The 85,932-nt window shown below is 71.9% G+C and carries 88 protein-coding genes; 49 read left to right on the top strand and 39 right to left on the bottom strand.

Going from position 1 to position 85,932, the window contains the following annotated elements:
* Window positions 1-371: 371 nt before the first annotated feature.
* Window positions 372-944: a dihydrofolate reductase family protein gene (locus J3486_RS42365; protein ID WP_207829633.1), complete on the bottom strand. Its 573-nt coding sequence runs from the start codon at window positions 942-944 to the stop codon at window positions 372-374.
* Window positions 945-1,049: 105 nt separating this feature from the next.
* A complete protein-coding gene (locus tag J3486_RS42360; protein WP_207829631.1) occupies window positions 1,050-2,234 on the bottom strand; it encodes an acetyl-CoA acetyltransferase in 1,185 nt (394 codons plus the stop codon).
* 103 nt (window positions 2,235-2,337) lie between these two features.
* On the opposite strand from J3486_RS42360, the gene J3486_RS42355 reads away from it, so the two are divergent.
* Window positions 2,338-3,528, top strand: a complete 1,191-nt coding sequence (locus J3486_RS42355) for an acyl-CoA dehydrogenase family protein (RefSeq protein WP_207829629.1) — start codon at window positions 2,338-2,340, stop codon at window positions 3,526-3,528.
* Window positions 3,528-4,031, top strand: coding sequence for a nitroreductase family deazaflavin-dependent oxidoreductase (locus tag J3486_RS42350; RefSeq protein ID WP_207829617.1), 504 nt, complete (start codon window positions 3,528-3,530; stop codon window positions 4,029-4,031). The genes J3486_RS42355 and J3486_RS42350 overlap by 1 nt, the downstream gene beginning before the upstream one ends.
* Window positions 4,032-4,166: 135 nt before the next feature.
* Here J3486_RS42350 and J3486_RS42345 read toward each other — a convergent pair whose 3' ends face one another.
* A complete protein-coding gene (locus tag J3486_RS42345) occupies window positions 4,167-4,814 on the bottom strand; it encodes a TetR family transcriptional regulator (protein WP_207829610.1) in 648 nt (215 codons plus the stop codon).
* A gap of 196 nt (window positions 4,815-5,010) precedes the next feature.
* Here J3486_RS42345 and J3486_RS45315 point away from each other — a divergent pair, with 196 nt between their 5' ends.
* The 3 genes from J3486_RS45315 (at window position 5,011) to J3486_RS42330 (ending at window position 9,313) form a co-directional block, all read left to right on the top strand.
* The gene (locus J3486_RS45315; protein WP_374194836.1) at window positions 5,011-6,006 is read left to right on the top strand and encodes a VOC family protein; all 996 of its coding nucleotides are present in this window, start codon (window positions 5,011-5,013) and stop codon (window positions 6,004-6,006) included.
* Window positions 6,007-6,167: 161 nt separating this feature from the next.
* The gene (locus J3486_RS42335; RefSeq protein WP_207829607.1) at window positions 6,168-8,561 is read left to right on the top strand and encodes a PQQ-binding-like beta-propeller repeat protein; all 2,394 of its coding nucleotides are present in this window, start codon (window positions 6,168-6,170) and stop codon (window positions 8,559-8,561) included.
* 188 nt (window positions 8,562-8,749) lie between these two features.
* Complete coding sequence (locus J3486_RS42330; protein ID WP_207829604.1) at window positions 8,750-9,313, top strand: hypothetical protein; 564 nt, start codon at window positions 8,750-8,752, stop codon at window positions 9,311-9,313.
* On the opposite strand, the gene J3486_RS42325 is transcribed toward J3486_RS42330, so the two are convergent.
* From J3486_RS42325 to J3486_RS42315, 3 genes are read right to left on the bottom strand one after another with little or no spacing between them, the layout of a single operon-like run.
* Window positions 9,310-10,083, bottom strand: a complete 774-nt coding sequence (locus J3486_RS42325; protein WP_207829601.1) for an enoyl-CoA hydratase/isomerase family protein — start codon at window positions 10,081-10,083, stop codon at window positions 9,310-9,312. The genes J3486_RS42330 and J3486_RS42325 overlap by 4 nt on opposite strands.
* Window positions 10,080-10,535 (bottom strand): Zn-ribbon domain-containing OB-fold protein, encoded by a 456-nt coding sequence (locus J3486_RS42320; RefSeq protein ID WP_207829598.1) that lies wholly within the window; start codon window positions 10,533-10,535, stop codon window positions 10,080-10,082. Before J3486_RS42320 ends, J3486_RS42325 begins: the two co-directional genes overlap by 4 nt.
* Window positions 10,536-10,581: 46 nt before the next feature.
* Window positions 10,582-11,733 carry a lipid-transfer protein gene (locus tag J3486_RS42315; protein WP_207829586.1) on the bottom strand — a complete coding sequence of 384 codons (1,152 nt, stop codon included), beginning with the start codon at window positions 11,731-11,733 and terminating at the stop codon, window positions 10,582-10,584.
* 96 nt (window positions 11,734-11,829) lie between these two features.
* On the opposite strand from J3486_RS42315, the gene J3486_RS42310 reads away from it, so the two are divergent.
* Window positions 11,830-13,395: a FadD3 family acyl-CoA ligase gene (locus J3486_RS42310; protein ID WP_207829582.1), complete on the top strand. Its 1,566-nt coding sequence runs from the start codon at window positions 11,830-11,832 to the stop codon at window positions 13,393-13,395.
* A gap of 16 nt (window positions 13,396-13,411) precedes the next feature.
* Here J3486_RS42310 and J3486_RS42305 read toward each other — a convergent pair whose 3' ends face one another.
* Window positions 13,412-13,690, bottom strand: a complete 279-nt coding sequence (locus J3486_RS42305; protein ID WP_229379503.1) for a DoxX family protein — start codon at window positions 13,688-13,690, stop codon at window positions 13,412-13,414.
* On the opposite strand from J3486_RS42305, the gene J3486_RS44570 reads away from it, so the two are divergent.
* Window positions 13,635-13,919, top strand: coding sequence for a hypothetical protein (locus tag J3486_RS44570; protein ID WP_229379482.1), 285 nt, complete (start codon window positions 13,635-13,637; stop codon window positions 13,917-13,919). The genes J3486_RS42305 and J3486_RS44570 overlap by 56 nt on opposite strands.
* 4 nt (window positions 13,920-13,923) lie before the next feature.
* Here J3486_RS44570 and J3486_RS42300 read toward each other — a convergent pair whose 3' ends face one another.
* Genes J3486_RS42300 through J3486_RS42285 form a run of 4 tightly spaced genes read right to left on the bottom strand, consistent with a single transcriptional unit; the run spans window position 13,924 to window position 16,016 of the window.
* Window positions 13,924-14,592: a nucleotidyl transferase AbiEii/AbiGii toxin family protein gene (locus J3486_RS42300; protein WP_207829580.1), complete on the bottom strand. Its 669-nt coding sequence runs from the start codon at window positions 14,590-14,592 to the stop codon at window positions 13,924-13,926.
* The gene (locus J3486_RS42295; protein WP_207829578.1) at window positions 14,589-14,918 is read right to left on the bottom strand and encodes a hypothetical protein; all 330 of its coding nucleotides are present in this window, start codon (window positions 14,916-14,918) and stop codon (window positions 14,589-14,591) included. Before J3486_RS42295 ends, J3486_RS42300 begins: the two co-directional genes overlap by 4 nt.
* A gap of 22 nt (window positions 14,919-14,940) precedes the next feature.
* Window positions 14,941-15,192 carry a DUF397 domain-containing protein gene (locus tag J3486_RS42290; RefSeq protein ID WP_207829575.1) on the bottom strand — a complete coding sequence of 84 codons (252 nt, stop codon included), beginning with the start codon at window positions 15,190-15,192 and terminating at the stop codon, window positions 14,941-14,943.
* Window positions 15,189-16,016: a helix-turn-helix transcriptional regulator gene (locus tag J3486_RS42285; protein WP_207829572.1), complete on the bottom strand. Its 828-nt coding sequence runs from the start codon at window positions 16,014-16,016 to the stop codon at window positions 15,189-15,191. The genes J3486_RS42290 and J3486_RS42285 overlap by 4 nt, the downstream gene beginning before the upstream one ends.
* A 123-nt stretch (window positions 16,017-16,139) precedes the next feature.
* Between J3486_RS42285 and J3486_RS42280 the strand changes: the two genes are divergently transcribed.
* The gene (locus tag J3486_RS42280; protein WP_307805179.1) at window positions 16,140-16,583 is read left to right on the top strand and encodes an ATP-binding protein; all 444 of its coding nucleotides are present in this window, start codon (window positions 16,140-16,142) and stop codon (window positions 16,581-16,583) included.
* Here J3486_RS42280 and J3486_RS42275 read toward each other — a convergent pair.
* The gene (locus J3486_RS42275) at window positions 16,573-17,265 is read right to left on the bottom strand and encodes a DUF4232 domain-containing protein (protein WP_207829569.1); all 693 of its coding nucleotides are present in this window, start codon (window positions 17,263-17,265) and stop codon (window positions 16,573-16,575) included. The two genes, J3486_RS42280 and J3486_RS42275, sit on opposite strands and share 11 nt — an antisense overlap.
* A gap of 176 nt (window positions 17,266-17,441) precedes the next feature.
* Here J3486_RS42275 and J3486_RS42270 point away from each other — a divergent pair, with 176 nt between their 5' ends.
* The gene (locus tag J3486_RS42270) at window positions 17,442-18,740 is read left to right on the top strand and encodes a helix-turn-helix transcriptional regulator (RefSeq protein WP_207829566.1); all 1,299 of its coding nucleotides are present in this window, start codon (window positions 17,442-17,444) and stop codon (window positions 18,738-18,740) included.
* Window positions 18,741-18,759: 19 nt separating this feature from the next.
* Here the strand turns inward: J3486_RS42270 and J3486_RS42265 are convergent, their stop codons facing one another.
* The gene (locus J3486_RS42265) at window positions 18,760-20,196 is read right to left on the bottom strand and encodes an MFS transporter (RefSeq protein WP_207829565.1); all 1,437 of its coding nucleotides are present in this window, start codon (window positions 20,194-20,196) and stop codon (window positions 18,760-18,762) included.
* 140 nt (window positions 20,197-20,336) lie between these two features.
* Between J3486_RS42265 and J3486_RS42260 the strand changes: the two genes are divergently transcribed.
* Complete coding sequence (locus tag J3486_RS42260; protein WP_207829564.1) at window positions 20,337-20,939, top strand: TetR/AcrR family transcriptional regulator; 603 nt, start codon at window positions 20,337-20,339, stop codon at window positions 20,937-20,939.
* Here J3486_RS42260 and J3486_RS42255 read toward each other — a convergent pair.
* A complete protein-coding gene (locus J3486_RS42255) occupies window positions 20,911-21,588 on the bottom strand; it encodes a nucleoside/nucleotide kinase family protein (protein WP_207829563.1) in 678 nt (225 codons plus the stop codon). The genes J3486_RS42260 and J3486_RS42255 overlap by 29 nt on opposite strands.
* Before the next feature lie 9 nt (window positions 21,589-21,597).
* Complete coding sequence (locus J3486_RS42250; RefSeq protein WP_207829562.1) at window positions 21,598-22,359, bottom strand: GNAT family N-acetyltransferase; 762 nt, start codon at window positions 22,357-22,359, stop codon at window positions 21,598-21,600.
* A 159-nt stretch (window positions 22,360-22,518) separates the two neighbouring features.
* On the opposite strand from J3486_RS42250, the gene J3486_RS42245 reads away from it, so the two are divergent.
* A complete protein-coding gene (locus J3486_RS42245) occupies window positions 22,519-23,733 on the top strand; it encodes a PLP-dependent aminotransferase family protein (RefSeq protein WP_207829561.1) in 1,215 nt (404 codons plus the stop codon).
* A gap of 79 nt (window positions 23,734-23,812) precedes the next feature.
* Here J3486_RS42245 and argS read toward each other — a convergent pair whose 3' ends face one another.
* Complete coding sequence (gene argS / locus J3486_RS42240) at window positions 23,813-25,576, bottom strand: arginine--tRNA ligase (protein ID WP_207829560.1); 1,764 nt, start codon at window positions 25,574-25,576, stop codon at window positions 23,813-23,815.
* A 361-nt stretch (window positions 25,577-25,937) separates the two neighbouring features.
* On the opposite strand from argS, the gene lysS reads away from it, so the two are divergent.
* Window positions 25,938-27,698, top strand: coding sequence for a lysine--tRNA ligase (gene lysS / locus J3486_RS42235; protein ID WP_374194837.1), 1,761 nt, complete (start codon window positions 25,938-25,940; stop codon window positions 27,696-27,698).
* A 67-nt stretch (window positions 27,699-27,765) separates the two neighbouring features.
* Here the strand turns inward: lysS and J3486_RS42230 are convergent, their stop codons facing one another.
* From J3486_RS42230 to J3486_RS42220, 3 genes are all read right to left on the bottom strand, one after another.
* A complete protein-coding gene (locus J3486_RS42230; RefSeq protein WP_207829558.1) occupies window positions 27,766-29,091 on the bottom strand; it encodes a DUF2637 domain-containing protein in 1,326 nt (441 codons plus the stop codon).
* A 156-nt stretch (window positions 29,092-29,247) separates the two neighbouring features.
* Complete coding sequence (locus J3486_RS42225; RefSeq protein ID WP_207829556.1) at window positions 29,248-30,114, bottom strand: DUF3558 domain-containing protein; 867 nt, start codon at window positions 30,112-30,114, stop codon at window positions 29,248-29,250.
* Between the two features lie 170 nt (window positions 30,115-30,284).
* On the bottom strand, window positions 30,285-31,199 hold the full coding sequence (locus J3486_RS42220) for a DUF3558 domain-containing protein (RefSeq protein ID WP_207829554.1): 915 nt from the start codon (window positions 31,197-31,199) through the stop codon (window positions 30,285-30,287).
* Window positions 31,200-31,390: 191 nt separating this feature from the next.
* Between J3486_RS42220 and J3486_RS42215 the strand changes: the two genes are divergently transcribed.
* Window positions 31,391-32,584, top strand: a complete 1,194-nt coding sequence (locus J3486_RS42215; RefSeq protein ID WP_207829552.1) for an RtcB family protein — start codon at window positions 31,391-31,393, stop codon at window positions 32,582-32,584.
* A gap of 73 nt (window positions 32,585-32,657) precedes the next feature.
* Here J3486_RS42215 and J3486_RS42210 read toward each other — a convergent pair whose 3' ends face one another.
* Window positions 32,658-33,551 carry an NADP-dependent oxidoreductase gene (locus J3486_RS42210; protein ID WP_207829661.1) on the bottom strand — a complete coding sequence of 298 codons (894 nt, stop codon included), beginning with the start codon at window positions 33,549-33,551 and terminating at the stop codon, window positions 32,658-32,660.
* Window positions 33,552-33,720: 169 nt separating this feature from the next.
* On the opposite strand from J3486_RS42210, the gene J3486_RS42205 reads away from it, so the two are divergent.
* Window positions 33,721-34,161, top strand: a complete 441-nt coding sequence (locus J3486_RS42205) for a helix-turn-helix domain-containing protein (protein WP_207829550.1) — start codon at window positions 33,721-33,723, stop codon at window positions 34,159-34,161.
* Here the strand turns inward: J3486_RS42205 and J3486_RS42200 are convergent, their stop codons facing one another.
* The gene (locus J3486_RS42200; protein WP_207829549.1) at window positions 34,162-34,614 is read right to left on the bottom strand and encodes a hypothetical protein; all 453 of its coding nucleotides are present in this window, start codon (window positions 34,612-34,614) and stop codon (window positions 34,162-34,164) included.
* A 99-nt stretch (window positions 34,615-34,713) separates the two neighbouring features.
* On the opposite strand from J3486_RS42200, the gene J3486_RS42195 reads away from it, so the two are divergent.
* Genes J3486_RS42195 through J3486_RS42180 form a run of 4 tightly spaced genes read left to right on the top strand, consistent with a single transcriptional unit; the run spans window position 34,714 to window position 36,487 of the window.
* Window positions 34,714-35,049 (top strand): YnfA family protein, encoded by a 336-nt coding sequence (locus tag J3486_RS42195; protein ID WP_207829546.1) that lies wholly within the window; start codon window positions 34,714-34,716, stop codon window positions 35,047-35,049.
* Window positions 35,050-35,109: 60 nt separating this feature from the next.
* Window positions 35,110-35,877: an SDR family NAD(P)-dependent oxidoreductase gene (locus J3486_RS42190; protein ID WP_207829544.1), complete on the top strand. Its 768-nt coding sequence runs from the start codon at window positions 35,110-35,112 to the stop codon at window positions 35,875-35,877.
* Complete coding sequence (locus tag J3486_RS42185) at window positions 35,867-36,040, top strand: hypothetical protein (RefSeq protein ID WP_207829542.1); 174 nt, start codon at window positions 35,867-35,869, stop codon at window positions 36,038-36,040. The genes J3486_RS42190 and J3486_RS42185 overlap by 11 nt, the downstream gene beginning before the upstream one ends.
* 9 nt (window positions 36,041-36,049) lie before the next feature.
* On the top strand, window positions 36,050-36,487 hold the full coding sequence (locus J3486_RS42180) for a GNAT family N-acetyltransferase (protein WP_207829541.1): 438 nt from the start codon (window positions 36,050-36,052) through the stop codon (window positions 36,485-36,487).
* On the opposite strand, the gene J3486_RS42175 is transcribed toward J3486_RS42180, so the two are convergent.
* The gene (locus J3486_RS42175) at window positions 36,484-37,305 is read right to left on the bottom strand and encodes an AraC family transcriptional regulator (protein ID WP_207829539.1); all 822 of its coding nucleotides are present in this window, start codon (window positions 37,303-37,305) and stop codon (window positions 36,484-36,486) included. The two genes, J3486_RS42180 and J3486_RS42175, sit on opposite strands and share 4 nt — an antisense overlap.
* A gap of 87 nt (window positions 37,306-37,392) precedes the next feature.
* Here J3486_RS42175 and J3486_RS42170 point away from each other — a divergent pair, with 87 nt between their 5' ends.
* A complete protein-coding gene (locus tag J3486_RS42170; RefSeq protein WP_207829536.1) occupies window positions 37,393-37,989 on the top strand; it encodes a TIGR03086 family metal-binding protein in 597 nt (198 codons plus the stop codon).
* Here J3486_RS42170 and J3486_RS42165 read toward each other — a convergent pair.
* Window positions 37,961-38,446: a GNAT family N-acetyltransferase gene (locus tag J3486_RS42165; protein WP_207829535.1), complete on the bottom strand. Its 486-nt coding sequence runs from the start codon at window positions 38,444-38,446 to the stop codon at window positions 37,961-37,963. The genes J3486_RS42170 and J3486_RS42165 overlap by 29 nt on opposite strands.
* Window positions 38,447-38,605: 159 nt before the next feature.
* On the opposite strand from J3486_RS42165, the gene J3486_RS42160 reads away from it, so the two are divergent.
* Window positions 38,606-39,688: an LLM class flavin-dependent oxidoreductase gene (locus J3486_RS42160; RefSeq protein ID WP_207829534.1), complete on the top strand. Its 1,083-nt coding sequence runs from the start codon at window positions 38,606-38,608 to the stop codon at window positions 39,686-39,688.
* A gap of 2 nt (window positions 39,689-39,690) precedes the next feature.
* Window positions 39,691-40,359, top strand: a complete 669-nt coding sequence (locus tag J3486_RS42155) for a CE1759 family FMN reductase (RefSeq protein WP_207829533.1) — start codon at window positions 39,691-39,693, stop codon at window positions 40,357-40,359.
* Here J3486_RS42155 and J3486_RS42150 read toward each other — a convergent pair.
* A complete protein-coding gene (locus J3486_RS42150; RefSeq protein ID WP_229379480.1) occupies window positions 40,342-41,913 on the bottom strand; it encodes a hypothetical protein in 1,572 nt (523 codons plus the stop codon). The two genes, J3486_RS42155 and J3486_RS42150, sit on opposite strands and share 18 nt — an antisense overlap.
* Window positions 41,914-42,010: 97 nt before the next feature.
* Entirely contained in the window at window positions 42,011-43,318 is a 1,308-nt protein-coding gene (locus J3486_RS42145; protein WP_207829655.1) for a glycosyltransferase family 4 protein, read from the bottom strand.
* Window positions 43,319-43,473: 155 nt separating this feature from the next.
* Between J3486_RS42145 and J3486_RS42140 the strand changes: the two genes are divergently transcribed.
* From J3486_RS42140 to J3486_RS42115, 6 genes are all read left to right on the top strand, one after another.
* Complete coding sequence (locus tag J3486_RS42140) at window positions 43,474-44,214, top strand: response regulator transcription factor (protein WP_307805178.1); 741 nt, start codon at window positions 43,474-43,476, stop codon at window positions 44,212-44,214.
* Entirely contained in the window at window positions 44,211-45,674 is a 1,464-nt protein-coding gene (locus J3486_RS42135; protein ID WP_207829531.1) for an ATP-binding protein, read from the top strand. Before J3486_RS42140 ends, J3486_RS42135 begins: the two co-directional genes overlap by 4 nt.
* A gap of 119 nt (window positions 45,675-45,793) precedes the next feature.
* A complete protein-coding gene (locus J3486_RS42130; protein ID WP_207829526.1) occupies window positions 45,794-47,359 on the top strand; it encodes an MFS transporter in 1,566 nt (521 codons plus the stop codon).
* Window positions 47,356-47,979 carry a TetR family transcriptional regulator gene (locus J3486_RS42125; RefSeq protein ID WP_207829525.1) on the top strand — a complete coding sequence of 208 codons (624 nt, stop codon included), beginning with the start codon at window positions 47,356-47,358 and terminating at the stop codon, window positions 47,977-47,979. Before J3486_RS42130 ends, J3486_RS42125 begins: the two co-directional genes overlap by 4 nt.
* Before the next feature lie 23 nt (window positions 47,980-48,002).
* Window positions 48,003-48,869: an LLM class flavin-dependent oxidoreductase gene (locus J3486_RS42120; RefSeq protein ID WP_207829524.1), complete on the top strand. Its 867-nt coding sequence runs from the start codon at window positions 48,003-48,005 to the stop codon at window positions 48,867-48,869.
* An 18-nt stretch (window positions 48,870-48,887) separates the two neighbouring features.
* The gene (locus tag J3486_RS42115) at window positions 48,888-49,628 is read left to right on the top strand and encodes a leucine-rich repeat domain-containing protein (protein ID WP_229379478.1); all 741 of its coding nucleotides are present in this window, start codon (window positions 48,888-48,890) and stop codon (window positions 49,626-49,628) included.
* Window position 49,629: 1 nt separating this feature from the next.
* Here J3486_RS42115 and J3486_RS42110 read toward each other — a convergent pair whose 3' ends face one another.
* Complete coding sequence (locus J3486_RS42110; RefSeq protein WP_207829523.1) at window positions 49,630-50,199, bottom strand: hypothetical protein; 570 nt, start codon at window positions 50,197-50,199, stop codon at window positions 49,630-49,632.
* A 228-nt stretch (window positions 50,200-50,427) separates the two neighbouring features.
* Between J3486_RS42110 and hemL the strand changes: the two genes are divergently transcribed.
* From hemL to ccsB, 7 genes are all read left to right on the top strand, one after another.
* Window positions 50,428-51,762 carry a glutamate-1-semialdehyde 2,1-aminomutase gene (hemL, locus tag J3486_RS42105; RefSeq protein ID WP_207829522.1) on the top strand — a complete coding sequence of 445 codons (1,335 nt, stop codon included), beginning with the start codon at window positions 50,428-50,430 and terminating at the stop codon, window positions 51,760-51,762.
* Entirely contained in the window at window positions 51,759-52,469 is a 711-nt protein-coding gene (locus J3486_RS42100) for a histidine phosphatase family protein (RefSeq protein WP_207829521.1), read from the top strand. The genes hemL and J3486_RS42100 overlap by 4 nt, the downstream gene beginning before the upstream one ends.
* Window positions 52,470-52,677: 208 nt before the next feature.
* Window positions 52,678-53,946 carry a hypothetical protein gene (locus J3486_RS42095; protein ID WP_207829519.1) on the top strand — a complete coding sequence of 423 codons (1,269 nt, stop codon included), beginning with the start codon at window positions 52,678-52,680 and terminating at the stop codon, window positions 53,944-53,946.
* Between the two features lie 66 nt (window positions 53,947-54,012).
* Window positions 54,013-54,633: a TlpA disulfide reductase family protein gene (locus J3486_RS42090; protein WP_207829518.1), complete on the top strand. Its 621-nt coding sequence runs from the start codon at window positions 54,013-54,015 to the stop codon at window positions 54,631-54,633.
* 6 nt (window positions 54,634-54,639) lie between these two features.
* The gene (locus J3486_RS42085) at window positions 54,640-55,413 is read left to right on the top strand and encodes a cytochrome c biogenesis protein CcdA (RefSeq protein ID WP_207829511.1); all 774 of its coding nucleotides are present in this window, start codon (window positions 54,640-54,642) and stop codon (window positions 55,411-55,413) included.
* A gap of 3 nt (window positions 55,414-55,416) precedes the next feature.
* Window positions 55,417-57,120, top strand: a complete 1,704-nt coding sequence (locus J3486_RS42080; RefSeq protein ID WP_207829509.1) for a cytochrome c biogenesis protein ResB — start codon at window positions 55,417-55,419, stop codon at window positions 57,118-57,120.
* Window positions 57,117-58,202, top strand: a complete 1,086-nt coding sequence (gene ccsB / locus J3486_RS42075) for a c-type cytochrome biogenesis protein CcsB (RefSeq protein ID WP_207829507.1) — start codon at window positions 57,117-57,119, stop codon at window positions 58,200-58,202. Before J3486_RS42080 ends, ccsB begins: the two co-directional genes overlap by 4 nt.
* Before the next feature lie 69 nt (window positions 58,203-58,271).
* Here the strand turns inward: ccsB and J3486_RS42070 are convergent, their stop codons facing one another.
* Window positions 58,272-59,258: an isopenicillin N synthase family oxygenase gene (locus J3486_RS42070; protein ID WP_207829504.1), complete on the bottom strand. Its 987-nt coding sequence runs from the start codon at window positions 59,256-59,258 to the stop codon at window positions 58,272-58,274.
* A 110-nt stretch (window positions 59,259-59,368) separates the two neighbouring features.
* On the opposite strand from J3486_RS42070, the gene J3486_RS42065 reads away from it, so the two are divergent.
* Window positions 59,369-60,619 carry a PucR family transcriptional regulator gene (locus J3486_RS42065; protein WP_207829502.1) on the top strand — a complete coding sequence of 417 codons (1,251 nt, stop codon included), beginning with the start codon at window positions 59,369-59,371 and terminating at the stop codon, window positions 60,617-60,619.
* On the opposite strand, the gene J3486_RS42060 is transcribed toward J3486_RS42065, so the two are convergent.
* Entirely contained in the window at window positions 60,568-61,158 is a 591-nt protein-coding gene (locus J3486_RS42060; RefSeq protein ID WP_207829501.1) for a TetR/AcrR family transcriptional regulator, read from the bottom strand. The genes J3486_RS42065 and J3486_RS42060 overlap by 52 nt on opposite strands.
* A 125-nt stretch (window positions 61,159-61,283) precedes the next feature.
* Here J3486_RS42060 and J3486_RS42055 point away from each other — a divergent pair, with 125 nt between their 5' ends.
* Entirely contained in the window at window positions 61,284-61,838 is a 555-nt protein-coding gene (locus J3486_RS42055) for a hypothetical protein (RefSeq protein ID WP_207829499.1), read from the top strand.
* Window positions 61,835-63,640, top strand: coding sequence for a serine/threonine protein kinase (locus J3486_RS42050; protein WP_307805176.1), 1,806 nt, complete (start codon window positions 61,835-61,837; stop codon window positions 63,638-63,640). Before J3486_RS42055 ends, J3486_RS42050 begins: the two co-directional genes overlap by 4 nt.
* 1 nt (window position 63,641) lies before the next feature.
* Here J3486_RS42050 and J3486_RS42045 read toward each other — a convergent pair whose 3' ends face one another.
* The 5 genes from J3486_RS42045 to J3486_RS42025 all read right to left on the bottom strand — a co-directional run bounded on the left by J3486_RS42045 (window position 63,642) and on the right by J3486_RS42025 (window position 68,533).
* Window positions 63,642-64,610 (bottom strand): zinc-binding dehydrogenase, encoded by a 969-nt coding sequence (locus J3486_RS42045; protein ID WP_207829498.1) that lies wholly within the window; start codon window positions 64,608-64,610, stop codon window positions 63,642-63,644.
* Between the two features lie 57 nt (window positions 64,611-64,667).
* Window positions 64,668-66,074, bottom strand: a complete 1,407-nt coding sequence (locus tag J3486_RS42040; RefSeq protein ID WP_207829497.1) for a cytosine permease — start codon at window positions 66,072-66,074, stop codon at window positions 64,668-64,670.
* Window positions 66,075-66,176: 102 nt separating this feature from the next.
* Window positions 66,177-66,626, bottom strand: a complete 450-nt coding sequence (locus tag J3486_RS42035; protein WP_207829495.1) for a nucleoside deaminase — start codon at window positions 66,624-66,626, stop codon at window positions 66,177-66,179.
* Window positions 66,627-66,640: 14 nt separating this feature from the next.
* Complete coding sequence (locus J3486_RS42030) at window positions 66,641-68,041, bottom strand: cytosine permease (RefSeq protein ID WP_207829494.1); 1,401 nt, start codon at window positions 68,039-68,041, stop codon at window positions 66,641-66,643.
* A 102-nt stretch (window positions 68,042-68,143) separates the two neighbouring features.
* Window positions 68,144-68,533 (bottom strand): PLD nuclease N-terminal domain-containing protein, encoded by a 390-nt coding sequence (locus J3486_RS42025; protein WP_207829489.1) that lies wholly within the window; start codon window positions 68,531-68,533, stop codon window positions 68,144-68,146.
* Between the two features lie 87 nt (window positions 68,534-68,620).
* Between J3486_RS42025 and J3486_RS42020 the strand changes: the two genes are divergently transcribed.
* Both J3486_RS42020 and mqnP read left to right on the top strand, forming a co-directional pair.
* Window positions 68,621-70,081, top strand: coding sequence for a menaquinone biosynthesis decarboxylase (locus J3486_RS42020; protein ID WP_207829488.1), 1,461 nt, complete (start codon window positions 68,621-68,623; stop codon window positions 70,079-70,081).
* Entirely contained in the window at window positions 70,078-70,980 is a 903-nt protein-coding gene (gene mqnP / locus J3486_RS42015; protein WP_207829486.1) for a menaquinone biosynthesis prenyltransferase MqnP, read from the top strand. Before J3486_RS42020 ends, mqnP begins: the two co-directional genes overlap by 4 nt.
* A 60-nt stretch (window positions 70,981-71,040) precedes the next feature.
* Here mqnP and J3486_RS42010 read toward each other — a convergent pair whose 3' ends face one another.
* The gene (locus J3486_RS42010; protein ID WP_207829485.1) at window positions 71,041-71,658 is read right to left on the bottom strand and encodes a rhomboid family intramembrane serine protease; all 618 of its coding nucleotides are present in this window, start codon (window positions 71,656-71,658) and stop codon (window positions 71,041-71,043) included.
* Between the two features lie 77 nt (window positions 71,659-71,735).
* Here J3486_RS42010 and J3486_RS42005 point away from each other — a divergent pair, with 77 nt between their 5' ends.
* Window positions 71,736-72,422 carry a UbiX family flavin prenyltransferase gene (locus tag J3486_RS42005; RefSeq protein ID WP_307805175.1) on the top strand — a complete coding sequence of 229 codons (687 nt, stop codon included), beginning with the start codon at window positions 71,736-71,738 and terminating at the stop codon, window positions 72,420-72,422.
* On the opposite strand, the gene J3486_RS44855 is transcribed toward J3486_RS42005, so the two are convergent.
* Window positions 72,419-72,553 carry a hypothetical protein gene (locus J3486_RS44855; RefSeq protein ID WP_267878292.1) on the bottom strand — a complete coding sequence of 45 codons (135 nt, stop codon included), beginning with the start codon at window positions 72,551-72,553 and terminating at the stop codon, window positions 72,419-72,421. The genes J3486_RS42005 and J3486_RS44855 overlap by 4 nt on opposite strands.
* A gap of 135 nt (window positions 72,554-72,688) precedes the next feature.
* On the opposite strand from J3486_RS44855, the gene J3486_RS42000 reads away from it, so the two are divergent.
* Together J3486_RS42000 and mqnE are read left to right on the top strand one after the other, a co-directional pair.
* On the top strand, window positions 72,689-73,144 hold the full coding sequence (locus J3486_RS42000) for an Lrp/AsnC family transcriptional regulator (RefSeq protein ID WP_207829482.1): 456 nt from the start codon (window positions 72,689-72,691) through the stop codon (window positions 73,142-73,144).
* A gap of 62 nt (window positions 73,145-73,206) precedes the next feature.
* Window positions 73,207-74,370: an aminofutalosine synthase MqnE gene (gene mqnE, locus J3486_RS41995; RefSeq protein ID WP_207829481.1), complete on the top strand. Its 1,164-nt coding sequence runs from the start codon at window positions 73,207-73,209 to the stop codon at window positions 74,368-74,370.
* 61 nt (window positions 74,371-74,431) lie between these two features.
* Here the strand turns inward: mqnE and J3486_RS41990 are convergent, their stop codons facing one another.
* Window positions 74,432-74,989 carry a GNAT family N-acetyltransferase gene (locus J3486_RS41990; protein ID WP_207829473.1) on the bottom strand — a complete coding sequence of 186 codons (558 nt, stop codon included), beginning with the start codon at window positions 74,987-74,989 and terminating at the stop codon, window positions 74,432-74,434.
* 146 nt (window positions 74,990-75,135) lie between these two features.
* Here J3486_RS41990 and J3486_RS41985 point away from each other — a divergent pair, with 146 nt between their 5' ends.
* The 5 genes from J3486_RS41985 to J3486_RS41965 all read left to right on the top strand — a co-directional run bounded on the left by J3486_RS41985 (window position 75,136) and on the right by J3486_RS41965 (window position 79,358).
* The gene (locus tag J3486_RS41985) at window positions 75,136-75,705 is read left to right on the top strand and encodes a DoxX family membrane protein (protein WP_207829471.1); all 570 of its coding nucleotides are present in this window, start codon (window positions 75,136-75,138) and stop codon (window positions 75,703-75,705) included.
* A 129-nt stretch (window positions 75,706-75,834) separates the two neighbouring features.
* The gene (locus tag J3486_RS41980) at window positions 75,835-76,128 is read left to right on the top strand and encodes a DUF4229 domain-containing protein (protein ID WP_207829469.1); all 294 of its coding nucleotides are present in this window, start codon (window positions 75,835-75,837) and stop codon (window positions 76,126-76,128) included.
* 408 nt (window positions 76,129-76,536) lie between these two features.
* Complete coding sequence (locus J3486_RS41975) at window positions 76,537-77,856, top strand: dicarboxylate/amino acid:cation symporter (RefSeq protein WP_207829467.1); 1,320 nt, start codon at window positions 76,537-76,539, stop codon at window positions 77,854-77,856.
* Between the two features lie 118 nt (window positions 77,857-77,974).
* Complete coding sequence (locus J3486_RS41970; RefSeq protein WP_207829466.1) at window positions 77,975-78,667, top strand: FMN-dependent NADH-azoreductase; 693 nt, start codon at window positions 77,975-77,977, stop codon at window positions 78,665-78,667.
* Between the two features lie 103 nt (window positions 78,668-78,770).
* Window positions 78,771-79,358, top strand: coding sequence for a TetR/AcrR family transcriptional regulator (locus J3486_RS41965; protein ID WP_207829636.1), 588 nt, complete (start codon window positions 78,771-78,773; stop codon window positions 79,356-79,358).
* Here J3486_RS41965 and J3486_RS41960 read toward each other — a convergent pair.
* Window positions 79,347-80,159: a MaoC family dehydratase gene (locus J3486_RS41960; protein ID WP_207829638.1), complete on the bottom strand. Its 813-nt coding sequence runs from the start codon at window positions 80,157-80,159 to the stop codon at window positions 79,347-79,349. The genes J3486_RS41965 and J3486_RS41960 overlap by 12 nt on opposite strands.
* A 229-nt stretch (window positions 80,160-80,388) precedes the next feature.
* The gene (locus J3486_RS41955; protein WP_207829463.1) at window positions 80,389-81,711 is read right to left on the bottom strand and encodes a 3-oxoacyl-ACP reductase; all 1,323 of its coding nucleotides are present in this window, start codon (window positions 81,709-81,711) and stop codon (window positions 80,389-80,391) included.
* A gap of 81 nt (window positions 81,712-81,792) precedes the next feature.
* On the opposite strand from J3486_RS41955, the gene J3486_RS41950 reads away from it, so the two are divergent.
* Window positions 81,793-83,103 carry an acetyl-CoA C-acetyltransferase gene (locus J3486_RS41950; RefSeq protein ID WP_374194835.1) on the top strand — a complete coding sequence of 437 codons (1,311 nt, stop codon included), beginning with the start codon at window positions 81,793-81,795 and terminating at the stop codon, window positions 83,101-83,103.
* Window positions 83,104-83,140: 37 nt separating this feature from the next.
* Here the strand turns inward: J3486_RS41950 and J3486_RS41945 are convergent, their stop codons facing one another.
* The gene (locus J3486_RS41945) at window positions 83,141-83,989 is read right to left on the bottom strand and encodes a helix-turn-helix domain-containing protein (protein ID WP_207829459.1); all 849 of its coding nucleotides are present in this window, start codon (window positions 83,987-83,989) and stop codon (window positions 83,141-83,143) included.
* Window positions 83,990-84,209: 220 nt separating this feature from the next.
* Here J3486_RS41945 and J3486_RS41940 point away from each other — a divergent pair, with 220 nt between their 5' ends.
* Window positions 84,210-85,622, top strand: coding sequence for an MFS transporter (locus tag J3486_RS41940; protein ID WP_207829458.1), 1,413 nt, complete (start codon window positions 84,210-84,212; stop codon window positions 85,620-85,622).
* Window positions 85,623-85,932: the final 310 nt, after the last annotated feature.

Here is an 85,932-nt window from a genome sequence, read left to right as displayed (position 1 = left end):
CCCACCCCGCCTTGGGCCATCCGCCGCCGCCCGCCACGGCCGCCTCGGGCGATCCGCCGCCGGTCGGCTGCCGCGCCGCCTTGGGCAATCTGCCGCCATGGGCGGCAGGGTGGGCAAGGCGGCACCCCGGCGCGGGGCGAGCGCTCCAACCGGCCTCCAGCTCGGCCCGGCCCCGCCATCGCCGGGTGCAGGCCCGGTGGGGGCTGGTCGCGCAGTTCCCCGCGCCCCTGACGGGGCACGACCACCATCGACGGAGCCGCAGATCGATACAGCCCCGCGCCCCTGCGGGACCCCCTTGCGCCGGCGGCCTCCGCGAACCCGGCCGGGTCGTTGGCGTACAGGAAGTGGTCCGTCTCCACCGGCACCCGCCGTCACCGCACGACGTCGAAGACCTGCAGCTGGATCCCGTTCGCGTACGCCTGCTGCTCGACCAGCCGCAACTGCTGGGCGTCCTTGTCGGTGGCGCTGAACAGCCGCTTGCCCGCGCCGAGCAGCACCGGGAAGACGAGCAGGTGGTAGCGGTCGATCAGGCCGGCGTCGGAGAGCGCGTGGTTGAGGGCGATGCTGCCGTGCACGAGGACCGGGCCGCCCTCGGTCTCCTTCAGCGCGGCGACCTCGTCGAGGGAGCGCAGGATCGTGGTGGGGCCCCAGTCGTCGACCAGGGCGTCCTCGGTGAGGGTGGTCGAGACGACGTACTTGGGCAGCTCCTTGTAGTCGCCGAACTCCGCCATGCCGGGCCACACCGGGCTGAACGCCTCGTAGCTGGCCCGGCCGAGCAGCATCGCCGTGGCCTCCTTCTGCTCGCGGCCCTTGAGCTCGTAGGCCTCGGGAAGGAAGTCGATGCCCTTGAACGTCCAGCCGGCGTTGCGGTAGCCGGCTTCGCCGCCGGGCGCCTCCATCACACCGTCGAGCGAGACGAAGGCGGTGCTGATGAGCGTGCGCATGGGAGAGCTCCTCCGGGTGCGGGGCGCCCGCGCGGTTCGCGGTGCGCCGAACGCCCATGATGACCCCGGGCACCGCCGAAACTCATCGGTGTCGGCGAAAAATGATCACTCCCGGCCGAGCACCACCGTCCCCGACGAACAGAACCAGCCGCCCGTCCCCGACGCCACCGCGAGCGCGGGCAGCGACCCGTCGGGCCTGCGCACCTGGTGGCCGCCCGCCTCGCCGCGCAGTTGCCTGACCGCCTCGACGAGGAGGAACAGGCCGCGCATGCCGGGGTGTTGGGCGGAGAGGCCGCCGCCGTCCGTGTTCGTGGGGAGTTCGCCGTCGCGCAGCAGGCGGCCTTTCTCGACGAACGCGCCGCCCTCGCCCTTCGCGCAGAAGCCCAGGTCCTCCAGGGTCACGAGCGTCATGTACGTGAAGGCGTCGTAGATCTCCGCGACGTCGATCTCGGCCGGGGTCACCCCGGCCCGCTCGAAGGCGAGGCGGCCGCTGACCGCCGCGGGGGAGACCGTGAAGTCGTCCCACTCCGACATGGTGGTGTGCGAGACGTGCTCGCCCGCGCCGAGGACCCGGACGGGCGGCTTCGCGCAGTCGGGCAGGAGGTCGTCGGCGACCATCACGACCGCCGCGCCGCCGTCCGAGCGGATGCAGCAGTGCAGTTTAGTGAAGGGGTCGGCGATCATCGGTCCGGACAGCACGTCGTCGACGGTGATCGGGTCGCGGAACATCGCCTCCGGGTTCGCCGCCGCGTTCTGCCGTGCCTGGACGGCGACTTGGGCGAGCTGCTCCAGCGTCGTGCCGTACTCGTGCATGTGGCGGCGGGCCGCCATCGCGTACTTGGCGACGAGCGTGTGCCCGTACGGGACCTCGAACTGGAGGGGGCCGCGGGCGCCGAAGGAGAGGTTCGAGGTGCGGCGCTTCGCCTTGATGTCGGCGCGGGCCGTCGAGCCGTAGACGAGCAGGACGGCGCGGGCGTGCCCGGCGGCTATCGCATCCGCCGCGTGCGCCGCCATCACCTCCCACGTCGAGCCGCCCACCGAGGTCGAGTCCACCCAGCGGGGTGTGAGGCCCAGGTACTCGGCCACCTCCACCGGGGCGAGGACGCCGAGCCCCGCGCTCGCGACGCCGTCGAGCACATCGGGGGTCAGGCCCGCGTCGGCGAGCGCGCGGCGGGCGGCCTGGGCGTGCAGGGCGTAGGGAGTGGCCTCGTCGACGCGGCCGCAGTCGGAGAGGGCCACCCCGGCGATCGCCGGGGTCGGACGGGTGCCGGAGCGGGAGCCAGTCGTCATGAATCTGACGGTACATCAGATTCTGGGCCCGCAGAGAGGTGCGTGACTCTGGGCTTCCGGGGATCGGCGCCCTAGCATGACGCCCCGTCAGAAAGGGGCTCGCATGGACGCCACGTTCACCGAGGAACAGCAGGAGATCCGTCGCACCCTGCGCGAACTCACCACCAAACGCTGCACCCCGGACGACGTCAAAGCCGCCACCCGCACCCCGGCAGGCCACGACCTCGCCCTGTGGGGCGCCCTCGGCGCCGAGCTCGGACTGCCGGGCCTCGCGCTGCCCGAACGGTACGGCGGGGTCGGCGCGACGGTCACCGAACTCGCGCTCGCACAGGAGGAATTGGGGCGGGTCCTGGCCCCGGCCCCACTGCTCGCGACCAGCGGGCTCGTCGCCCCGCTGATCGCCGCGCTCGGCACGGACGCGCAGCGCGAGGCGTTCCTGCCGCGCATCGCTCGGGGCGCGCTCACCGCCGCCCTCGCCGTCCCCGGCACGGGGCTCGCCACCGCGCTCGGCCTGGTCGCGGAGAACGCGGGGGACTGGTCGGGCGGCGGCCGCGCGGGCGGGGTGCAGGCCCGCGGCGGCGACGGCGGCTGGCGGCTCTACGGGCAGGCCGAGCAGGTGCTCGACGGGCACAGCGCGGGCCTGCTCCTGGTCGCCGCCCACACCGGCGGCTTCGCCCGCTCCCGGACCCTGCTCTTCCTCGTGGAGGGCGACGCCGCCGGGCTCGTACGCACCCGGCAGACCTCCCTCGACGAGACTCGCCCTCAGGCCCGCGTCGAACTGCGCGACGTGGCCGCCGAGTTGCTCGGCGCGCAGAGCGGTGGCGAGGGCGACGTGCTCGGTGCGCTCGCCGCGACCGGCGACACCGCCGCCACCCTGCTCGCCGCGGAGGCGGTCGGGGCCGCCGACCGGGCCCTGGAGCGGACCGTCGGCTACGTCAAGGAGCGCGAGCAGTTCGGTCGGCCCGTCGGCTCCTTCCAGGCGGTCAAGCACCGGCTCGCCGATGTGTACGTGACGGTGCAGGCGGCGCGCTCGGCGGCGTACTACGCGGCCTGGGCGACCGGCGACCGGGGCCGTGAGCGGGTCGGCGGCCTCGCGCTCGCCCAGGCCCTGGAGGCGCTGCGCACCGCCGCGGCCGAGGCGGTCCAGCTGCACGGCGGCATCGGCTTCACCTGGGAGCACGACGCGCACCTGTATCTGAAGCGGGCCGCGGGCGACGAGCTGCTCTTCGGGCCCGTGCACCTGCTGCGGGCGCACGCGGCCGGGGCCGCCGGACTCTTCGCGGTGACCGCCTGATGGCGCCGCCCGGGCTCAAGCTCGTGCAGAAGGTCTCCTCGACCAGGACCTTCGCCAAGGTCGCACCGCACGTCATCCCGGCCCTGGACCGTGCCGTGCACCGGCTCACCAAGGGAAAAGTGCTGGTCAGCGCGCAGATGCTGCCGGGAGTCATCCTCACCGCGAAGGGCGCGAGAAGCGGGCTCGAACGGCGCACCCCGCTCGCCTGCATGCCCGAGGGAGCCGGCGACGCGGGCCCCTGGCTGCTGATCGGGTCGAACTTCGGGCGGCCGGGACACCCGGCGTGGACGGCGAACCTGCTCGCCCACCCCGACGCCGTGATCAACTGGCGCGGCGAGGACATTCCGGTCACCGCACGGCTGCTCAAGTCCGAGGAGCGGGCGGCGGCTTGGGAGGCGGCGCTGACGTTCTGGCCGCCGTACGCCGCGTACCAGGCGCGGATCGACCGGGAGATCAGGCTGTTCCGTCTCGAACGGCGCGAAAGCCCTGATCCCGGGGCCTGACCGCACCGGATCCCGGGACCCGACTGCAACGGCGGCGGCTCACGCTGACCACGCGAACCGCCGCCGCTCGACAGAACCAGTCAGGACCAGTCAGGACCAGAAAGGGCAGAAGGGTGCAGAGAGTGCAGAGGGGTGTTACTTCGTCGGCTTCTTTCCGGTCACGCCCAGGTGCACCAACAGCGCCACGTTCGGCTTCAGTTCGGCCTGCTTGACGCCCCAGGCCTGGAAGCCCTTCTGGTGCGAGGCGACCGCCGCGAGCATCGCGACCAGCGATCCGGCGACCGCCGCCGGGCTCACGTCCTTGTCGACCTTGCCCTTGTCCTGGAGCTCCTTGACCGCGTCCGCAAGGGAGTTGTTCACGGAGTTCAGGATCTTCATGCGGATCTTGTAGAACCGCTTGTCGCCCTCGGCCGCACCGAGGTCGACGACGCGCAGGATCGCGTCGTTGCGGCGCCAGAACTCCAGGAAGCCGTCCACGAGTTCCTGCGCCGTCGTCCAGCCGGCCTTGCCGACCCAGGAGCGGTCGGCGACCAGGCCGGTCAACTCGGCCCCTTCGGTGGCCATTTGCTCGGCGATCTCCAGGACGGCGCCCTCGACGTCCGGGAAGTACTGGTAGAACGTCGCGGGCGAAGTGCCCGCCTTTCGCGCGACATCAATGACTTTGACGTCCCGGTAGGGCGAGGAGCTGAGCATCTCGCCGAGGCATTCCAGCAGCTTCTGACGTGTTGCCTGACCACGCCGTCCGGCCACACGTCCGTCGACGGTACGTACTTGTCCTGTCATGCCGTCAGCTTACCGAGGGGTGATCGGAGCGCGATCTGGCCGACTGCAAATGGGGTTGGCCCCCTTCGCCAGGCTGTCATCAGGCGTGCGGAACGGGACCGGCCGCCGGTCAAAATCCGTTCCGGGGGCGACCGGAATTGGCCATTCGTTCGAATGTGAACGGTGTGGCCCTGACCTGCGTGGCTAGCGTGCCGCCATGGGCCCCGTACGCAGCGCATTCCCCGAAGGAGCCCCGTGCTGGGCCGACGTCCGGCTGCCCGACGTCGAGGCGGGCAAGCGGTTCTACGGCGATCTCTTCGGGTGGACCTTCGACGAGGGCGCGGGGGCCGAGCGGGGCTACTACACGGCGGCGTACAGCGAGGACCGGGCTGTCTCCGCACTAGAGCCTCTCGTCCCATCCCCCTCTGCCCCGCGACGTCTGGCACGCACTCTCGCCGCACCGGGCGTAAGGCCAAGTACATCCAGTACGAGCCCTTGCACCCGGCACGCCGAGAGCACGCACCAGACTCCGCGAGGCCGCCCTTCGGGCGACGAGGGGGATGGGACGAGAGGCTCTTCCCCGGTGCTGGGCGCCACCGGACCGGCCTGGACCGTGCACTTCGCGGTCCGCGACGCCTACGCCACCGCCGCCCGGGTCGCCCGCTCCGGCGGCCGGATCGTGTCGGGGCCGCTCTCCGTGGGCACCGCGGCCACCATGGCCCTGGTCACCGACCGGGACGGCGGGATGTTCGGCCTGTGGCAGGCGGGCAGCGATCTCGGCTTCGAGGTGACGGGGGAGCCCGGCGCCTTCTGCTGGAGCGAGCTGCGGGTGCGGGACACGGTACGGGCCGACACCTTCTACGAGTCCGTCTTCGGGTACGCGGCCGTGGACACCGAGGACGCGGGCGACGGACTGCGCCTGTGGGCGCCCGCCGGGTCCGTGCCGGGCCCGCGCACCGCGGTGGCGGGCCGCCGCACCGCCGCGGTCGGACCGCCGACCGGGCGATTCCTGGTGCACTTCGGCACGGCGGGCCTGGACGCCACGGTCGCGGACGCGGTCCGGCTCGGCGGTGCGGTCCGGGTGGCGGCGCACCCGACGGCGTACGGGCGGGTGGCCGTCCTCGCCGACGACCAGGGGGCACTGTTCGCCGTACGGGAGACGGACCGGGAGGAGCCGCGGGCGGCGTCCCGCGCACGTCGCGGCGGAGTGTGAGACACCTCATGGCACGTCCGTGACACCCCGTGGCGCCCCCGGGTTCGCAACCGGGGCCCCGGACAGGAAGAATCGGGGTGCGTGCCGCCGTAGCGCTTCGGTGGTGAGACGCTGACGGGGGTCGTGAGTGCGGTGGCCCCGTACGGGGAGGTGGCAGGCAAGTGGTGGATCAGCTGACGCAGCACGATCCGAGGCGGATCGGTCCGTTCGAGGTCCTGGGACGGCTCGGCGCGGGCGGCATGGGCCTGGTCTATCTGGCACGCTCGGCCTCGGGCCGGCGCGTGGCGATCAAGACGGTGCGTACGGAGCTCGCCGAGGACCAGCTGTTCCGGGTCCGTTTCACGCGCGAGGTCGAGGCGGCCCGGGCGGTGTCCGGCTTCTACACGGCCGCCGTCGTCGACGCCGACCCGCGCGCCGCCGTGCCCTGGCTCGCCACCGCGTACGTGCCCGCGCCCTCCCTCGAAGAAATAGTGAATGAGTGCGGGCCGCTGCCGGCCCAGGCGGTGCGCTGGCTGGCGGCCGGTGTCGCCGAGGCGCTGCAGTCGATCCACGGGGCGGGCCTGGTCCACCGCGACCTCAAGCCGTCGAACGTCCTCGTCGTCGAGGACGGCCCGCGCGTGATCGACTTCGGTATCGCGTCCGGGGTCTCCAACACCCGCCTGACCATGACGAACGTGGCGGTGGGCACGCCCGCGTACATGTCGCCCGAGCAGGCGAAGGACTCGCGCAGCGTGACGGGCGCGAGCGACGTCTTCTCGCTCGGCTCCACCCTCGTCTTCGCGGCGACCGGCCACGCGCCGTTCCACGGCGCGAACCCGGTCGAGACGGTCTTCATGCTGCTGCGCGAGGGCCCCGACCTGGAGGGTCTGCCGGAGGAGCTGCGGCCGCTCATCGAGACGTGCATGCACATGGAAGCGGCGATGCGGCCCTCGCCCGCCGACCTCCAGTCCCAGCTCGCCCCGCACCTCTTCGGCTCCGGCAGCGACGACAGCGGCACCGCGTCCGCGTGGCTGCCCGAGCGGTCCGTCGCGCTGATCGAGTCGCGCCGCGGCGGCCGCACCTCGGTGAAGCCGCCCGCGTCCCGCACGCCCGGCAACCCGGTGCCCGCGATGCCGCCGCAGCCCCCGCCGCCCTCGCCGGTCTCCTCGGCCCCGGTCCCGTCGGACGGCTGGCGCGGCTCGGCCGCCGCCTCGCCGGTCGCCGCGCCCGTGAGCTCCGGGCTCGCCGCCGACGGCCCGGTCCACCTGGCCGGCGCGCAGGTGCCCATCGGGCCCGGCCCGCGGGTCGCCGACGCGCGGGCCGCCGCCGTGCAGGCGCCGCCCGCCGAGTCGGGGCTCGCCGCGTCCTGGTCGCGGGCGAAGCCGTCCGTGAACGGGGCCGCAGACCCCGTCGCCGCCGTGCCCGCGCCCGCCACCGGCGAGGCGCCGAGCAGCTGGCGGCCCTGGCGGTTCCGGATGTCCAACGACGTGTGGGGCACCCCGAAGGTCGCGGGCGACCTCGTCTACGTCACCTCCTTCGAGGTGCACGCCCTCGACGTGGCCACCGGCAGGCGCCGCTTCAAGACCCGCGACGTCGCCTGGTCCATGGCGGTGGCCGACGGCCGCATCCACGCCTCCGACGGCCCGACCCTGTGGGCCCTCGACGCCCGCGAGGGCACCGACCTGTGGCGGCTGCAGACCGACGCCTGGGTCTACTCGCTCCAGGCCGACCGCGGCACCGTCGTCACCGGCACCCGCGGCGGCGGCGTCCAGGCCCGCGAGGCGGTCAGCGGCGAACCCCTCTGGGAGATCACCGGCTGCCAGACCGACTTCGAGGCGCCCGAGGCCGGGCCCGTCATCCACGACGGCACGGTGTACGTGTGGAAGGACGCCCGGCTGCGCGCCCTGGAGGCCCGTACCGGCGAGGAGCGCTGGTCGTACCCGGTCGGCGACGCGGCCTCGTGCGGCGGCGTCCCGGTCCGGCTCACTCCGGCCGACGACGGCTATGTGTACGTCGCCGCGGGCACCCGCGTCCTCGCCGTCGACGTCGCCTCGGGCCACGTCCGCTGGCACTTCGAGGCACCGGCCGTCTTCCTGTGCCCGCCCGCGTTCGTGCCGGGGCCCGCGGTCACCGGCGGCGGGGTGTACCTCGCCGACCACCACGGCACGGTGTACGCGCTCGACGCCACCGACGGCCGCGACCGCTGGCGCATCGCGACCGAGCCGCGCCCCTCGTCGGTGGACCCGGTGCTCGTCTCGCACGGGCACGTCCACGTGGGCAGCGGGCAGGGGCTCTACACCCTGGACGCCGTGACGGGCACGCCGAAGTGGCGCTTCCAGGCCGGCGGGGAGATCGTCGGCTCCCCGGTGGTCGCCGACGGCCGCATCCACTTCGGCTCGACCGACCACCTCCTCTACACCCTCAAGTCCGACGACGGCCGCCTGCGCTGGAAGCTCGCGACCGGCGGCGAGATCACCGGCACGCCCGTGGTCACGGACGGGGTCGTGTACGCGTGCAGCAAGGACCGCTGCGTGTACGCCCTGGACGCCGAGAAGGGCACCGGGACCAGCCGGTAGGCCCCGGAGCCTTGGGCAGTCTGCCGCCATGGGCGGCAGGGTGGGCAGGGCGGCACCCCGGCGCGGGGTGAGCGCTCCCCTCAGGCGTCCGGCTCGGTCCCGGTCGCGACGTTGCCGGGCGCCCGCCCGGGTGGGGCCGGGTGCGCGGTTCCCCGCGCCCCTGGCGGGGCGCTAGGGTGCGCGGCGTGATGACACGGGGACTGAGACTTACGGCTGTTGCCGCGCTGGTGGTGGTGGCCCTCACTGGCTTCTCCAGCGGGCGGGGGCGCGGGCACCACCACAGCAGCGGCAGCGGAGGGGGAGGCTGCAGCAGCTCCTCCCAGGACCACGACAGTTCGTCGAGCAGCTCGTCGAGCGGCGGGTCCTCCGGGTCCGGCTACGACGACGATGACGACAGCGGCACCGTCGTCGTCCCGACCGTGCGGCCCCGCCACCGCACCCCGACGCCCACCTCCACGTCGAGCGGCAGCGGCAGTTCCGTGCGGCAGGGCACCGCGCGGCTGATCAAGTGCGCGGACGAGAAGACCCCGTACGCCACCGTCGAGGTCACCAACCCCAATGACAAGACGGTGCGTTACGACATCCACGTCGCCTTCCTGGACTCCTCCGGCGACACGATCAACGCGCTCTTCCACGAGGTCAGGGTCCCCGCGCAGGGCAAGGTGACCACCAAGGTGCCGGTCGGCGGCGACGACCCGAACGCCGTGGTCGACCACTGCGAGGTCGACCCGGAGACCCTGTTCCACTCCTAGCGCACGGTGAAGCCCCGCCGCGTCCGGGAAGTGAAGAGCCCCGCCTGTTCCTCCGGCGGCACGCTGCCGAGTTTCAGCAGGTGCGGGGCCTGGGCGAAGGCGTGGGCGCGGGCGGCCTCGGTCGCCGCCCAGATCGCCCGTACGGTGCCCTGGACCGCGGTCGTGGGATACCCGGCGATCGTCTGCGCGCACCGCACCGCCGCCGCCAACGCCGCCCCGGGCGGGGTGACTTCACTGACCAGCCCGGTCTCGTACGCCCGCCGCGCCGACATCCGTTCCGCCGAGCCCATCAGCGTCAGCCGGGCCACCTCGCCCGGGGGCATCCGCTGGGCGAGGTACACCGGCTCGTACGCGCTGACCATCCCGTACGTGGTGTGCGGGTCGAAGAACGTCGCCGTCTCGTCCGCGACGACGAACTCCGCCTCGCCCAGCAGGTAGAACGCGCCGCCGCACGCCATGCCGTGCACCGCGGCGATCACCGGTTTCCACAGGTCGTTGGCTTTCGGGCCGACCGTGAGGAGCGGATCGTCCATGGAGTAGGGGGAGCCGGGCTGGGGCACGCCGAAGTCGCGGTCGATGCCCGTGCAGAAGGCGCGGTCGCCGGCGCCGGTGACGACGATCGCCCGTACGTCGTCGTCGAAGCGGAACTCCTGCCAGGCGGCGATGAGTTCGGCGATCGTCGGCGCGTCCAGGGCGTTGTGCCGGTGCGGGCGGTCCAGGGTGACCACGGCCACCCCGGTCTCCTTGTCGGTCTCCGTGCGCAGGGTCACGGCCGCTCCAGGATCCAGCGCGGGACGGTCACGCCGTCGACCTCGGTGAAGACGGCCTGGACCTTCGCCCCGATGCGCAGGCGCTCCGCGGGGACCGAGTCGAGGGGGGCGTCGGCGGCGGTGACCAGGTTGCCGACCAGGCGGATGCGGGGGGCTTCCGCGAGTTCGACGACGATCGCGTTGTAGGGGGCCATCGCGGCGTACGCCGGAAGCAGCGGCGGGTGCGGGATCACGTACGACCAGATCCTCCCCCTGCCGCTCATCCTTTGCCACGTGGAGTCGAAGGACCGGCAGTGCGGGCAGCAGGGGCGGGGCGGGAAGCGGAGCTCCCTGCATGCGGGGTCGGCGCAGGCCTGGATGCGCAGCTCGCCCCGGGCGGCGTAGTCCCAGAAGGGGGCGCCGTCGTCGTCCGGTACGGGGGTGAGCAGGGCTGATTCGGAGGCGTCTGCCATGGTCTGGTCCCTTCGGAGTGCGGCTTCGTCGTGGTTGCTCGCCCGCTCAGGCGGTCCTCAGGAGCACCGCCGACGTCGGCACCCCCTCGCCCGCCGTCACCAGGCACGTCTTTGCTCCCGGTACTTGGGCCGTGCTGACACCCCGCAGTTGCTTCACGCCCTCGTTGATCAGGTTGAAGCCGTGCACGTACGCCTCCGAGAGGCCGCCGCCGCCGGTGTTGATGGGCAGGCGGCCGCCGATCTCCAGGGCGCCGCCCTCGGTGAACGCGCCGCCCTCGCCGCGGCCACAGAACCCGTACCCCTCCAGGGAGAGCGGGATGAGCGGGGTGAACGCGTCGTAGATCTGGGCGACGTCCACGTCGTGCGGGGTGAGGTCGGAGTTCTTCCACAGGTGGCGGGCCGCCGTCCAGGCGGGGCCGGTGAGGGGGTCGTCGTTCCAGTAGTTGACCATGCCGTGGTGCTGCGCGGGCAGGCCCTGGGCCGCCGAGTGGATGTAGACGGGCTTGTGGCGCAGGTCGCGGGCGCGCTCGGCGGAGACGATGACACAGGCCAGCGCCCCGTCCGTCTCCAGGCAGTTGTCGAAGAGGCAGAGCGGCTCGCTGATCCAGCGGGCGTTCATGTACATGTCCCGGGTGAGGGGGCGTTCGTACATCATCGCGGCCGGGTTCTGGTTGGCGCGGTTGCGGCAGGCGAGGGCGACGTTGAAGAGGTGGTCGCGGGTGGCCCCGTACTCGTGCATGTAGCGGCGGGCCAGCATGCCGATCTCGTCGGCCGGCCTGAGCAGTCCGAAGGGCCGCGTCCACTGGGCGGGCGTGGGGAGTTGGACGGTGGTGTTCTTCCACGGGCGGGGTCCGCTGCCGCGCTTGCGCGAGCGCCAGGCCACGCCCACGCTCGCCTGCCCGGTGGCGACCGCGGCGGCGAGATGGGCGAGCGTCGCGCACGAACCGCCGCCCCCGTAACCGATCTTGGAGAAGAAGGTGACGTCACCGGCGCCGATCGCCTTGGCGACCTCGACCTCGTCGGTCTCCTCCATCGTGTACGAGGCGAAGGCGTCCACCTCGGACGGGGCGAGCCCGGCGTCGTCGAGGGCGGCCAGGATCGCCCGGCACGCCAACGTCTTCTCGGATTCGGGGAGTTGCTTCGCGAAGGCCGTCTGCCCTATGCCGACGATGGCTGTCGCGTCCTTCAGTCCCGTCATGGGCACCCCCAGCACCTCGATCCCATCTGCTGACAGCGCGTCAGGCTACAGCTAATCTGACGGATAGTCAGCTACGGCGTTGCGGGAGGTCGTTCGATGAACACGGAGACGTGGGGCACCGTCCCGGGGCTGGTCCGGGAAGCGGTCCGGCGGCACGCGGGGCGCGAGGCCGTGGTGGACGGGCGCACCCGGATCTCGTACACGGAACTCGGCGAGCGCGTCGAACGGGCCGCGGCGGCCTGTATGGCCACCGGCGTCGAACCCGGCGACCGGGTCGCCGTCTGGGCCCCGAACACCCTCGACTGGATCGTCTCGGCCCTGGGCGCGGTGAGCGCGGGCGCGGTCCTGGTGCCGCTGAACACCCGCTTCAAGGGCGCGGAGGCCGCCGACATCCTGGCCCGCTCCCGGGCCCGGCTGCTCTTCGTCACCGGCACCTTCCTCGGCACGTCGTACGTGGCCTCGCTGCGCCGCGCCCAGGAGGCCGGAGCCGAACTCCCCGCCCTGGAACAGGTGGTGGTGCTCGCGGACAGCGCGCCGCAGACGCCCGGATACCGCACGTGGAAGGAGTTCCTGGCCGCCGGGGACAAGATCACGGGGGAGGAGGTGCGGGAGCGCGCGGACGCCGTGTCACCCTCCTCGCCCTCGGACATCATCTTCACCTCGGGCACCACCGGACGCCCCAAGGGCGCCGTCATCACCCACGAGCAGACGCTGCGCGGCTACGAGATCTGGGCGGACCTCGCCGGTCTGGAGGAGGGCGACCGCTATCTGATCGTGAACCCCTTCTTCCACACCTTCGGCTACAAGGCCGGGGTCATCGCCTGCCTGATGCGCGGCGCGACGATGATCCCGCAGCCCGTCTTCAACGTGGACACGGTGCTCGCCAACATCGCGGCGGAACGCGTCTCCGTACTGCCCGGACCGCCCACCCTGCACCAGTCGCTGCTCGACCACCCGGCGCGCGACGCGCACGATCTGTCGGCGCTGCGGGTGGTGGTCACGGGCGCGGCCGTGGTCCCCCTGCAACTGGTCGAGCGGCTGCGCGGCGAACTGCACGTCGCCACCGTCCTCACGGCGTACGGGCTGACCGAGGCCAGCGGCATCGTCTCCATGTGCCGGCGCGGCGACGACCCGTGGACCATCGCCTCGACCTCGGGCCGGGCGATCCCGGGCACCGAGATCCGGGTCGCCGCGGCCCCCGGCGAGCCCGGCGAGGTCCTGGTGCGCGGCTTCAACGTCATGCGCGGCTACTTCGAGGACCCGGCCGCCACCGCCGAGGTCATCACCGAGGACGGCTGGCTGCGCACGGGCGATGTCGGGGTCCTGGACGGCGAGGGCAATCTGCGGATCACCGACCGGATCAAGGACATGTTCATCGTCGGCGGCTTCAACGCGTACCCGGCGGAGATCGAGCAGCTCCTCGGACTGCACCCGGACGTCGCCGACGTGGCGGTCGTCGGGGTGCCGGACGGACGCCTCGGCGAGGTCGGGAAGGCGTACGTGGTGCGGCGGCCGGGGTCCGTGGTGACGGCCGACGACCTGGTCGCGTGGGCGCGCCGGGAGATGGCCAACTACAAGGTTCCGCGACAGGTCGCCTTCGTGGGCGAGCTGCCGCGGAACGCGAGCGGGAAGGTGGTGAAGGGCGAGCTGCGCCGCACCTGAGGCGCGGCCGCGCCGGTCAGGAGGCGAGCCGGCCGGCGGCGACGAAGACCGCGAGCCCGAGGTGGACCGCGTTGACGCCGATGAGCCCGTACTGGCCGAGGCGCCCGTGGGTGACCATGGCGCCGACCATCAGCACCACCCACAGCAGGGCCGTCACCGGCACCATCACCGGCGCGACGTCGAGCGCGACGGGCAGGATCAGCCCGGCCACGGCGAGCAGTTCGAGGATCCCGAGGAGCTTGATCCGTCCCGGGGCGACGCTCGCGGTCCACTCGCCGCCGTGCTGCGCGGCCAGCCGTGCCTTCGGGACGAACGTCTTGGTGGTGCTGGTCGCGTCCGGCGCCTGCGTCCACCCGCTGGGCGAGATCGCCGCGCGCTACAACTCCCCGCCCGGTGTCGTCTTCGTCCCTGTCGTGGAGGCGCCGCCCATGCGCTGGGCCCTGACCTGGCGCACCACGGCCGACAGCCCGGTCGTCCGGGCGCTGGCGCAGACGGCGGCGGAGGTGGGGCCGGTGGTGACGTGACGCGTCAGGCGTCGTGGTCCTCGTCGCCGTGCAGCCGCTCGGCGAGGTCTTCGGCCCAGGACTGGGCCCAGGTGCGCAGGGCGTGGATGGTGGGGGTGTCGAGGCCGTAGGCCTCGAATTCGGCGTCGTCGATCCATTCCGCGCCGAACAGCTTGGTCTGGAGTTCGTCGAGGTCGAACGGACCCCGGTGGTGACGTCGGCCGAACATCTCCAGGTCTCCGTTGGACCACCGGTTCGACGCGGCGAACATGTCGATCAGGTCGCGCGGCAGGCCTCGGTCGGCGAGGGCGCGGATCTTGGTGCCGATGACGTCCTCCTCGGCCAGAACGGGGCCGATCGGGGTGTCCACCGGTGGCCGGTAGAACACTTCCTTGAGCACATCGACCTCGCACCGGTCCCCGGTCGTGGGTTCGGTGACGATGAACCGGCCGGAGGTGCCGGAGATCTCCACGTCCTCGACCTGCCAGCCCCGGGCTTCAAGACCTTCACGCAACGTGGTCGCGATGTCGGTCATCGGTGCGGGGTTCTCGGTGGCGACGTCGAGATCCTGGCTCGGCCGTGACACAAGGCGGTGCGCCTGTACGGCGTAACCGCCCATGATCACCAGGGGGTACGGCGAACCGATCGCGAGCACGTCGGCCAGCAGGCGGGCGTGCAGGTCGGGCATCTTCATTCGGCGGCTCCGAGCAGCTCGGGAAAGGCCTCCTCCCACACGCTTCGCACGGCCCGGCCGACCAGCTTGCGCAGGGTCGGCCACAGAGTGAGGAGGATGTCCCGGTTGAGAAAGTCGATCAGGTCGTCGTGCTGGCCTTCGTGCAGGACCGTCCGGTACAGCCCCATGCGCTGGCGCGGCTGGTCGAGGTCGTACGCGGTCAGCCCCGACCAGGCCACGTGCAGCGGGAGCTGGACGACCCCGTGCTCGGGGCCGCGCAGCTCGGCGAGGTCACCGGGCAGGCGGTTTCTGAACTTGTCCCGGTACAGCTCCCAGTCTTCGTCCATGCCTTCGAGTATCACGAAGGCATCATCCCCGCGCGAACCCCGCGAACGCGGCCCATGCCTCCGGCCGGACCGCGAAGGTGGGGCCGTCCGGGTTCTTGGAGTCGCGGATGTGGACGGTGTCGGTGTGGGGGCAGGTGGCGATCTCCAGGCACTGGCCGCCTTCGCTGCCGCTGTAGCTCGACTTGCGCCAGGTGTACGCGACTTCGAGGCACTCGCCGCCCTCGCTGCCGCTGTAACTCGACTTGAACCACTTGAGGTCTGCTGCGGTGCTCACGCTTCTCCTAGCAGTCGGTCCAGCAGGCCCAGGGAGTGCTGTGTGGTGAGGGCCTGTGTCCGCAGCATCGCATACTTGCGCTCCAGGATTGACACGTCGTAGGGGGTGGCCACCAGTTGGCTCCCGCGCTGTGACTCGGTGTACGCGAGATGCTGGTGATCCGGGGTTTCGAGCAGGGTGAACGGGCCGTCCATTCCGGCGTTCGACGGACTGTCCAGGGGCAGGAACTGAAGGGAGACAGCCGGGAGTTCGGCGCACGTCCGCAGGTGGCGCAACTGCTCGCGTCGCACCCTCGGTTCGCCCACCGCCGAGTGCAGCACCGGCTCCCACACCACGAAGCTCAGCGTCGGCGGCACCTTGCGGTGCAGGATCTCCTGGCGGGCCACGCGCCCTGCCGTCTTGGCCTCGATCTCGTCCTCTCCGTACGCCGGTACACGTTCGCGCAGGACGGCCCGCGCGTACTCCTCGGTCTGGAGAATGCCCGGTACGACGAGCGCGTCGTACCAGGAGATGGAGGCGGCCTCCTGCTCCTGCCGCATGTACTCCTCCGCCCACAACGGGAACTGGTCGATCTCCGGCATGTTGGCCACGCCGATGGTCAACATCCCCTTGGTGTCGAGGAGTTCATCGAGGCGGTCCGCCAGATCGGGCAGCAGCGACCGTCTGCCCTGCTCGACGGAGGCGATGGTCTCCTCGTCCACGCTGACCAGCTCGGCGAGCTGGACCTGCGTGTAACCCGCCGCCGTGCGGGCCGCTTTCAGCTGGCGGCCCACCATCTTCATGGTCGAGACGTTCCTCTTGCGAGGGGCTTGCCTGGAGGTCATGGTCATAGGTCTCCCCCTGTTCGCCCGCGATGGAGCGCGCGGAACCCGTACAACGCCCGTACAAAATCCGCGTACGGCGCCACGGGCTGATTCACGCTAGTGACGCTGCGCGACGGTTGTCCGGTGAATGAGACGATCTCCACCCACCGCAATCCACCGGGCCCTCAACTCGCCCTGCGCCGCGAGCGGTTCTACCCCCGTGACCGGCGCACCGTCCCCGCCGCGCGCCGGTTCGCGCGCGAGGCGCTGGCCGACTGGGGGCTCGCCGGGCACGAGCGGAGCGACGACGTGGCGCTGTGCGTGAGCGAACTCGCGACGAACGCGCTGCTGCACGGGGCGCCGCCCGGGCGCGGTTACCAGCTCTACGTCTCGTACGCGATCGGGGACGGCGAGCTGCGGGTGGAGGTGCACGACAGCGGGCCGGGGACGCCGGTGCCTGTCGGGGGCGGGGACGGGACCGGCGGGCGCGGGCTGCTGCTGGTCGCGGCCTGCGCCGACGCGTGGGGGGTGCGGGAGCGGGGCGGCCCGGGGAAGGCCGTGTGGTGCGTGTTCCGGGTCACCAGGTGATGGCGAGGTCCATGTCCTGCTGCCAGTAGGTGACCTTCAGGGAGTCGTCGATGTACGCGCCCTCGCCGGGCAGCGACGGGTGGGCGGCGCCGGCCGTCGAGTCGCCGTCGCGGCCCTGGAACATCACGGCGAGGTTCTTCTCGGTGTGACCGTTGGTGCCGCTGCCGTCGGCGGCGGAGAGCAGGACGGCCGCGTAACCGGACTCGCCGGGGGCGAGCGTCACCACGGCCTGCGGCTGGGAGTCCTTGATGACCGGCGGCACGGACTGGGCCTCGCCGAAGCGGACGTACGGGTAGTTGTAGAGGTAGCAGGGCTTGCCGCCGGTGTTGGTGACCGTGAGCAGCATGTGGTTCAGGGGGCGGGTCAGCGGGGCCGCGACCGTCTTGGTGTTGGAGCCCGTGCAGGTGACCGGCTTGGTGTCGGCGGCCGGGGTCTTGGTGGCCGGCGCCTGGGTGGCGGGAGCCTTCGCGTCGGGGGCCTTGGATCCGGAGCCGGCATCGGTGGCGGGCGCCGAGGACGAGGGCGTCGAGGGCGTCGACGGCGTCGCCGAGGACGAGGCCGCCGACGCGCCCTCGTCCTTGACGCCCGAACCGTCGTTGCAGGCGGTGAGCGAGAGCGCGGCGATCGCGACGGTGGCGGCGGCGGTCAGCAGGCGGGTGCGGGAAGCGCGGATACCGGTCATGTTCGTGGTGCCCCTTGGGAGTTCGGGTCGGTGTGGTGCTTGGATGACCAGAGCTTGTGGGGCGGTCCGTCCCAGGCGCCACGACCGGCCGGGAGTTGGGGACGGTGGAACGCTGAAACGGGCTCTGAGCTGGGGGAACGTACGTACCCTGGAACGCGGGAATGGGACACGGGGGCATGGAGGAACGGGTGTCTGGGGACGGGTTCGCCGAGCTGCTGCGGGAGTTGAAGGACCGGTCGGGGCTGAGCTACGGGGTGCTGGCGAAGCGCCTCCACATGAGCACGTCCACGCTGCACCGCTACTGCAACGGCACCGCCGTGCCCAACGACTACGCGCCGGTCGAACGGTTCGCCCGGCTGTGCAAGGCGCGCCCGGAGGAGCTGGTGGAGCTGCACCGCCGGTGGATCCTGGCGGACGCGGCGCGGGGACGTAAGGGGCAGGCCGAGCCGGAGCCCGTCCTCCCACCGACGGAACCAGAACCAGAACCGGAATCAGAACCAGAACCGGAACCGCAGCCGGTGGCCCCCGGCATCGACATGGGCCCCGGCATCGACGACGGGGCCCGTGGACCCCGTACGTCCCGGCGGCGCACCGCCGTCCTCGCGGCCGTCACGGTCGCCGCCGTCACCGGTGCCGTGGTGCTTGCCGTGCACCTCGGGCATCGCGACGACGGCGACAGCGGCCGGCGCCAGGAGGCCGGAGCCACCGCACCGGGTCAGGCGTCCGACCCGGAGAGCGCCGGAAAGAACGGCCGGTCGTCCCCGTCCGCCACGGGCTCACCCGCGGCGAGCGGCACGAGCACCCGCACGCCGTCGGCCGACGCCTCCGCGGGCACCCCCTCCGCCAAGCCGGGCGCCGGAGACGGGGACGACAGCGGGCCCGCGGTGAACGTCGGTGTCCGGCCCTACGTCTACGACAGCCCGTGCAGCCAGCACTTCCTGGTGAACAGCGAACCGGAGCAGGTCGGCCCGCCCGCCTCCGAGCAGGACGCCCCGCGCTGGTCCGCCGCGTACGGGGCGGTGTCCTCCGGCGAGCAGCGCGTCGCCCTCACCGTGCAGGGCACCGGCGCGGACACCGTCGTCCTGGAGGACCTGCACGTCCGCGTCGTCGGCAAGGCGGCGCCGCTCGCCTGGAACGACTACGCGATGGGTGTCGGCTGCGGCGGCAGCGTCGAGACCAAGTCGTTCGACGTCGACCTCGACAACGGCAGCCCCACGGTCACCGTGAGGAACGGCCAGCGCGACTTCCCGTACAAGGTCAGCGAGTCCGACCCGGAGGTCTTCTACGTCACCGCGCACAGCAAGGCGCACGACGTCCGCTGGGAGCTCACCCTGGACTGGACGAGCGGCTCCCGGCACGGGACCGTCCGCGTCGACAACTCCGGCATCCCGTTCCGTACCAGCGCGAACGCCGGCCGCCCCGGGTACGACTACCCGTTGGGCGGCGGCGAGTGGATCGAGCGGACGGACGGGTAGGGGGCCCGGGGCCCCGGGCTCAGTGCCCGCCGGGTCCCTCCGCGGCGCGGCGCGGAAGCAGCCGCACCAGCGGCAGACAGGCCACCGTGACCGCGAGGACGACGGCGAGGGAGACGGTCATCGCGTGGGCCGGGGCGCCCGCGTGGAAGTAGACCGTGGTGACGATCGCCGAGCCGAGGCCGTTGGCGAGCTGCTGGATCGCGGTGAGGGAGCCGGACGCGCTGCCCGCCTCCTCGGCCGAGACGTCGCCGAGCGCGAAGTCGAAGACCGTGCCGAAGCAGCAGCCCATGCCGAGCCCGGTGACGAAGACCGCGGGGGCCATCGCCCACAGGGTCGTCGACATGCCCTGCGCATGCACCAGCACCAGCAGTCCGGCGCCGCCCGCGAGGGTGAGGAGCAGGCCGAGCGTCACCACGTTGCGGCCGAGCCGTTTCGTCAGGCCGCCCATCGTGGCGAACGCCGAGACGATGATGCCGAGGGTGAGCGGCAGCAGGCCGAGCGCGGCGTCGGCGGGGGCGACACCGAGGCCCTGCTGCATGAACAGCGAGATCACGTAGATCAGACCCGAGGTCACCGCGAAGAAGAACAGGCCGAGGATCAGCGCCGAGGTGAAGCCCTTGTTCTTCAGGAGGGACGCCGTGATCAGCGGCTCGGCGGCCGTGCGCTGACGGCGGAAGAACAGCAGCAGGAAGACCAGGCCGACGGCGAGGGAGCCGATCGCCAGGGCGTTCCAGCCGGCCGTGGAGCCCTCGATCAGGCCCAGCATCAGGCCGAACATGGTGACGGCGAGCAGCCCCGAGCCGAGCCCGTCGACGGTCACCGAGCGGTCGCCGGTGTCGCGCGGCAGCAGCCGGGTGGCGGCGAGCACCCCGACCGTGCCGAGGATCAGGTTGATCAGGAAGATCGGCCGCCACGACAGACCCGCGACGTCGGCGTCGATGAGGAACCCGGCGAGGATCGGACCGCCCACCGAGGACAGCCCGAGCAGCGGGCCGAAGAGCGCGAACGCCTTGCCCAGCTGCTCCTTCGAGAAGGTCCGCGTCATGATCGCCATGCCCTGCGGGATGAGCAGCGCGCCGAACGCGCCCTGCAGCGCACGGGCCACGATCAGCAGCGCCGGATCGGGCGAGAGCCCGCAGACGGCGGAGGCGAGCGTGAAGCCCGTCATGCCGATCAGGAACAGGCGCCGCTGCCCGAACTTGTCGCCGAGCCGCCCGCCGACGACGAGCAGGACGCCCATCGCGAGGGCGTAGGCGGCACCGAGCCACTTGATCAGTGACTCGCCGCCGCCGATGTCGGTGGCGATCGTCGGCGCCGCGATGTTGGTGACCGTCGAGTCGATCATGTCGAGCGCGTCGGCCAGCAGGACCAGTGCCAGCACGGTCCAGAAGGCGGCTTTGGAGAGCGCCGCCCCCGCTCCTGTCTTCTCCGCTGGTGCGGTGGTCGTGGACGTCATGGCGGGCTCCCTTCCGGTGCGTGGCCGTCGCTGCGGCCGTGGTGTGTCGATGACCTCCATTCCAAAAAACCATAGTGACTAGGAAAACGCAATCGCTACGACTTTGAAGTGGCTAGGGATAGGTGGGCTAGAGTGGAGGCATGACGGAGCAGCAACAGGTCAAGGAACAGCCCCTCGGCCGGCGCGAGCGGAAGAAGGCGGCGACGCGCAGGGCGCTCTCCGAGGCCGCCCTGCGGCTGTTCCTGGAGCGCGGCTACGACGATGTCAAGGTCGCCGAGATCGCGGCCGCCGCCGACACCGCGCTGACCACGCTGTTCGCCCACTTCCCCGGCGGCAAGGAGGCGCTGATCCTCGGCGACAGCGAGGAGCGCCGGTCCTCACTGACGGCGGCCGTGCGCGGACGCGCCGACGGGACCTCCGTGCTCGACGCGCTGCACACCTTCCTGGCCGGGCGCGGCATGTTCGCCGACGACCTCGACAACGAATTCCGGCGCCGCCTCGACCTCGTCGTGCGCACCCCGGCGCTGCGCCGCTACGCCCGCACCCTGTGGGTCGACTGCGAGCACACCCTCGCGCAGGTCATCGCCGAGGAGACCGGCAAGGACGCCGACGACCTCGGGCTGCGGCTGCTGGCCCGCTACGTCCTCGAAGTGCCCGACCTCGTCGCCACCGACCCGGCACCCCGCGACTCCCTGGCCGAGGCGTTCGAGCACTTCAGGCGCGGCTGGCCCGACCTGGCGTGACGACGAGCCGCTCCGCGTCCGACTCCACGACCACATCGGCCCGTGCCCGGCCGGAGGCCACCCGGCGGGCGTTCGCCTCGTCCGAGCGCAGCACCCACTCCCGGGCGGCGGCCGGGGACTTGCCGAACTCCACGTGCCGCGCGATCAGCCGCTCCACCCGTACGTCCTCGTCGACCGCCACCCACCACACCTCGTCCAGGTGCGGGCGGACCACCGCCGGCCACGGCTCCTCGTCGAGGAGGAGGTAGTTCCCCTCGGTGACGATCAGCGGGACCTCCGGCGCCACCGGCAGCGCGCCCGCGAGCGGCTGTTCCCACTCCCGCTCGAAGGACGGCGCGTAGACCGTCTCCCCGTCGCGCGGCGCCCGCAGCCGGGCCAGCAGCGCCCCGTAGCCGTACGCGTCGAACGTGTCCGGGGCGCCCTTGCGGTCGGCCCGGCCCAGGCGGGCCAGTTCGACGTCGGCGAGGTGGAAGCCGTCCATCGGGACCAGCGCGGCGAGGCCGTCCAGCTCCCGCACGACCGCCTCCGCCAGCGTCGACTTGCCCGCGCCCGGCGGGCCCGCGATGCCCACGATCCGGCGCGGACCGCCGCCGCCCGGGGCGAGCAGGGCCTTCGCGCGGGCGGCCAGTTCATCGACGTACGACTCCATGGGGAGACCCTAAGAGACCCGGGTCTCCCGCGGGCGGGCGACGGTGAACCGGTGCGCGGTCATGCCGAGGCGTTCGTACGTGGCGATCGCGGGCGCGTTGTCGGCGTTCACCATCAGCGCGGCCCGGCCGTAGCGGCGGACCATGTCGTCGAGTACGAATCCGCACACCGAGCGGGCCAGACCGCGGCCCCGGGCGGCGGGATGCGTCATGACCCCGGCGAGCAGCCCGCACCCGTGCCCCGACCAGGCGTCGGCGGCCAGCGCCAGCGGCTCGGGGCCGCCGTCGAGGACACCGGCCCAGCGCAGCACGCCGGGGCGGCCCGGCCGGGCGTACGAGTCGGGGAAGTGGGCGTCGAAGAGGGGGCCCGCCGCCTCGGCCTCCCGTTCCGTCAGCCAGCGCGGGCCCGCGCCGCGCCCGCCCGTCGGCGCGGTGGTCTCCATCCACAGGAAGGGCTCGCCCGGTGCCAGGTCCGGGATCTCCTCGCCGACCCGCGTCAGCAGGGCGAGCTCGCCGAACGGCCGGTATCGGAGCCCCACTTGGGCTCGCGCCCACCGCACCAGCGCGACGGCGTCACCCGGGGCGCCGGGGTCACCCGCCACCGCCATCCGGTCCCGGCCCGAGACACCGGGGCTCGCCACCGCCACCGCGCTCCCGTACCGCCAGGCCCGCACCCCGGGCCCCAGCGCGCCGCCGGGCCGCGCCTGCGCCGCCCAGCGCACATGCCCGGGGGCGTCGGCGCCCAGCTCCGCCAAGGTCATCAGCTCGTCCATCCGCCCATTGTCCGCATGGCGAAAAGGGCGAGTGCACAGGGCACGTTTCTGCCTAGGGTCTGACGCGAGTTCCCCGTCGTTCGCCCGAAGGGCGGGGAACCCGAGACAGACCCCAGGGACGCGGCAACCTGCCGCCCGCGCCGCGAAGGAGCCCGCGCCATGACCACCGCGCCCCCCGAGACAGCCGCCGCACCCCCCGGCCTCGCCGCCCGCGTCGCGGCCACCGGCGGCTCGCCCATCCGGGACATCCTCGCGGTGACGGCGCAGCCCGAGTTCATCAACTTCGCGGGCGGGCTCCCGGCGCCCGAGTTCTTCGACACCGACGGGGTCGCCGCCGCGTACGCCGCCGTCCTCACCGGCGCCGACGCCCGCCGCGCCCTCCAGTACTCCACCACCGAGGGCGAACCGTCCCTGCGCGCCGCGCTCGCCGCCCGCACCACGGCCCGCGGACTGGCCACGGACGCCGACGACCTGCTCGTCACCACCGGATCGCAGCAGGCGCTCTCCCTGATCGCCACCGCGCTCGTCGAACCCGGCGACACCGTCCTCGTCGAAAGCCCCTGTTATCTGGCGGCACTTCAGGTCTTCGGCTTCGCCGGGGCCCGCGTCGTCGGCGTCCCCTGCGACGATGACGGCATCGACCCGGACGCCCTCGACGCGCTCGTCGCCGAGCACCGCCCCAAGCTCCTCTACACCGTCCCCACCTTCCAGAACCCCACGGGCCGCACCCTGCCCGCCGACCGCCGCGCCGCCGTCGCCGCGGTCGCCGCGCGCCGCGGGCTGTGGATCGTCGAGGACGACCCGTACGGGGAACTGCGCTTCGAGGGCGAGCGGGTGCCGTGGATCGCCACCCACGAGGCGGCCCGCGACCGCACCGTGCTGCTCGGCTCCTTCTCCAAGGTCATGGCGCCCGGCCTGCGGCTCGGCTGGCTGCGCGCCCCGAAGGAACTGCTGCGCGCCTGCGCCGTCGCCAAGCAGGCCGCCGACCTGCACACCCCGACCGTCAACCAGCTCGCCGCGGCCCGGTACCTGGCGACGACCGACCTGGACGCACACGTCGCCCGCGTCGCCTCGCGCTACGCCGCACGCCGCGACGCCATGCTCGCCGCACTGCCCGCCGCGCTCCCACAGGGCGCCACGTGGAAGCGGCCCGAGGGCGGCATGTTCCTGTGGGCGCGGCTCCCGCAGGACGGCACCTACGACACGACGGCCCTGCTGCCCAGGGCGGTCGAGCAGAAGGTCGCCTACGTCCCCGGCGCCCCCTTCTACGCCGACGCCCCCGACCCCACGACCCTGAGGCTCTGCTTCGTGACGCAGACGCCAGAGGAGATCGGCGAGGGGCTCGGCCGGCTCGCGGTGGCGCTGAAGCGGTGACTCCGGGAAAAGGCCGCGGCCCGTCCTCACCAGCGGGGGAGAGGACGGGCCGCGGCCCTGTGCCGTGCGCGGACGGGCGTCAGAGCTTCTCGGGGGTGCGGATGCCGAGGAGCGCCATGCCCTGGTGGAGCGTGCGGGCCGTCAGGTCGCACAGGAACAGCCGGTTCTCGACCTGCGCCGGCGTCTCGGCCTTCAGGACCGGGCACTGGTCGTAGAACGTCGTGTACAGCGACGCCAGCTGGTACAGGTACGCGGCCAGCTTGTGCGGCGCGTACTCGTCCGACGCCTCGAAGACCGTGTCGCCGAACGCGTCCAGGTGCAGGCCGAGCGCCCGCTCCGCCGGGGCGAGCTCCAGCTCCGGGTGGGCGACGGGGGCGGACCCGTCGGCCTTGCGGAGGATCGACCTGATCCGCGCGTACGCGTACTGGAGGTAGACCGACGTGTCGCCGTTGAGCGACACCATCTGGTCCAGGTCGAACTTGTAGTCGCGGCTCGGCGACGTCGACAGGTCCGCGTACTTCACGGCGCCGATCCCGACGTACCGCCCGTTCTCGACGATCTCCTCCTCGCTCAGGCCCACCTTCTCGGCCTTCTCGCGGACGACGGCGGTGGCCCGCTCGGTGGCCTCGTCGAGCAGGTCCTCCAGCTTCACCGTCTCGCCCTCACGGGTCTTGAACGGCTTGCCGTCCGCGCCGAGCACCGTGCCGTAGCCCATGTTGTGCGCGGTGACCTCGTCGGTCAGCCAGCCCGCCCGGCGGGCCGTCTCGAAGACCATCTTGAAGTGCAGCGACTGGCGCACGTCCACGACGTAGATGAGCGACGTCGCGTGCAGGTCCTGGACGCGGTTGCGGATCGCCGTCAGGTCGGAGGCCGCGTAGCCGAAGCCGCCGTCGGCCTTCTGCACGATCAGCGGCACCGGCTGGTCGTCCTTGCCGCGGATCTCGTCGAAGAACACGACGAGCGCGCCCTCGGAGCGCACCGCGACGCCCATCTCCTCCAGGAGGCGGGCCGTCTCCGGCATGCCGTCGTTGTACGCGGACTCGCCGACGATCTCCTCGTCGCGGATCTCCATGTCGAGCTTCTCGAAGACCGAGTAGAAGTAGACCTTCGACTCGTCGACGAACCGCTGCCACAGGTCGAGGGTCTCCTTGTCGCCGGACTGGAGGGCGACGACCCGCTTGCGGGCCCGCTCCTTGAACTCCTCGTCCGCGTCGAAGACGGCACGCGACGCCTTGTACACCCGGTTCAGGTTGCTCATGGCCTGCTCGCCGTCGACGTCCTCGGCCGGGGCCAGGGTGTCGGGGTTCTCGATCAGGTACTGGATGAGCATGCCGAACTGGGTGCCCCAGTCGCCGATGTGGTGCCGGCCGATCGTCCGCTCGCCGGTGAAGTTGAGCATGCCGCGCAGGGCGTCGCCGATCACCGCGGACCGCAGGTGGCCGACGTGCATCTCCTTCGCCACGTTCGGCTGCGCGTAGTCGATGACCGTGAGGCCCGGGGCGTCCTTGGTGGGCACGCCGAGCCGGTCGCCGTCGGCGGCGCGGGCCGCGAGGGTCTGCGTGATCGCCTTGTCGGTGACCGTGACGTTCAGGAAGCCGGGGCCCGAGACCTCGACGTCGGCGAGCAGATCGCCGGTCGTGATCTTCTCCACGACCTGGGCGGCCAGCTCCCGCGGGTTCGCCTTGGCCTTCTTGGCGAGCGCCAGGATCCCGTTGGCCTGGTAGTCGGCCCGGTCGCTACGTCGCAGCAGGGGGTCGGCGCCGTTCGCCTCCGGCAGGGCGGAGGTGAGGGCGTCGGCGAGGCGCTGATTGACGTTGGCGGTGATGGACGTGACCGGGGCCATGGGTATGGGCTGCCGTTCTGGTCGGGGTTGGTTTGTGAGTCACGCTCAGTATCCCACGGGGCCGCAAAGGGGTTTTCCGGTCTCGTTGCCGGGTGCGGGTTGTCGGGGGCTGGTCGCGCAGTTCCCCGCGCCCCTGAAACGCAGGCGCTTCGCGCCGCATTTCCCCGATGAAGGCTGAGCGGCGGAGCCGCTCGCCTTCAGGGGCGCGGGGAACTGCGCGACCAGCCCCCACCGGACCGCACTCGCCGACGGCCCTTCCCGCCCCTGTGAAAAGGCGTTTTCGCGCAGCCCGAACGGCCTGGGACAATGATGGGAGCGCGGAGAGCGATCGCGCCTCGCCCCAGAAGAGAAAGGCCCACCGATCGTGGCAGCCCAGAGCACCGGAACGGAGACCCAGGACTGGGTCTCCCGTTACGCGGACGATGTCATCGCCGAGTCCGAGCGCCGTGCCCCGGGCAAACCGGTCGTCGTCGCCTCCGGCCTCTCCCCGTCGGGCCCGATCCACCTGGGCAACCTGCGCGAGGTCATGACCCCGCACCTGGTCGCCGACGAGATCCGCCGCCGCGGGTACGAGGTCAGGCACCTGATCTCCTGGGACGACTACGACCGCTACCGCAAGGTTCCCAACGGCGTGCCCGGCACCGACGCGTCCTGGGCCGACCACATCGGCAAGCCGCTGACGTCGGTCCCCGCCCCGGAGGGCTCCGCGTACCCGAACTGGGCGGAGCACTTCAAGGCCGCCATGGTCGAGGCGCTCGGCGAGATGGGCGTCGAGTTCGACGGCATCAGCCAGACCGAGCAGTACACCTCGGGCACGTACCGCGAGCAGATCCTGCACGCGATGAAGCACCGCGGTGACATCGACGCGATCCTCGACCAGTACCGCACCAAGAAGGACCCGGCCAAGGCCGGCAAGAAGCCGCAGCAGAACCAGAAGCCGGTCGACGAGGCCGAGCTGGAGGCCGCCGAGGGCTCCGGCGCCGCCTCCGAGGACGACGGCAGCGGCGGCGCGGGCGGCTACTACCCGTACAAGCCGTTCTGCGGCGAGTGCGGCAAGGACCTCACCACCGTCACGTCGTACGACGACGAGACCACCGAGCTGTCCTACACCTGCACGCTCGACAACTTCACCGAGACGGTCCGTCTCTCGGAGTTCAACCGCGGCAAGCTGGTCTGGAAGGTCGACTGGCCGATGCGCTGGGCGTACGAGGGCGTGATCTTCGAGCCGTCCGGCGTCGACCACTCGTCCCCGGGCTCGTCCTTCCAGGTCGGCGGCCAGATCGTCGGGATCTTCGGCGGCAAGCAGCCGATCGGCCCGATGTACGCGTTCGTGGGCATCTCCGGCATGGCGAAGATGTCGTCGAGCAAGGGCGGCGTCCCGACCCCCGGTGACGCCCTCCAGATCATGGAGCCGCAGATCCTGCGCTGGCTCTACGCCCGCCGCCGTCCCAACCAGTCGTTCAAGATCGCCTTCGACCAGGAGATCCAGCGGCTCTACGACGAGTGGGACAAGCTCAGCGCCAAGGTCGCCGACGGCTCGGCGCTCCCGGCGGACGCGGCCGCGTACAGCCGCGCCGTGGGCGTCGCGGGCCGTGAGCTGCCGCGCACCCCGCGCCCGCTGCCGTACCGCACGCTGGCGTCCGTCGCCGACGTGACGGCCGGGGACGAGGAGCAGACGCTGCGCATCCTCTCCGAGCTCGACCCGGAGAACCCGGTCACCGACCTGGACACGGTCCGCCCGCGCCTGGACCGCGCCGAGGCGTGGATCAACAAGTACGTGCCCGCCGAGACCCGCACCATCGTGCGCACGGAGCCCGACACCGAGGCCCTCGCCGGTCTCGACGACGCCTCCCGCGAGTCGATCCGGCTCCTCCTGGAGGGCCTGGACGACCACTGGTCGCTCGACGGTCTGACCCACCTCGTCTACGGCGTTCCGAAGGTGCAGGCCGGCTTCCCCGCCGACGCCACCGCCAAGGAGCTCCCCGCCGAGATCAAGGGCGCGCAGCGCACGTTCTTCGCGCTGCTCTACGACCTCCTCGTCGGCCGTGACACCGGCCCGCGTCTGCCCACGCTGCTGCTCGCCGTGGGCGCGGACCGGGTGCGCAAGCTGCTCGGCGCGTAACCGCACACGACGAAGGGGGCGGCACCGTGAGGTGCCGCCCCCTTCGTCATGTCCTGGACCGGACGGCTCAGGCGATGTGCTCGTCCATCAGGTCCTTGTCGAACCGCGCCGCGAACTGGTCCATGAACCGGTTCACGTCCCGCGGCTGCAGAGAGATCCCGTACTGCGCCTCGACGTTCGCCGCGAACGCCCCCGGCGTCGGCAGGCCCTCACCCTGTATCGACTGACGGAACACCTGGTACAGGTCGTCCTCGGTCGGCGCGGCGGGCGCCGCCTCCTGCACCCCGTCACCGAGCGGCCGCGTGCCGCCCGCGCCGTTGGGCACCGGGAACTCGGGCTCCGGCGCGGGCTCCGGCTCCGCCGCCCGCGGATGCGGCACCGGCACGGAGGCCGGCACCGGGATCTGCTGCGGCTGCTCCTCGTACCACTCCTGGTGCTCCTGCTCGGGCACGAACGTCGGCGCCTCGAACGCCGGCTGGTAGTCACCGTGGTACTCCACCTGCCGCTGCTGCGCGAACCACTGGCTCGGCACGTCCGCCGCGGCCTCGGGATCGACCGGCTGCTGTGGCTGTGGCTGCGGCATCGGCTGCGGCGGCAACTGGGGCTGCGGCTGCGGCGCGTACTGCTGCTGCGGATGCGGCCGGGCGGTCTGCGCCTCCAGCTCGGCGGGCTGCGGCTGCGGCTGCGGCGGCAGCAACTGCGGCTCGATCCCGGCCGCGGCGAGCCCGGCCGGAGCGGTGTCCGACAGCGGCACCCCGTAACGGGCCAGCCTGAGCGGCATCAGCGACTCCACCGGAGCCTTGCGGCGCCAGGCGCGGCCGAAGCGGGAGTGCAGCCGCGCCTGATAGACGAGGCGCTCCTGCTCCAGCTTGATGACCGCCTCGTAGGAGCGCAGCTCCCACAGCTTCATCCGGCGCCACAGCAGGAACGTCGGCAGCGGCGAGAGCAGCCAGCGCGTGATGCGCACGCCCTCCATGTGCTTGTCCGCCGTGATGTCCGCGATCCGCCCGATGGCGTGCCGTGCCGCCTCGACCGAGACCACGAAAAGGACCGGGATGACGGCGTGCATGCCGACCCCCAGCGGGTCCGGCCAGGCCGCCGCGCCGTTGAACGCGATCGTCGCCGCGGTCAGCAGCCACGCCGTCTGACGCAGCAGCGGGAAGGGGATCCGGATCCAGGTGAGCAGCAGATCGAGGGCGAGCAGCACACAGATACCGGCGTCGATACCGATCGGCAGGACGTAGGAGAAGTTCCCGAAGCCCTTCTCCAGGGCCAGCTCGCGGACCGCCGCGTACGAACCCGCGAAGCCGATGCCGGCGATGACCACCGCTCCCGCGATGACCACACCCGCGAGTATCCGGTGCGTCCGTGTCAGCTTCAGTGGCGCGGCCACTCCAGTTCCCCTCCCAGTTCGGCATGTTGCGCCCAACAGACTGGCACATGCACGGGCCGGGCCGTGGCCCGGTACACCGGGAGCCCGGACCCAAAAGGGGCCGGGCTCCTCAAATGGCGAGCAAACGCGGGCCAGTTGACGCGCGTACTGCTGGTATTAGTCCTTCTTGGAAGCCGACTTCGAGGCCGAGGGCGACGCCGACTTCGAGGTGTCCTTCGCGGACGGTTTGGAGGACGACTTCGAGGCCGAAGGCGACGGGGACGCGCTCTCGCCGGAACCCGAAGCGGATCCGGAGACCGTCTTCTCGACCGAGGCCACGGCCTCCCTGGCCGCCTTCTCGGCGTCCTTCGACAGGTCGTCCGCGTCCGGCGTCTTCTCGCCCGCGAGGCCCGAGCCGTTGTAGTTCACGGTCACGACCACGTTGTCGACGCGTGTGACGACCGTCTGCTGCTTCGACGTGACGCTCTTCTTCTTCTCCTTGTACGTGCTGTCGTAGCGCACCAGCGTCGCCTCGTCGCCCGTACCGGAGACCTTCGACGTCTTCACGTTCTTCGCGCCGTCGGACGCCTGCGCGTCCTTGACCTGCTTCGCGTAATAGTCGGAGGCCAGGTCGTTGCCGCTGCCGCGGTTCGCGTCCGAGTCGAACCGGATCAGCGACACGTTCAGCCAGCGGAACTGCGAGCCCTTCACGCCGTTGTTGTCCAGGCTCGACCACGAGCAGTTGGCCCGCGTCGACTCGTCGTCCGACGAGCCGGCCTTGCTGTCGCCCTTCGGGACCAGGTCCTTCAGCGTCGCCTTCGAGAAGACGCCGCACGCCTGCGGCAGCGACTTGTACGTCGCCGCCTGAACCTTCTTCGCCGCGTCCCCCGCGGTCGACGCGGACGCCTTCGACTCCTTGGACGCCTGGTCGGCGCCGCCCTTGTCGGAACCGGAGTCGGACGAGCAGCCGGCTACGACGAGAACCGCCGGTACGACGGCTGCGCAGGCAACTATGCGGGTGAGTCGCTTGGTGGGACGGTGCATGGTTCCTTCACCAGGTCGCTGACAGGAGCAGGACCGGACACGCGACGACCCGCCGACCCTCATACGGTCTCCAGGCGGTCTCCACGAACCGGGTCCGATGGGCCACCGTACGCGCTACCCGTCCCGCACGCCTCGCGTTCCCCGGACCCGCCCCGCGCTCCCCGCGGCCCCTACTCGCTGAACTTGCCGACCAGTTTCAGGGCCAGTTCCTGCGCCCTGTCCTGCATTTCCTTGCTGTCCGGGACATCGCCGGAGGTGGCCGGCTGCGCCTCGTACTCGATGGTCACGACGACATTCGACGTGCGGAACACCACAGTCACGGTCCGGGTCCGCGAGCTCGTCGGTCCGGCCGGCACGTCGTTCAGGAACGCCTCGTCGCCGAGGCCGTCCAGCAGCCGCGGCCGCAGGTCGGCCGAGGCCCCGGAGGCGGACGGAGAGGCCGTCGCGGAGGACGAGGCGTCCCCGTCCCCGGACTGCGCGCCGGACTTCTTCCCGGACCCCTCGGCGTCACCCGCCGCGGCGGACGCGTCCGAGGACCCGGAGGACTCCGAGGAGTCGACAGATGCGGAAGAGCCGGACGATTCAGGCGAATCGCTCGCGTCCGGGGACGGCGGCTGCGGCACGGGCTCCGGCAGGTGCGCCTTGTCCGCCTTCGACGCGAAGACGTCCTCGGCCTTCGAGTCGTCGCTCACCGACGTGTCGTACGAGACCACCCGCTCGAAGTCCAGCGTCAGCCGGTGCGAGCCGCCCGCGGACGTGTCGTCCTTCCAGCGGCACCCGACCCTGCGCGCCGTGTCGAACGTGGTCGTCGCCACGCCCTCGTACGCCTTCTCGCGCTGATCCTGGTCCGTGATCTTCGCGATCCCCGGCAGCATCTCGTCCAGCATGTCCTGACCGGGCTGACTGCACGGCTCCGGCAGCGTCCGGTACTTGCCCGGCTTCGCGGCGGACGCCGTGGCGCTCGTGCTGCCCGGCTTGGAGTCGTCGGTGCCGGCGCCGTCGTCCGAACTCCCGCTGCATCCGGCGAGCAGCGCCGTCAGGAGTACGGCGACACCCGGCACGTACGCGTACGACTTCCGCTGCACCCTGGGGCTCCTTGCTGGTCACGTGCTGGGTTATTCGGTTGCCGCCACAAGGCGCCCGATGCTGCCATGTCTATCGCACGCACCGCCGTGAACGCCGGTCCCACATCCGATTCGTGGACCTTGGCTCCGGTATTTCCGTTTCCATACTTACAGTCATTTAGGGCCAACACGGCCGATTTACGGGGGATTTCATGTCTTACGTAGAGGTTCCGGGGGCGAAGGTCCCCATCCGGATGTGGACCGACCCGGCGTCCGTCGAGGACGTCGCGATGCAGCAGCTGCGCAACGTGGCGACGCTGCCCTGGATCAAGGGCCTCGCCGTCATGCCCGACGTCCACTACGGCAAGGGCGCGACGGTCGGTTCGGTCATCGCGATGCAGGGCGCGGTCTGCCCGGCGGCGGTCGGGGTCGACATCGGGTGCGGAATGAGCGCGGTGAAGACGTCACTGACCGCCAACGACCTGCCCGGTGACCTGTCGCGGCTGCGCTCGAAGATCGAGCAGGCGATCCCGGTGGGGCGCGGCATGCACGACGACCCCGTCGACCCGGGGCGGCTGCACGGGTTCGCGACCGGCGGGTGGGAGGACTTCTGGGGGCGGTTCGACGGGGTCGCCGATGCGGTGAAGTTCCGGGAGCAGCGGGCGGCCAAGCAGATGGGGACGCTGGGCTCGGGGAATCACTTCATCGAGCTTTGTGTGGATACGTCCGGTGCGGTGTGGCTCATGCTGCACTCCGGTTCCCGCAACATCGGCAAGGAGCTGGCCGACCATCACATCGGCGTCGCGCAGAGCCTGTCGCACAACCAGAACCTGGTCGACCGCGATCTCGCCGTCTTCATCGCGCAGACCCCGCAGATGGCGGCGTACCGCAACGACCTGTTCTGGGCGCAGGAGTACGCGAAGCGCAACCGCTCGATCATGATGGCGCTCTTCAAGGACGTGATCCGCAAGGAGTTCAAGAAGGCCAAGGTCGCCTTCGAGCCGGAGATCAGCGCTCACCACAACTACGTGAGTGAGGAGCGGTACGACGGAATGGACCTGCTGGTCACGCGGAAGGGCGCGATCCGGGCGGGCTCGGGCGAGTACGGGATCATCCCGGGCTCCATGGGCACGGGTTCGTACATCGTGAAGGGTCTCGGCAACGCGGCGTCCTTCAACTCCGCGTCGCACGGCGCCGGCCGCAAGATGAGCCGCAACGCCGCGAAGAAGCGCTTCTCCACGCGCGACCTGGAGGAGCAGACCCGGGGCGTGGAGTGCCGCAAGGACTCCGGTGTCGTGGACGAGATTCCGGGCGCGTACAAGCCGATCGAGCAGGTCATCGAGCAGCAGCGGGACCTGGTCGAGGTGGTGGCGAAGCTCAAGCAGGTCGTCTGTGTGAAGGGCTGAACCCGTGGAAGGGCCCGAGCCGTCGCGGCTCGGGCCCCTTCTGCCGTGTGTCCGCGGGCCGTCGTGGCGCGGCTCAAGGGATCAGCACCAGCCGCCCCCGCACCCCGCCCTCGGCCAGTCGCGCGTGGGCCTTCTCCGCGTCCGTGAGGGCGTAGGTCTGCGCGACCCGGGTCGTCAGGACGCCGTCCTGCGCGAGCCGGACGAGTTCGGCCAGGCGCCTGCCGTCCGCCGCGACCTCCACCGCGCCGGTGCGCACCCCGCGCTCGGAGGCCGGGGCCGCCCCGGGGATGACGCCCGCGTACCGGCCTTCGTCCCGTACCCAGGACAGGGCCTCGGCGCCGATGACCGCCGCGTCGAGGACCGCGTCGGCCGGCCGGGCGGGGGCCGAGCCGCGCGGGACGAAGTGGGTCGCGCCCAGGCCGCGGAGCAGTTCCTCGTCGTCCTCGCCCGCGTACGCCGTGACCTCGATGCCCCGGTGCGCGGCGAGCTGGATCGCGTAGCCGCCGACCGCGCCCGCGGCGCCCGTGACCAGGAGCGACTGCCCGGGTTCCAGGGCGAGCAGGTCCAGGGCCTGGGCCGCGGTGAGGGCGTTGAGGGGGAGGGTGGCCGCGTGGGCCGGGTCCGTGGCGGCCGGTGCCAGGGCCGCCGCCGAGGCGTCCACGACTACGTGATCGGCGTGGGTGCCCAGGGAGCTGCCCATCCCGTGGAACAGGGCGACGACCTCGTCGCCGACGGCGAATCCCGCCGCGACGCCCACCGCGTCGACCGTTCCCGCGACGTCCCAGCCGAGGCCGAGGCGCCGGCCGGCGCCGCCGAAGATGCCGGAGCGGACGCCCGCGTCGACCGGGTTGAGGGTGGCGGCCGCGACCTTGACGCGGATCTGGCCCGCGCCCGGCTCGGGGCGCTCGACGTCGACGATCTCGACCGCCTCGGGGCCGCCGAAGGACGTGACGACTGCCGCGCGCATCTTGTTTCCCATGACAACTCCCTTATGGATAAGCCCAGTTGGGCTTGTCTGTAGTGCTTTCCTTTCCGCAGTGATGACTCTATGGAGTGCTACTCTCCTTTGGTAAGTACGTACGTGGGGGTGCGTACCTCACCGAGGGGTGCGCGCACGGGCCGGAGGGGGAGCGGGCATGGCGACGATGACGGCGGCGCAGCGGCGCGAGCGGGAGCGGTTCGCGTACGACGCGTTCTTGAAGGAGTGCCCGACCAATCAGCTGCTCGCGCGGCTGAGCGACAAGTGGGTGAGCCTGGTCGTCGCGGCGCTGGCCGAGCGCGACGGGCCCCTGCGCTACTCCGACCTGGGCCGGAAGATCGCGGGCGTCAGCCAGAAGATGCTGACGCAGACGCTGCGGGCCCTGGAGCGGGACGGGATCGTGGCGCGGGCCGTGACCCCGTCGGTGCCGGTGCGGGTCGACTACGAGCTGACCGCGCTGGGGCGCAGCCTGAGCGGTCTGCTCGTCGCCGTGAAGCACTGGGCGGAGGCGCACATGGACGAGGTGGCCGTGGCCCGGGAGAGCTACGACGGCCGGGCGCGGCAGGAGCCGCGACCGGCCGCGGGCGTTCAGGGGTAGTCAGAAGTAGTACGTGTCGCCCGTGTCCAGGACCAGCACCTTGTGCCGGTTGTTCTGCGGGTTGTGGTCGGCGGTGCCGCCGCTCCAGACGGTGTCGAGGCGGACGGTGACCTCGGAGGGGGCCCCGGCGAGCCGGACATCGACCGTGAGCGGGGTGCCGAGCGCGGCGGCGGGCAGCGCGCCCGTGCGGCAGTCGACGGTGCGCGGGCCGCTGCGCAGACAGGCGGCGGGCAGCGCGTCCTGCGCGTCGGCGAGCGGCGCGGACCAGGCGAGCCGGAGCGTGGCGTCGGGGACGTCGGTGGGGCCGTGGTTCTGCGGGGTGAGGGTGACGGTGACGTGTCCGCGGGCCATGGTGACGGTGCCGTGGTGGGCGAGGTCGGCCTCGCCGGCCGAAGCGCCGTCCGCGGGCAGCAGGAGGAGCAGGGCCGGGGCGAGCGCGAGTGCGGGGTGCATGGGTGGCCTCCGTGTGGCGCATGGGGCGGTCGGGCCGATCTATCCCACGTGCGCCGGGCCGTGACACGTCGGGGACCCCCGCATGCCACCCTGTGGCGCATGACCGTCGCCCGATCCGTGCTCCTGTTCGTCCTCGCCGCGCTCTTCGAGATCGGGGGAGCCTGGCTGGTCTGGCAGGGGGTGCGGGAGCACCGCGGCTGGGCGTGGATCGGCGCCGGGGTGATCGCGCTCGGCCTGTACGGGTTCGTGGCCACGCTGCAGCCGGACGGCGAGTTCGGGCGGATCCTGGCGGCGTACGGCGGGGTCTTCGTGGCGGGCTCGATCGCCTGGGGGATGGTCGCCGACGGGTACCGGCCGACCCGCTGGGACGTGCTCGGGGCGCTGATCTGCCTGGCCGGGATGGCCGTGATCATGTACGCCCCGCGGGGTGACTGACCCGGCGCCTATCCTTGGGCGGGTCGACCTTCGCACCATACGTACGTACGAGGAGCAGCCATGGCCCCCGCCCCCGCATCCCGCATCGCCGTCGTCACGGGCGCGAGCAGCGGCATCGGCGCCGCGACGGCCCGGCAGCTGGCGGCGGCCGGGTACCGGGTGGTGCTGACGGCCCGCCGCAAGGACCGGATCGAGGCGCTGGCGGAGGAGATCAACGCGGCCGGGCACCAGGCCGCCGCGTACGCCCTGGACGTCACCGACCGCGCGGCGGTCGACGAGTTCGCGACCGCGTTCAAGACGATCGGGGTCCTGGTGAACAACGCGGGCGGCGCGCTCGGCGCCGACCCGGTCGCCACCGGTGACCCCGCGCAGTGGCGCCAGATGTACGAGACGAACGTGCTGGGCACGCTGAACGTGACGCAGGCCCTGCTGCCCGCGCTCACCGCGTCCGGCGACGGCACGGTCGTCGTGCTCTCCTCCACGGCCGGGCACGGCACGTACGAGGGCGGCGGCGGTTACGTGGCCGCCAAGCACGCCGAGCACGTGCTCGCGGAGACGCTGCGCCTGGAGATCGTGGGCACGCCGGTGCGGGTCATCGAGGTGGCGCCCGGCATGGTGAAGACGGACGAGTTCGCGCTGACCCGGTTCGGCGGCGACCAGGAGAAGGCGTCGAAGGTGTACGCGGGCGTGGCCGAGCCGCTGACCGCGGACGACGTCGCCGACACGATCGCCTGGGCGGTGACGCGCCCGCCGCACGTGAACATCGACCTGCTGGTGGTCCGCCCGCGCGCCCAGGCGTCCAACACCAAGGTCCACCGTGAGCTCTGACGCGCCGGACCCGCTGGACGTCCTGCAGCGGGAGTTCGACGAGCGCAGGCTCGCCGAGGAGAAGAAGGGCGAGCGGTACATGTGGTGGTACCTCGGCTACTTCCTCTTCGGCATCCACATCGTCGCGTTCGTCATGATCTACGCGATCAAGCACGCCGAGTAGCCTGCGCGCATGAAGATCGTCGACCTTGAGCCCGGGGACGCCCGTCTGGCGTCCGAAGTCCTGCCCGTGCTGCGGGAGTTGCGTCCGCACCTGACCGAAGAGTCCTTTTCTGCGGTGTACGCGGAGGGGTACGGGCAGGGGCTGCGGTTCACCGCCGCGTACGACGCCGACGGGCGGTGCGTGGGCGTCGCGGGCTGGCGGGTGATCGCCAACACGAGCCGGCTGCGCAAGCTGTACGTCGACGATCTGGTGACGGCCGAGGCGGCCCGGTCGGGCGGGGTGGGCCAGGCGCTGCTGGCGTATCTGGAGGAGGCGGCGGTCCGGCAGGGCTGTCACTGCCTGGACCTGGACTCGGGGACCCGGCGCACGGATGCGCACCGGTTCTATCTGCGCGAGCGGATGGCGATCGACGCGTTCCACTTCAGCAAGCCGCTCGGCACGCCCTAGCCGTCGGCCGGGTACGCCGTCGGTGACACCCCGAGCGTGGCGGTGAAGTCGCGTACGAGGTGGGCCTGGTCCGCGTAGCCGAGGTCGGCGGCGAGGGCGGCCCAGTCGATGTCGTCGCGGCGGGCGGCGGTCTCGACCGCCTCGTGGATGCGGTAGCGCAGCACGCACCACTTGGGGCTGACGCCCACGTACCCGGCGAACAGCCGCTGCAGCGAGCGCACCGAGAGCCCCTCCTCGCGGGCCAGGTCCGCGACCCTGCGCACCCCGCGCTCGGCCTGGATCCGGGCGACGACGCGGCACGCAAGATCGGCCTGCGGGTCCGGCGCGGCGGGGGCGAGGGGGAGCAGGTAGGCGTCGAGGGCGGCGGCCCGGCCGCGGTCGTCGGCCGGGGTGAGGACCGCGGCCGGGTCGGTCGCCGGGAACACCTCCTCGTACGGCAGCACCCGGCCCGTCCACGCGGAGACCGGCACGTCCGGCGCGAACGGCCGGAACGCGCCCGGCCGGAACTTCACCCCGCACACCCGGCCGCGCCCGGTGAGCTTGCGGGTGTAGAGCCCGGGGGCCCAGACGCCGGTGAACTCCCCGTAGGGGCCGTTCCGGTGCGGCTCGTCCTCGTCCCACTGGAACGTCAGGTTCACCGCGGGGTGCGCGAGGATGTGCGAGGCGTAGGGCGCGGGCAGGTCCCAGTCGATGAACCAGTAGCTCTCCACGTGCGCGCGCAGGGCGGGCGCCGGCACGTGCCGCCGGAACCGGACGCGGCTCAGCAGCGCGGCCGGGTCGACGATCCCGCGGGTGTCACGGTCACGGTCCTGGTCCATGTCCGGATCGTAGGGCGGGGCACTGACAACGGCAGGGTGACGCGTTTCTTCAAGAGGCCGGAGCCGTGGCTCCGTACGGTCGAAGGCATGAACGCGAACAACACGTACGCGACGAACGACGTGGACCCGCGCGAGCTGCTGGCCGTGGCGGCCGAGCGGGCCGTTCCGGTCGTGGCCGGGATCGACGACAAGGCCCTCGCCGAACCGACCCCGTGCGCGGACTACGACGTGAAGGCACTGGTCAACCACCTGTTCCAGGTGGTCGTGGAGTTCCAGAAACTGGCCGTGAAGCAGGACTCGGACTTCAGCACGATGCCGGACCGGGTGGCCGAGGGTCCGGACTGGCGGGAGCGATTCGCCGGGCAGGCGCGGGCGCTCGTCGCGGCGTGGTCGGGGCCGGGCGCGCTGGACGGCACGAGCGGCGCGATGAAGATGCCGGCCCGGCTCGTCGCGGGGATGGCGCTGCTCGACCTGACCGTGCACGCGTGGGATCTGGCGCGGGCCACGGGGCAGGAGTACGAGGCCGAGCCGCGCGTCGTCGCGGAGCTGGCCGGCGCGGTGGACGAGCTCTCGCCCACCGCGCGGAAGATGGGCGTGTTCGGGCCGCCGGTCGAGGTCCCCGGCGACGCGTCGCCGTTCGCCCGGCTCCTCGCGGCTACGGGGCGCGATCCGCGGCAGGGCTGACCTCGGCGGCCAGGCTGTAGCGCAGCTTCTCCTTGGCGTGGGCGCCGAGCCGGTCGTAGAAGCGGGCCGCGTCCTTGTTCCAGGTGGGCGTCTGCCACTGGATCTCGTCGAGGCCGAGGGCGCGCGCCTCGGCGGCGACGGCGGCCACGAGGAGCCGGCCGATGCCGCCGCCGCGGGCGTCCGCGCTCAGGTACAGGCAGTCCATGTGCAGGTAGGCGCGGCCCTGCCAGGTGGAGAGCGCGGGCTCGCAGGAGGCGTACCCGACGATGCCGTGCTCCGCCGACTCGGCCACCAGGCAGCGCAGCCGGGGCTCGGGTGTGCCGAAGAGCAGCGCGTCGAGCCGCTGCGCGAGGTCGGGCGCGGGCGGGTCGGCCCGCTCGAACGCGGCGTGCTCGGCGATCAGCCGCACGACGCGGGGCAGGTCGGCGGGACGGGCGTGCCGGACGGTCGCGGTCATCGGACGCCTCCCGCCAGGGTGTCGGCGCCCCGGGCGGGGGCGGTGCCGGTCAGGTGGTCGTTCATGGGGGCCATCATGCCCGGCCGGGAATAGCGGGACGGGGGGCACCGTTCTGCAGGTATAGTTGAACAGTCAACAACCTGCGGAAGGTGAGCAGTCATGCAGTTCGGGATCTTCACCGTCGGTGATGTCACGGTCGACCCGACGACCGGTCGTGCCCCCAGTGAGCACGAGCGGATCAAGGCGATGCTCGCCATCGCGCAGAAGGCGGAGGAGGTCGGTCTGGACGTCTTCGCGACCGGTGAGCACCACAACCCGCCGTTCGTGCCGTCCTCGCCGACGACGATGCTCGGCTACATCGCCGCCCGCACCGAGAACCTGATCCTGTCCACGTCCACGACGCTGATCACGACCAATGACCCGGTGAAGATCGCCGAGGACTTCGCGATGCTGCAGCACGTCGCGGACGGCCGGGTCGACGTGATGATGGGCCGCGGCAACACCGGGCCGGTCTATCCGTGGTTCGGCAAGGACATCCGCGACGGCATCGACCTGGCCATCGAGAACTACGCGCTGCTGCGCCGGCTGTGGGACGAGGACGTGGTGACCTGGAAGGGCAAGTTCCGCACGCCGCTGCAGTCCTTCACCTCCACGCCGCGGCCGCTGGACGGGGTGGCGCCGTTCGTCTGGCACGGCTCCATCCGGTCCCCGGAGATCGCCGAGCAGGCCGCGTACTACGGCGACGGCTTCTTCCACAACAACATCTTCTGGCCGGCCAGCCACACCCGGCAGATGGTGAACCTGTACCGCCAGCGCTACGCCCACTACGGGCACGGCACCCCCGAGCAGGCCATCGTCGGCCTGGGCGGGCAGGTGTTCATGCGCAAGAACTCCCAGGACGCGGTGCGCGAGTTCCGCCCCTACTTCGACAACGCGCCGGTCTACGGCCACGGCCCCTCGCTGGAGGAGTTCACCCGCGAGACCCCGCTGACCGTCGGCTCCCCGCAACAGGTCATCGAGCGGACCCTGTCCTTCCGTGACGTCGTGGGCGACTACCAGCGCCAGCTGTTCCTGATGGACCACGCGGGCCTGCCGCTCAAGACGGTCCTGGAGCAGCTCGACCTGCTCGGCGAACAGGTCGTGCCGGTGCTGCGCAAGGAGTTCGCGAACCTCAAGCCGGCCACCGTGCCGGACGCCCCGACCCACGCCGCCCGGGTCGCGGCCGCCCAGGAGGCGAAGTAGAGATGAAGCTTGTCGTCGTGTCCGCGGGGCTGAGCTCCCCGTCGTCGACCCGGCTGCTCGCCGACCGGCTCGCCGCGGCGACCGTGGCGCGGGTGGACGCCGAGGTGCAGGTGATCGAGCTGCGCGACCACGCCACCGAGATCGCCCAGCACTTCGTCACCGGGTTCCCGCCCGCCCGGCTCGCCGCCGCGCTCGACGCGGTGGCGGCCGCGGACGGCCTGATCGCCGTCTCGCCGGTGTTCTCGGCCTCGTACAGCGGACTGTTCAAGTCGTTCTTCGACCTGATCGACAAGGACGCCCTGACCGGCAAGCCGGTGCTGCTCGGTGCGACCGGCGGCACCGCCCGCCACTCCCTGGTCACCGAACACGCCCTGCGTCCCCTGTTCACCTACCTGCGCGCCCTCGCCCTGCCCACCGCCGTCTACGCGGCGTCCGAGGACTGGGGCGAGGACGGCCTCGCCCACCGCATCACCCGCGCCGGCGACGAACTGGCCCGCTTCATGGCACCGGCATCCGCCGTCGGCACGGCGGCCCCGGATGTCGACACCGCCGCGGCCATCGCGCCGCGCTCCTTGCACGGCGCGATCACCTCGGTGGACCCGCAGGACGGCTTCGGCGCGAACCTCGTCCCCTTCGAGCAGCGGCTGGCGGCGCTACGGCCCGCCGAGTAGTCGCAGCTCGTACGGGACCGGCGCCTTCCACGCCGTCCAGCCACCGGTGTGCGGCAGCACGTACGGCGTCCAGTCCCGGGCGTAGCGCGGCGGGCGGGCGCCGGGGCCGGTGAGGAGCGCGGTGGGCACCCGGGCCGCGCGGTGCAGCAGGCCCGCGCGGGTCGTGTTGGTGTTGTTGCCCTTGATCTGGACGACGGCACAGCCCGCCGCGTAGCCGATGGGCGTGGCGCGCGGGCCGGTGACCAGGCAGGGCGGCGTCAGGCCCATCGTGCGCAGACCGCGCGCGGCGGCGACGTACCGGCCGTCGGTGGCCGCCGTGGAGTCGGTCACCCGGTGCAGGACCAGGGCCTGCGACGCGATCTGCAGCCCGATGAGGGCGACCGCGGCGACGGCCAGCGGGCGGGGCCGCTTCAGGTGCCGCAGCAGCACCGCGACCGGGAGGGAGAGCAGCGCGTACGCCGGGAGCAGGAAGCGGGGCGCCGAGTAGCCGATGAGGAGCAGGTACGAGACGCTCAGCGTCGCCGCGCAGGCGACGGGGAGCGCGCTGACCGTCAGGCGCCGCTCGCGCCGTGCCACGTAGAGCGCGAGCACCACGAGGACCGGCAGCGCCGTCCACCACAGGGCGAACAGCGGCTGGTGCGGCGTGCCCGCGGTGCAGGGGCGGCACAGCAGCGGACCGTTCACCGAGCGCCAGACCGTGCCGAGATTCGGGTGCAGACCCATGTCGCCCTCGGTGGCGCTGGAGACCCGCAGCCGCTCGGGCACCCCGCCCCAGCGCAGATACGCCTCGGTGACCCACTGGGCGAGCCCGGCCACGAGGCCCGCGGCCAGCCACGGCAGGGTCCGCCTGCGGCCGCGTACGAGCAGGGCGTACGCGGCGAGCGGCAGCGTCAGCCAGACCGCGTCCGGCGCCCGGAACAGGGCCACCGCGGCGACGCACAGGGCGAGCTGCCAGGTGCCGCCGCGCAGCGCCCAGCCCACGGCGCCGACCGCGCCGAACGCCACCCACAGGTTGGGCATCGCCATCGAGCCGGACAGCAGGGTGATCCACAGGCTGCCGAAGAGCAGCGCGGCGAAGGCGGTGGTGCGGGCGCCGACCAGCGGGCGCCACACCCGGAACGCCGCGTACAGGGCGAGGGCGGACAAGGCGGCGAGCGCGGCCCGCAGCACGAGCGGGTCGGCGGTCACCGCGACCAGCGGCGCCGTGAGCAGGCTCGTGCCGCGCGAGCGCGGCGCGCTGAAGAAGGCGGCCGGATTGCGCGGGTCGTACTGGGAGATGTAGACGGCCTCGTCCCATCCGTAGGCGTGGCCCAAGGAGGTGACGACGAAGGTGAGTTGGACCGCTGCGTAGAGTGCGGCGACCGCCACGAGCCAGATGTCGGGGCCCGGGATGCGCCGGTCGTCGGAGCGGCGGTACGGGCGGGTGCGCGGGGGAGCCGACGCCGGGGCGGTGGCGGGTCCGGCGGCCGCGAGAGCGAGCGCACCCGAGAAGCCCGGGACGCCGAGGAAGCCGGAGAGGGAGGGGCGGAGGGCGGGCCGCCACCGACTGGTCAAACCCGTCCTCCGTCCCTGCGGGGCCCGTCGTCGCCGGGGATCGGGGGCCAAGTGCCCCGGTGGGACGGGCCGTTCACGGGGCGCCGCGGCCGTGGTGCTACGGCGTGCGGGGCCGGGCGGTGGTCCCCCTGCTGTGGCCTCGACCTTCATGGTGTGTCCCCCCTCGCCCGTCCGTGCGCAGGTCGCGTGCCGAACGGGCCTTCCTGCGCGCCCAGTTGGCGGCCCGGGCGCGAAGCCGTTGCCATGCACGACGCCGTCGCGTCGCTTCGAGTTGGGTGAAAAGCAAGCCATATCGGGCGGCGATCGGCTCCGGGTCGTAGCGCCGCGCGGACACCAGCGCCGCCGCGCCCATCGCCGTGCGGGCCGTCCGGTCCTCGATCAGGGTGACCATCGCCTCGGCGAGCGCCCGGGAGTCGCCGACGGGGACGAGGAGTCCGTCGCGCCCGTCCGTGATGATCTCCCCGGGGCCCAGCGGCGCGTCCGTGCTGACCACGGGCACCCCGCAGCGCATCGCCTCCACCAGCGTCATCCCGAACGACTCCGCGTCCGAGGCGCTGACCACGATCGACGCCTTGGCGAACTCCGGTTCGATCGGCGACACCGCGCCCATCAGGCGGGCCCGCCCGGTGAGCCCGAGCCCCGTCACCAGATCCCGCAGCCGCTCCTCCTGCGCGCCGCCGCCGTAGATCCGCAGCTCCCAGTCGGGCTCCTTCGCCGCGACCGCGGCGAACGCCTCCAGGAGCAGGTCGTAGCGCTTGCCGGGGGCGAGCCGCCCGGCCGCCGCGATGACCTTCGACGTGCCGTCCGAGGGCGGTACGCAGGCCGGCGGCACGATGTTCGGCACGGACAGCACCCGCACCCCCGGCAGCGGCATCCGCGACCGGTAGACCGCGGCGTCCTCCTCGGTCATCGTCACGACCGCGTCGAGCCGCCGGTAGTGCCGGGCGAGCACCTTGCGCAGCTTCTTGGTGTGCGCGTCGTGGCGCAGGTGCTCCTGCGCGATGCGCAGCGCCCGCGCGGGGCCCCACTGGGCGAGGTAGACGTTGATGCCGGGACGGGTGCCGATGACGACGTCCGCGTCGCACCGCTCCTCCAGGTACGCGCGCACGCGCTGGTCGTGCAGGAGCGAGTACTGCTTGTAGCGCTTCTCCTCGGCCGGGAAGACCCGGGCCGGCTCGCCGAACGCGGGCAGCCCGCTGTCCGCGCCGTCCGCCCGGGTGTCCACGAGCGGAACGAGACCGATGCGCGGGTCGACGGGGAAACGCGGGGTCTCCCTGTGCCGGGACATCGACACGATCTCCACCTCGTGACCGCCGTGCTCGACGAGCGCGGCGGCGAGGTTGAGCGTGGTGCGCACCGTGCCGCCGATGGCGTACACGTTGTGCAACAGGAACACGATCTTCATGCGTACTGCCTTCCCCGGCATGCCCCCAATGTCCGGAGTGAGCCTGCTCGGATCAGGTAAGCCGCCCTTCGGGTGGCGGTGAGAGGCGGGTAAGAAGCCTTTTGGGGGACGCCTGATCAGGCGATGCGCACAAGGTCGGGAGGCACACTGGCTGCGTGTCGCAACCCGCTGTTCCCGCATCCGCCCCCTCGTCGCCGGCCGGCCCCGCCCCGACGGTGCTCCTCGCCGAGGACGACCGGCCGATCCGCAACGCCCTGGAGCGTGCCCTGACGCTGGAGGGCTACGTCGTCACGGCGGTCGCCGACGGTGTCGAGGCGCTCGCCGCGGTGCACAGGTCCCGGCCCGACATCCTCGTCCTCGACGTGATGATGCCGGGGATCGACGGACTCCAGGTCTGCCGGGTGCTGCGCGCCGAGGGCGACCGCACACCGATCCTGATGCTGACCGCGCTCGTGGAGACCCCGGACCGGATCGCCGGGCTCGACGCGGGCGCCGACGACTACGTGGTCAAGCCCTTCGACGTCGAGGAGGTCTTCGCCCGGCTGCGCGCCCTGCTGCGCCGCACCGCCCCGGCCGAGCCGCCCGAGGCCCCCGACGACCAGGTGACCGCCGCCGATCTGCGCATCGACCCGGCGGCCCGGCGCGCCTGGCGCGGCAACCGCGAGCTGGAGCTGACCCGGACGGAGTTCGACCTCCTGGAGCTGCTGGCCCGCAACAGCGGCATCGTCCTCGACCACGCCACGATCTACGACCGCATCTGGGGCTACGACTTCGGGCCGGGGTCGAAGAACCTGGCGGTGTACGTCGGCTATCTGCGGCGCAAGGTGGACGAGCCGGCCGGGGTGCCGCTCATCCACACGGTCAGGGGCGTGGGGTACGTCCTGAGGGAAGGGTGAGCACGGGCCCGGCCGCGGCGGAGCCCGCGGAGACCACCCCCGCGGGGCGCCGGCGCGTGCCGCGGAGCCTGCGCGCGAAGCTCGCCGTCTCCTTCGCGGCGGTGGCCGCGGGTGTCACCGCGCTCGTCGGTTTCCTCTCCTACGACTCGGCGGCCCGGCTGGTCCGCGTCGACCAGGAGGCCGTCTTCGACGAGATCGTGCACGATCTGCGCCAGCAGGTGCGTGCCGATTCCCTCGGCCCGCAGGACTTCGTCTCGGGTGACGCGGACCACGACAGCCCGCGCGACGAGCTGACCCGGCTCGCCCGCACCGACGTGCAGGTCCTCGGCCCGCACGGTGCGATCGTCGACGCGGGCACCCCGAAGCTGCCGGTCGACCGGTCGGCCCGCGCGCTGGCGGACGACAAGATCGCGGGAAGGGTCGACAAGGACGACGACGTACAGATCGACGGCGACGAGTTCCGGGTGGCGACCGTGGCGCTCGGCGACGGCCGCGGCGCGGTGCAGGTCGCGCAGGAGTTCAGCGACACCGAGGACCTGCTGGCGGAGCTGCAGCGGCGGACGATCCTGTTCGCGGCCGCGGTGGTCGTCGCGGCCGGTCTGTTCGGCTGGTGGCTGGCCCGCCGGATCACGTCCCGCCTGGTCAGGCTCGCGCAGACCGCGGAGGGCGTGGCGTCGACCGGCCGCCTCGACGTCGCGGTCCCGGTCACCGGCGGCGACGAGGTCGGCAGCCTGGGCCGTTCCTTCGACCGGATGCTGGGGCGGCTGGCCCGCTCGGTGGAGGACCAGCGCCGGCTGGTCCAGGACGCGGGGCACGAACTGCGCACCCCGCTGACGTCGCTGCGGACGAACATCTCGCTGCTGCGCCGCATCGACGAGCTGCCGCCGGCCGTCCGCGAGGAACTGGTCGCCGACCTCGCCCAGGAGTCCCGCGAACTGACCGACCTGGTGAACGAGTTGGTGGAGCTCGCGGCGGGCAAGGAGGACGACGAGCCGGTCGTGGAGGTGGCGCTCGCGGAGACCGCGGGGGACGTCGCGACCCTGGTCCGGCGCCGCACGGGGCGCACGGTCACGGTCCGGGTGACGGGCGACTCCACGAGCCGCGGCCGCCCGGCGCAGTTGCAGCGCGCCGTGTCCAACCTGGTGGAGAACGCCGCCAAGTTCGACACCGGCGGCACGGCGCCGATCGAGATCGTGGTCACCCGGCTCGCGGGATCGGGCGGCGTCCGCGTCGAGGTCCTCGACCGCGGCCCCGGCATCGCGGACGCCGAGGCGGACCGCATCTTCGACCGCTTCTACCGGGCCCCGGCCGCCCGCAGCCTGCCCGGCTCGGGCCTCGGCCTGTCGATCGTGCGGGAGGTCGCGGCGGCCCACGGCGGCGTGGCGTTCGCGGCGCGGCGGGACGGCGGGGGAGCGGTGATCGGGTTCGTGGTGAAGGGGGTCGAGGGCGCCGAGCGATAGGGAGGGAGTGAGAGTGCGCACTTAAATGAGGGTCCGATGGATATTGACAGTCGACTCTCATTTGGGAGTAATCTGTCATCAGGTCGCACTCCCGCGTCCTCCAGCCTGCGGAGGCCCTCATGAACAGCACCGCAAGCACCACTCCGGCGAGCGGAGCCCGCAAGTGGCTCGCCCTCGCAGCCCTCACCCTCAGCGTCCTGATCGTGGGACTCGACGGCACGGTCATCAACGTCGCTCTGCCGACCATCGCCTCCGGGCTCCACGCCACCAGCGCGCAGCTCCAGTGGATCGGCGGCGGCTACCTGCTCGCCCTGTCCGTCGCGATGCTGCCCGTGGGCCGGCTCGGCGACCGCTTCGGGCACAAGAAGGTCCTGCTCGGCGGGATCACCCTGTTCGGGCTCGCGTCCCTGGCCGGCGCGGCCGCCGGATCGCCCGCCGGAGTCATCACCGCCCGCGCCGTGCTCGGCCTCGGCGCCGCCGTGATCATGCCGCTGTCCATGGCGATCCTGCCGCGCGTCTTCAGCAAGGACGAACTGCCCCGCGCGGTCGCCGTCTGGACCGCCGCGACGGCGCTCGGCATGCCGGTCGGCCCGCTGGTCGGCGGCTGGCTCCTGGACCACTTCTGGTGGGGCTCGGTCTTCCTCTTCAACGTTCCCGTGGCCGCCGTCGCCCTGGTCGCGGGCCTGTGGCTGCTGCCCTCCGACGACGGACTCACGGCCGTGAAGGCCCCGTTCGACGCCCTCGGCGCCGCACTCGGCGCGGGCGGCACCATCGCCCTCGTCCACGGCACGATCCGTATCCCCACCGACGGCTGGACGTCGCCGGGCGTCATCGCCTCCCTCGCCGCCGCGGCCGTGCTGCTCACCGGGTTCGTCCGGCACGAGCGCCGCACCGCCCACCCGCTCGTCGACCTGAACCTCTTCGCCGACCGCAGGTTCCGGGTCGGCACGCTGATCGCCGTGTTCGTGAACTTCGCGGTGATGGGCATCCTGTTCGTCGCCCCGCAGTACCTGGAGGCGGTCCTCGGCAACGACTCGTTCGGTACGGGGCTGCGCGTCCTGCCCCTGATCGGCGGCCTGATGGCGGCCGCCACCGTCAGCGAGTCCCTGGTGCCGCGGCTCGGCGCCCGCACCGTGATCCCCGCCGGGCTCGCGCTCCTCGCGGCCGGCGCCCTGCTAGGCGCCACCACCGCACCCGGCGACGGCTACGGCTTCACCGCGCTCTGGCTGGGCCTGACCGGGCTCGGCTTCGGGCTCGCGGTCGTCCCGGCCACCAGCCTCGTCATGGGCGTCCTGCCCGAGACCGGCACCGGCTCCGGCACCAGCCTCCTGGAGACCGTGCAGCAGCTCGGCGGCACCCTCGGCGTCGCGGGCCTCGGCAGCCTGCTGGGCTACGGCTATCTGCAGCGGCTCGACACGGACGGGCTGCCCGCACCGGCCGCGACCGCCGCCGGTGACTCGGTCACCGGCGCCGACGCGGTAGCCGACGGGCTCCACCTGCCCGGCCTCGCCGACTCCGCGCACGCCGCGTTCGTCCACGGCATGGACCTGGTCCTGGCCGGCTGCGGCATCCTGGCCCTGCTCGCTTCGGTCGCCGCGGCCCTGCTGCTACCCCGCGGGAGCGCGGACGGTGCGGCCACGGAGGTGGCCCGTTCGGTGCCCGAGCCCGCAGAATCGCTGATATGACGACGCGTGCGACACCGGCGAAGACGGCACCGGCCAAGCCCCAGGGCCTGCGGGAGCGCAAGAAGCAGCAGACCCGGCAGCGCATCCGCGACGAGGCCTACCGCCTCTTCGCGGAGCACGGCTACGAGGCCACGACCGTCGACCAGATCGCCGAGGCCGCGGACATCTCGCCCTCCACCTTCTTCCGGTACTTCCCGTCGAAGGAGGAGGTCGTCATCGAGGACGAGTACGACCCCGCGCTCGCCGAGGCGCTGCGGGCCCGCCCCGCGGACGAGCCGATCGTCGACGCGCTGCGCGGCGCCCTCACCGGCCCGCTCGGCTCCATGCTGGAGGGCGATCTCGAACAGCTGCTGCTGCGCACCCGGATCACCTTCACCGACCCGGCGATCAGGGCCCGTTCGGTGGCCGAGCAGGAGCGCAGCGAGCGGGTCGTCGCCGAGGTGATCGCGGAGCGCACCGGCCGCGACCCCGGCGAGCTGGAGATCAAGTGCGCGGCCGCCGCCCTCATCGCCGTCTTCACGACGCTGGTGCGGCACTGGGTGGAGGGCGACGGCAAGGAGGACCTGCTGGCGCTCTACGACCGCCATCTGCCCATGCTGGGGAGGGGGTTCAGCTTCTGAGGCCGGCGGGTGAGGATGCCCGTATGCGCTTCTCCCTGAACATCCCGAACTTCGGCGACTTCGCCGACGCCCGTACCGTCGCGAAGACGGCCGCCGCGGCCGAACAGGCAGGCTGGGACGGCCTGTTCATCTGGGACCACGTCGTGCACGACAAGCGGGTCCAGCGCGGCAAACCGTTCGGCGACCCGTGGATGCTGCTCACCGCCGCCGCCCTCGCCACCCGCCGGATCCGGCTCGGCGTCCTGGTCACGGCCGTGCCCCGCTACCGCCCCGAGCAGCTCGCCCGCCAGGTCGCCACGCTGGACGCGGTCAGCGGCGGGCGGGTCGTCTTCGGGGCCGGGCTCGGCGGGCCCGCCGACGACGAGTACGGCAGCTTCGGCGACACCGTCGACCGGGCCGTGCACGCCGAACGCCTCGACGAGGGGCTTGAGTTGCTGACCCGCTACTGGTCGGGGGAGACCGTCGACCACAGCGGCGCCCACTACCGCGTCCAGGAGACGCAGCTGCTGCCCGCCACCGTGCAGCGGCCCCGCCCGCCCGTCTGGGTCGGCGGCTTCTGGCCCCACCGGCGGCCGATGCGCCGGGCGGCCCGCTGGGACGGCGCGGCCCCGTTGTTCACCGACGCCCTGCACGGCGTCCCGCCGCGCCCCGAGCGGCTCGCGGAGGTCGTCTCGTACGTGCGCGAGCACCGGGCCGACCCCGAGGCACCGTTCGAGATCGTCGCGGGCGGCCTCACCCCCACGGAGAAGGGCAAGGCGCTCGACATCATCGGCCCGCTCGCCGACGCGGGCGCCACGTGGTGGGACGAACGGCAGCTGCAGAGCGGAGGATTCATCGACTCCTACGAAGCCGTCACCCGTCGCCTCGAAGTGGGTCCGCCCAGCCTGTGAGCCCGCTACTGTGCCGCCATGGGTGGGGATGATCAGCGGCCCGAGCCGCCTGCGCGGGTCTTCGTCAACCGGTTCGCGGCGGATGCGGCCACCGCGCCCGCCGCCGACCGCTGCGACTGCTTCCAGGGACCCCGGGAGCGGCCCCTCGAACTGCACACCGACCGTCAGGACACGACCGCGCCGGGCTGGCTGCACCTGCTGGAGCTGATCGACGAGGCGGCGGCAGACGGGCGCGAGGTGTTCCGGCCGCTGGCGGAGCTGAGCCCCGCCGAGCGCCGCCAGATCGTCACGCTCCCCGCGGCCGTCGCCAAGCTCACCGAGGTCAAGCACTTCGTCCTGTACGGCAGCAACCTGGTACGGATCCCGCCGGAGATCGGCGCCATGACGAGCCTGGAGGGGTTCGAGCCGTACACGTCCTACCGGCTGCACTGGTTCCCGTACGAGATCACGCGCTGCACGCGGCTGTGTCGGAGCACCGTCAGCACCCGTGCCCTGTACGGGAACTACAAGTACCGGCCGCCGTTCCCCCGGCTGTCCTCGAAGCCGCAGCCGGTGCCCGCCGGGCGCCGTTGCAGCGTCTGTGCGCGGGAGTTGACCGACGGCACGGCGCGCTGGACGTGGCTGTCGCTGAGGGTTGCCACCGATGTGCTGCCGCTGCTCGTACAGGCCTGCTCGCAGGAGTGCCTGAACGCGTTGCCCGAGGGGGACGCCCGGCACGCGCCGTCGCCGCACCAGGGCGGTCTCGTCGACGAGGTGTGACTCAGGGCCAGACGAGGCAGTACGGCTGATGCCCCGCCTCGTGCAGGCGGTGGCTGAAGTCCTGCCATTCGTGCAGGAGTTGGTACACGTTGAACGCGTCGCGGGGGCCGCCCCGGTCGGGGACCGTCGACCAGATGAACGCCGCGGCGCCGACGGCCTCCTCGCCGACCCCGCGCAGCGGGTCGACGACCGTCATCGGCAGCTTCACCACCGCGTAGTCGGGGTGCAGGACCACGAGCTCCAGCGGCGGGACCTTGTGCAGGGGTATGCCCTGGATGCCGGTGAGGACCATCGCGGCCATCGTCTCCGGCTTGATCTTGGTGAACATGCCGCCCATGCCCAGCTCGTCACCGCCGAGCTCCTCGGGCCGCATGGAGATCGGGACCCTGGCCGCCGTCGCGCCGTCGGGCGCGCCGAAGTATTTGTACGTCACCCCCACCCGGCCACCATTCCCGCTCGCGCTCCCCACCATCGGCTCCTCGCGGTCGTCGCGCCGGTGCTTCCCCCGCCGGGCACGCCGGGGGCCCAGGTCGTCGGTCCCCTCGCCCAGTCCGCCGCCACCGCGATGCATATCTCCACCCGACTGCTGTTCCAGGGCGCCAAGGCCCTTTTCTAGGCCGCGCGAGTGCCGACGCGCAACCCGATCATCGTGTCAGTGACCTCCCCCACGGTCACCCGCCGAAACGTGCCGACGGAACAACTGCGCGAGCACCGGGCTCGCAGGGGCTTGATGGGGAGAGTCTAGGTCGCCGCGGGTCCGCGCGGAGGGGCCACGGGAGACGGGCCGTACGCTGAGTGCATGGCAGAGGCGAACAACACCCCCTATCCCTACGAGGCACCCGTCTCGCAGGGACTCTTCGACCGCGCGTCCGTCGTCACGCCGGGTGGCGTGAACTCTCCGGTGCGTGCCTTCCGCGCCGTGGGCGGTACGCCCCGTTTCATGGTGTCCGGTACCGGTCCGTATCTGACGGACGCGGACGGACGCGAGTACGTCGACCTCGTGTGCTCGTGGGGGCCGATGATCCTCGGCCATTCCCACCCCGAGGTCATCGCGGCCGTGCAGGAGGCCGTCTCCCGCGGCACCTCCTTCGGCACGCCCGGTGAGGGCGAGGTCGCGCTCGCCGAGGAGATCGTCGACCGGATCGCGCCGGTCGAGCAGGTCCGCCTGGTGTCCTCCGGCACCGAGGCCACCATGTCGGCGATCCGGCTCGCCCGCGGCTTCACCGGCCGCGCCAAGGTGATCAAGTTCGCCGGGTGCTACCACGGGCACGTCGACGCGCTGCTGGCCGCGGCCGGCTCCGGCGTCGCCACCTTCGGTCTTCCCGACACCCCGGGCGTCACCGGCGCCCAGGCCGGCGACACCATCGTCCTGCCGTACAACGACATCGAGGCGGTGCGGGCCGCGTTCGCCGCGCACCCCGGCGAGATCGCCTGCGTCATCACCGAGGCGTCGCCCGGCAACATGGGCGTCGTGCCGCCGCGCGACGGCTTCAACGCCGGCCTGAAGGCGGCGTGCCAGGAGAACGGCGCGCTGTACATCTCCGACGAGGTCATGACCGGCTTCCGTACGTCGAAGGCCGGATGGTTCGGTGTCGACGGGGTCGTGCCCGACCTGATGACCTTCGGCAAGGTCATGGGCGGCGGCTTCCCGGCCGCGGCCTTCGGCGGCCGCGCCGACGTCATGGCGCACCTCGCCCCGGCGGGCCCGGTCTACCAGGCGGGCACCCTGTCCGGTAACCCCATCGCGACCGCCGCCGGCCTCGCCCAGCTGCGGCTCCTCGACGACGCCGCGTACGCCAAGGTCGACGCGGTCAGCGAGCAGCTGCGCTCGCTCGTCTCCGAGGCGCTCACCAAGGAGGGCGTCGCGCACCGCGTGCAGAACGCCTCCAACATGTTCTCGGTGTTCTTCACGGGGTCCTCCGACGAACCGGTGAAGAACTACGACGACGCGAAGGGCCAGGAGTCCTTCCGCTTCACCGGGTTCTTCCACTCGATGCTGGAGCAGGGCGTCTACCTGCCGCCGTCCGCCTTCGAGTCCTGGTTCGTCTCGACCGCCCACGACGAGCGGGCGATCGAGCGCGTCGCCGCCGCGCTCCCGGCCGCCGCCCGCGCCGCCGCGGAGGCCACCGCATGAGCGACGGCACGAGCAACGGCATCGCGAAGAGTGACGACGACATCACCGTCGTCCACCTGATGCGGCACGGCGAGGTCCACAACCCGGAGGGGATCCTGTACGGGCGGCTGCCCGACTACCACCTGTCCGAGCTGGGCCGGCAGATGGCCGACCGGGTCGCCGAGCACCTGTCGGCGCGTGACATCACGCACGTCGTCGCCTCCCCGCTGGAGCGGGCCCAGGAGACGGCGACGCCGATCGCCAAGGCGCACGGCCTCGACCTGGACAGCGACCGCCGCCTCATCGAGGCGGGCAACGTCTTCCAGGGCAAGACCTTCGGCGTCGGCGACGGCGCGCTGAAGAACCCGGAGAACTGGAAGCACCTGGTCAACCCGTTCAAGCCGTCCTGGGGCGAGCCGTACATCGACCAGGTCGTGCGGATGATGGGCGCGCTCGACGCGGCGAAGGACGCGGCGCGCGGCCACGAGGCAGTCTGCGTCAGCCACCAGCTGCCCATCTGGATCGTGCGCAGCTACGTGGAGAAGCGGCGGCTGTGGCACGACCCGCGCAAGCGGCAGTGCACCCTCGCCTCCCTGACCACGTTCACGTACCGCGGCGACCGGATCGTCTCCGTGGGCTACACCGAACCGGCCATCGACCTCGTCCCCGCGCACCTGCGGGCCGGGGCCAAGCCGGTGAAGGGCAAGGACAAGGCGTTCGGCGCCTGACGCTCCGCCCCTCCCGCCGCAGTCCAGGACCGCGGCACCGCACTACCGCGGAAAGGCCGCCGTCAACCGGCGGCCTTTCTGTGTTCCTCCTCTACGGCTCGTCAAATCACCCCAAAAGCGTCCCAATTCGGGGAACCTGCGTGTTCCTCGCGCCCTCTAAGGAGGTGCCCACCGTGAATGGGTGCAGAGCGCGAGGAATGGGGACGGTATGCGCGATGTCAGTCGTAGGGGACTCCTGGGGATGGGAGCGGGCGCGGCCGCGGCGGTGGCCGTGGCCGGCTGCGGCTCGGGCGACACCCCCGCCGCGTCCCCGGGCGGACAGGGCAGGCCCGGCCGTCCCGGCACGCCCCAGCAGCCCACGGCCAAGCCGATCGGCGACGGCTCGACCGCGTACACCGGCAAGCAGCCCAAGCAGCCGGGCGCACCCGAGCGGCTCGAACCGGGCCGGCGGCCGCCGCAGTTCGTGATCTTCTCCTGGGACGGCGCGGGCGAGGTGGGCAACGGCCTGTTCCCGCGCTTCCTCAAGCTCGCCGAGGACCACGGCGCGCACATGACCTTCTTCCTCTCCGGGCTCTATCTGCTGCCCGAGGACAAGAAGCGCCTGTACCGCCCGCCGAACAATCCGGTCGGCGCCTCCGACATCGGCTATCTCACCGACGACCACATCAAGGCGACGCTGAAGAACGTCCGGCAGGCCTGGCTCGACGGACACGAGATCGGCACGCACTTCAACGGGCACTTCTGCGCCGGCGGCGGCACGGTAGCCAACTGGACGCCCGCGCAGTGGCGCAGCGAGATCGACCAGGCCACGTCCTTCGTGAAGGAGTGGCGTACCAACACGGGGTGGACGCAGCTGCCCTCGCTCCCGTTCGACTACGACAAGGAACTGGTCGGCGGCCGTACGCCCTGTCTGCTCGGCCAGAACAATCTGCTGCCCACCGCCCGCGAGCTGGGCTGGCGCTACGACGCCTCGTCGCCCGGTGGCCGGCAGCGCTGGCCGGACAAGCGGATGGGGGTCTGGGACCTGCCGCTGCAGGCCGTCCCGTTCCCCGGCCACTCCTTCGAGGTCCTGTCGATGGACTACAACATGCTGGCGAACCAGTCCCGCAACTCCACGCGCGCGCCCTCGTACAACTACCCGGGCTGGCGCAAGCAGTCCGCCGCGGCCTACATCGCGGGCTTCAAGCGGGCGTACGAGACGAACCGGGCGCCGTTCTTCATCGGCAACCACTTCGAGGAGTGGAACGGCGGCATCTACATGGACGCCGTCGAGGAGGCCCTCAAGCACATCGCGGCCACCGCCGAGAAACACAGTGACGTGCGGCTCGTCTCCTTCCGGCAGTTCGTGGACTGGCTGGACGCCCAGGACCCCAAGGTGCTGGACAAAATGCGCACATTGGACGTGGGGCAGCGTCCGGCCGAAGGCTGGCAGAAGTTCCTCGCGAAGCCGCGCAAGACCTCGGAAACCCCCTCCTGAAGTGGCGCTTCTCCGTCATGAGGGGGGTGCCAAAGATCCCTTGAACGGACATGCGAAACTTTTCACATGAGTGCCGCCTGCCGCGCCCCCCGCACCGCCGCGACCACGCGCCGCGCCGCCCAGCTGACCGTAGGAGCCGCCGCCGCGGCCCTGGTCCTGACGGCGTGCAGTGGTGGTGGCGTCAACGGGAACGGCAACAACACCAACTTCGTGACGAGCACCGGCGGGATCTCCACCGTCAAGAAGGGCGACCGCAGCGACGCCCCTGTGCTCACCGGCAAGGACCTCAACGGCAAGCGGATGAGCACCGCCGACTACAAGGGCAAGGTCCTCGTGGTCAACATCTGGGGCTCCTGGTGCTCGCCGTGCCGCGCCGAGGCCAAGTACTTCTCCAAGGTCTCCGAGCAGACCAAGGACAAGGACGTCCAGTTCATCGGCATCAACACGCGGGACGCCCGCACCGACTCGGCGATCAACTTCGAGAAGGACTACGGGATCACCTACCCGAGCTTCTACGACCCCTCGGGCAAGCTGCTCCTCAAGTTCAAGCCGGGCACGCTCAACCCGCAGGGCATCCCCAACACGATCGTCATCGACCGCGACGGAAAGCTCGCCGCGCGCTCGCTCAAGGCGCTCAACGCCACGAGCCTGCACGAGATGATCGACCCCGTGATCGCGGAAAAGTGATCCCAGGTGCCCCCCACACTCGTCTCCCTCGCCGCTGACGGAATCAACGGCACCGTCGCGAGCGGTGCCCTGGTGGTCGCGCTGCCGATCGCCGTCCTCGGCGGACTCGTCTCGTTCTTCTCGCCGTGCGTCCTGCCGCTCGTCCCCGGCTATCTCTCGTACGTCACCGGGATCAGCGGCACCGACCTGGCCGAGGCCCGGCGCGGCCGGATGGCCGCCGGCGCCGCCCTCTTCGTGCTCGGTTTCACCGTCGTCTTCGTCTCCGGCGGCGCCCTGTTCGGGTACTTCGGGCAGACGCTCCAGGAGTACCGCGACGTCCTGTCCAAGATCCTCGGCGTCTTCATGGTGCTGATGGGGATCTTCTTCCTCGGCCTGATGCCCTGGCTCACTCAGCGCGAATTCCGCTTCCACAGGCGGCCGGTGGCCGGGCTCGTCGGCGCCCCGATACTGGGCGCCCTGTTCGGCATCGGCTGGACGCCGTGCATCGGCCCCACGCTGGCCGCCGTGAACACCCTCGCCTTCCAGGAGGGCAGCGCGGGCCGCGGCGCCATACTGATGGTCGCGTACTGCCTCGGCCTCGGCGTCCCCTTCGTGCTCGCCGCGATCGCCTTCCGCAAGGCGCTCGGCGCCTTCGGCTGGGTCAAGAAGCACTACACCTGGGTGATGCGGATCGGCGGCGGCATGATGATCCTGACCGGCGTCCTCCTGCTCACAGGTGCGTGGGACAGCCTTGTTCAGCAGATGCAGACCTGGTCCAACGGCTTCACGGTGGGAATCTGATCCATGAGCACCACACACACCGACAACAGTGAGCAGGAAGCCGCGGCCCAGCTCAGCACGGCTCCCGAGGAGGACCGCGCGCCGAACCTCCCCCAGCTGGGAGTGATCGGCTGGGCCCGCTGGTTCTGGCGGCAGCTGACCTCGATGCGGGTCGCGCTGATCCTGCTGTTCCTGCTCTCGCTCGGCGCGATCCCCGGTTCGCTGATCCCGCAGGCCGACACGAACCAGCTCAAGGTCGACGACTTCAAGAAGACCCACGACACGCTCGGGCCGCTCTACGACAAGCTCGGGATGTTCCACGTCTACAGCTCGGTGTGGTTCTCCGCGATCTACATCCTGCTGTTCGTCTCGCTGATCGGCTGCATCATCCCGCGCACCTGGCAGTTCGTCGGCCAGCTCCGCGGCCGCCCGCCGCGCGCGCCCAAGCGGCTCGACCGGCTGCCCGCGTACGCGACCTGGCGCACCGCGTCCGACGCGGAGTCCGTGCACACCGCGGCCCTGGAGCTGCTGAAGAAGCGGCGCTTCCGCGCGCACGTCACGGGGGGCTCGGTCGCCGCGGAGAAGGGCTATCTGCGCGAGGCCGGGAACCTGGTGTTCCACGTCGCGCTGATCGTGATGCTGATCGGTTTCGCCACCGGGCAGCTCTTCAAGTCCGACGGCACCAAGCTCGTCCTGGAGGGCGACGGCTTCGCCAACACGCTCTCCCAGTACGACGACTTCTCCTCCGGCAGCCTCTTCGACACCGACACCGGACTCGCCCCGTTCAGTTTCACGCTGAAGAACTTCGAGGGAACGTACGAGCGCACCGGCCCCAACAAGGGCACCGCGCGCACGTACAAGGCCGACGTCACCTACAGCCAGGGCGCCGACGGCAAGGCGAAGAAGGCGACCATCAAGGTCAACGAGCCGCTGGTCGTCGACGGCACCAAGGTCTTCCTCTCCGGCCACGGCTACGCGCCCGTGCTGACCGTGCGCGACGGCAAGGGCGACAAGGTGTTCAGCCAGCCCGTGCCGATGCTCCCGCTGGACTCCAACCAGACGTCCTCCGGCGCCGTCAAGGTCATGGACGGCTACCGCGACAAGGGCGGCAAGAAGGACCAGCTCGGCTTCAAGGCGTTCTTCGTGCCGACGTTCGCCGGCGCCGGCAAGGGCCAGATGTTCTCCCAGTTCCCGGCGCTCGACTTCCCGGTGCTCGCGCTGTCCGCGTACCACGGCAGCCTCGGCGTCGACTCCGGTCTGCCGCAGAACGTGTACCAGCTGGACACGACGAACCTGAAGGAGTTCAAGGACTCCAAGGGCGGGCTGTTCAAGCAGATGCTGCGGCCCGGCGAGACCATGAAGCTCCCGAACGGCGCCGGCTCGATCACGTTCGAGAAGGACGTCAAGGAGTGGGCGACCTTCGAGATCGCCAAGCAGCCCGGCACCGACTGGGCGCTCGCCGGCGCCATCGGCGCCATCGCGGGCCTGGTGGGCTCCCTGTTCATCCAGCGCCGCCGCGTCTGGGTGCGGGCCACCACCGGTCCCGACGGGATCACCGTCGTCGAGACGGCCGGGCTCGGCCGCAGCGAGTCCGCGAAGCTCCCCGAGGAACTGGGCGTGCTCGTCGAGCAGCTCCACGACCGGGCGCCGAGCGCCCCAGAAGACACCGATTCCGAGACCCCCGAACCACCCACAGCTGTTCCTGCCGCCGAAGGGGCTGAGAAGTGAATCTCGCCGCCGCGACCAACGAGAACCTGGCGCACATCAGTAACGTCCTCATCTACTCGTCGATGGCCGTCTACCTGCTGGCCTTCTTCGCCAACATGGCAGAGTGGATCTTCGGCAGCCGCAGCAAGACGGGTCGAGCCGCCGCCGCGCTGACCCAGCAGCCACAGGCCAAGGCCGCGGCCCCCGCGGTGCAGGTGAAGAAGAACGGCGGCACCGCCGTTCTGGAGCGGCCGCAGGTCGTCACCCGGGCCGCGTCCGGCTCGCGCGGTGACGTGCCGGACGGCCCCGGCGCCGCCGCCGGCGACGAGCAGGGCGACCTCTACGGCCGGATCGCGATCTCGCTCACGGCGCTCGGCTTCCTCATCGAGTTCGGCGGTGTCCTCACGCGCGCGCTGTCCGTGCAGCGTGCCCCGTGGGGCAACATGTACGAGTTCAGCATCACCTTCTCCACCGTCGCCGTCGGCGTGTACCTGGTCCTGCTGGCGATGAAGAAGAACGTCCGCTGGCTCGGCCTGCCGCTGGTCATCACGGTTCTGCTCGACCTCGGTCTCGCGACCACCGTGCTCTACACGGCGAGCGACCAGCTGGTCCCGGCGCTGCACTCGTACTGGCTGTACATCCACGTCTCGACCGCGATCTTCTGCGGCGCCGTCTTCTACGTCGGCGCGGTCGGCACGCTGCTCTACCTCTTCAAGGACTCCTACGAGAACAAGCTGGTCAAGGGCGGCAAGCCGGGCCGGTTCGCCACCTCGGTCCTGGAGCGGCTGCCCGCCTCGGCCTCGCTCGACAAGTTCTCGTACCGGGTGAACGCCGCGGTCTTCCCGCTGTGGACGTTCACGATCATCGCGGGCGCCATCTGGGCCGGTGACGCCTGGGGCCGCTACTGGGAGTGGGACCCGAAGGAGACCTGGTCCTTCATCACCTGGGTCGCGTACGCCTGCTACCTGCACGCCCGCGCGACGGCAGGCTGGAAGGGCCGCAAGGCCGCCTACCTGGCGCTGATCGCCTTCGGCTGCTGGCTGTTCAACTACTACGGCGTGAACATCTTCGTCTCCGGCAAGCACTCGTACGCCGGGGTGTGAGGCACGCGCAGGAGGGCCGGTTCCCGCTCGGGGACCGGCCCTCCTGCATGTCGGGACGTCGCGAACGGCTCAGCCGACGGTGATCGCGTCCAGCTTCCCCCGCAGGTACACGTGGGAGTCCACCGGCTCGTACGCCACCTTCCCCTTCGGCGCGGGCACCGGCTCGACCGTCGTGGCCGGGTCGCACTCGTAGAAGTAGACGAGCGACATCAGCTCCTCGGCGGGCGCGTCCGCCGGGGGCGGCAGCACGCGGTGGCGGCCCGAGCGCCAGCGGTCGCCGGTCCAGCGGGCCATCAGGTCGCCGATGTTGATGGTGAACGCGTCCGGGTCGAACGGCGCGTCCTCCCAGCCGCCCTCGTCCGTGAAGACCTGCAGGCCGCCCTTGCCGGCCTGCCGGTCCAGGACCGTGACCGTGCCGAAGTCGGTGTGCGGGCCGATCCGGAACTGACCCGGCTCGGGCGCGCCGACGACCTCGGTGCCCGGGTACCAGTTGATGTTGAAGCCCCAGGTGGGCCGGGCCGTGTGCCGGGTGAAGAAGTCGGCGGGCTCGTCGAGGGCCACCGCGAGCAGTTCCAGGAGCTGGTCGGACAGGGCCCGCATCTGCTCCAGGTACGTGTGCACCAGCTCGCGCAGCTCGGGCGCCTCCGCCGGGAAGACGTTCTCGCCGGACCACTCGGCGTGCACCGCCGGATCGTCGAAGGCGGTGTCGGTGGCGAAGGAGATCGACTCCTTCAGGTCCGGCGGGGTCTCGGTGCCCTCCGAGTAGCCGTTGGCCTCCGCGCCGGGGCCCAGCCAGCCGCGGCCGCCGACCTTCACCGCGTACGGCTCCTTCACGGCGGCGGGCAGCCGGAAGAAGGCGCGGGCCGCGTCCCGGATCCGGGTCCGCAGCGCCGGGTCCACGCCGTGGCCCGTGACCAGCAGGAAGCCGGCGGTCTGCAGGGCCGAGTCGACGGTCGCCGCGATCCCGGCGCGGGCCGCCGGGTCGCCGGACAGCCACGGCTTCAGGTCGATGGTCGGGATGCGAGGCGTGGACGTGCCACCGGAGGAAGCGCTCATGCGTCCACTTTCGGGCCGGGGAAACACCGGGGCAACGTGCGCGCCGTACTCTCCGGGCAGTCCGTACCCCGACGGAATGTCCGCAGGTCCCGCGCACCCTGGAGGTCTCCGTGCCCGCACTCACGCTCCGCGAGATCCTGGCCCTCGACGTCGTCGCCGACGCCTCGCCCGAACTGCTCGCGGGGGAGGGCGCGGTGGACCGGCCGGTGCGCTGGGTGCACTCCAGCGAGGTGTACGAGGGCGCGGGCTTCCTGGACGGCGGGGAACTGCTGCTCACCAACGGCTTCGCGTTCCTCGGCGCCGACGAGGGGGCGCTGCGGCGGTACGTGCGCGAACTCGCCGCCCGCGGGGTCGCCGGGCTCGCCGTGGAGGTGGGGCGCTCCCTGGAGCGGATGCCCGAGGACGTGGTGGCGGCGGCGCGGGAGCTGGGGTTCCCGCTGGTCGCGCTGCGCCGGGTGGTGCCGTTCGTGCGGATCGCGGAGGCCGCCAACCGGGCCATCGTCACGCACGGCATCGCCGCCCGCGCGGTGCCGGTCGTGCGGGCCGTCGACCACGGGGCCGCGCTGCTCGCCGACCTCGCCGACGGGCAGGCCCTCAACCAGCCGGAGGTGGCGGCCCGTTCGGCGCTCGCCGGGTTCCGGCCGGGGCCGGGGGTGCGGCTCGTCGGCGTCTCCGTGCACGGCCCGCAGGCCGCGGCTCTCCGGGCCCTCGTCGCCGTCGGGGGCGGCCTGCGCGCCGCGTTCCCCGGCGATGTGCTCGCCCTCGTGGTGCCGCCGCCGGGCCGGGACGCGGTCCGCGCCGTGCAGGACGCGCTGCGGGCCGCCGCCGAACCCGGGCTCACCGTCGCCGTCGGGCACGCCGTGGCCGCCGACGACGGCTGGCTGCGCTGGAGCGACACCCTGCGCGCCGCCCGGACGACGCTGGAGCTCGCGCTCACCGTGCCCGCGGCCGAACCGGCGTACGGGGAGGGCCCGTTGGTGACGTCGTCCCGGGCGCTCGCCCTGGAACGGGAGCTGACCCGCGGTGGCGTCGAGGCCAACCGGGACCGGCTCGCCCGCCTCGTCGAGCACGTGCTCGGGCCGCTGCTCGCCTGGGAGGCCGTGCACGGCAGCGACCTGGTGCGCACCCTGGAGGTCCATCTGCGGCACGGCTGCAGCCCGACGCGGACCGCGGCGCTGCTGCACATCGGGCGGCAGTCGCTCTACCAGCGCCTGGAGCGGATCGAATCGCTGCTGGGGGTGGAGGTCGGCGACCCGGAGCTGCTCGGGGAGCTGCTGGCGGCGGCGTGCGCTGCCCGGGTGGTCGGCGTTCAGAGCTCCAGCGCGCGCCAGATCCTGTCGGGCAGGGTGCGCGCGGCCTGATCCAGGTCGACGTCGCCGACGGAGAGCCAGCGCCGGGCCACGGCGACGACCGGGCCGAGCACCAGGCTCTCCAGCAACGGCGTGGGCAGCGGGGCGAGTTCGCCCGAGGCGATGTGCCGCTCCAGCCACGCCGAGACCGGGGACAGGCGTGCCTCCTGGCTGTCACGCAACTGCCGGGCCTGTGCCATGCCGAGCCGGTCCGCGTAGGAGGAGTGCAACAGGCGGGCGGCGTCCGGGTGTTCGCCGACGAACGCCAGATAGGCCCGGACGACCGCGTGGATCCCGGTGCGTGCGGTCCTGGCCCCGGTGAGCGCCTCGGTCACGTCGTCGAGGAGCCGGCCGAGCCACTGCAGCAGCAGGGCGTTCATCAGCCCGTCGACGCTGCCGAAGTGGTGGTACAGGCTGCCCAGGCTCACCCCGCTGGACGCCGTCAGCGCGCTGACGGTCACACCGGCCTCGCCCTCGTCGGCGTAGACCGCGAGGGCCGCGTCGAGAAGGCGCCCGGCCGTCTCGGCGCCGCGCTGCTGCTTGGGGCTCATGGTGGAAGTCAGCGTAAAGCACGAGGCAAAGCCGCATGTCAGCGGCTGCTCTCCGGTTGTGTTTCTGAAGTGAATTTCTAGAAAGTCACTCCAATTCGATGACGTGCTGCGTCACACTGGCCCTCGTGCCAGAGAACTCCATAGCCCCCACACGGAGACGCGTCCGTCCGACGGTGCTCGCGGCGGCGGCCCTGACCGTCCTCGCCCTGCCGGTGCTGACCGGCTGCGGCGAGAGCGAGAACGACGCGGCGTCCGGCTTTTCGCCGTCGTACGCGCCGACCTACTCACCGACCTACTCGTACGCACCCTCCGACCAGCCGAGCGACCTCTACTCGCCCACCGACGACGACGCGTCGTCGTACGACGACCCGTCCTACGGCGAATCGGCGGACACCGAACCCAGCGAGGACCCCAGCCCGTACACCTCGGGCACCTGCCTGAACGGCACGCTGCCGGACTCGACCACCGCGCAGGCCGTGAACGACGTCGACGAGGTGGACTGCTCCGCCGCCGATGCGCACTACAAGGTCATCCAGACGTTCCCCATGACGTCCGACATGTCCCAGTGCAACGCCAACTCCCAGACGCAGTACGCCTTCTCGTCCCGCTACACCATGAACGGCGCCGTCGTCAGCGAGTACGTGTACTGCCTGGTCGGCCTGGGGTCGTACGCGCGGTGAGCTCCGAGGAGACGGGCGGGTTCGACCTCGCGGGCAGCGGGGCCGAACCGCTGCGTGCGACGGACCCGCGGCACATCGGCACCGTCCCCCTGCTGGGGCGGCTCGGCACCGGCGGCATGGGGCGGGTCTACCTCGGTGTCGTCGACGGCCGGTTCGCCGCGGTCAAGCAGATGCTGGCGTCCGTCGTCGCCGAGGACCGCGGCTTCGTACGGCGCTTCGGGCAGGAGCTGGACAACCTGGCCCGCCTGCCGGCGGCGGCCACCGCGCCGCTGCTCGACGGTGACCGGGACGCCGAACCTCCGTGGTTCGCCACGGAGTTCGTTCCCGGTATCACCCTCGCCGAGGCCGTCGAGCGCCACGGGGGAGCGCTCGACGGCCCCGGCCTGTGGTCGCTGCTCGGTTCGGCGGCCGAGGGCCTCGCGGCCGTGCACGCCCTCGACATGGTGCACCGCGACCTGAAGCCGTCCAACGTGATGCTGACCTCCGGCGGTGTCACCCTCATCGACTTCGGGATCGCCCGCGCGGCCGAGCAGAGCCAGCTGACCCGGACCGGTCTCGTCGTCGGCACGCCCGCCTACATGTCGCCCGAACAGGCCAACGGGGCAAGGAGGTTGAGCTCGGCCTCGGACGTCTTCTCGCTCGGGCTGCTCGTCGCGTACGCGGCCGGCGGACGCTGGCCGTTCGGGGACGGCGAGGGCAGTCCGCTGTACCGGATCGTGCACGACGAGCCGGACCTCGGTCCGGTGCGCGCGCGGGACCCACGGCTCGCCGATGCCGTGGCGGCCTGCCTGGACAAGGACCCCGAGGGCCGTCCGACCGCCACCGAACTCGTCGAACTCGCCGCTCGGCAGGGCGGGTTGGGCGACAGCCCGGTCTGGCCGGGTCCCGTCATGGACCTGGTCGCCGAGCGGGCCGCGTTCGCGGCGCGGGTGCCGGAGGGGACACCCGCGCCGCCGCCGGTCACGGAACCCGAGCCGGAGCAGAAGCGGGAGCAGGCGCCCGGCCGGCGTGAGCGGCGCCGCCGCATGATGCTCGTCGTGCTGCCGGTCGTCGTGGTGGCGGGCGGCGCGTCGCTCGCCCTGCGCCTGCTGCCGTACACCTCGGAGGGCGGCGACGCCGCGGCGTCGACCCCGTCCGCCTCCGTCAGCGCGTCCCTTGACCCCACCGGATCGGCGAGCGCCTCCGCCTCCCGCTCCGCGTCGCCGTCCGCCTCCGCGTCGCCCTCGGCCAAGAAGTCCCGTAAGCCGAAGAAGGACACGTCCGCGCAGGGCGATGACAGCAAGGGCGCGGGCACGGGGCAGGAGGGCGGTAGCGCCTCGGGCGCGTCCGGAGGTGGCGGCGGCGACTCCGGTGGGTCCGGCGGGAGTTCGGGCGCAGGCACCAGCGGCACCAGCGGCGGTACCGGCACCTCGGGCGGCGGGGGCGGCTCCGACACCGCGCCCACCTCGGGCTCGTACCGGCTGAAGAACGCCTCCACCGGCACCTGCCTGGTGCGCACCTCCGGGCCGGAGGTCGGCATGGGCAGCTGTTCGTCCACCGAGGCCACCTGGAAGCTGCTGCCCAGCGGCGGCAGCTTCCAGCTCTACAACGCGTCCACCAGCATGTGCCTCACCAATGCCTACGACGGCCAGAACGTGACCGTGGCCGGGTGCTCCGGGCTCGGCATCGTGTGGAACTGGGGCTCGGGCGGGACGCTGAAGAGCACGAAGAGCAACGGCTGCCTCGACGTGCGGGGCTACATGAGCGGGGTCACCACGGCGACCTGCTCGGGCGCCGCCGCCCAGCGCTGGACCCGGACGTAGCTCAGGCGGCCACGCGCAGCAGCAGCTTGCCCGTGGTCGTGCGGGAGGCGAGGGCGCGGTGGGCCTCGGCCGCGTCGGCGAGGGCGTACTCGCCGGTGACCGGGAGCTCGATGCCGGGGACGGCGAAGGCGTGCTCGGCGAGGGAGCGCAGCTCCTGGGGCGCGGTCTGCGCCAGGCCGAGGATCGAGAAGCCGCTCACGGACAGGCCGGTCGGGTACAGCTCGGGCTGGCCGACCTGCCAGGCCGGGGCGGAGCTCGCGTTGCCGAAGGAGACCAGGCGGCCGAAGACGGCCAGGGCGCCGAGGGTCTCGCGCAGCACGTCGCCGCCGACCGGGTCGAGCGCCAGGTCGACGCCCTTGCCGCCGGTCAACTCCCGTACGGACGCGCCGAATCCGTCGGCGAGGACCACGTCGTCGTAGCCGTACTTGAGCGCGTACGCCGCCTTCGCCCCGCTGGAGACGACGCCGATGACACGGCCCGCGCCCGCCGCCTTCGCGAGCTGCCCGGCGACCGTGCCGACGCCGCCCGCCGCGCCCTGCACGAGCACCGACTCTCCCGCACCGATCCGGCCCACGGTGTGCAGCAGCGCGTACGCGGTCGGCAGCACCGTCGGCAGGGTCGCCGCGGTGCGCAGGTCCGCTCCTGCGGGCAGCGGGAAGGTGGTGACGGCGTCGGCCACGACGACCTCGGCGTAGGCGCCGCCCTCGGTGAGCGCGGCGACCTCCTGGCCGACCGTGAAGCCCTCGACTCCCGTTCCCAGCGCGCGGATCCGGCCGGAGACCTCAAGGCCGGGCACGTAGGGGAGCGACGGCACCCGGTAGCCCTCGGCCCGCGCCTTGTGGTCGGCGAAGTTCACGCCGACGTACGCCACGTCGATCGCCACCTGGCCGGGCCCCGGCTCGGGGAGCGCCACCTCCGCCTGCTCCAGCACCTCGGGACCGCCGTACTGTCCGAACCGCACCGCGCGCATGGCACACCCCTCGTCCGCGACCCTGAGTGTTCGTCGGGCGACGAACACTGGCACGGCTCAGACTGTACGACGCGGAGCGAACACTCGGCAAGCGATCGCGTACACCGCCGCGGCGACCAGGAACCCGACGAGGCAGGTGATGTCGCCCAGCGCCGGCCACCGCTCCGGCGCCCAGCCCACGTACCGTTCCTGGTTGGAGAAGAGCGGCACGGAGACCGCGACACCCGCCAACAGGGCCGCGAAGCCCGGCCAGTTGCCGAACGACCGGTCCGTGAGGCGCGCGGCCAGGACGCTGTCGTCGGTGCCCCGCATGCGCCACCGCTCGACCAGCAGCACGCCCAGCCAGGGCCCGATCCAGTACGCGATGACCAGCAGGAACGTCTCGTACGCGTGCCCGGCGTCGGCCAGCGAGGACCAGGCGGCCGCCGTCCCGGCCAGGCCCGAGACCAGGACGAGCGTGGAGCGGCCGAGCCACTTCGGCAGACGCAGGCCGAGCGAGGTGACCGAGATGGCGGACGAGTAGACGTTGATGGCGTTGGCCGATATCGCGCCCAGCATGATCGACAGCAGCACCAGGTTGCCGAGCCAGCCCGGGAGGTGGCCGGTGAACGCGGCCGTGGGCGTCGCGTCCTTCGGGGCCGCGATCGTCGCCGACGCCGCGCCGATCAGCGAGACCGCCGAGACGGACAGGAAGAGGCCGAGCGCCGGGAACAGGGCCGTGCGCAGCCGGTTCGCGGTGCGCGGCAGATAGCGGGAGTAGTCGGCCGCGTTCGGGTTCCAGCCCGCCGCGTACCCCCACGCCGTGCTGAGCGCAAGGAGGAAGCCGCCGGTCCCGCCGCCGCTGCCGGGCGCCGACAGATCGGCCTTGCCGAAGGTCCACACACCCGCCACCAGGAACACCACGGCGAGGACCGGGAACGCGTACCGCTCGAAGGCGTGCACGAAGTTGTGGCCGATGAAGCCGATCAGGATCTCGGCCGCGACCACGAGCAGGAGAGAGGGCAGCGGGCGCAGGCCGGTGAGCGTGTTCAGGGCGAACGCGGCGCTGACGCTGTTCACCGCGAACCAGCCGACGCCCGCCATCAGCGCGGTCACGCCCGACGGCAGCAGATTGCCGCGGTAGCCGAACGCGAACCGTCCGATCACCATCTGCGGCACCCCGAACCGCGGCCCGTCCAGCGAGAGGACGCCCTGCGTGAGCGCGCCGAGCGCCGTGCCGAGCAGCAGGGCCGCGGCCGCCTGCCAGAAGCTCAGGCCGAAGAAGAGCACCGAGATCACGCCGATGTAGACCGTCGCGAACTCGATGTTGGGAGAGGCCCAGGTCCAGATCAACTGGCGCGGGCTGCCGTGCCGTTCGGCGTCGGGGATCGGATCGGAGCTGGCCGACTCGACGGCGATGACCTTGTCGCCGTAGGCGGGCGGGGCCGGCGGAGCGGCGTCTGTGCTGGTGGAGGCGGTCGTCATGCCCCCTGAGTGTCCGGTGGCGGACGCGCCGCGCACAGGGGCGCACTGTCCGCTTCAGGGGGCGTGACGACGTACAGCTTGTACGGGGGCACCCGGCGACGGCTACTCGCCGATGTCCTCGTTCCACAGCTCCGGGCGGGCGGCGATGAAGTCCTCCATCATGCCGACGCACTCGGGATCGTCAAGCAGCACGATCTCGACACCGTGCTCGGCCAGCCAGTCGTGCCCGCCGTGGAAGGTGCGCGCCTCACCGATGATCACGCGCGAGATGCCGAACTGCCGGACCAGGCCCGAGCAGTACCAGCAGGGGCTCAGGGTGGTGACCATGGTCGTGCCCTTGTAGGAGCGCTGGCGCCCGGCGTTGCGGAACGCGTCGGTCTCCCCGTGCACCGACGGGTCGTCGTCCTGGACGCGGCGGTTGTGGCCCCGGCCGAGCACCTTTCCGTCGGCGGAGTACAGCGCTCCGCCGATCGGGATGCCGCCCTCGGCGAGACCGGCCTTCGCCTCCTCGACGGCGGTGGCGAGCCAGGTGCGGGCGAGATCGAGATCCATGACGTACGGCCTTTCTAGACGGCGGTGGTGATGTCGGTACGGTCGCGGCGGCGCAGCAGAGCGTAGAGCCCGGCGCCGATGACGAACCCGACCGGGCAGGTCAGATCGCCGACCGCCGGCCAGTTGCTCGGCACCCAGCCGACGAACAGGGTCTGGTTGGAGAACAGCGGCACGGAGACGGCGACGCCGACGAGCAGCGCGACGAGCCCCGCGTGATTGCTGAACGTACGGTCCTGGAGGCGGTCCGCGAGTGCCGTGTCGGGCAGCGCGCGCAGCCAGTGCTCCATCAGGACGACGCCCAGCCAGGGCGCGATCCAGTACGCGATGACCAGCAGGAAGTTCTCGAAGGCGTGCCCGGCGTCGGCGAGCGAGGCCCAGCCCGCGGCCGTGCCGATGGCGCCGACGAGCGCGACGAGGGCGCCGCGGTTCATCCACCGCGGCAGCGTCAGGTCGAGCGAGGAGATGGAGACGGCCGCCGAGTAGACGTTCAGGGTGGCCGCGGCCATCGCGCCCAGGATGATCGCGACGAGCGTGAGGTTGCCGAGCCAGCCCGGCAGCTGCCCGGTGAACGCGTCGGTGGGGGAGGCGTCGGCGGGCGCGGCGAGCGTGGCGGAGGCCGCGCCGATCACCGAGACGACGGCGACCGAGACGAACAGGCCGAGCCCCGCGTACCAGGCGGTGGCCCGGCGCGAGGTGTCGGCGGGGAGGTAGCGGGCGTAGTCGGCGGCGCACGGGTTCCAGCCCGCGGTGAAGCCGAAGCAGGCGCTGAAGGCGAGCATGAACCCGCCGAAGCCGCCGGTGCCCGTGGTGCCGGAGACGTCCGCGTCCTTGAAGATCCACACCCCGGCGAGCAGGAAGATCACGGCGAGGACGGGGAAGGCGTACTGCTCGAAGCGGTGCACCAGGTCGTGCCCGACATAGCCGATGACGACTTCGAGGACGACGAGGATCAGCAGGCTCGGCAGCGGCGCGAGCCCGGTGAGCGAGTTGAGGGCGAAGGCGCCGCCGACGGTGTTCACGGCGAACCAGCCGACACCGGCGACGAACGCGTTCACGGCGGACGGCAGCGCGTTGCCCTGGTGGCCGAAGGAGAGCCGGCCGATCACCATCTGCGGGACGCCGAACCGCGGCCCGTCCGTGGACAGCATCCCGTGGGCCAGCGAGCCGAGGCCCGCGCCGAGCACGAGCGCGGCGACGGCCGGCCAGAAGCTCAGGCCGAACGCGGAGACGGAGAGCACCCCGATGAAGACGGTGGCGAAACCGACCTGGGGCGAGGCCCAGGTCCACAGCAGCTGACGGGGCGAGCCGTGTCGGCGCTCGGGCGGCACGGGGTCGGCCCCGTGGTCCTCTACGGCGATCAGCTTCTCGGCGCCGGTGGCGACTTCGGGCGCGGGGGCATGCGGGGATCTGGACATGGGCCTTTACGGGGGTGGTGCGGGGCGGGGATCAGCTACCAGTGTGCGCTACACCGATCTCCGCCCGTACGGGCCCTTGGTCCCCGGTGACCGGGCCGGGACTCAGTCGAGGTCCTGCTCGCGCTCGCGGCGCTTGAGCTCCTCCTCGCGGCGGCGCAGATCGGCCTCCCAGTCCTTGAGCAGCGCCTCGTCCTTTTTGTTCTCCTCCTTGAGGGAGGCGAGGAACGCCGGGTTGTCGTCCGGCGCGACGTACTGGACCTGGTGGTTGCGGTGCCACTCGGACGGCGTCGACCCGCCGGCCGGGGCGTGCCGGACCTTGCCCGCGACCAGCCAGGCGATCGGACCGATCAGTACTTCGCCGAAGAACAGGATGATGAGCACCCAGACCACCTTCGGCAGCCCCCGCACCTCCTCCTCCGGAGTGTTCAGGCAGTCGATGAACGCGTAGATCCACAGCGCCAGGACCAACAGGAACGGCAAGTAGCGGAGCATGGTGGCGCGATCCCCCAAGATGCGGAAAAGGGCTCACAGGGCCCCCGATGACCGGGCCAGGTTAGCGGTTGCCGGATACTGGAGGGCATGGCTTACGACGATCTTCGCTCCCTGCTCCGGGCGCTGGAGCGCGAGGGCGACCTGAAGCGCATCAAGGCCGAAGTCGACCCGTACCTGGAGGTCGGTGAGATCGTCGACCGGGTGAACAAGGCCGGCGGCCCGGCCCTGCTCTTCGAGAACGTGAAGGGCTCCTCGATGCCCCTCGCGATGAACGTGTACGGCACCGACCGCCGGCTCCTCAAGGCCCTCGGCCTGAAGTCGTACGACGAGATCAGCCAGAAGATCGGCGGTCTGCTCAAGCCCGAACTGCCGCAGGGCTTCGTCGGCATGCGGGAGGCGTTCGGCAAGCTCGGCGCGATGACGCACGTACCGCCGAAGAAGGTGAAGTCCGGCGACGCCCCCGTGCAGGAGGTGGTCCTGACCGGCGACGACGTCGACCTGGACCGGCTTCCGGCGCTGTTCACCTGGCCGGAGGACGGCGGGTCCTTCTTCAATCTGGGCCTGACCCACACGAAGGACCCGGACACGGGCGTGCGCAACCTCGGGCTCTACCGCCTCCAGCGCCACGACAAGCGCACCATCGGCATGCACTGGCAGATCCACAAGGACAGCCGCAACCACTACCAGGTCGCCGCCAAGCGGGGCGAGAAGCTCCCGGTCGCCATCGCCTTCGGCTGCCCGCCGGCCGTGACGTACGCGTCGACGGCGCCGCTGCCCGGTGACATCGACGAGTACCTGCTCGCCGGGTTCATCCAGGGCAAGCGGGTCGAGATGGTCGACTGCAAGACGGTCCCGCTGCAGGTCCCGGCCCACGCCGAGGTCGTCGTCGAGGGCTGGCTGGAGCCGGGCGAGATGCTGCCGGAGGGCCCCTTCGGCGACCACACGGGCTTCTACACGCCGCAGGAACCGTTCCCGGCGCTGAAGATCGACTGCGTGACGATGCGCAAGCGCCCGCTGCTCCAGTCGATCGTGGTCGGCCGTCCGCCGACGGAGGACGGGCCGCTGGGCCGCGCCACGGAGCGCTTCTTCCTGCCGCTCCTGAAGGTGATCGTCCCGGACATCGTCGACTACCACCTGCCGGAGTCGGGCGGCTTCCACAACTGCGCGATCGTCTCGATCGACAAGAAGTACCCGAAGCACGCCCAGAAGGTGATGAGCGCGATCTGGGGCGCGCACATGATGTCGCTGACGAAGCTGATCGTCGTGGTCGACTCCGATTGCGACGTCCACGATCTTCATGAAGTCTCGTGGCGGGCGCTGGGCAACACCGACTACGCCCGCGACCTGATGATCACCGAGGGGCCGGTGGACCACCTGGACCACGCCTCGTACCAGCAGTTCTGGGGCGGCAAGGCGGGTATCGACGCGACGAAGAAGTGGCCCGAGGAGGGCTACACGCGGGACGGAGGCTGGCCCGAGATGGTCGTCTCCGATCCCCGGACGGCGGCCCTGGTGGACCGCCGCTGGAAGGAGTACGGACTGTCGTGAGCAGCGCATCAGCAGCAATCCCGCAGCCGGGACGGACCAAGGCGTTCCTGCGCCTGGTCATGATCGAGCACTCGGTGTTCGCGCTGCCCTTCGCCTACATCGCGTCCCTGACCGCGATGTTCGAGCTGGACAAGAACATCCACTGGGGGCTGCTGCTCCTGGTGACCATCTGCATGGTGGGCCTGCGCACGTTCGCGATGGCGGCGAACCGGATCATCGACCGCGAGATCGACGCCCGTAACCCGCGCACCGCCCACCGCGAACTGGTCACCGGCGCGGTCTCGGTGAAGTCGGCGTGGACGGGCGCGCTCATCGCGCTGGTCGTCTTCCTGGGCGCGGCCGCGCTCCTGAACCCGCTCTGCCTGGCCCTGGCCCCCATCGCGGTGATCCCGATGGTGGTCTATCCGTACGGCAAGCGGTTCACGAACTTCCCGCAGGCGATCCTGGGCCTGGCCCAGGCGATGGGCCCGATCGGCGCCTGGATCGCGATCACGGGGGAGTGGTCCTGGACCGCGGTGATCCTCGGCCTCGCGGTCGGCATCTGGATCGGCGGCTTCGACCTCATCTACGCCTGCCAGGACGTGGAGACCGACCGCGAGGTCGGCGTGAAGTCCGTCCCGGCCCGCTTCGGCATCCCGGCCGCGATCTGGGGCGCGCGCGTCTGCCACACGCTGACGACGGCCCTGTTCGTCTGGTACGCCCTCGTCACCGATGCCGGAACGTTCTTCTGGGTCGGCCTGGTGATCGTCGCGGGAGCCTTCCTCTACGAGCACTCGATCGTCAAGCCCCACGACCTGTCCCGCCTGAACCGGGCGTTCTTCCAGGTCAACGGCTTCATCGGGATCGCGCTCTTCGTGTGCGCGCTGCTCGATCTGCTGGTGCGGGGCCTGACGGTCTAGGACTGGTCGCGGTACGCGGATGAGGGTGGCGGCGCCGAGTGGGTGCCGCCCCCCGGGGCCTCAGGCCGCCGGGAGCCGAGGGCGCCGTCGGCGCGACAGCGCGAACGCCGCCGCCACTCCGGCCATCAGCCCGATCAGATGCCCCTGCCAGCTCACCCCGTCGTTCGTGGGGGAGAGGCCGGCCAGGAACGTCGTGCCCCAGTACGCGGCTATCAGCAGGCCGACCACGATGCCGAGCGGGCGGCGCTCCACGAAGCCGGACAGCACCACGAAGCCGAACAGGCCGAATATCAGGCCCGACGCGCCCGCCGTGTTGGTGTGGTCGGGGGCCACCAGCCACACGCCCAGGCCGTCCGCGACGATGATCAGCGCGCACGCCAGGAAGAAGCGGCGCAGGCCGCCGAGCGCGGCGACGAAGCCGAGGACCAGCAGCGGGATCGAGTTCGCCGCGACATGGGCGAAGCCGAAGTGGATGAAGGACGCCGGGACGACGTCGATCAGCTCGGAGGGCTCGCGCGGCTGTATGCCGAAGCTGTCGAGGGCGTGGCCCGATACCACGTCGATCACTTCGAGCAGCCACAGCAGGGCCACCCAGCCGACCATCACCTTGCCGGCCGCGAGTGCGCGATCGCCCGCGCTCCACTGCTGCTCCGTGCGCTTCCCTGTTTCGTACGTCATCTCGTCCCCCCCACTCGCAGAACGCCCTCGGCCCCTGCTCAAGTTCCCTCTTGAGCATGCCGGATAGGCTCGGGTGTGTGGAGCACGTCAACGCAAGCAGCCGCATCCCCTGGGTCGTCGGGGTGTCCGGCGCCTCCGGAACCCCGTACGCCGCGTCCGTGCTGCGTGCGCTGATCGACGCCGGTGAGGCCGTCGACCTGGTCGTCTCGCGGGCCTCGCGGCTCACGCTCCTGGACGAGACCGGTATCTCGTTCCGGGACGCGCACTGGCACGAGGACCTCACCCAGTGGCTGGCGCGGGGCGCCGACGGGAAGCCGGGGACGTTCGGCGGGCTCGATCTGAGCGACGTGCGGTACTGGCCGGCCGGTGACCTCGGTGCCGGGCCGTCCTCCGGGTCGTACCCGGTCAAGGGCATGATCATCGTGCCCGCTTCGACGGCGTGCGTGGCCGGTGTGGCGCTCGGTCTCTCGAAGGACCTGCTGCAGCGGGCGGCGAGCGTGACACTGAAGGAACGGCGGCCGCTGATCGTCGCCGTGCGCGAGACGCCGCTGAGCGGGCAGACGCTCAAGCACCTGGTGTCGCTGGACGAGGCGGGCGCGGTCGTGCTGCCCGCCTCACCGGCGTTCTACGCGGGGGCGACGCACATCCAGGATCTGGTGGACTTCGTCGCGGGGCGGGCGCTGGACGCGGCAGGAGTGCCGCACACGCTGTACCGCCGATGGGAGGGGGAGCTGGGGGGAGGCTCTCGTGAGCGCCGGGATTAGCGCTTCTTGTGGCGTGCGGCGGGCTTCTTCGCCGCGCGGGCCTCGGTCGTGGCGGGCTGGTGGACACGGGAACGATTGGCCTCGTCCTGCATCGCGCGCATGCGGGCGTAGGCCATCTCGATCGTGAACACGGTGACGACTCTCCTGAAGATCTCTGACGAAGCTGTGGAAACTGAGCTTTAGAAATTGTGGGGTGTTGGCCCCGCACGCCTTAGATTCTATACGTAAACTCGCGTCAACGCTGAACAATGAAAGGCTTTGGACCTATGGACGCCGTGGACAGGCAGCTCATCCAGGCCCTGCGCGAGAACGGCCGCGCCTCGTATGCGGAGTTGGGCCGGCTCGTCGGCCTGTCGGGACCCAGCGTCACGGACCGCATCAACCGTCTTGAGGCCGCCGGCGTGATCACCGGCTACCGCGCCACCGTCGACTCCGCCTCGCTCGGACTCGGCGTCACCGCCCTGATCGGCATCTCGCTCTCCGACGCGGCCGACCACGAGGACGTCGCGCGCCGCCTGAAGGACCTGCACGAGATCGAGGACTGCTGGTTCATCGCGGGCGACGACTCGTACATGCTCAAGGTGCGGGCCAGCGACGTCGACGGCCTGGAGAAGACGATCCGCCGGCTGAGCGGGACGAAGGGTGTGTCCCGTACGCGCACCACGATCGTGCTCTCCACGAAGTGGGAGAACCGGGTCGGGGAGCTTCCCGAAGAGGTGTGAGACCCGGGGCGTACGGTGGACCCGACTCTTATGGGTCTCTTGAGTTGAGGAGAGGTACGGGCATGGACGCAGGGCTCAAGCGCGAGCTGGAGCAGAAGGTCAGGGACGGTGATCGGCTGTCCCGCGAGGACGGCATCGCGCTCTACGAGTCGGACGACCTGGCCTGGCTCGGCGGCCTCGCGCACGAGGTGCGTACCCGCAAGAACGGCGACGTGGTGCACTTCAACGTCAACCGTCACCTCAACATGACGAACGTCTGCACCGCCTCGTGCGCCTACTGCTCGTTCCAGCGCAAGCCGGGCGAGAAGGACGCGTACACGATGCGCATCGAGGAGGCGGTCAAGCTCGCCAAGGCGATGGAGTCGGAGAACCTGACGGAACTCCACATCGTCAACGGCCTGCACCCGAACCTGCCGTGGCGCTACTACCCGCGGTCCCTGAAGGCGCTCAAGGAGGCCCTGCCGAACGTCGGGCTCAAGGCGTTCACGGCCACCGAGATCCACCACTTCGAGAAGATCTCGGGTCTGTCGGCCTCCGACATCCTCGACGAGCTGATCGAGGCCGGTCTGGAGTCGCTGACCGGCGGCGGCGCCGAGATCTTCGACTGGGAGATCCGGCAGCACATCGTCGACCACGACACCCACTGGGAGGACTGGTCGCGCATCCACCGGCTCGCGCACGAGAAGGGCCTCAAGACCCCGAGCACCATGCTCTACGGGCACATCGAGGAGCCCCGCCACCGCGTCGACCACGTGCTGCGCCTGCGTGAACTGCAGGACGAGACCGGCGGCTTCCAGGTCTTCATCCCGCTGCGCTACCAGCACGACTTCGTGGACATGAAGGACGGAAAGGTCCGCAACCGCCTGCAGGAGCGGACCACCATGGCCACCGGCGCCGAGGCGCTGAAGACCTTCGCGGTCTCGCGGCTGCTGTTCGACAACGTCCCGCACGTGAAGTGCTTCTGGGTCATGCACGGTCTGCACACCACGCAGCTCGCGCTCCAGCACGGCGCCGACGACATGGACGGCTCGGTCGTCGAGTACAAGATCACGCACGACGCCGACAACTACGGCACGCCGAACAAGCTGACCCGCGAGGACCTGCTGGACCTCATCCGGGACGCCGGGTTCCGGCCCGTCGAGCGGAACACCCGCTACGAGATCATTCGCGAGTACGAGGGTGCCGATCCGGCCCGCCGGGACTCGCCGCAGCCCATGCGGGTCTGAGTTCTCGCCGCTGTGCCCGTGGCCCCGGTCCGCTCCGTGCGGACCGGGGCCTTTGCGCGTGTCACAGGGGCAGCATCATGTGGATGTCGTCGCGGTCGTCGCCCGGGGCCACCCTGATCGCGCCCGGGACGCGGCCGACCTCCTTGTAGCCGCACGCCGCGTAGAAGGTGTCCGCGCCCGTGCCGCCCCGGCAGGTCAGGCGCAGGGCCTCGATGCCGTCGAAGCCGCGGGCCGCCTCCTGCGCCGCCGCCATCAGCGCGCGGCCGTACCCCTTGCCCTGGTGCGCGGGGTGGACCATCACCGTGTAGAGCCACAGGTGGTGCTTCATCAGGCGGTGCGGGTTGTACGTGAGGAACGCCGTCGCCGCGACGGCGCCGTCCTCGGTGCGGCCGACCAGCAGCCGGGTGCCGCCCTCCGCCATCCTCGCGAAGTGCTTCACCAGCTCGGGGCGTATGTCGTCCGGGGTGACCGGCGGGACGAAGCCGACGGCCCCGCCCGCGTTCGAGACGTCCGCCCACAGGGCGAGCGCGCCGTCGCGGAGTGCGGGGGTGACGGAGGGGTCGAGATCGAAGTGCAGGGGAACCTGGTGCGTGTCGTGCGTGTCGTGCGTGTGGCGCATGCGGGCGAGCGTAGACGGGGCGCGGCCACTGGTGACGTTCGGACGTCCGGTTCGGGACCTTCAGCCATAGGGACCGGATAAAGCGGAGGCGTAGCTTGTGAATGTATTCACGAGCGACTGAACGCCTTACGGAAGAAGGTCCCGCCATGGCTCTCCACACCCCGGAACGCCGGACCGCCGCCGGTGCCCCGCGCCGTCACGCAGGCAGCCAGGACGGCATCGTCGTCCGCTCGGCGGCCGCCCGTGGCACGCTCGCCGCAGCCCGCGTCCTGGTCGGCTTCTACTTCCTGTGGGCGTTCCTCGACAAGACCTTCGGCTTCGGGAAGTCGACCCCGTCGAGCGGGAGCTGGCTGAACGGCGGGCACCCCACCGAGGGCTTCCTGCTGCACGGCACCACCGGCCCCTTCGCCCACATGTTTGACTCGGTCGCCGGCACCTGGTGGCTCGACACCCTCTTCATGCTCGGCCTGCTCGGGGTGGGCCTCGCGATGATCCTCGGCATCGGCATGCGGGTCGCCGCGGGCGCGGGCACGCTGATGATGGCCTTCATGTGGCTGGTCACCCTGTGGCCCGGTACCAACCCCTTCATGGACGACCACTGGATGATCGCCCTGGTGCTGCTGATCACCGCGGCCACCGGCGCGGGCAGCTACTTCGGCCTCGGGAAGGCATGGGCCCGGCTGCCGCTCGTCCGCAAGAACCGCTGGCTGATCTGAGCCGATCCGGGGCCCGTGGCCCCCGCCGACTCCGAGCGCTCCTCCGCGTGCTTCACTGGAGGAGCGCTCGTCCTGTAAGAGCGATAAGAGAACCTTTTCGGAATCTTCGGAACGGAAGAGTGGGTTGGCATGTTCCGCTACACGCTGATGCGTCTCGGGGTCTTCGTGGGCTGCTTCCTCGCCGTCTGGGGTCTCGTCGCCGTCGGCATCGTCCCCAGCGGCATCGGCGGCTCGTACTGGCTGTGGATCGCCCTGCTCGCCCTCGTGATCTCGGCGCCGCTCAGCTTCGTGCTGCTGCGCGGGGAGCGCGACCGGGCCTCCGAGAAGATCGTCGCCCGCGTCGACCGCGCGAAGGCGAACATGGAGGCCAACCGCTCCATGGAGGACGAGGCGGACGACGCCGCCCGCGCCCAGGGTGCGTGAGTCCCGTGTGAGCCCCGTGTGAGCTCCGCGTAAGTTACGTCACAGCAGGCTCCGGCCCCGGCACCGTATCGGTGCCGGGGCCGCCTGCGTTTTCAAGGTAAATCAGGCTTAAGGGGCATACGTACGCGTCGCGTGACCCAAAGAACCCCTTTGATATCCCCAAAGCGCTGGTGTTAACGTGCTTGTCATGAAGACATCAGCAGCGCACCGGAAGGCCATGGGCGTCACGCTCGTGGAGCGCCTGCATGTCGATCTCTGCCGCTGCATGTCCGCGGCCTGTCGCGCCTGATCGCGACGACCCTTTCGGCCGGCCCCGGCCCGATGCAGTGGCGCCGTTGACCTCATCTCGCGGTCGCCGCTCCTGTACGTCCCCCTGAAAACCCCGCGCGTCCTCACTGGAGTGCCTCCGTGTCCGCGAACACCCCCGCAGCCGAGCAGAAGCCCGGCTTCCGTATACCGAAGATCCCGTTCTGGGCGCAGGTCCTGCTGGGCCTCGTCGTCGGTCTGGTCCTCGGCTACGTCGCCCGTACCGCCGACGTGTCCTGGCTCGGTACGACCCTGGAGAAGGTCGGCAGCATCTTCGTCCAGCTCCTGAAGCTGGCCGTCGCCCCGCTGGTCTTCTTCGCGATCCTCGTGTCGATCACCAACCTGCGGAAGGTCGACAACGCGGCCCGGCTCGCCGGCCGCACCCTCCTCTGGTTCATGATCACGTCGCTGATCGCGGTCGTCATCGGCCTCGCCATCGGCCTGCTCACCAACCCGGGCAACGGCACGTCGCTGTCGGCCAAGGACGCCGCGAAGCCGGAGACCCAGGGCTCCTGGATCGACTTCCTCACCGGCATCATCCCGACCGACGTCATCACGCCGTTCACCGAGCTGAACGTGCTGCAGATCGTCTTCATCGCCGTCGTCGCCGGTATCGCGATCCTCAAGGTCGGCGAGAAGGCCGCCCCGGTCCTCACGCTCTCCGAGTCCATCCTGGAGCTGCTGCAGAAGGCCCTGTGGTGGGTCATCAAGCTCTCCCCGATCGGCTCGGCCGGCCTCATCGGCAACGCGATCGTCCAGTACGGCTGGGACCTGATCGGCAAGTACGCGACCTTCACCGCCGACATCTACATCGGCTGCGCCCTGGTCCTGTTCGGCGTCTACCCGCTGCTGCTCTCGACCGTGGGCAAGCTCAACCCGCTCCAGTTCTTCAAGGGCGCCTGGCCCGCGATCCAGCTGGCGTTCGTCTCCCGCTCCTCGGTCGGCACCATGCCGGTCACCCAGCAGTCCGCGATCCGTCTGGGCGTTCCGAAGGACTACGCCTCCTTCGCCGTCCCGTTCGGCGCGACCACGAAGATGGACGGCTGCGCCGCGATCTACCCGGCGATCGCCGCGATCTTCGTCGCGAACTTCTTCGACGTCCAGATGGGCGTCAAGGAGTACCTGCTCATCGCCTTCGTCTCGGTGATCGGCTCCGCCGCCACCGCCGGTCTCACCGGTGCGACGGTCATGCTCACCCTGACCCTCTCCACGCTCGGCCTCCCGCTGGAGGGCGTCGGTCTGCTCCTCGCGATCGACCCGATCCTCGACATGATGCGCACGGCCACGAACGTGGCGGGCCAGGCCCTGGTCCCGGTGATCGTCGCCTCCCGCGAGAAGATCCTCGACCGCGAGGCCTACGACAACGCGACCGCGTCTCCGGTGGAGGAGCCGCAGGCCGTGGCCGTGACCGCCGCCGCCTGACGTCCCCCGGCTCCCACCCCCGACACCGCACCCCGCCTCCCCGTCCCGGGAGGCGGGATGCGGTGGTTTCTTTACGGAAGGGCGGTCACCTTTCGGCGGCCGGTCCCGTCGTCCGTGCATGACGGACAAGAAGACTTCGCACACCCGACTGCTGCTGCGGCTCGACGCGGGCGCGCACGACAGCGACGCATCGGTGACCCGCGGGCTCAGCGCGCTCTTCGCCCGCCGGTGGCAGGCGGCACACCCCGGCGCACGGCACCGCTACCGCGACCTCGTCGCGGAACCCGTTCCGCTGATCGACACGTCGTACTGCGCCTTCGGCCGGAAGGTGGAGCGGTACCAGGACCTGCCCGCCGACGGGCCGACCGGGCTCGTCGAGAGCGCCGCGGAGGCGCGGGTGTGGGCCATGACCCGCCCGTACGTCGATGAACTCGCCGCCGCCGACACCGTCGTGATCGGCGCCCCGCTCTACAACTATTCGGTCTCCGCGCATCTGAAGGCGTGGATCGACCGGGTGGCGTTCCCCGGCGCCTTCACCGATCCGTCGACCGGCCGCAGCCGGCTGGCGAGGACGCGCGTGGTGGTGATCTCCGCGCGGGGCGGCGACCCCGCCGACGGGCGGGACTTCCAGACACCGTGCCTGCGGGCCTGGTTCCGGCGGCTCGGAGTGACGGACGAGCGGCTGCACTTCGTGCAGGCCGACCGGACCCTCGCCACGCTGGTGCCGCACCTCGCCGGGGAACGGGAGCGCGCCGCCGCATCCCTCGGCGCGGCTCGGGAACGGGTCGGGGCGCTGGCCTGCGTAGGCTGAGCGGGTACGGCGTTCGGGGAGAAGGGCGGCAGGGGTGGGTGGCGTGAAGGCCGGGCAGGACGGGCGGGCGAAGCGGCTGCCGCGGGCCGAGCGGGAGCGGCAGATGCTGGACGCCGCGGTGCGGGTCTTCGGGGAGCGGGGCTACCGGGCCGCCTCCATGGACGAGATCGCCGAACTCGCCGGTGTCTCGAAGCCCTTGGTGTACCTGTACCTGAACTCGAAGGAAGAGCTGTTCACCGCCTGCATCCGCCGGGAGGCGGCCGCGCTGATCGGCGCGGTGCGGGCCGGGGTGCGCACCGGCGTCCCCGCGGACCAGCAGCTCTGGGACGGGCTCACCGCCTTCTTCACGCACACCGCCGAGCGCCCCGACGGGTGGGCGGTGCTGCACAGCCAGGCCCGTTCGGGCGGCGAGCCGTTCGTGGCCGAGGTCGCTCTGATGCGGGACGAGATCGTCGCCTTCGTGACCTCGCTGATCGCCGAGGCGGCCCGGGCGGCGCACGGCGACCCCGAGCTCGCCGAGCGGGAGGTCGCGGGCCTCGCCCAGGCGCTGGTCGGCGCCGCCGAGGCGCTGGCCGGCTGGGCCAACACCGATCCGACCGTCTCCGCCAGGGAAGCCGCGACGACCATGATGAACTTCGCCTGGTCCGGGCTCGGCAACCTGATGGACGGGCAGCGCTGGTCAGACCGTTAGCGGGGTGACCTCGCCCGTGACGTGCACCCGGTCGCCCCGCGCGGCCCGCAGCGCGAACGCCGGGCCCTCGGCCGCGTAGACCACCGTCCCGGGCAGCAGCACCGGGGCCTTGAACCGCGTCTGTACGCGGACGGGCCCGGCCGCCCCGAACTCCGCCAGGCACCGGGCCACCGTCCACATGCCGTGCGCGATGGCGCGGGGGAAGCCGAAGACGCGGGCGGTGAGCGGGTGCAGATGGATGGGGTTGCGGTCGCCGGACGCGGCGCCGTAGCGGCGGCCCAGGTCGCCGGGCAGGTGCCATTCGGCGAGCGGGGGCAGGGGCGTGCCGGGTTCCGTGGCGGGTGGCGCCGGTGTCGTCGTCCGGTGCCGGGCCAGGTAGGTGCTCGTCGACTCCCACACGGGTGTCGCAGCGCCGTCCGCGGCCCGCAGCTCCGTGCTCACCGCCGCCTGCGTGCCGCGGTGGTGCGGGCGCAACTCCGGGATGCGGACGGTCAGTTCGTAGCGGGTGGCCGGGTCCAGGTCCTGTCGCTGGGTGATCTCGATCGACGTGTGCACCAGGCCGAGCAGCGGGAGCGGGAACCGGCGTGCCGACATCAGCCGCATCGCCAGCGGGAAGCCCAGGACGTGCGGGTAGGTGACGGGGAGCCCGGCGTGGCCGGTGGGGAAGGCGCAGACACGCTCGTACGCGGCGAGGTGCTCCGCGGTGACCTGCAGATCGGGGAGGCGGGCCGCTGTGCCGGGCAGCGGGGCGTCCGGGCGGGGGTGCCGTTTGAAGGGGGAGAGGGCGGCGCCGCGCAGCATGGAGGGGAGGAGCGGGGTGGTCGTCACGGGGTCTCTCTTCGGGGGTGGGTGGTCAGGAGGGTCTCGCCGCAGGGGTGTCGGGGCGGGGGCGGCCGCAGGCCGGTGGGGCTTCTCGCGCCGTTCCCCGCGCCCCTGACGGCATGCGCCGCGCGCAACCTTCCCGTCAGGGGCGCGGCCGGCCCTCACCGAAGCCGCGCCCGACCCGCGGACCCCACCGGCAACGGCGCGTTCACGCCCCCAGCAGCGACTGCCCGCACACCCGGACGACCTGGCCGTTCACCGCGCCGGAACCCGGGGACGCGAACCAGGACGTCGTTTCCGCCACGTCGACCGGAAGTCCGCCCTGCGCAAGGGAGTTCATCCGGCGGCCCGCCTCCCGGATGAAGAGCGGGACCGCCGCCGTCATCTTCGTCTCGATGAATCCGGGCGCGACCGCGTTCACCGTCACCCCGTGCTCGGCCAGCGCCCGCGGGGCGAGCGAGCGGACGAGGCCGACGATGCCCGCCTTGCTGGCCGCGTAATTGGTCTGCCCGGCGTTGCCCGCGATCCCGGCGATGGAGGCCGTCGCCACGACGGCCCCGCCGCGCCGGACGGCCCCGGCGTCGAGCAGCGTGTCCGTGGTGCGCAGCACGCTCGCCAGGTTGACCTCCAGGACCGAACTCCAGCGCTCCGCGGGCATGTTGGCGAGCCGCCGGTCGCGGGTGATGCCCGCGTTGTGCACCAGCACGTCCAGGCCGTCGGGCACGAACGCGGCGATCCGCTCGCCCGCGTCGTCCGCCGTGATGTCCAGCGGCAGCGCCCGCCCCCCGAGCGGCTCCGCGACCTTCTTCAGGTCGTCGGCGGCGGACGGCACGTCGAGGAGGACGACCTCGGCCCCGTCCCGTACGAGCGTCTCGGCGACGGCCCGGCCGATCCCGCGGGCCGCGCCGGTGATCAGCGCGGTGCGCCCGGCGAGCGGCCGGTCCCAGTTCTCCGGTGCGGGCAACTCGCTCTCGCCACCTGCGACTTCCACGACCTGGCCGCTGACATAGGCCGACTTCGGCGACAGCAGGAAGCGCAGCGTCGACTCGGCGCCCGCCACGGGCCCCGCGACCCGCACCAGGTTCACGGTCCGCCCGCGCCCGATCTCCTTGCCCAGGGAGCGGACGAACCCCTCCAGGCCCTGCTGCACCGCCGCCTGGTGGTGGTCGTCGGCCGACGGTGGCGCTCCGAGCACCACCACGCGCCCGCCCGCCGCCACCGACCGCACCACCGGATGCAGGGCCGCGTGCACCTCGCCGAGCGCCGCCACGTCGGCGACCCCGGTGGCGTCGACGACGACCGCGCCGGGGCGCTCCGAAGCCCGTACGACATCGGGACCGGTGCCCGCGAGCAGCGCCCCGAGCTCCTTCTCGTACGCGGACGTACCCGCCGTGACGTGCAGCAATTCGCCGTCCAGCGTGGGGTGGCCGGGGCTGAAGCGGCGCAGTGGCGCGGGCTGGGGCAGGCCGAGGCGCTTGGTGAGGAAGCGGCCGGGGGCCGTGCCGGTGAAGTTCAGATAGCGGTCGGCCATTGTCCAACTCCCTGCGCGGTCGTAAATTTACTTCGGAGTAAGGTTACTCAGTAGTCAGGAGTTGTCGAGATGTCCTCAGGGATGCCTTCAGGGGAAATCCCGCGCCGCGTCGCCGTCGTCGCGGGCAGCCGTATCCCGTTCGCGCGCTCCGACGGCCCGTACGCGACGGCCTCCAACCAGGAGATGCTGACGGTCGCGCTCGACGGTCTCGTGGGCCGCCTCGCGCTCCACGAGCCGGGCGCCGTGGGCGAGTTCGTGGCCGGAGCCGTCCTCAAGCACAGCCGGGACTTCAACCTGGCACGCGAGACCGTGCTCGGCTCGGGGCTGGACCCGCGCACCCCCGCGTACGACATCCAGCAGGCCTGCGGCACGGGTCTGCAGGCCGTGATCGCCGCCGCCAACAAGATCGCCCTCGGCCAGACCGAGAGCGCGATCGCGGGCGGCTCGGACACGGCGAGCGACGCCCCGCTCGGCGTCAACGACGAGCTGCGCCGCATTCTGCTGGAGGCCCGCCGCGCCAAGTCCACGGGCGCCCGGCTCCAGGCCCTCGCCCGGATCAGGCCCCGCCACCTCGTCCCCGACATCCCGCGCAACGCCGAGCCGCGCACCGGCCTGTCGATGGGCGAGCACGCCGCCGTCACGGCCCGCGCGTGGGGCATCACCCGGGAGGCGCAGGACGAACTGGCCGCCACCAGCCACCGGCGGCTCGCGGCGGCGTACGACCGCGGGCTCCTGGGCGAACTGGTCGTGCCCTACAAGGGACTTGAGCGCGACCAGAATCTCCGCCCCGGCTCCACGGCCGAGAAACTCGCCACGCTCAAGCCGGTGTTCGGGACCGACGGGCCGAACCCGACCATGACGGCCGGCAATTCGACTCCGCTCACCGACGGCGCCGCCGTCGTGCTGCTGGCGAGCGAGGAGTGGGCGCAGGCGCGCGGCCTCGAACCGCTGGCGTATCTGACCGCGTACGAGAGTGCCGCGGTGGATTTCGTCGGAGACGAATCGGGCAGGCGCGGTGTGCACGGCGACGTGGCCGGTGACAGGGGCGACGGGCTGCTGATGGCGCCCGCCCATGCCGTGCCGCGGATGCTGGAGCGGGCCGGGCTCGGCATCGAGGACTTCGACCTGTTCGAGGTGCACGAGGCGTTCGCCTCGCAGGTCCTCGCGACGCTCGCCGCCTGGGAGAAGCAGGGCCTCGCCCCGGTCGACCGGGAACGGCTCAACGTCGCCGGGTCCTCCCTCGCCACCGGCCACCCGTTCGCGGCGACCGGCGCCCGCATCGTCGCCACCCTCGCCACACTCCTTGCGGAGAGGGGCGGTTCGGGCCGGGGCCTCATCTCCATCTGCGCCGCGGGCGGCCAGGGGGTGACGGCGATCCTCGAACGCCCCTAGGGCGTGGATCGAAAGTCGCCCTAGGGCGCGGATCGCCCTAACGGTTCAGCGGGTCCAGCTTCAGCATGGCCTCCTCGTCGGGCGAGTCCTCGGCCGCCTGGTACGCCACCAGGCGCTGGCCGCCCGTCCTGGCCAGTTGCATGACCTCGTACGTGAGCGTCATCGCGCCCACCTTCGGGTGGGCGTACGTCTTGGTGCCGCCGCTGCGCTCGTCCACCTCGTAGCGGTCCCAGATACGGGTGAACTCCGGTGACTTCAGCAGGAGTTCACCGACGAGGGTGGTCAGTCGCGGGTCGTCGGGGTCGGAGCCCGCGATGGCCCGCAGATGCGCCACGGAGGCGCTGACCGTCTCCTCCCACGGCACGTACAGCTCCCGGCCGACCGGGTGCAGGAAGAGATACCGGGTGATGCTGCGCCGCTCGGCCGGCCAGTCCCACAGGCCTGGCATCAGGGCGCGGCCCGCCGGGTTCGCGGCCAGCATGTAGTTGTAGCGGTTGACGACGTACGCGGGCATCGGGCGCAGCGCCTCCAGCATCCGCAGCACCGAAGGACGCACCGTGTCGTCGTCGGTGGGGCGGAGCCCGGAAGCGTCGGCGGAGCGGCCCGAGGCCAGCTCGGCCAGGTCGTGGAGGCGCTCGTAGGCGTCGCCGCGCAGGCGCAGCGCCCGGCCGATGGCGTCGATCACGGCGGGTGACGGGTTCGTCTCGCGGCCCCGCTCAAGGCGCGTGTAGTAGTCGACGCTGACCCCGGAGAGCGTGGCGAGCTCCTCGCGGCGCAGGCCCGGGGTGCGGCGCAGCCCGGTGCCCGCCGGCAGCCCGACGTCGGCCGGGGTGACCTGCCCCCTGCGCGCCCGCAGATACCTGCCCAATTCCGTGGTCTCAGCCATGTGTTCCATTCTCCACGGTCACGGCGTCCCGTGAGGGGGTGTGTCAGGGCCAGGAACGCCGCACCCCGGTGAACCGCGGCCTGCCACCTTTCCCTCGCCGGTCCCAGAGTGGATGGCGTAGCGAGTGGCCGGGGGCCGAGGTCCCAGGGAGTGCACGTCACAGGTCCGCGGTCCGCGGCCCCCGCCCGCTCGCCCGCCCCTTCTCGACCAGGAGACCCGAGTGACCACCACCGCTCTTCGCCCGGCCACCAGCCGCCCTGAGGCGCCCCCCGTGCCCGGCGCCCGCCGCACACCCCCGGCCGCCGTCGCCCTCGTCGCCGCCCTCCTCGGCTTCACCGTCATCACCATCGACGTGTCCGCCGTGAACATCGCCCTGCCCGGCATCCGGGACTCGCTGCGCGGCGGCATGACGGGCCTGCAGTGGGTCGTCGACGCCTACACCCTCCTGTTCGCCGGCCTGATGCTCTCCGCCGGCGCCCTCGCCGACCGGGCCGGAGCCCGCCGCGCCTACGCGTTCGGCGTCGGCCTGTTCACCCTCGCCTCCCTGGCCTGCGGGCTCGCCCCCGGCATCGGCGCGCTGATCGCGGCGCGCGTGGTGCAGGGCGCGGCGGCCGCCGTCGTCATGCCGGCCTCGCTGGCCCTGATCCGGCAGGCGTACGACGACGCGCGGCACCGGGCGCGGGCCATCGCGCTGTGGACGGTCGGCGGCTCGGTCGCGATGGCGGCGGGCCCGGTCCTCGGCGGCGTCCTCACCGAGACGGTCGGCTGGCGGGCCGTGTTCTTCCTGAACCTGCCCGTCGGCGCGGCCATCCTGGCCCTGCTCGTCAAGGTCGCCCCGTCGCCGCGCCGCCCCGCCCCCATCGACGTCCCCGGCCAGGTCACCGCCGTCCTCACCCTCGCCGGACTGACCTTCGCGGTGATCGAGGGCGGGCACGCGGGGTGGACGTCGGCTCCGGTCCTCGGTTCGCTGGCGCTCGCCGTGGTCTGCGCCGTCACGTTCTACGCGGTCGAGAAGCGGCACCGCGCCCCGGTCGTCCCGCTCGCGATGCTCCGGCAGCGCACGGTCGCCGTCTCCCTCGCCATCGGCTTCGCCGTGAACCTCGCCTTCTACGGCCTGGTCTTCCTGCTCGGCCTCTACCTCCAGCAGGCGCGCGGCATGTCGGCCCTGTCCGCCGGACTGGTCTTCGTCCCGCTCTCGGTGATCATCACCTCGACGAACCTGATCTCCCCGCGCACGGCCGAGCGCATCGGCCGCCGGCCCGTCATCGTGATCGGCCAACTGGTGCTCTCCCTGGCCATGTTCGTCCTGCTGCCGCTGACCGCCGGTACGCCGATGTGGCTGGTGCTGCTGCTCCTGGTGCCGACGGGGCTCGGCGGGGCGTTCGCCGTCCCGGCGCTCACCGCGCTCCTCATGGACTCCGTCCCCGGCCCGCGCGCCGGGATCGCCTCGGGCCTCCTGAACGCCCTGCGCCAGACCGGCGGTGCGCTGGCCGTGGCCCTGTTCGGAGCGCTGGTCGCCCAGGGCGACACCTTCTCCCTCACCGGGATGCGGGTCAGCCTGGTCGTCGCGGGGAGCGTGCTGCTGGTGACGTCGGTGCTGGCGGCGCTGCTGCTGCCGGGGAAGGGGGAGTGACGGCGGGGTTCGTCGCCGGGTGCGGGTGGTGTGTGGCCGGTCGCGCCCCGCGGCGCAGCCCCATATCGATACAGCCCCGCGCCCCTGAAGCATGCGCTGCGTGCAGCTTCCCCATCGGGGAGATGCCGCACCGAAGGTGCGCCTCTCAGGGGCGCGGGGGCGTGCCCGTCAGCGGCTCCGCCGCGCGGCGCGACCGGCCACGACGCAACCCGCACCCGCACCCGCACCCGCACCCGCTCCCGCTCCCGCTCCCGCACCCGCTCCCGCACCCCCACCCGGCCCCCCCCCCCGCCCCCCCCCCCCCCCCCCC

Source organism: Streptomyces sp. VRA16 Mangrove soil (assembly GCF_017377775.1).
Classification (GTDB): domain Bacteria; phylum Actinomycetota; class Actinomycetes; order Streptomycetales; family Streptomycetaceae; genus Streptomyces.
This window is presented reverse-complemented; position numbering and strand designations above follow the sequence as displayed.

Excerpts from the sequence above, each read along its gene's own strand:
- J3486_RS42215 (WP_207829552.1), top strand. The coding sequence starts at position 31,391 with ATGTCTTACGTAGAGGTTCCGGGGGCGAAGGTCCCCATCCGGATGTGG.
- J3486_RS42155 (WP_207829533.1), top strand. The coding sequence starts at position 39,691 with ATGAAGCTTGTCGTCGTGTCCGCGGGGCTGAGCTCCCCGTCGTCGACC.
- J3486_RS42360 (WP_207829631.1), bottom strand. The coding sequence starts at position 2,234 with ATGACGACTGGCTCCCGCTCCGGCACCCGTCCGACCCCGGCGATCGCC.
- J3486_RS42315 (WP_207829586.1), bottom strand. The coding sequence starts at position 11,733 with ATGACGGGACTGAAGGACGCGACAGCCATCGTCGGCATAGGGCAGACG.
- J3486_RS42295 (WP_207829578.1), bottom strand. The coding sequence starts at position 14,918 with ATGGACGAAGACTGGGAGCTGTACCGGGACAAGTTCAGAAACCGCCTG.
- J3486_RS42000 (WP_207829482.1), top strand. The coding sequence starts at position 72,689 with ATGGACGCCGTGGACAGGCAGCTCATCCAGGCCCTGCGCGAGAACGGC.
- J3486_RS42225 (WP_207829556.1), bottom strand. The coding sequence starts at position 30,114 with ATGCACCGTCCCACCAAGCGACTCACCCGCATAGTTGCCTGCGCAGCC.
- J3486_RS42285 (WP_207829572.1), bottom strand. The coding sequence starts at position 16,016 with ATGACCTCCAGGCAAGCCCCTCGCAAGAGGAACGTCTCGACCATGAAG.
- J3486_RS42095 (WP_207829519.1), top strand. The coding sequence starts at position 52,678 with ATGCGCGATGTCAGTCGTAGGGGACTCCTGGGGATGGGAGCGGGCGCG.
- J3486_RS42080 (WP_207829509.1), top strand. The coding sequence starts at position 55,417 with ATGAGCACCACACACACCGACAACAGTGAGCAGGAAGCCGCGGCCCAG.
- J3486_RS42115 (WP_229379478.1), top strand. The coding sequence starts at position 48,888 with ATGGGTGGGGATGATCAGCGGCCCGAGCCGCCTGCGCGGGTCTTCGTC.
- J3486_RS41990 (WP_207829473.1), bottom strand. The coding sequence starts at position 74,989 with ATGCGCCACACGCACGACACGCACGACACGCACCAGGTTCCCCTGCAC.
- J3486_RS42180 (WP_207829541.1), top strand. The coding sequence starts at position 36,050 with ATGAAGATCGTCGACCTTGAGCCCGGGGACGCCCGTCTGGCGTCCGAA.
- J3486_RS42100 (WP_207829521.1), top strand. The coding sequence starts at position 51,759 with ATGAGCGACGGCACGAGCAACGGCATCGCGAAGAGTGACGACGACATC.
- J3486_RS41985 (WP_207829471.1), top strand. The coding sequence starts at position 75,136 with ATGGCTCTCCACACCCCGGAACGCCGGACCGCCGCCGGTGCCCCGCGC.
- J3486_RS42160 (WP_207829534.1), top strand. The coding sequence starts at position 38,606 with ATGCAGTTCGGGATCTTCACCGTCGGTGATGTCACGGTCGACCCGACG.
- J3486_RS41965 (WP_207829636.1), top strand. The coding sequence starts at position 78,771 with ATGCTGGACGCCGCGGTGCGGGTCTTCGGGGAGCGGGGCTACCGGGCC.
- J3486_RS42175 (WP_207829539.1), bottom strand. The coding sequence starts at position 37,305 with ATGGACCAGGACCGTGACCGTGACACCCGCGGGATCGTCGACCCGGCC.
- J3486_RS42310 (WP_207829582.1), top strand. The coding sequence starts at position 11,830 with ATGAACACGGAGACGTGGGGCACCGTCCCGGGGCTGGTCCGGGAAGCG.
- J3486_RS42300 (WP_207829580.1), bottom strand. The coding sequence starts at position 14,592 with ATGAAGATGCCCGACCTGCACGCCCGCCTGCTGGCCGACGTGCTCGCG.
- J3486_RS42200 (WP_207829549.1), bottom strand. The coding sequence starts at position 34,614 with ATGCACCCCGCACTCGCGCTCGCCCCGGCCCTGCTCCTCCTGCTGCCC.
- J3486_RS42010 (WP_207829485.1), bottom strand. The coding sequence starts at position 71,658 with ATGACGTACGAAACAGGGAAGCGCACGGAGCAGCAGTGGAGCGCGGGC.
- J3486_RS42090 (WP_207829518.1), top strand. The coding sequence starts at position 54,013 with ATGAGTGCCGCCTGCCGCGCCCCCCGCACCGCCGCGACCACGCGCCGC.
- J3486_RS41955 (WP_207829463.1), bottom strand. The coding sequence starts at position 81,711 with ATGGCCGACCGCTATCTGAACTTCACCGGCACGGCCCCCGGCCGCTTC.
- J3486_RS42165 (WP_207829535.1), bottom strand. The coding sequence starts at position 38,446 with ATGACCGCGACCGTCCGGCACGCCCGTCCCGCCGACCTGCCCCGCGTC.
- J3486_RS42025 (WP_207829489.1), bottom strand. The coding sequence starts at position 68,533 with ATGCTCCGCTACTTGCCGTTCCTGTTGGTCCTGGCGCTGTGGATCTAC.
- J3486_RS41970 (WP_207829466.1), top strand. The coding sequence starts at position 77,975 with ATGACGGACAAGAAGACTTCGCACACCCGACTGCTGCTGCGGCTCGAC.
- mqnE (WP_207829481.1), top strand. The coding sequence starts at position 73,207 with ATGGACGCAGGGCTCAAGCGCGAGCTGGAGCAGAAGGTCAGGGACGGT.
- J3486_RS42040 (WP_207829497.1), bottom strand. The coding sequence starts at position 66,074 with ATGACGACCGCCTCCACCAGCACAGACGCCGCTCCGCCGGCCCCGCCC.
- hemL (WP_207829522.1), top strand. The coding sequence starts at position 50,428 with ATGGCAGAGGCGAACAACACCCCCTATCCCTACGAGGCACCCGTCTCG.
- argS (WP_207829560.1), bottom strand. The coding sequence starts at position 25,576 with ATGGCCCCGGTCACGTCCATCACCGCCAACGTCAATCAGCGCCTCGCC.
- J3486_RS42125 (WP_207829525.1), top strand. The coding sequence starts at position 47,356 with ATGACGACGCGTGCGACACCGGCGAAGACGGCACCGGCCAAGCCCCAG.
- J3486_RS42190 (WP_207829544.1), top strand. The coding sequence starts at position 35,110 with ATGGCCCCCGCCCCCGCATCCCGCATCGCCGTCGTCACGGGCGCGAGC.
- J3486_RS42350 (WP_207829617.1), top strand. The coding sequence starts at position 3,528 with ATGGCGCCGCCCGGGCTCAAGCTCGTGCAGAAGGTCTCCTCGACCAGG.
- J3486_RS42195 (WP_207829546.1), top strand. The coding sequence starts at position 34,714 with ATGACCGTCGCCCGATCCGTGCTCCTGTTCGTCCTCGCCGCGCTCTTC.
- J3486_RS42130 (WP_207829526.1), top strand. The coding sequence starts at position 45,794 with ATGAACAGCACCGCAAGCACCACTCCGGCGAGCGGAGCCCGCAAGTGG.
- J3486_RS42275 (WP_207829569.1), bottom strand. The coding sequence starts at position 17,265 with ATGACCGGTATCCGCGCTTCCCGCACCCGCCTGCTGACCGCCGCCGCC.
- J3486_RS41960 (WP_207829638.1), bottom strand. The coding sequence starts at position 80,159 with ATGCTGCGCGGCGCCGCCCTCTCCCCCTTCAAACGGCACCCCCGCCCG.
- J3486_RS42120 (WP_207829524.1), top strand. The coding sequence starts at position 48,003 with ATGCGCTTCTCCCTGAACATCCCGAACTTCGGCGACTTCGCCGACGCC.
- J3486_RS42265 (WP_207829565.1), bottom strand. The coding sequence starts at position 20,196 with ATGACGTCCACGACCACCGCACCAGCGGAGAAGACAGGAGCGGGGGCG.
- J3486_RS42145 (WP_207829655.1), bottom strand. The coding sequence starts at position 43,318 with ATGAAGATCGTGTTCCTGTTGCACAACGTGTACGCCATCGGCGGCACG.
- J3486_RS42355 (WP_207829629.1), top strand. The coding sequence starts at position 2,338 with ATGGACGCCACGTTCACCGAGGAACAGCAGGAGATCCGTCGCACCCTG.
- J3486_RS42035 (WP_207829495.1), bottom strand. The coding sequence starts at position 66,626 with ATGGATCTCGATCTCGCCCGCACCTGGCTCGCCACCGCCGTCGAGGAG.
- J3486_RS42110 (WP_207829523.1), bottom strand. The coding sequence starts at position 50,199 with ATGCATCGCGGTGGCGGCGGACTGGGCGAGGGGACCGACGACCTGGGC.
- J3486_RS42210 (WP_207829661.1), bottom strand. The coding sequence starts at position 33,551 with ATGCGCGCGGCAGTCGTCACGTCCTTCGGCGGCCCCGAGGCGGTCGAG.
- J3486_RS42320 (WP_207829598.1), bottom strand. The coding sequence starts at position 10,535 with ATGGCAGACGCCTCCGAATCAGCCCTGCTCACCCCCGTACCGGACGAC.
- J3486_RS41945 (WP_207829459.1), bottom strand. The coding sequence starts at position 83,989 with ATGGCTGAGACCACGGAATTGGGCAGGTATCTGCGGGCGCGCAGGGGG.
- J3486_RS42205 (WP_207829550.1), top strand. The coding sequence starts at position 33,721 with ATGGCGACGATGACGGCGGCGCAGCGGCGCGAGCGGGAGCGGTTCGCG.
- J3486_RS42255 (WP_207829563.1), bottom strand. The coding sequence starts at position 21,588 with ATGGAGTCGTACGTCGATGAACTGGCCGCCCGCGCGAAGGCCCTGCTC.
- J3486_RS41950 (WP_374194835.1), top strand. The coding sequence starts at position 81,793 with ATGCCTTCAGGGGAAATCCCGCGCCGCGTCGCCGTCGTCGCGGGCAGC.
- J3486_RS42270 (WP_207829566.1), top strand. The coding sequence starts at position 17,442 with ATGGAGGAACGGGTGTCTGGGGACGGGTTCGCCGAGCTGCTGCGGGAG.
- J3486_RS42330 (WP_207829604.1), top strand. The coding sequence starts at position 8,750 with ATGACACGGGGACTGAGACTTACGGCTGTTGCCGCGCTGGTGGTGGTG.
- J3486_RS42020 (WP_207829488.1), top strand. The coding sequence starts at position 68,621 with ATGGCTTACGACGATCTTCGCTCCCTGCTCCGGGCGCTGGAGCGCGAG.
- J3486_RS42060 (WP_207829501.1), bottom strand. The coding sequence starts at position 61,158 with ATGAGCCCCAAGCAGCAGCGCGGCGCCGAGACGGCCGGGCGCCTTCTC.
- J3486_RS42070 (WP_207829504.1), bottom strand. The coding sequence starts at position 59,258 with ATGAGCGCTTCCTCCGGTGGCACGTCCACGCCTCGCATCCCGACCATC.
- J3486_RS42245 (WP_207829561.1), top strand. The coding sequence starts at position 22,519 with ATGACCACCGCGCCCCCCGAGACAGCCGCCGCACCCCCCGGCCTCGCC.
- J3486_RS42045 (WP_207829498.1), bottom strand. The coding sequence starts at position 64,610 with ATGCGCGCGGTGCGGTTCGGACAGTACGGCGGTCCCGAGGTGCTGGAG.
- J3486_RS41980 (WP_207829469.1), top strand. The coding sequence starts at position 75,835 with ATGTTCCGCTACACGCTGATGCGTCTCGGGGTCTTCGTGGGCTGCTTC.
- J3486_RS42250 (WP_207829562.1), bottom strand. The coding sequence starts at position 22,359 with ATGGACGAGCTGATGACCTTGGCGGAGCTGGGCGCCGACGCCCCCGGG.
- J3486_RS42365 (WP_207829633.1), bottom strand. The coding sequence starts at position 944 with ATGCGCACGCTCATCAGCACCGCCTTCGTCTCGCTCGACGGTGTGATG.
- J3486_RS42170 (WP_207829536.1), top strand. The coding sequence starts at position 37,393 with ATGAACGCGAACAACACGTACGCGACGAACGACGTGGACCCGCGCGAG.
- J3486_RS42345 (WP_207829610.1), bottom strand. The coding sequence starts at position 4,814 with ATGACAGGACAAGTACGTACCGTCGACGGACGTGTGGCCGGACGGCGT.
- J3486_RS42030 (WP_207829494.1), bottom strand. The coding sequence starts at position 68,041 with ATGTCCAGATCCCCGCATGCCCCCGCGCCCGAAGTCGCCACCGGCGCC.
- J3486_RS42260 (WP_207829564.1), top strand. The coding sequence starts at position 20,337 with ATGACGGAGCAGCAACAGGTCAAGGAACAGCCCCTCGGCCGGCGCGAG.
- J3486_RS45315 (WP_374194836.1), top strand. The coding sequence starts at position 5,011 with ATGGGCCCCGTACGCAGCGCATTCCCCGAAGGAGCCCCGTGCTGGGCC.